The sequence below is a fragment of the Nannocystis bainbridge genome (assembly GCF_028368995.1).
GTDB lineage: Bacteria > Myxococcota_A > Polyangia > Nannocystales > Nannocystaceae > Nannocystis > Nannocystis bainbridge.
The window spans coordinates 1671449-1786791 of sequence record NZ_JAQNDL010000002.1; the positions used below are offsets into that span (position 1 = coordinate 1671449).

98 protein-coding genes and 1 tRNA gene (2 of these 99 running past the window's edge) are annotated in these 115343 nt (G+C 71.3%); 55 read left to right on the forward strand and 44 right to left on the reverse strand.

All coding sequences use genetic code 11. The annotated features are described in order from the left end of the window. The 3 genes in view from POL25_RS24230 to POL25_RS24240 are tightly spaced (at most 52 nt apart) and all read right to left on the reverse strand, a layout consistent with a single transcriptional unit that may run on beyond the window. Positions 1-100: the beginning of an ABC transporter permease gene (locus POL25_RS24230; protein ID WP_272088524.1), read on the reverse strand. The gene continues 707 nt to the left of window position 1, outside the view; the window shows 100 of its 807 coding nt (coding positions 1-100); its start codon is at positions 98-100; the stop codon falls past the left edge of the window. A 52-nt stretch (positions 101-152) separates the two neighbouring features. Further along, a complete protein-coding gene (locus POL25_RS24235) occupies positions 153-1133 on the reverse strand; it encodes an ABC transporter ATP-binding protein (protein WP_272088791.1) in 981 nt (326 codons plus the stop codon). An 8-nt stretch (positions 1134-1141) separates the two neighbouring features. Then, positions 1142-1633, reverse strand: a complete 492-nt coding sequence (locus POL25_RS24240) for a YkgJ family cysteine cluster protein (protein ID WP_272088525.1) — start codon at positions 1631-1633, stop codon at positions 1142-1144. 163 nt (positions 1634-1796) lie between these two features. Here POL25_RS24240 and POL25_RS24245 point away from each other — a divergent pair, with 163 nt between their 5' ends. Next, positions 1797-2525: a Bax inhibitor-1/YccA family protein gene (locus tag POL25_RS24245; protein WP_272088526.1), complete on the forward strand. Its 729-nt coding sequence runs from the start codon at positions 1797-1799 to the stop codon at positions 2523-2525. A 345-nt stretch (positions 2526-2870) separates the two neighbouring features. Next, a complete protein-coding gene (locus POL25_RS24250; protein ID WP_272088527.1) occupies positions 2871-4793 on the forward strand; it encodes a M1 family metallopeptidase in 1923 nt (640 codons plus the stop codon). 420 nt (positions 4794-5213) lie between these two features. Here the strand turns inward: POL25_RS24250 and POL25_RS44510 are convergent, their stop codons facing one another. From POL25_RS44510 to POL25_RS24270, 4 genes are all read right to left on the reverse strand, one after another. After that, positions 5214-6371, reverse strand: coding sequence for a choice-of-anchor L domain-containing protein (locus POL25_RS44510; RefSeq protein ID WP_272088528.1), 1158 nt, complete (start codon positions 6369-6371; stop codon positions 5214-5216). A 100-nt stretch (positions 6372-6471) separates the two neighbouring features. After that, positions 6472-7260 carry a hypothetical protein gene (locus tag POL25_RS24260; protein WP_272088529.1) on the reverse strand — a complete coding sequence of 263 codons (789 nt, stop codon included), beginning with the start codon at positions 7258-7260 and terminating at the stop codon, positions 6472-6474. Further along, positions 7257-7853 carry an RNA polymerase sigma factor gene (locus POL25_RS24265; RefSeq protein ID WP_272088530.1) on the reverse strand — a complete coding sequence of 199 codons (597 nt, stop codon included), beginning with the start codon at positions 7851-7853 and terminating at the stop codon, positions 7257-7259. The genes POL25_RS24260 and POL25_RS24265 overlap by 4 nt, the downstream gene beginning before the upstream one ends. After that, positions 7850-8599: a hypothetical protein gene (locus tag POL25_RS24270; protein ID WP_272088531.1), complete on the reverse strand. Its 750-nt coding sequence runs from the start codon at positions 8597-8599 to the stop codon at positions 7850-7852. The genes POL25_RS24265 and POL25_RS24270 overlap by 4 nt, the downstream gene beginning before the upstream one ends. Positions 8600-8915: 316 nt before the next feature. Here POL25_RS24270 and elbB point away from each other — a divergent pair, with 316 nt between their 5' ends. From elbB to POL25_RS24290, 4 genes are all read left to right on the forward strand, one after another. Next, positions 8916-9605 carry an isoprenoid biosynthesis glyoxalase ElbB gene (gene elbB, locus POL25_RS24275; protein ID WP_272088532.1) on the forward strand — a complete coding sequence of 230 codons (690 nt, stop codon included), beginning with the start codon at positions 8916-8918 and terminating at the stop codon, positions 9603-9605. A 36-nt stretch (positions 9606-9641) separates the two neighbouring features. After that, positions 9642-10565, forward strand: coding sequence for a hypothetical protein (locus POL25_RS24280; protein ID WP_272088533.1), 924 nt, complete (start codon positions 9642-9644; stop codon positions 10563-10565). Positions 10566-10630: 65 nt separating this feature from the next. Then, complete coding sequence (locus POL25_RS24285) at positions 10631-11032, forward strand: hypothetical protein (RefSeq protein WP_272088534.1); 402 nt, start codon at positions 10631-10633, stop codon at positions 11030-11032. A 205-nt stretch (positions 11033-11237) separates the two neighbouring features. After that, positions 11238-13094: an MbnB/TglH/ChrH family RiPP precursor modification enzyme gene (locus POL25_RS24290; RefSeq protein WP_272088535.1), complete on the forward strand. Its 1857-nt coding sequence runs from the start codon at positions 11238-11240 to the stop codon at positions 13092-13094. Between the two features lie 90 nt (positions 13095-13184). Here the strand turns inward: POL25_RS24290 and POL25_RS24295 are convergent, their stop codons facing one another. From POL25_RS24295 to POL25_RS24310, 4 genes are read right to left on the reverse strand one after another with little or no spacing between them, the layout of a single operon-like run. Next, positions 13185-14093: a hypothetical protein gene (locus POL25_RS24295; protein WP_272088536.1), complete on the reverse strand. Its 909-nt coding sequence runs from the start codon at positions 14091-14093 to the stop codon at positions 13185-13187. Beyond that, positions 14090-14959 (reverse strand): HEAT repeat domain-containing protein, encoded by an 870-nt coding sequence (locus POL25_RS24300; protein ID WP_272088537.1) that lies wholly within the window; start codon positions 14957-14959, stop codon positions 14090-14092. Before POL25_RS24300 ends, POL25_RS24295 begins: the two co-directional genes overlap by 4 nt. Further along, the gene (gene lipB, locus POL25_RS24305) at positions 14956-15639 is read right to left on the reverse strand and encodes a lipoyl(octanoyl) transferase LipB (RefSeq protein ID WP_272088538.1); all 684 of its coding nucleotides are present in this window, start codon (positions 15637-15639) and stop codon (positions 14956-14958) included. The genes POL25_RS24300 and lipB overlap by 4 nt, the downstream gene beginning before the upstream one ends. Next, positions 15623-17353: a winged helix-turn-helix domain-containing protein gene (locus tag POL25_RS24310; RefSeq protein ID WP_272088539.1), complete on the reverse strand. Its 1731-nt coding sequence runs from the start codon at positions 17351-17353 to the stop codon at positions 15623-15625. Before POL25_RS24310 ends, lipB begins: the two co-directional genes overlap by 17 nt. Positions 17354-17572: 219 nt before the next feature. Here POL25_RS24310 and POL25_RS24315 point away from each other — a divergent pair, with 219 nt between their 5' ends. Next, the gene (locus POL25_RS24315; protein ID WP_272088540.1) at positions 17573-18436 is read left to right on the forward strand and encodes a D-alanine--D-alanine ligase family protein; all 864 of its coding nucleotides are present in this window, start codon (positions 17573-17575) and stop codon (positions 18434-18436) included. 532 nt (positions 18437-18968) lie between these two features. Here the strand turns inward: POL25_RS24315 and atpC are convergent. From atpC to POL25_RS24350, 7 genes are all read right to left on the reverse strand, one after another. Then, positions 18969-19388 carry an ATP synthase F1 subunit epsilon gene (atpC, locus tag POL25_RS24320; RefSeq protein ID WP_272088541.1) on the reverse strand — a complete coding sequence of 140 codons (420 nt, stop codon included), beginning with the start codon at positions 19386-19388 and terminating at the stop codon, positions 18969-18971. A 17-nt stretch (positions 19389-19405) separates the two neighbouring features. Beyond that, positions 19406-21043, reverse strand: a complete 1638-nt coding sequence (gene atpD / locus POL25_RS24325; protein WP_272088542.1) for a F0F1 ATP synthase subunit beta — start codon at positions 21041-21043, stop codon at positions 19406-19408. Between the two features lie 75 nt (positions 21044-21118). Continuing rightward, a complete protein-coding gene (atpG, locus tag POL25_RS24330; protein WP_272088543.1) occupies positions 21119-22045 on the reverse strand; it encodes an ATP synthase F1 subunit gamma in 927 nt (308 codons plus the stop codon). 1 nt (position 22046) lies between these two features. Continuing rightward, on the reverse strand, positions 22047-23585 hold the full coding sequence (gene atpA, locus POL25_RS24335; RefSeq protein WP_272088544.1) for a F0F1 ATP synthase subunit alpha: 1539 nt from the start codon (positions 23583-23585) through the stop codon (positions 22047-22049). Positions 23586-23668: 83 nt separating this feature from the next. Next, on the reverse strand, positions 23669-24220 hold the full coding sequence (gene atpH / locus POL25_RS24340) for an ATP synthase F1 subunit delta (RefSeq protein WP_272088545.1): 552 nt from the start codon (positions 24218-24220) through the stop codon (positions 23669-23671). A gap of 58 nt (positions 24221-24278) precedes the next feature. After that, positions 24279-24977: a F0F1 ATP synthase subunit B gene (locus POL25_RS24345; protein WP_272088546.1), complete on the reverse strand. Its 699-nt coding sequence runs from the start codon at positions 24975-24977 to the stop codon at positions 24279-24281. Positions 24978-24979: 2 nt separating this feature from the next. Continuing rightward, positions 24980-25441 carry a F0F1 ATP synthase subunit B gene (locus POL25_RS24350; RefSeq protein WP_272088547.1) on the reverse strand — a complete coding sequence of 154 codons (462 nt, stop codon included), beginning with the start codon at positions 25439-25441 and terminating at the stop codon, positions 24980-24982. Positions 25442-25938: 497 nt separating this feature from the next. Between POL25_RS24350 and POL25_RS44515 the strand changes: the two genes are divergently transcribed. From POL25_RS44515 to POL25_RS24370, 4 genes are all read left to right on the forward strand, one after another. After that, complete coding sequence (locus POL25_RS44515) at positions 25939-26973, forward strand: FHA domain-containing protein (RefSeq protein ID WP_272088548.1); 1035 nt, start codon at positions 25939-25941, stop codon at positions 26971-26973. 313 nt (positions 26974-27286) lie between these two features. Beyond that, complete coding sequence (locus tag POL25_RS24360) at positions 27287-28060, forward strand: succinate dehydrogenase cytochrome b subunit (RefSeq protein WP_272088549.1); 774 nt, start codon at positions 27287-27289, stop codon at positions 28058-28060. Positions 28061-28083: 23 nt separating this feature from the next. Next, positions 28084-29997: a fumarate reductase/succinate dehydrogenase flavoprotein subunit gene (locus tag POL25_RS24365; RefSeq protein ID WP_272088550.1), complete on the forward strand. Its 1914-nt coding sequence runs from the start codon at positions 28084-28086 to the stop codon at positions 29995-29997. A 1-nt stretch (position 29998) separates the two neighbouring features. Next, positions 29999-30760, forward strand: a complete 762-nt coding sequence (locus tag POL25_RS24370) for a succinate dehydrogenase/fumarate reductase iron-sulfur subunit (RefSeq protein ID WP_272088551.1) — start codon at positions 29999-30001, stop codon at positions 30758-30760. Between the two features lie 58 nt (positions 30761-30818). Here POL25_RS24370 and POL25_RS24375 read toward each other — a convergent pair whose 3' ends face one another. Beyond that, positions 30819-31481, reverse strand: a complete 663-nt coding sequence (locus POL25_RS24375; RefSeq protein ID WP_272088552.1) for a hypothetical protein — start codon at positions 31479-31481, stop codon at positions 30819-30821. Positions 31482-31505: 24 nt separating this feature from the next. Between POL25_RS24375 and POL25_RS24380 the strand changes: the two genes are divergently transcribed. The 4 genes from POL25_RS24380 (at position 31506) to POL25_RS24395 (ending at position 35383) form a co-directional block, all read left to right on the forward strand. Further along, positions 31506-31766, forward strand: coding sequence for a hypothetical protein (locus POL25_RS24380; RefSeq protein WP_272088553.1), 261 nt, complete (start codon positions 31506-31508; stop codon positions 31764-31766). Positions 31767-31828: 62 nt separating this feature from the next. Continuing rightward, a complete protein-coding gene (locus POL25_RS24385; RefSeq protein ID WP_272088554.1) occupies positions 31829-33121 on the forward strand; it encodes an FHA and sigma-54 interaction domain-containing protein in 1293 nt (430 codons plus the stop codon). A 366-nt stretch (positions 33122-33487) separates the two neighbouring features. After that, complete coding sequence (locus tag POL25_RS24390) at positions 33488-34702, forward strand: choice-of-anchor L domain-containing protein (protein ID WP_272088555.1); 1215 nt, start codon at positions 33488-33490, stop codon at positions 34700-34702. Positions 34703-34825: 123 nt separating this feature from the next. Next, complete coding sequence (locus tag POL25_RS24395; RefSeq protein ID WP_272088556.1) at positions 34826-35383, forward strand: tellurite resistance TerB family protein; 558 nt, start codon at positions 34826-34828, stop codon at positions 35381-35383. A 394-nt stretch (positions 35384-35777) separates the two neighbouring features. Here POL25_RS24395 and POL25_RS24400 read toward each other — a convergent pair whose 3' ends face one another. From POL25_RS24400 to POL25_RS24410, 3 genes are all read right to left on the reverse strand, one after another. Continuing rightward, positions 35778-37421 (reverse strand): FHA domain-containing protein, encoded by a 1644-nt coding sequence (locus tag POL25_RS24400; protein ID WP_272088557.1) that lies wholly within the window; start codon positions 37419-37421, stop codon positions 35778-35780. An 82-nt stretch (positions 37422-37503) separates the two neighbouring features. After that, positions 37504-38031 carry a cytochrome c-type biogenesis protein gene (locus tag POL25_RS24405; RefSeq protein ID WP_272088558.1) on the reverse strand — a complete coding sequence of 176 codons (528 nt, stop codon included), beginning with the start codon at positions 38029-38031 and terminating at the stop codon, positions 37504-37506. 3 nt (positions 38032-38034) lie between these two features. Further along, positions 38035-38790 carry a hypothetical protein gene (locus tag POL25_RS24410; protein ID WP_272088559.1) on the reverse strand — a complete coding sequence of 252 codons (756 nt, stop codon included), beginning with the start codon at positions 38788-38790 and terminating at the stop codon, positions 38035-38037. A gap of 639 nt (positions 38791-39429) precedes the next feature. Between POL25_RS24410 and POL25_RS24415 the strand changes: the two genes are divergently transcribed. The 4 genes from POL25_RS24415 (at position 39430) to POL25_RS24430 (ending at position 43594) form a co-directional block, all read left to right on the forward strand. Continuing rightward, entirely contained in the window at positions 39430-40248 is an 819-nt protein-coding gene (locus POL25_RS24415) for a peroxiredoxin (protein WP_272088560.1), read from the forward strand. A gap of 330 nt (positions 40249-40578) precedes the next feature. Then, positions 40579-41610: a hypothetical protein gene (locus POL25_RS24420; RefSeq protein ID WP_272088561.1), complete on the forward strand. Its 1032-nt coding sequence runs from the start codon at positions 40579-40581 to the stop codon at positions 41608-41610. 476 nt (positions 41611-42086) lie between these two features. Beyond that, positions 42087-43067: a glucokinase gene (locus POL25_RS24425; protein WP_272088562.1), complete on the forward strand. Its 981-nt coding sequence runs from the start codon at positions 42087-42089 to the stop codon at positions 43065-43067. A gap of 5 nt (positions 43068-43072) precedes the next feature. Then, on the forward strand, positions 43073-43594 hold the full coding sequence (locus POL25_RS24430) for a hypothetical protein (RefSeq protein WP_272088563.1): 522 nt from the start codon (positions 43073-43075) through the stop codon (positions 43592-43594). A 257-nt stretch (positions 43595-43851) separates the two neighbouring features. Here the strand turns inward: POL25_RS24430 and POL25_RS24435 are convergent, their stop codons facing one another. Both POL25_RS24435 and POL25_RS24440 read right to left on the reverse strand, forming a co-directional pair. After that, positions 43852-45942 carry an ATP-dependent DNA helicase RecG gene (locus POL25_RS24435; protein WP_272088564.1) on the reverse strand — a complete coding sequence of 697 codons (2091 nt, stop codon included), beginning with the start codon at positions 45940-45942 and terminating at the stop codon, positions 43852-43854. Between the two features lie 41 nt (positions 45943-45983). Then, positions 45984-46862 carry an FHA domain-containing protein gene (locus POL25_RS24440; RefSeq protein ID WP_272088565.1) on the reverse strand — a complete coding sequence of 293 codons (879 nt, stop codon included), beginning with the start codon at positions 46860-46862 and terminating at the stop codon, positions 45984-45986. 188 nt (positions 46863-47050) lie between these two features. On the opposite strand from POL25_RS24440, the gene POL25_RS24445 reads away from it, so the two are divergent. Both POL25_RS24445 and POL25_RS24450 read left to right on the forward strand, forming a co-directional pair. Then, positions 47051-48664, forward strand: coding sequence for a hypothetical protein (locus POL25_RS24445; protein WP_272088566.1), 1614 nt, complete (start codon positions 47051-47053; stop codon positions 48662-48664). Positions 48665-48721: 57 nt separating this feature from the next. Then, on the forward strand, positions 48722-50926 hold the full coding sequence (locus POL25_RS24450) for a tetratricopeptide repeat protein (protein ID WP_272088567.1): 2205 nt from the start codon (positions 48722-48724) through the stop codon (positions 50924-50926). A gap of 219 nt (positions 50927-51145) precedes the next feature. Here the strand turns inward: POL25_RS24450 and POL25_RS24455 are convergent, their stop codons facing one another. From POL25_RS24455 to POL25_RS24510, 12 genes are all read right to left on the reverse strand, one after another. Next, positions 51146-51901 carry a hypothetical protein gene (locus POL25_RS24455; protein WP_272088568.1) on the reverse strand — a complete coding sequence of 252 codons (756 nt, stop codon included), beginning with the start codon at positions 51899-51901 and terminating at the stop codon, positions 51146-51148. 470 nt (positions 51902-52371) lie between these two features. After that, a complete protein-coding gene (locus POL25_RS24460; protein WP_272088569.1) occupies positions 52372-53454 on the reverse strand; it encodes a hypothetical protein in 1083 nt (360 codons plus the stop codon). A 141-nt stretch (positions 53455-53595) separates the two neighbouring features. Next, on the reverse strand, positions 53596-54183 hold the full coding sequence (locus POL25_RS24465; RefSeq protein WP_272088570.1) for a hypothetical protein: 588 nt from the start codon (positions 54181-54183) through the stop codon (positions 53596-53598). 50 nt (positions 54184-54233) lie between these two features. Then, on the reverse strand, positions 54234-56531 hold the full coding sequence (locus tag POL25_RS24470) for a Tex family protein (RefSeq protein ID WP_272088571.1): 2298 nt from the start codon (positions 56529-56531) through the stop codon (positions 54234-54236). A gap of 309 nt (positions 56532-56840) precedes the next feature. Further along, on the reverse strand, positions 56841-59366 hold the full coding sequence (gene pheT / locus POL25_RS24475; RefSeq protein WP_272088572.1) for a phenylalanine--tRNA ligase subunit beta: 2526 nt from the start codon (positions 59364-59366) through the stop codon (positions 56841-56843). Next, complete coding sequence (pheS, locus tag POL25_RS24480; RefSeq protein ID WP_272088573.1) at positions 59363-60442, reverse strand: phenylalanine--tRNA ligase subunit alpha; 1080 nt, start codon at positions 60440-60442, stop codon at positions 59363-59365. The genes pheT and pheS overlap by 4 nt, the downstream gene beginning before the upstream one ends. A gap of 180 nt (positions 60443-60622) precedes the next feature. Next, complete coding sequence (rplT, locus tag POL25_RS24485; RefSeq protein WP_096333202.1) at positions 60623-60979, reverse strand: 50S ribosomal protein L20; 357 nt, start codon at positions 60977-60979, stop codon at positions 60623-60625. Positions 60980-60982: 3 nt separating this feature from the next. Continuing rightward, positions 60983-61186 carry a 50S ribosomal protein L35 gene (gene rpmI / locus POL25_RS24490; protein WP_096333201.1) on the reverse strand — a complete coding sequence of 68 codons (204 nt, stop codon included), beginning with the start codon at positions 61184-61186 and terminating at the stop codon, positions 60983-60985. A 169-nt stretch (positions 61187-61355) separates the two neighbouring features. Further along, entirely contained in the window at positions 61356-62069 is a 714-nt protein-coding gene (infC, locus tag POL25_RS24495) for a translation initiation factor IF-3 (RefSeq protein ID WP_272088792.1), read from the reverse strand. A gap of 242 nt (positions 62070-62311) precedes the next feature. After that, positions 62312-64090, reverse strand: coding sequence for a threonine--tRNA ligase (gene thrS, locus POL25_RS24500; RefSeq protein WP_272088574.1), 1779 nt, complete (start codon positions 64088-64090; stop codon positions 62312-62314). A 99-nt stretch (positions 64091-64189) separates the two neighbouring features. Next, positions 64190-64263 (reverse strand) — tRNA-Val (locus POL25_RS24505). 117 nt (positions 64264-64380) lie between these two features. Next, positions 64381-66225: an AMP-dependent synthetase/ligase gene (locus POL25_RS24510; protein ID WP_272088575.1), complete on the reverse strand. Its 1845-nt coding sequence runs from the start codon at positions 66223-66225 to the stop codon at positions 64381-64383. Positions 66226-66474: 249 nt separating this feature from the next. On the opposite strand from POL25_RS24510, the gene POL25_RS24515 reads away from it, so the two are divergent. The 9 genes from POL25_RS24515 (at position 66475) to POL25_RS24555 (ending at position 80339) form a co-directional block, all read left to right on the forward strand. Further along, on the forward strand, positions 66475-68307 hold the full coding sequence (locus POL25_RS24515) for a serine/threonine-protein kinase (RefSeq protein WP_272088576.1): 1833 nt from the start codon (positions 66475-66477) through the stop codon (positions 68305-68307). Between the two features lie 22 nt (positions 68308-68329). Further along, on the forward strand, positions 68330-69391 hold the full coding sequence (locus tag POL25_RS24520; protein ID WP_272088577.1) for a hypothetical protein: 1062 nt from the start codon (positions 68330-68332) through the stop codon (positions 69389-69391). A gap of 7 nt (positions 69392-69398) precedes the next feature. Next, entirely contained in the window at positions 69399-71246 is a 1848-nt protein-coding gene (locus tag POL25_RS24525; RefSeq protein WP_272088578.1) for a sigma 54-interacting transcriptional regulator, read from the forward strand. After that, positions 71243-72058 carry a hypothetical protein gene (locus POL25_RS24530; RefSeq protein ID WP_272088579.1) on the forward strand — a complete coding sequence of 272 codons (816 nt, stop codon included), beginning with the start codon at positions 71243-71245 and terminating at the stop codon, positions 72056-72058. The genes POL25_RS24525 and POL25_RS24530 overlap by 4 nt, the downstream gene beginning before the upstream one ends. Further along, positions 72022-74346 carry a hypothetical protein gene (locus POL25_RS24535; RefSeq protein ID WP_272088580.1) on the forward strand — a complete coding sequence of 775 codons (2325 nt, stop codon included), beginning with the start codon at positions 72022-72024 and terminating at the stop codon, positions 74344-74346. Before POL25_RS24530 ends, POL25_RS24535 begins: the two co-directional genes overlap by 37 nt. Before the next feature lie 224 nt (positions 74347-74570). Beyond that, a complete protein-coding gene (locus POL25_RS24540) occupies positions 74571-74915 on the forward strand; it encodes a hypothetical protein (RefSeq protein ID WP_272088581.1) in 345 nt (114 codons plus the stop codon). A gap of 311 nt (positions 74916-75226) precedes the next feature. Continuing rightward, entirely contained in the window at positions 75227-79192 is a 3966-nt protein-coding gene (locus POL25_RS24545; protein WP_272088582.1) for a DEAD/DEAH box helicase, read from the forward strand. Next, positions 79189-80115, forward strand: coding sequence for a M14 family metallopeptidase (locus POL25_RS24550; RefSeq protein ID WP_272088583.1), 927 nt, complete (start codon positions 79189-79191; stop codon positions 80113-80115). The genes POL25_RS24545 and POL25_RS24550 overlap by 4 nt, the downstream gene beginning before the upstream one ends. Positions 80116-80132: 17 nt before the next feature. After that, positions 80133-80339 (forward strand): MbtH family protein, encoded by a 207-nt coding sequence (locus POL25_RS24555; protein WP_272088584.1) that lies wholly within the window; start codon positions 80133-80135, stop codon positions 80337-80339. 61 nt (positions 80340-80400) lie between these two features. Here POL25_RS24555 and POL25_RS24560 read toward each other — a convergent pair whose 3' ends face one another. Next, positions 80401-80859 carry a hypothetical protein gene (locus tag POL25_RS24560; RefSeq protein WP_272088585.1) on the reverse strand — a complete coding sequence of 153 codons (459 nt, stop codon included), beginning with the start codon at positions 80857-80859 and terminating at the stop codon, positions 80401-80403. Positions 80860-81056: 197 nt separating this feature from the next. Further along, positions 81057-82490, reverse strand: coding sequence for an adenylosuccinate lyase (gene purB, locus POL25_RS24565; protein WP_272088586.1), 1434 nt, complete (start codon positions 82488-82490; stop codon positions 81057-81059). Between the two features lie 188 nt (positions 82491-82678). On the opposite strand from purB, the gene POL25_RS24570 reads away from it, so the two are divergent. Then, positions 82679-83290 carry a sigma-70 family RNA polymerase sigma factor gene (locus POL25_RS24570; RefSeq protein WP_272088587.1) on the forward strand — a complete coding sequence of 204 codons (612 nt, stop codon included), beginning with the start codon at positions 82679-82681 and terminating at the stop codon, positions 83288-83290. Then, positions 83287-84030, forward strand: coding sequence for an anti-sigma factor (locus POL25_RS24575; RefSeq protein ID WP_272088588.1), 744 nt, complete (start codon positions 83287-83289; stop codon positions 84028-84030). The genes POL25_RS24570 and POL25_RS24575 overlap by 4 nt, the downstream gene beginning before the upstream one ends. A gap of 157 nt (positions 84031-84187) precedes the next feature. On the opposite strand, the gene yihA is transcribed toward POL25_RS24575, so the two are convergent. Further along, entirely contained in the window at positions 84188-84877 is a 690-nt protein-coding gene (gene yihA, locus POL25_RS24580) for a ribosome biogenesis GTP-binding protein YihA/YsxC (RefSeq protein ID WP_272088589.1), read from the reverse strand. 47 nt (positions 84878-84924) lie between these two features. Here yihA and coaE point away from each other — a divergent pair, with 47 nt between their 5' ends. The 6 genes from coaE to POL25_RS24610 all read left to right on the forward strand — a co-directional run bounded on the left by coaE (position 84925) and on the right by POL25_RS24610 (position 91287). After that, complete coding sequence (gene coaE / locus POL25_RS24585) at positions 84925-85644, forward strand: dephospho-CoA kinase (protein ID WP_272088590.1); 720 nt, start codon at positions 84925-84927, stop codon at positions 85642-85644. Between the two features lie 230 nt (positions 85645-85874). Continuing rightward, the gene (locus tag POL25_RS24590; RefSeq protein ID WP_272088591.1) at positions 85875-86975 is read left to right on the forward strand and encodes a CaiB/BaiF CoA transferase family protein; all 1101 of its coding nucleotides are present in this window, start codon (positions 85875-85877) and stop codon (positions 86973-86975) included. A 199-nt stretch (positions 86976-87174) separates the two neighbouring features. Continuing rightward, on the forward strand, positions 87175-88116 hold the full coding sequence (locus POL25_RS24595) for a nucleotidyltransferase domain-containing protein (RefSeq protein ID WP_272088592.1): 942 nt from the start codon (positions 87175-87177) through the stop codon (positions 88114-88116). Between the two features lie 32 nt (positions 88117-88148). Then, positions 88149-88955 (forward strand): nucleotidyltransferase domain-containing protein, encoded by an 807-nt coding sequence (locus POL25_RS24600; protein WP_272088593.1) that lies wholly within the window; start codon positions 88149-88151, stop codon positions 88953-88955. 179 nt (positions 88956-89134) lie between these two features. Then, positions 89135-90199 carry a phosphate acyltransferase PlsX gene (locus POL25_RS24605; protein WP_272088594.1) on the forward strand — a complete coding sequence of 355 codons (1065 nt, stop codon included), beginning with the start codon at positions 89135-89137 and terminating at the stop codon, positions 90197-90199. Next, positions 90196-91287 carry a phosphatase domain-containing protein gene (locus tag POL25_RS24610; protein WP_272088595.1) on the forward strand — a complete coding sequence of 364 codons (1092 nt, stop codon included), beginning with the start codon at positions 90196-90198 and terminating at the stop codon, positions 91285-91287. The genes POL25_RS24605 and POL25_RS24610 overlap by 4 nt, the downstream gene beginning before the upstream one ends. 148 nt (positions 91288-91435) lie before the next feature. On the opposite strand, the gene POL25_RS24615 is transcribed toward POL25_RS24610, so the two are convergent. Continuing rightward, positions 91436-92743: an ETX/MTX2 family pore-forming toxin gene (locus POL25_RS24615; protein WP_272088596.1), complete on the reverse strand. Its 1308-nt coding sequence runs from the start codon at positions 92741-92743 to the stop codon at positions 91436-91438. A gap of 196 nt (positions 92744-92939) precedes the next feature. Here POL25_RS24615 and POL25_RS24620 point away from each other — a divergent pair, with 196 nt between their 5' ends. The 4 genes from POL25_RS24620 to POL25_RS24635 all read left to right on the forward strand — a co-directional run bounded on the left by POL25_RS24620 (position 92940) and on the right by POL25_RS24635 (position 95769). Continuing rightward, on the forward strand, positions 92940-93482 hold the full coding sequence (locus tag POL25_RS24620) for an RNA polymerase sigma factor (protein ID WP_272088597.1): 543 nt from the start codon (positions 92940-92942) through the stop codon (positions 93480-93482). Between the two features lie 2 nt (positions 93483-93484). Beyond that, positions 93485-93892, forward strand: coding sequence for a hypothetical protein (locus POL25_RS24625; RefSeq protein ID WP_272088598.1), 408 nt, complete (start codon positions 93485-93487; stop codon positions 93890-93892). Next, entirely contained in the window at positions 93889-94680 is a 792-nt protein-coding gene (locus POL25_RS24630; RefSeq protein ID WP_272088599.1) for a hypothetical protein, read from the forward strand. The genes POL25_RS24625 and POL25_RS24630 overlap by 4 nt, the downstream gene beginning before the upstream one ends. Positions 94681-94902: 222 nt before the next feature. Next, positions 94903-95769 carry an acyl-CoA thioesterase gene (locus POL25_RS24635; RefSeq protein ID WP_272088600.1) on the forward strand — a complete coding sequence of 289 codons (867 nt, stop codon included), beginning with the start codon at positions 94903-94905 and terminating at the stop codon, positions 95767-95769. Between the two features lie 78 nt (positions 95770-95847). Here the strand turns inward: POL25_RS24635 and POL25_RS24640 are convergent, their stop codons facing one another. Both POL25_RS24640 and POL25_RS24645 read right to left on the reverse strand, forming a co-directional pair. Then, the gene (locus tag POL25_RS24640) at positions 95848-96813 is read right to left on the reverse strand and encodes an aromatic ring-hydroxylating oxygenase subunit alpha (protein WP_272088601.1); all 966 of its coding nucleotides are present in this window, start codon (positions 96811-96813) and stop codon (positions 95848-95850) included. Positions 96814-96976: 163 nt separating this feature from the next. After that, complete coding sequence (locus POL25_RS24645; protein ID WP_272088602.1) at positions 96977-97909, reverse strand: alpha/beta fold hydrolase; 933 nt, start codon at positions 97907-97909, stop codon at positions 96977-96979. A 133-nt stretch (positions 97910-98042) separates the two neighbouring features. On the opposite strand from POL25_RS24645, the gene POL25_RS24650 reads away from it, so the two are divergent. From POL25_RS24650 to POL25_RS24670, 5 genes are all read left to right on the forward strand, one after another. Further along, positions 98043-99479 (forward strand): sigma-54-dependent transcriptional regulator, encoded by a 1437-nt coding sequence (locus POL25_RS24650; RefSeq protein ID WP_272088603.1) that lies wholly within the window; start codon positions 98043-98045, stop codon positions 99477-99479. A gap of 51 nt (positions 99480-99530) precedes the next feature. Further along, positions 99531-100748, forward strand: a complete 1218-nt coding sequence (locus tag POL25_RS24655) for an ATP-grasp domain-containing protein (protein ID WP_272088604.1) — start codon at positions 99531-99533, stop codon at positions 100746-100748. A gap of 515 nt (positions 100749-101263) precedes the next feature. Next, the gene (locus POL25_RS24660; RefSeq protein WP_272088605.1) at positions 101264-102214 is read left to right on the forward strand and encodes a terpene synthase family protein; all 951 of its coding nucleotides are present in this window, start codon (positions 101264-101266) and stop codon (positions 102212-102214) included. A gap of 136 nt (positions 102215-102350) precedes the next feature. Then, a complete protein-coding gene (locus POL25_RS24665; protein WP_272088606.1) occupies positions 102351-103595 on the forward strand; it encodes a pyridoxal phosphate-dependent aminotransferase in 1245 nt (414 codons plus the stop codon). Positions 103596-103661: 66 nt separating this feature from the next. After that, positions 103662-104459 (forward strand): ATP-binding protein, encoded by a 798-nt coding sequence (locus POL25_RS24670; protein WP_272088607.1) that lies wholly within the window; start codon positions 103662-103664, stop codon positions 104457-104459. A gap of 263 nt (positions 104460-104722) precedes the next feature. On the opposite strand, the gene POL25_RS24675 is transcribed toward POL25_RS24670, so the two are convergent. Beyond that, positions 104723-105466, reverse strand: coding sequence for a hypothetical protein (locus tag POL25_RS24675; RefSeq protein WP_272088608.1), 744 nt, complete (start codon positions 105464-105466; stop codon positions 104723-104725). 358 nt (positions 105467-105824) lie between these two features. On the opposite strand from POL25_RS24675, the gene POL25_RS24680 reads away from it, so the two are divergent. The 7 genes from POL25_RS24680 to POL25_RS24710 all read left to right on the forward strand — a co-directional run bounded on the left by POL25_RS24680 (position 105825) and on the right by POL25_RS24710 (position 113350). After that, positions 105825-106433 carry an RNA polymerase sigma factor gene (locus POL25_RS24680; RefSeq protein ID WP_272088609.1) on the forward strand — a complete coding sequence of 203 codons (609 nt, stop codon included), beginning with the start codon at positions 105825-105827 and terminating at the stop codon, positions 106431-106433. A 20-nt stretch (positions 106434-106453) separates the two neighbouring features. After that, a complete protein-coding gene (locus POL25_RS24685; protein WP_272088610.1) occupies positions 106454-108838 on the forward strand; it encodes a hypothetical protein in 2385 nt (794 codons plus the stop codon). Between the two features lie 567 nt (positions 108839-109405). Continuing rightward, the gene (locus POL25_RS24690; RefSeq protein ID WP_272088611.1) at positions 109406-109702 is read left to right on the forward strand and encodes a hypothetical protein; all 297 of its coding nucleotides are present in this window, start codon (positions 109406-109408) and stop codon (positions 109700-109702) included. Between the two features lie 18 nt (positions 109703-109720). Further along, positions 109721-110596: a hypothetical protein gene (locus POL25_RS24695; RefSeq protein WP_272088612.1), complete on the forward strand. Its 876-nt coding sequence runs from the start codon at positions 109721-109723 to the stop codon at positions 110594-110596. Between the two features lie 100 nt (positions 110597-110696). Then, a complete protein-coding gene (locus POL25_RS24700; protein ID WP_272088613.1) occupies positions 110697-111662 on the forward strand; it encodes a ribulose phosphate epimerase in 966 nt (321 codons plus the stop codon). Positions 111663-111788: 126 nt separating this feature from the next. After that, positions 111789-112634 (forward strand): hypothetical protein, encoded by an 846-nt coding sequence (locus POL25_RS24705; protein ID WP_272088614.1) that lies wholly within the window; start codon positions 111789-111791, stop codon positions 112632-112634. 131 nt (positions 112635-112765) lie between these two features. Then, the gene (locus POL25_RS24710) at positions 112766-113350 is read left to right on the forward strand and encodes a hypothetical protein (protein ID WP_272088615.1); all 585 of its coding nucleotides are present in this window, start codon (positions 112766-112768) and stop codon (positions 113348-113350) included. Positions 113351-113490: 140 nt separating this feature from the next. On the opposite strand, the gene POL25_RS24715 is transcribed toward POL25_RS24710, so the two are convergent. Beyond that, positions 113491-114633, reverse strand: coding sequence for an ATP-dependent 6-phosphofructokinase (locus tag POL25_RS24715; protein ID WP_272088616.1), 1143 nt, complete (start codon positions 114631-114633; stop codon positions 113491-113493). A gap of 50 nt (positions 114634-114683) precedes the next feature. Here POL25_RS24715 and POL25_RS24720 point away from each other — a divergent pair, with 50 nt between their 5' ends. Then, positions 114684-115343, forward strand: partial view of a CocE/NonD family hydrolase gene (locus tag POL25_RS24720; protein ID WP_272088617.1) — the start only. Its footprint extends 1314 nt past the window's final position; the window shows 660 of its 1974 coding nt (coding positions 1-660); the start codon lies at positions 114684-114686; its stop codon lies beyond the right edge, outside the window.

The following is a 115343-nucleotide window of genomic DNA, read 5'->3' on the forward strand; positions in this document are numbered from 1 at the left end:
CCCACATCAGCATCGACACCCGGTACGCGATCGCCTCCGCCAGGCTGATCCGCCACACCGCCGCCATCACCCGCGTCAGGTGACCTGCCCGCTGGAACATGCCCCTTCGCGCATGTCCTTCTGTACCTGTCCTTTCACCCATGTCCGATCGGTCAGCCCAGCTCGGCCGCCTCCTCGCGCCCGAACAGCGCGCGCATGACCTCCTCGAGCGGCGCGTCCTGGACCGCCAGGTCCTGCGCCTCCGGCAGCCCGACCAGAGCGCCGACCACCTCGGGCACCCGCTCGGGCGCGACGTCGAGGACCAGCCGCCCGCCCTCCTGCAGCACCACCCGCCCCAGCGCCGCCGGGTCGTCCGGCAGCGCCGCCGCCCGCACCGACACCCGCCGCAGCGGCCGGATCTGCCGCCGCAGCGCCTCGAGGCTGCCGTCGAAGCGCAGGCGGCCGCCGTCGATCACCAGGATCCGCGGGCACAACGCCGCCACGTCCTCCATGTAGTGCGACGTCAAGATCACCGTCGCCCCGTGCTCGGTGTTGTAGCGGCGGATGAACTCGCGGATCCCGAGCTGCATCGCCACGTCGAGCCCGATCGTCGGCTCGTCGAGGAACAGCACCTGCGGCCCGTGCAGCAGCGCCGCCACCAGCTCGCACTTCATCCGCTCGCCGAGGCTGAGCTGGCGCACCGGGCGGCGCATCACCTCGCCGACCTCGAGCAGCGCCGTCAGCTCCTCGAGCCGCCGCTTGTAGTGGACCGGGTCGATCTCGTAGACAACGCGGTTGAACTCGAAGTTGTCGATCGCGGGCAGATCCCAGCTCAGTTGCCGCTTCTGGCCCATCACCAGGCTGATGCGGCGGAGGAACTCGGGCCGGCGCTCGCTCGGCGTGAACCCTGCCACCTCGACGCGCCCCGCCGACGGCACGATCAGCCCCGCCAGCATCTTCAGCGTCGTCGTCTTGCCGGCGCCGTTGGGCCCGAGGAAGCCGACGCGCTCCCCGGGCGCGAGCGAGAATTCGAGGTCCTGCACCGCCTCGACCACGCGATACTCCCGCCGCACCAGCGCCCGCAGCGCGGCGCGCAGGCCAGCCTCGCGCCGCGGCACCGAGAACCGCTTGCACAGCCCCTCGACGCGCACCATCGCCGCCGTCACGCCTTGCCTCGCCGCGCCACCTGCTGCAGCGGCACGAAGGTGCCGACCTTCGTGCACGCGTTCAGGCCGAAGCTGCGGCAGACGTCCGGCCGCGCCACGTGGACCGTGCAGCCGGCCGCGAAGAAGCGGCACGGCCGCTCGCCGTTCGTGAGGTAGCCCGCCAGATCGTCCTGCTCCTCCTCGCTACCTTGCTTCGGATACAGGCCCAGCCCGCGGATCGTCGTGCCCACGTGGCGCGCCAGGCGGCGCGCGTCGGTGCGGGTGATCGGCACCCTCAGGCTGGTGCAACACGTCCCCGCGCAGCTGTGACACAGCGCCAGCGCGCGTGTCACGGCCCCGGTTTCCGGATCCACCGAGCTCTGCTCGTTCAGCGCCGTGACCGGGATCTTCGCCGCGCGCATCCGATTCGCCAGGCGCTGCAGCGCGACCAGAGGCACGTGGCCGACGTTCAGGTTCATCAGGGGCCCGAGGGGGTCGCGCGGCGGCATCGTGGGGGCTGTAGCGCACCTTGGAGCGTGACGCGAGCCTCGCCGCCCGGCGGGCTCGCGGACCCGCGCGGACTTGCTCCGGTGGTCGTCCCTGGCTAATCTCCTCCTCCGATCGCAATCTCAGGCACCGTGGGACAGCTCCCACGGTCGAGGAGGCCGCCCCGTGACGTTCAACCAGCAACAGCAGCCGTATTACGCCGACCCCGCCACCCCCCAGGCCGCCCTCGCGGGCCGCGCCAAGTTCATCGAGCGCACGTACATCCACCTCGCCGGCGCGATCGCCCTGTTCGTCGCCCTCGAGTTCGTGCTCCTCCGGACACCGGCCACCCTGAAGCTGGCGATGCAGATGACCGGCAGCCCGACCAGCTGGCTCGTGGTCCTCGGCCTCTTCATGTTGGTGGGCACCATCGCCACCCACATGGCCCAGTCCGCCCGCTCCAAGCCGATGCAGTACCTCGGCCTCGGACTCTACGTGGTCCTCGAGGCGATCATCTTCCTGCCCCTGCTGCTCGTCGCGCACATCCTGAGCGGGCCCGAGAACAACATCATCCTCACCGCCGGCGTGACCACTCTGGCCACGTTCGCCGCGCTGACCGGCATCGTCCTGGCGACCAAGCGCGACTTCTCGTGGATGCGCTCGGCCCTGATGATCGTCAGCTTCGGCGTCCTCGGCCTGATCGTCGCAAGCCTCCTGTTCGGGTTCTCCCTCGGGCTCGGCTTCACGATCGGCATGATCATCCTGGCCGCCTGCTACATCCTCTACGACACCTCCAACGTGGTGCATCACTACGAGGAAGATCAGTACGTCTCCGCCTCGCTGGCCCTGTTCGCCTCCGTCGCGCTGATGTTCTGGTACGTCCTCCGCCTGCTCATCTCGCTCAACCGCGAGTGAGCCCCGCCCACCGCGGCGCCTGAACGGGCGCGGGTCTCCCCCGCGCCCGTTTCGCTTTCTCCGCCGCGGCGCACGCACGCCCGGCGACCGGCTTCGCTGGCCTCCTCGGATCTGGCTCGCCCGCCCCGCGCCGATCGCCGCGGCGCCGCACCTCCCGTTCCAGAGCACCGCCGCGCGCTCGAGTCCCTGCGCTCCGCTCGCCGCGGCGACTCTGCTCTACGCGTCGGTCCGGCGCGCCTCGCACGAACTTCGCGGGCCGCAGCTCGTGTCGCTGCGCTTGCTCGCTGCGGCGACTCACTTCTTCGCCCTTAAGTCACCACCGTCGAGCCGCTACAATCCGGAGTCTTGCCGCGCCTCCTCGTCGCCCTCGCCGCGTTCACCGTCACGGCCTGCTCCGCGCCTGCTCCGGCGACGCCGGTCGTCACCCCGCCGGCCACCGTCGTGCACCTCCCGACCGCTCCCCGTGCCGGCCGCGATCCGCACTCGTTCGCCCGCCCCGACGAGGTCCGCGTCGACGCCGTCGACCTCGACCTCACCGTCGATTTCGCGGCCCACGTCCTCCGCGGCAGCGCCACCCTCGCGCTCACCCGCACCGTCGCCGACGCCCCGCTGGTGCTCGACACCCGCGACCTGACCATCGAGCGCGTCGAGGCGCACCTGCCCGATCGGACAGACTGGGTGGCGACGACTCACGCGCTCGGCGGCACCCACCCCATCCTCGGCCAGGCCCTCACGATCGAGCTCCCGCCCGGTGCCGACCGCGTGCGCGTCCACTACCGCACCAGCCCCGCCAGCATCGGCCTGCAGTGGCTCGCCGCCGAGCAGACCAGCGACCGCGCCGGCGAATTCCTCTACACCCAGTCGCAGGCGATCCACGCCCGCTCGTGGGTCCCGTGCCAGGACAGCCCCGGGATCCGCGTCACCGTCGCCGCCCGGATCGCCGCGCCCGCGCCGTACCGGGCCGTCATGGCCGCCGAAGAGCTGTCTCACGAGACAGGTCCCGAAGGACATGTCCTGAGGACCTTCAAGCTCGACCAGCCGATCCCGGCCTACCTGCTCGCGCTCGCCGTCGGCCGGCTCGACTCGGCCCCGCTCGGCCCGCGCACCGCCGTGTGGGCCGAGCCCGGCGTGCTCTCGCGCGCCCGCGCCGAGTTCGCCGACCTCGAGGCCATGCTGACCGCCGCCGAGGCCGCCGTCGGCCCGTACCGCTGGGGCCGCTACGAGGTGCTCGTGCTGCCGGCCGCCTTCCCGTTCGGCGGCATGGAGAACCCGCGCGTCACCTTCGTCACCCCGACGATCCTCGCCGGCGATCGCTCGCTCGTGTCGCTGATCGCCCACGAGCTGGCCCACGCCTGGTCCGGGAACCTGGTCACCAACGCCACCTGGCGCGATTTCTGGCTCAACGAGGGCTTCACGGTCTACATCGAGCGCCGGATCCTCGAGGCCATCTACGGCCGCGAGCGCGCCGAGGTCGAGGCCGTGCTCGGCCGCGAGCACCTCGAGATCGAGCTCGCCGACATGTCCGAACGGCCAGGCGACCAGATCCTCCACCTCGACCTCGCCGGCCGCGACCCTGACGACGCCGTCACCGACGTCGCCTACGAGAAGGGCGCCCTGTTCCTCCGCCGGCTCGAGCAGGCCTACGGCCGCGACGCCTTCGACCCGTTCGTCCGCGCCTGGTTCGATCGCCACGCATTCACCGGCCAGACCACCGAGGCCTTCCGCGCCTTCCTCGACGCCGAGCTCAAGGCTCCGCTGCTCGCCGGACAGACCGCCCCCGACATCGATCTCTGGCTCGAGGCGCCCGGGCTCCCCGAAGACGCGCCCCGGCCCCAGGCGGCCAGCCTCACCGTCGCCGCCGACGCTGCGCGAGCCTTCGCGGCTGGCGGCAAGCCCGACACTCGCGCCTTCTCGCCCCTGCAGTGGATCCATTTCCTCCGCGCCGTGCCGCTGGTCGAGGGTCCGCGCCCGGCCGCCGCGCTCCTCGCCGAACTCGACGCCGCCTACCACTTCACGACCACCGGCAACGCCGAGCTGTTGTCCGAGTGGCTCGTCCTCGCCGCCCGTCACGGCTATCGCCCGGCCGACGCGCGGATCCGCGAGTTCCTCGTCGGCGTCGGCCGCCGCAAGTACGTCCTCCCGATCTACGACGCGCTGCTCGCCACACCCGAGGGCGCCGCGCTCGCGCGCGAGATCTTCGCGGTCGCCCGTCCGGGCTACCACGCGATCACCCGCGGCAGCCTCGACGCCCTGCTCGGCGCGCCCTGATCTTCACATGTCCTTCGGGACATGTCATTTTCGGCGCAAAAAAAAGCGCGCGTCAGTTGTCTGACGCGCGCCGCGGCGGAGCACCCCCCAGTGCTCCGACGCACCACTACACAAGAATGTCCGAGACTCGACGAGACCCCCGCGGACTCCAGGGCGCGACGATGACGTGCGCCCGTCGATGCAAGCGGTGTTCGGACCCCCCATACAACCCCCGCCGTGATCGGAAGTCGCGGGGCTCGGCGAGTTCGGACTGTGGACCGCGGCACTCTGCGCTGCCGCTCGGGCAGACGCGGAGAGGAAGAGCGCTCCGGGCGGACCCGAGGCGCGAGCTTCGTGCGTGGCTCACATCCCTTTCATGTCCGGAGCCTCGACCGTCCTTCACGGTCTTCGAAGATTTTTTTCGAGTCCGAAGAATTTTCTTCAGACGCTCGCGGGAGGCGGCGCGCACAGCCAGCGGACGCCGTCGAGGAGCACCGCGCTGTCGACGATCGGGTCACCGACGTCGAACAGCGCGAACACGACCTCGATCGACTCGCCGGGGTTGAGCCCGACCTCGCCCTCGTACCACGCGGTCCCGGCGTGCCCCTCGAAGGCGAACCCACGCAGCGGAATGTCCGGACACTCGTCACCGCAGGCCATGGGCATCGGGTCGAGCTTGATCTCGTACGGCAGGGTCTCGGCCGCGATCGGGTTGCCGTCGGGATCGAGGGCGATGTTGCCGGTGTAGCGCTCGCTCGCCACCCAGGCGATGAACATGTCGTTGTGCCCGCCCGGGAAGCGCGGCGGGTACTCCGAGGTCAAGAACGCGAAGTCGAACGCCAGACCGGTCGTGAACCACGGCGCCACCGCCGAGAAGCGCAGCTCCGTATAGTCGTAGGCCATCCGCGGATCGCCGCCGAGGGCCCACTGGGCCTCGACCGTCTCGCTGCAGTCGCCGGGGCCGGGCGGCTTCTCGTTGGCCTCGCACTCCACCGGCGTCGTCACGATCGGCGGCGGCAACTGCGGCAGGTCGTTCCCTGGCCAGTCGGTCGACGGGCACGTCTGCGTGACCGGACAGTTGCCCAGGCTCGGCATCTGCGGCAGCGTCAGCAGCAGATGCTCGGCGTCGCCGGTCGACAGCACCACGCGACGTGAGCCCTCGGTCGGCGCGAACACGTCCGTGGTCCCGAGCTGCTCCGAGACCACCCGACGCGAGCCATCCGGGCCCGTCCACGTCAACGCGCCCTCGGTCTGCAGCCCGCCCTCACAGTTGATGCCGAGCGCGCGGTCGATGTCCTCGCTGTCCGCGTCGCACGCCACCAACGCCGTCGAGCAGAACTCCCACGGCTCGGGCTCGCCGACGTCGAAGCCGAAGTCCGGCGGGGCCAGCGGGTCGGTCGTCAGCGCCTCGCCGCTGCTGGTCGAGTCCTCTTCCGGACCTGGCTCTTGGGTCATCTGATCGTTGGCGTCCGAGGACTTGGTGGCCTCGCTCGTCCCCGCATCGTCGCTGCCCGCGTCCTTGACGAAGACCGTCACGAGACAGCCGCTCTCGAGCAGGCATGCCGCGGCCACGATCAGCGCAGAGTGGGGGGAGCGCACTTTGGCGAGCATGCCACCGGAGTCAACTCACGGCACCTCGCCAGCGGCGGCCCGGCATGTGAGATCTGTGGCGAACGCGGACGATTCCGCCCGCTCGCGCTCACGGTCGGTCCAGCGCCTCGCGCACCTGGGCCGCGTAGGGCCCGTTCGGGTAGCGGGTCAGGAAGCCCGCTGCGCGCCGTTCTGCCTCGTTCCGACGATTCAGCTCGAACAGAGCCAGCACCGCCACGCCCTCCCATTCCTGGGCGAACTGCCCGGCCTTGAACTCGGCCGCCCCCGCCTCGGCTCGGGACAGCGCCTCGGCCGGATCGCGCCCGAGGAACCCGCGGGCGGTCTGCAGGCCGCGAGCCTCGCGGAGGTAGTCGGCCGAGCCGACACCGCCGCGACCCGCCCCGCGCGCGGCCGACTTGCCGGCGCGCACCTTTTTGGCGTCGCCGCGGGCCGCCGTCGGGGCTGGCTTTTCGGACATGTCGTCGGCGGCCTCTTCGGGGGCCGGCGCTTCGACTGGCCTTTGGGACATGTCCTGAACGACAGCCTGGGGCGCGCGCGGAGCCGGCGCTCGATCTGTCTCGGGAGACATGTCCGGAGAGACAGCCGTACGCGCCGCCCCGACGCTGTCGAGGACCGGCACCGGCGCCGGCGCCTCGGGCCGCGACAGCCACAGCCCGCCGCCGATGAGCCCCCCGAGGATCAGCGCCCCGATCCCGAACGCGCTGGCGCCCCAGCCGGACGAGGCCGCGCTGGCGCCCTTGGCCAGCGAGGCTTCGAAGCGGGCCGCGCCGGCGCCGGCGTCGTAGGGCACGCGTTGGCGAGCGGCAGCGGCGAGGTCGCGGCGCAAGCCGGCGGAGGCCGACACGTCGTCGAGGAGGCGGGTGGGCTCTTGGGTCATGAAGTCACCGTTTGCGAGCGGGCGAGCGGTCGAGGCGGCCCGGCGACGAGGCGGGCGTGGGCCTCCATGAATTGCTTGCGGGCCTTGTGTAGCCGCGAATACACCGTTCCGATGGGGATCCCCAGGCCTGCGGCGATGGCCTCGCAGCTCTCGCCCTCGAGCTCGAAGAGGATGAACACGGCGCGCTTGCCCTCTTCCAGGGTGTCGAGCGCCTGCTGCACGCGGCGCAGGGCCTCGCTGGCCTCGGCCTGCTCGCCAGGAGAGCTGCCGGCCTGCGCCGACGCGGCGGCGACGGCCTCGGTGTCGGCGTCTTCCCACGACCGTCGCAGCTTGCGACGGCTCGCCGACACCACCCGCAGCGTGATCTCGGCCAGCCACGTGGTCGGCCGCGCCGGGCCCGGCACGAAGCCTCCGCGGCGGTGAGCCACCAGGAAGACCTCCTGCACCACGTCGTCGACCTCGGGTCGACCGACCCCGAGGCGGATCGCGAAGTTGGCGACGAACTCCGCATGATCGCGGAACAGGCGCGCCGCATCGAGGACCTGAGGGCCGTCACGCTTGGCTGTATGTCGCGTGTCCGTCAAATCCTTCACCGGATCGTGAACGCTATGCCCAGACTCACCATGGCGCCCACGGGCGGCACCGGCAGCGATTCCCCGACCATATCTTGTTTGCTCGGATCGCGCTCGGCGAGCACCGGCCGCACCACGGGCACCACGAGGTCGAACGCCAGGTCGAGCGCGAAGCGTTTGGTCGCCCAGACCCTCAGCTCGGGCGCCACCATCAACGCCACATAGGGCGCCACCGCGGCCTGCACCCCGGGCGTCTTCGCGCCGCTCTGCAGGGCCCCGGCGGCTGGCCCGAAGCACAGGCGAGGCCGCACTCGCGGACGTGCAAGCGCGGCACAGACATCGATCCGGCCGCCGACGAGGCTCGGCCGCAGCTCCGTGTCCGCGTCGAGCGCGCGAACCCCTCCGTAGCCGCCGAACAGCCCCGCGCGCAGGTCCACCCACCTGCGCCATCCGAGCTCGAGCTGGGCCCCGCCGCCACCCGCCAGTCCCGGCAGCACCCCGATCCACACGCCGCCGCGCACCGCCGCGACCACCGACACCGAAGCGCGGCGCGGCGGCGTCTCGCTCGCGTCACCTCGTCGCGCGCGTCGCTGCAGCGGCGGCCGCTCCGGCTCTTGCGCCTGCGGCACGCTCCCCTCGCCTGCCTCGATCACCTCGTAGCCGAGCCCCTCGAGCACCGCCGCGTCGACCGCGATGGCGATCGCCAACCCGACCAGCGCATGCAGGTCGCTGCACGTCGGTCGCGGCGGATCCAGCGTGCGCTCCACGAGTTCGCCGCGGATCTCGAGCGCGATGGCTACCGAGTGCGGCCGCGTCGGATCGCCGCGGACATCGATGCGAGCGACCGACGCGTCGATCGTGTCGCGTCCGAGCCACGTCGTCGCCGCGTCCGCGAGCGCCTCGCTCGTCAGGCACGTCGCGCCCGGTTCGACGCGCAGCGCCTCCCGCAGCGGCCGCGGGGGCGGAGGCGCCGACGCCGGCGTGAGCAGCACGCCGGCGGTGAACAGAGCGACGAGCACCGCGCCCAGGATGCGTCGCCTGGCCCGCGCCTGGCCAGTCGCATCTCGTGGTAAGGTCGCGGCGATGCAGCAAAAACGCGTCGGAGTCGTCCTGACCGGCTGCGGCTACCTCGACGGGGCCGAGATCACCGAGGCCGTCCTCACCCTCTACTTCCTCGAGCGCGCCGGTCTGGAGCCTCGCTGCTTCGCCCCCGATCGTCCGCAGATGCACGTCGTCGATCACCTCACCGGCCAGCCCACCGGCGAGACCCGCAACGTCCTCGTCGAAGCGGCGCGGATCGCCCGCGGCAAGGTCGAGCCGCTCGATCGCGCGCGCATGGACGAGCTCGACGCCCTCGTGCTGCCGGGCGGCTTCGGCGTCGCCAAGAACCTCAGCGACTTCGCCTCCCGCGGCCCCGAGGCCGACATCGAGCCCGAGCTCGTGCGCCTGGTCGGCGAGGCCCTCTCGCGCGCCAAGCCGCTGGTCGCCATCTGCATCAGCCCTGCGATCCTCGCCGCCGCCCTGCACAAGCTCGGCATCGGCGGCGCCCGCCTCACCATCGGCGACGACGCCGGCACCGCGGCGGCCATCACCGCGCTCGGCGGCCGTCACGAGGCCTGCCCCGTCGAGCGCGCGGTCGTCGACGAGCGCCACCGCATCGTCTCCACGCCGGCCTACATGCTCGGCCCCGGCCCGCGCGACGTCGGCGCCGGCATCGAACAGGCGATTGCGACCCTCGCCGGCTGGCTGCGCGGCGCGACCGGCCCCGTGTAACACTCGCAGCGCCGCACCGTTGCCGAGGAGTTCTCGATGTCGCCGCGCTCCCTTCGTGCTCTCGCTCTCCTCGTCGCCCTCGCCGCAGCGTGTGGCGGCGAACCGGTCAAGCTGGCGCCCCGGGCCGAAAAACTCGAAGTCCGACCGCCGCCGCCGGCCCCGACCACCGTGCACCTCGCCATCGACGGCGCGAGCGGACAGCTGGGCTTCGCCATGGAGGCCCCCATCGAGAAGATCCGCGGCAAGGTCCCGGCATCGGCCCTGAGCGGCGAGGTGTGGCTCGACCCGACCGACCTCGCCAAATCACGCGGCCTCGTGCGCGTCGATCTCCGTCAACTCGAGCTGTACCAGCGCACCGTCCCCGAGGGCGGCAAGGAGTTCGGCGAGGAGATCAAGAGCGACACGCAGAACGAGCACGCCCGGCACTGGCTCGAGATTTCGCCCGACACGCCCGCCGACGAGCTGGCCAAGAACAGCGTCGTCGAGTTTGCGCTGGCCCGGATCAGCGACGCCTCCGCGACCGACCTGTCCAAAGTGACAGGTTCCGAACGCACCGTCACCTTCACGGCCAGCGGCGAATTCCTGCTGCATCAGCGCAAGGCCGAGAAGTCGGTCAAGCTCGAGGCCGTGTTCCGCTACGACGGCGACGCGCTGCGCGAGGTCCACGTCAAGAGCGTCGAGCCGCTGACGATCGGCCTCGACGAGTACGATGTCCGCCCGCGCACCGGCTTCAGCCAGCTCGCCGCCAAGACCCTCGAGCAGCTCGCGCCCAAGGTCGCCAAGGAGGCCCAGGTCTCGCTCGAGTTCGTCGCCAAACCCGACGGCAAGACCGCGAGCCCCGCCGGCCCCTCGACCCCCGGTCCCGCCGATGCACCCCCGTCCGGCGCCGCGGCCCCGACCGCGCCCGCAACTGCCTCCTCCCCCGGTGCCGCGCCCACCCCCGCGCCGGCGAACCAGTGACTCGACGCGCGCCGCGATCCGACGCGCGTCCATCCCCGTAACGAACGCACAGGAGCATCTCAGTCATGGATATTCGCACCATCTCCGCCACCCTCGCCCTACTCGGCTCCGGCCTCACCCTCGGCGGCTGCAACAAGACCCAAACCGACGCCACCGAGGTCCCCGGCAGCACCGCCGCCGAGGGCGAGAAGACGGGCGCGGAGACCGAGAAGAGCTGCGGCAGCGAGAAGGGCTGCGGCGGCGAGAAGGGCTGCAGCGGCGTGAAGGGCGACACTAGCTGCGCCGCCTCGAAGCCGACCGAGACCGCGGCCACCGAGCCCGCGACCGACCCGGCGACCACCGCCACCGCGGCCGCCCCGAGCACCGCCGCCGCCGAGCCCGCGGCCACCAAGTCGGAGAAGAAGAAGAAGCCCGGCGCCAAGAAGGCCAAGGGCGAGGCCGCCTGCGGCGAGGGCACCTGCGGCTGATCGCCGACCGCGCCGCCTGTCCCTTCGACCAGCCCGGGCCCGCGCCGGGCTGTCGGCTTTCGCGCGCTGGCAACCTGTCCCTTCGACCAGGCCGGCCCGAGCCCGCAAGTCGGACCCCCCAAAGCCGGGTGCTCTGCTCGACGCAGCCCCCACGTCGACCTGTCCCTTCGACCAGACTCGTTGACCTCTCCGGCATGACGCGACGATGAACCGCCCGACCGGCATCGGCCTCGGCTTGCGCTGGGGCTTCCTCGACGAGGCCCTCGCGGCGCCGGTCGATCCGGCGCTGGCGTTCTTCGAGATCTCGCCGGAGAACTACATGCGCCGCGGCGGCTACTTTCCCGCCGCCCTCGCCAGCATCGCCGAGCGACGCCCGCTGCTCACGCACGGCCTCATGCTCAACGTCGGCGCCGCCTCGGGCCTCGATGAGCTCTACCTCGCCGAGCTGCGCGCCTTCCTCGACGCCCTCGGCGTCGCCGAGCACACCGACCATCTGTGCTGGACCGGCCGTGATGGCGTCTGCCTCCACGACCTCCTGCCGCTGCCCTTCACCCGCAGCGCGGCGCGTCAGGTGGCCGACCAGATCCGTCGCGCCCAGGACGCTCTCGGGCGACCGCTCGCGCTCGAGAACATCAGCTACTACGCGCCCGCCGGCGCCGCTCCCGGGGCCGGTCACGGCGCTGCGCTGGCGGCCCGCGAGCTCGAGTTCCTCCACGAGGTGCTGGGCCGCGCCGACGCCGGGCTGTTGCTCGACGTCAACAACGTCGTCGTCAACGCCACCAACCACGGCTTCGACGCCGAGGCCTTCATCGCCGACCTGCCGCTCGATCGGGTCGTGCGCCTCCACGTCGCCGGCGGCGAGGTCCGCCCGCACCTCGGCGGCCTGCTCATCGACACCCACGGCGCCCCGGTCCCCGCGGCCGTGCGTGCCTTGATGGGTCGCGTCGTCACCCGCCTGGGCCCCCTCCCCGTCCTCTACGAGCGCGACCACAACATCCCCGAGTACGCCGCGCTCGTGGCCGAGGTCCGCGAGCTGGCGGCGCTGTACGACGTCGCCCTGATTGCTCGAGGGACAGGTCCGAACAGACATGTCCCCGAGGACATCCGCCTGACGACGTCATCGAAGGACAGCGACGATCCGCCGGGCATCGCCGATGGCGCACCGGCCGAACCTCGGCTCCCGCCCCGTGCGCACGTCGCTGCCGAGCCCTCGCGTCCGCTCGACGACGCCGACGACCTCCTCGATCCCGAGCTCGACGAGCTTCAGCGCGGGCTCTCGCACCTCATCGTCGACCTCGACGCCGACACCCGCGTGCGCGCGGATCTGGCCGGGTTCCTGCGCGCTCGCAGCATCGGTCCCCGGGCGGTCGCGGCCCTCGTCGGCGCCGACCCTGAACGCCTCCTTGTGTACCGCCAGCTGATTCGTCGGCAGATCCGCGGCGTGCTCGCCGACCTGTTGAACCGCACCGCCGCGGCGCGCGGTCAGGACGCCTTCGAGCACGACGCCGACGCCTGGCTCGCCGAGCTCGGCCCTCGCTCTCGCCTGTTGCGCGACCTGCCGGGCGAGTTCGCCGCCTGGGCCCGGTCACGCTGGTCCGAAGGACATGTCCAACGAGACATGCCCCAAGCGCCAGCCTGGCTGCAGGACCTCGCGCGCCACGAGCTGCTCGCCCACGAGGTCGGGGCGGCCCCGTTGCGCCCGTCGGCGGAGGAGCGGCCGTTCGCGCTCGACGCCCGCCTCGAGTTCGATCCGAGCGCTCGCCTCGGTCGCTTCGAGCACGCCGTGCACGCGCTGTCGGACGATCCGGACACGGCGCCGCGCCACGAGCCGACCGCCCTCCTCCTCTACCGTGACCGCGACCACGTGGTCCGCACCCTGCATCTGAGCCCGCTCGCGGAGTCCCTGCTCGACGCCCTGCTGGTCCGCGAGACGACCGTCGAGCAGGCCGTCCGCGAGGCCGCCGTCGCCACCGGCAGCGCGCTCGACGGCGAATTCCTCGGCCGCGTCAGCGCGCTCCTGGCCGACCTCGGTGAACGCGGCGCGGTTCGTGGCGCACGCTGACTCGCCCCGAGCGAGCAGCATGCCGTCGCAACTTCGGCAGCCGGTGCCGACACCGAGGTTGCCGCGGTCGCAATCTCGGCCGCGCGCCCGTTACCAGTGCAGCCCGAGCTGCAGCGCGCCTTGCAGCGCGTGACCGACTTCCCAACGCGACGGCGTGATCCCGTCCTTCGGCATGTGCAGCGCGATCATCCGGTACACCGTCGTGAAGCCGATCGTCACCTGCTGCGACACCCACGCGTCGAAGCCGAGGCCCGCGCGGATCTGGGCCCCGTGGAGCACATCGCCGAGCGGCATCTTGGCCCGCGCGTAGCCGACGCCGAACTCCATCAGCGGCTGGAACCGCTTCTTCATGAAGTACACGCGGACGAACACCGGGTCCCAGAAGAACATCCCGCCGTTCTTGATGGTCTTGTCGGTCGTGCCGGGCAGCGTCGTGCGCACGCTCGTGTGCGTCTGCCCCGACATGCCCATGCCCACGCCGAGGCGGTTGTTGATGCGGACGCCGAAGTCGAACCCGCCGCCGATGGTGAGCAGCGTCGGGCGGGCCGGCTTGTCGCCGCCGATGGGTCCGGAGATCAGCAATCGCGGGGCGATCCAGTAGCGGCCGCGCCACGAGTCGCGCTTGATCTTCGCCGGGTCGGCCGGGGTCGGCGGCGCTGGCAGCGGCTCGACCTGGCGGCCGCCCCAGTCGAACGACGGCGCAGCGTCCGCTGTCGGCGGGGCGCCGGCAGGAGCGCCGGGCGTCGGCGGGGCGGTCACCGGCGGGGCCACCGGCGGCGGTGCGCTCGACGGCGGCGGCACCGACACGCCGGCCTCCGGTGTCGCGCTCGGCGTGGCCACGGTCTCGCTCGCCGGCGGGGGCGCGGGCACCGGCGCCGTCTCGGTGGCAGGCGTCGTCGCAGGCGCCGTCGCCGGTGCGGGCTCCTGCGCCTGCGCTGGCGTGGTGGCGAGCACGCCGGTGAGACAGATCAGGACTGCACGGATGTGAGCGAGCGTCATTGCCGGTGCCCTCGCGCTAACTTCGGAAGATCTACACCACGCGGGACCTCGGCGGCACTCGGCGGCTTTCCGGACAGCGCCGACGAAAGCGCACGCTCCGCCTCCGCGCGCAGCTCCGGATCGTCCTCGTTGGCGGCCGCGAACCGCAAGAAACCGACCGCATCGGCCCCGCCCAGGCGGGCGAGCGCGCGGTAAGCCTCGCGCGTCGCCTCGGGATCCAGGCGATGCGCCTCGCGCACGATCGCCGCTGCGTGGTCCCGTGTCCCCACCATGCCGAGCACATCGAGCGCCGCCACGCGCACCCGCGCGTCCTCGCTGCGCAACAGCGGCAGCAACTGACCCGCGTGCTCCCTCGCTTCGCGGTCGCCCACGTAGCGCAGCGCCACCAGTAGCTGCGACGGCTCACCCGACGCCAGCAGAACCTCGAGCCCGCTCGCGTCCCCGCGCGCCAGGCGACACTGCGCTTCGAGCCCGGTGATCGCCCGTCGCGCCGCGTCCACCAGCGCCGTCATCGACGGACGGAACGCGTCCTTGCCGGCCGACGCCGAAGTCGTGATCGCCGACACCGCGAACTTGGACCGCAGGTCCGCGGGCACCGCCATGCCCACGTGGAGGACCCACGGCGCCTCCGGGGCCTCGCGCGTCAGCGACGCCTCGCCGTGGACCGTCGAACCGGTGGCGTCGTCGGGCGCGAAGATCGCGCTGTCGCGCAACGCTGCCTGCAACGCCTCCGACACCGCCCCCTCGAGGTCCACGGCCTCGCTGGGCAGCGCCAGGCTGAGCCGTACCGGATAGCGACCGCCGTCCGAATCACCGCACGCTGCGGCGAGCAGGACGAGAGCGAGCGCCGCGCGGAGTCGGATCATCGTCGATCGCTACCATACCCCTCCGGGTCCTCCCAGACCAGCGGCAGGCCCAACTGCGCCGCGTAGACGGCCGCGAACCGCCGCCCGGCCGTCTCGACGCTCGTCGCTCGCCCCCCGACCGCCGCCGCGCTGGTCACGGTCACGCCCTGCAGCCCGCAGGACACCAGCGCGCCGAACAAGCCCGGGTCGACCGCCAGGTTGATCGAGATCCCCTGAACCGCCACGCCGCGGCTCACGTGGATCCCGATCGACGCCAGCTTCTCGGAACCGCGCCACACGCCCGGCTGCTCCATGCGGAACTCGCAGCCGTCGACCCCGAGCTCGGCGAGTACGGCGATCGCCACGTCGCCGAGGCGCACGATGTGCTCGCGGATCCGTCGACCCACCATGACGATCGGATAGGCCACCAGTTGGCCCGGCCCGTGGAGCGTCACCTCGCCGCCGCGCGGCGCCTCGCAGACCGTCACGCCTGCGGCCGCGCGCTGCTCCTCCGACCACAGGATGTCCTCCATCCGGCCGCGGCGGCCCAGCGTCAACACCGGCGGGTGCTCGACCAGGAACAGCACCCCCGGCTCGCCCGCGAGCACCCGCTCGCGCGCAGCAAGCTGCAGCGCGAGCGCCTCCTCGAAGCCCATGCGGCCGAGCCACACGGCGCGCAGTGATTCAGGTGTCGAGTCCACTGATCGACTCGAGCACGGTCGGATCGAGCGCGCCGATCGCCACCGGCAAGGGGCTGATGCCGACGCCCTGGGCCCGCAGCCAGGCCGCGAGCTCGGCCGCGGTCACGACCCGCGCGTCGCCCCACGGCGGCTCGCCCGGAGCGTCCCCCATGCAGAACACCAGGCAACCGCTCGCCTGAGTCCGCTCGGCGTCGCCCGCCCACGCCGACGCGTCGATCCCCGCGCGCCGCGGCAGGATCAGCGCCAGCAACTTCGGGCTCGCCTCGTCCTCGTCGGACTCCGAGTCCGCGTCACCCTCGACGTCGCTGATCACGAGCTTGGCGATCCCGCGGGACGGCGGCAGCGTCGCCAGCACCGGGTAGCCCTCGCGGGTCAGCCAGATGCGTGCGACCGCCTCGAGCCCGCGCGGCCCAAGTGTCTGCAACCACTGTACGAACGCGTTGGTGATCTCGGTGTTGAGGGCCGCGATCGCGGCGTGCAGCGCCTGCTCCGCGGCGGTCACGGCCGGCGGCACGCGGGTCGCGTGGAGCTGGTAGCGCGCGTCGCCGCGGGCGATGAACCGCGAAGCGCGACCGCCGTGACGGATGTCGAGCAGGATGGCCGCCGTCACGGCGCGCTCGATCTCCGAGATCTCGCCGCCGAGCACGCCCATGCCCGCGAGGGTCTCGGCGATCTGGCGGATGTGCAGCGAGCGCGGCCCGGCGTCGGTCATCACCTGCGCCACCTGCTGCAGCAGCGTCTCCGAGGCCTCGTCGCGGACCGAGCGGATCTCGGCCGAACCGCCCTCGTTGCGGCGGCCGCGACGGCGACGCCGGCGACGCCGGCGACCCGGACGGTCGTCGTCGTCGTTGACCGCTTGCGGCTGCGCCTGCGGCGGCTGCGGTCGCGACGGCGGCGGGCCGAGCGGACCGGGTCGGCGCAGGCTGCGGTGCTCGACCGCCGGCCCGCTCGGAGCCGGAGGCGGCGGCGGCGGCGGCGGACGCTGCATGGTCTCGAGCTCCGTGCGCAGCTCGGGCCGCTCCTCGGCCAGCCGCGACATCGCGTTCGCCATCACCACGGCGACGTCGGTCACGCCGTCGAGGCCCGCGCCCTTGGGCGCCTCGAACTCGAGGTTGGGCGTCACCCGCGGGATCACCTCGGTGCGCTTGCCGTTGTCGAGCCCGCGGCGGCTCGGCTTGACCGCCACCGTTTGCGGCGCCGGAGCCTCGCCGCGGACCCCGAACCGATCCCGGCGACGGCGACGGCGACGGCCGCCGCCTTCCTCGCTCGTGCCCTCTTCGCCCTCGCTCGGCTCGCCCTCTTCACGCGGGTCGCCGGTCAGCATCGAATTCGCTTCAACTTTTGGCGGCAAGGCTTCGGCATCGTTGGACTTCTTGGTGCTAGGCGGGACCGTCTCGAAGGGCAGCTCGAGGGTCGGCGCCGGAGCCGGCGGAGGTGCCGGGGCTGGGGGGGGCGGCGGCGGCGGCGGCTCGGGGACGGCCGCGGGCGGCGGCACGGCTCCGGGGCGGAGCTGGAAGAACCCCGGCTTGCTGCGGACCAGCAGCGCGCTCTCTCCCCGCACGGCCGCGTTCAGGCTCGCCTGCATCGCCGCGACCGGATCCCGGCCCACGTGCGAGAGCAGGTTGCGATCGACGGCTCGCTTCACGATCTCGGAGAAATGCAGGGGGTCGGACTCGAGGCGGAGGACTTCGATCGCAGCTTCAAGGAAGGTCATGTGTACGACTGCGGCGCGCCGGTCGACGGCGACGGAGAGTTGTGCAGAAAATTTGCGTGCCGAGGTCGGACTCTGCTAGCCGCGGACGACATGCGTGCGCACAACGTCGGCGTCCTGATCTCGACCGCCACCGCTCGATCGGTGGGCGCGGACAATGATAGCCAAATCGACCGCGAAAGTGGCAGCGATCTTGCGGAAGCGCTGGGCGGGCTCGGCCTCGTGCCCGTCTCGCTGACCGCCGACGACGCGCTCGACGTCACCCTGCGGCGGACCCGCCTGCGCGCCTGCTTGCTCGCCACCCACGGCCTCGCCGGCGGGCTCGGCCGGATCCAGGCCCTCCTCGAGCTGCGCAAGATCCCGTTCGTCGGCCCCTCGGCGCAGGTCGCCGGGCTCGCCTACGACAAGCTGCGCGCGCGCCAGATCTTGGCCTACCACAGCCTCCCGGTCCCGACGACGCTGGCCCTCGGCGGCGCCGAGCCGCCGAGCCGCCACGACATCGGCATGCTCGGCTGGCCGTGCGTGCTCAAGCCCCGCCGCGGCAGCCACGCAGCCGGGGTCCGCCTGCTCGCCGACGCCGACGCGATCGCCGACGCCAGCGCGGCCGCGCGGGACGATGCCGGGGAGTTCCTGCTCGAGCGGGCCGTGATCGGCCGCGAAGTCCAGGTCGTGCTGCTGCACGGCAAGGTCCTGGGGACCATGGAGGTCGTGCGCGAGGCCGGCGATCTGGCGCAGATCCGCGCCATGACTTGCCCCCCGGGCCTCACCCGCAGTCAGCTCAAGGGCATCGGCAACCTCGCCGAGCACGCCACCCGCGCGCTCGGCCTGGTCCGCGGGGCCGCGCGCGTCGACATCCTGGTCCACCCCCGCCACAACGAGGTCATCCTCGAGGCCGAGCCCTGCCCCGACCTGCGCCGCTCCGGCGTGGTCGCCCGGGTCGCCCACGCCGCGGGCCTGCGCTACGAGGCGCTCGTCCAGGAGCTCCTGCGCGGGCTGGTCGACCTGCCCGAGCGCGTCACCCCGGAGCCCACCGTCCGCCGCGCCCCCGCGCCGATGGTCGAGGCGCCGACCGTGCCGCTGCAGTGAGCTGTCCCCGGGGACCTGCTCTCCGGGACCTGTCCCTTCAGACCTGTCACAACGGACCTGCCCCCGAAGACCTGTCCCTCAGGTCCGGCGGCAGGTCCGAGTGCTTTTCGCTCCTCGCGCAGGCGAGACGACCTGCCAGCTTCGCCAAGCAGCCCGGCATGCGCGCCAGTGGGGTCCTGAGGGCGCAGCGGCTCGTCGCTCGTCCTTCCGCCTGGCTCCCGTCGGGTAACGAGCCAGGCTCGCTCTCATCGCCGCACTTCGTCGGCTGTGTGGGCCACGACGGTCGGGCTCCTGGAAACGTCCGCCACCGCAGTGACTCTCGTGCACCGACGACCGCACACGATGCGCCCGGCCAGCCCGCCGAGCTGCGACGCCGACGTGGTGAACGGATCGTCGGCGAAGTTTGGGCGGACCAGGCGTTCGCCCCTCGACGGCTCGCTGCGGGGCCACTGCCGACGCACGCACGCGGACCCAAAGAGAAAGACCGCGGCGAGTCACCTCGCGCGCGGTCTCTCGCGGCCTCGTGGGCCCTTCAGGGCTGGGTCGCGCGGATCTGGGCCTCGAGCCAACCTTGCTCGGTGACCAACTTGCGGTGCTCGGCCGCGTCGATCGAGCCGAGCTCGTGCGACAGCTCGGCCGAGACCCGCTTGAGGTCCTCGCGCGCCTTGTTGGCGTCGATCTCGGACACCTCGAGCGCGCGCTCGACGAGGATGACCACCCGGTTGTCGCGGGTGACCTCGAGGAAGCCGGCGCCGACGGCGATCCGGACCGACTCGCCGCCGTCACGGAAGCGGACCACGCCCGGGACGACCGGCGTGATGAACGGAACGTGCTCGGGCAGGACGCCGAGCTCGCCGAGGAGGCCGGGGACTTCGACCCCGGGCACCACCACGCCGTGGCGCTTGGGGCCCAGCGGCGTGAGGATGTCGAGCTGGATGGTGGTGTCGGCCATGACGGTGGACTCCCGGCTCAGCCGGCGGCTTTCCGCGCGGCCTCGGCCTTCTTGGCCTCTTCCTCGGCCAGGCGCTTGGCCTTGGCGATCGCGTCGCTGATGCCGCCGACCATGTAGAAGGCGTCCTCGGGCAGCGCGTCGTGCTTGCCCTCGACGATCTCGCGGAAGCTCTGGATCGTGTCCGCGAGCTCGACCTGGACGCCGTCGTTGCCGGTGAACACCTTGGCGACGTCGAACTGCTGGCTGAGGAACTTCTGGATCTTGCGCGCGCGGGCGACGGTGAGTTTGTCCTCTTCCGAGAGCTCGTCCATGCCGAGGATCTTGATGATGTCCTGCAGCTCCTTGTACTTCTGGAGGATCTGCTGGACCCGGCGCGCGGTCTCGTAGTGATCCTTGCCGACGACCTCGGGGGTGAGGACCGTGCTCGTCGAGTCGAGCGGGTCGACGGCCGGATAGATGCCGATCTCGGTCAGCGCGCGGCTGAGCACCGTGGTCGCGTCGAGGTGGGTGAACGCGGTCGCCGGCGCTGGGTCGGTGAGGTCGTCCGCGGGCACGTAGATCGCCTGCACCGAGGTGATCGAGCCCTTGCTGGTGGTCGTGATGCGCTCCTGGAGGCCGCCCATCTCGGTCGCCAGCGTCGGCTGGTAACCGACCGCGCTGGGGATACGACCGAGCAGCGCCGACACCTCGGAGCCCGCCTGCGTGAAGCGGAAGATGTTGTCGATGAAGAGCATCAGGTCCTGGCCCATCTCGTCGCGGAAGTACTCCGCCTGGGCCAGGGCGCTGAGGGCCACGCGAGCGCGCGCGCCCGGGGGCTCGTTCATCTGGCCGTAGACCAGCGCGACCTTGCTCTGCTCGCTGTCGACCTTGTGGACCTTGCGGGTCCTGTGGTCCCAGTCGGCCTTGATGACGTCGGACTCCATCATCTCGAAGTAAAGGTCGTTGCCCTCGCGGGTGCGCTCGCCGACGCCGGCGAACACCGAGTAGCCGCCGAACTTCTTGCCGACGTTGTTGATGAGCTCCATCAGGAGCACCGTCTTGCCGACGCCGGCGCCGCCGAACAGGCCGATCTTGCCGCCGCGACGATACGGCGCGAGCAGGTCGATGACCTTGATGCCGGTGACCAACACCTCGGCCTTGGTGCTCTGCTCGGTGAACGGCGGAGCGGCGCGGTGGATCGGGCGGAACTCGGTGGCGTCGATCGGGCCCTGCTCGTCGACCGGGTCGCCGGTGACGTTCATGATGCGGCCCAGCACGCCCTTGCCGACCGGCATCATGATCGGCTTGCCGGTGTCGCGGACTTCCATGCCGCGGACCAGGCCGTCGGTGGTGTCCATGGCGATCGTCCGCACCGTGCGCTCACCGAGGTGCTGCGCGACCTCGAGGGTGAGGTTGTCGACGCCGTCGTTGATGCGCGGGTTGGTGACCCTCAGCGCGGTGGTCACCTCGGGCAGCGCTCCGGAGAACTCGACGTCGACCACGGGGCCGATGACCTGCGTGATCTTGCCGGTGTTGACGCCGGGCGTCGCGCTCTGCGGCGGAGTGCCGCTCGCCGGCTTGGCGCCGCCGAGGAAGGACGCGGGGGTGTTGAAGATGCTGGCCTTACCCAGGGGGTTGGACGGCGGGTTGGACGGCGGAGGCGGCAGATTCGACATGGTGCTCCGGAAGGCGGCCCTACGGGCCGAGAAGACTGGCGGGAAATCGAGAGGCGCTCGGACCGTGTGGCCCGTCTAGCCCTTGAGGGCCTCGGCGCCGCCGATGATCTCCAGGAGTTCCTTGGTGATCGCGGCCTGGCGCTCGCGGTTGTAGAACAGCGTCAGCTCGCGGATGAGCTGGGTCGCGTTGTCGGACGCCGAGTCCATCGCGGTGCGACGGGCGGCGATCTCGCCGGCGACCGAGTTGAAGAACGCCTGCTGCAGCCGCGACTCGACGGCGATCGGCAGCAGGTGCCCGAGCAGCGCGTCGCGCCCCGGCTCGAGCACCGGCAACACGCGCTCGTCGTTCACGACTTCGCGCGACTCGAACGGCAGCAGCTGCTCGATCTTCGGCAGCTGCGTCAGCACGTTCTTGAAGTAGTTGTAGGCGAAGTACACCTTGTCGACCTGCGGCAGGTCGGTGTCGCCGCCTTCCTTGCCGCCGGTGAACATCGCCATGACCTCGGCCGCGACCATCTTGGCCTTGACCACCAGGTCGGCCAGCGTCGGCGCGTCGTGGTGACGGACGAGCTTCTGTCCGCTGTGCTGGAAGAACCCGCGGCCCTTCTTGCCCACCGTCAGCAGCACGACGTCGTTGCCGGCCTCGCGCTCCTTGCGGATGAAGGTGCCCACGGCGCGGTTGAGGTTGGCGTTGAAGCCGCCCGCGAGGCCGCGATCGGCGGTGATGTGCACGATCACCACGCGACCGTTGCCGCTGCGCTTGAGCAGCAGCGGGTGCGCTGCGCCGGCCTCGCCGGCCTCGCCCTCGCCCTCGCCGCCGCCGAGGCTGGCGACCAGCGAGCCGACCACCTGGTCGAGACGCTCGCCGTACGGCCGCGCCCCCATCGCCGCCTGCTGCGCCTTGATCAGGCGCGCCGCGGCGATTCGGCTCATCGCCGAGGTGATCTTGCGCGTGTTCTTGACCGACGTGATCCGGCTTCGGATCTCCTTCAGGTTGGCCATGTCATGCCTTCTGCTTGCGCGCGGGGTCGCGGAGGTACTCGGCCTTGAAGGTCTTGATCGCCTGGTCGAGCAGGTTGTCGAGCTCGACCAGCTCCGTCTTGCTCGAGGCCTTGTTGGCGGCGTCGATGACGTCGGCGCGGCTCTCCTTGAGCCACGCGTGCAGCTTGCGCTCGAAGTCGCGGACCTCGGTCAGCTCGAGCTCGTCGAGGTGACCGCGGGTGCCGGCGAAGATCGAGATGACCTGCTGGGCGACCGAGAGCGGCTGGTACTGGTCCTGCTTGAGCAGCTCGGTGAGCCGCTGGCCGCGGGCCAGGGTGTCGCGCGTGGCCTTGTCGAGGTCGGACGCGAACTGCGAGAACGCGGCCAGCTCGCGGTACTGCGCGAGGTAGAGGCGCAGCGGGCCGGCGTAGCGGCGCATCGCCGGGACCTGGGCCGCACCGCCGACGCGCGACACCGAGATGCCGACGTTCACCGCGGGGCGGATGCCCTGGTGGAACAGGCTGTTCTCGAGGAAGATCTGGCCGTCGGTGATCGAGATGACGTTGGTCGGGATGTACGCCGACACGTCACCGGCCTGGGTCTCGATGATCGGCAGCGCCGTCAGCGAGCCCGCGCCCTCGGCCTCCGACAGCTTGCACGCGCGCTCGAGCAGGCGGCTGTGGAGGTAGAACACGTCGCCCGGGTACGCCTCGCGGCCCGGCGGGCGGCGCAGGAGCAGCGACAGCTGGCGGTACGCGACGGCCTGCTTCGAGAGGTCGTCGTAGACCAGCAGGGCGTGGCCGCCGCGGTCGCGGAAGAACTCGCCCATGGTGACGCCGGTGTACGGCGCCAGGAACTGCAGCGGCGCCGACTCCGACGCGGTCGCGGCGACGACGATGGTGTATTCCATCGCGCCCTCGCGGCGCAGACGGTCGACCACCATGGCGACGGTCGACTGCTTCTGACCGATCGCCACGTACACGCAGATCATGTTCTGACCGCGCTGGTTGATGATCGTGTCGATCGCGATCGCGGTCTTGCCGGTCTGGCGGTCGCCGATGATGAGCTCGCGCTGACCGCGGCCGATCGGGATCATCGAGTCGATGGCCTTGAGGCCGGTCTGCATCGGCTCGTGCACCGACTTGCGGGTGATGATGCCGGGCGCCTTGACCTCGACCACCTTCATCTCGACGCCGGTGAGCGGCGCCCCGCCGTCGATCGGCTCGCCGATCGAGTTGACCACGCGGCCGATCAGCGCGTCGCCGACCGGCACGCTCATGATCTGCTTGGTGCGCTTGACGACGTCGCCCTCTTTGATGAGCTGGTCGTTGCCGAGGAGCGCGACGCCGACGTTGCCCTCCTCGAGGTTCAGGATCATGCCCTTCACGCCGTGGGGGAACTCGAGCAGCTCGCCGGCCATCGCCTGGTCGAGGCCGTACACGCGGGCGATGCCGTCGCCCACCGTCAGGACGGTGCCGGTCTCCTCGACGGAGACCTTGGTCTCGTAGCCCTGGATCTGCTCCTTGATGATGCGGCTGATCTCGTCGGCTCTGATATCCATGGTGCGCTCGCGCGGTCCGCCCTGGGCGGCAGGACCTGAAGTTGGGATCGATGGGGTGACGTGGACGCGGGAGAAGCCGGAGGCTAGCCGCGGAGGGAGGAACGGAGGTTGCCGAGCTGGGTCTTCAGGCTGCCGTCGTAGACGACGCTGCCGACCTGGGTGACGACGCCGCCGATGAGCTCGGGGTCGACGGCGGACTCGAGGAGGATGGTCTTGCCGGTGGCGCGCTCGAGCGCGGCCTTGATCTTGTTGACCGCGTCAGCAGGAAGCGGCCGCGCCGAGGTCAGCTTGGCGTGCACGCGCCCGGACAGCGCGTCCGACATCTCGGCGTACTGCCGGGCCATCTGCGACACGCCGGTGATGCGGCCGCGGTCGAACACGAACAGCAGGAACTTGCCGACGATCGCGTCGAGCGACATCCGCTCGAGCACCTTCTGCAGCACCGCGCGGCGCTCGGGCACCAGGAACGCGCCCGACTCGAGCACCGACAGCAGCGAGGGCTTGCCGGGCTCGCTGGCCGTGGCGACGCGGACGAAGCTGGCGATGTCGCGGCCGAAGATCTCGCGCTGGATCGGCGTGTCCGCGAGCTGGAGGAGCGCGCGGGCGTAACGACGGGCAAGGCTGCCGGGGATCATGAGAGCTCGTCCTGGAGGGGTTTCGGTGTCGGGGCCCGTAGGCCGAGAAAAGTGCGGCTCAGGCAGCCGGGCGGCCGTTCACGACCTCGACCGCGTAGTCGTCGACCAGGCGGGACTGATCCGCGTCGGTGAAGCGGGCGCGCAGGATCTCCTCGGCCCGGGTGATCGCGCGGTCGAGGACTTCGTTCTCGACCGCCTGCTTGCGCACCGCGACCTCGCGCTGCGCCGCCGACAGCGCCTGCGCCTTGAAGCGTTCGACCTCGGCGCGCGCCTCGGTCATCAGCCGCTGGCGGTCGCTCTCGGCGCCGACGCGGGCCTGCTCGAGGATCTCGCGCGTCTCCTGGTCGAGGTGGTCGACCCGCCGCTTGTACTCCGAGAGCACCGACTCGGCCTCGTTCATCGCCTGCTGCGCCGCGGTGACCTGGGTCTTGATCGCCTCGTGGCGCGCGGCGTTGTCGGCCACCAGCTTGCGAATGATCAGCCGGTGCAGCAGGAACGCCAGCACCAGGAAGTTGATCAGCAGGTACGCCAGGCCGACGCGGTGGTCCTCGGCGTTGGGCCAGTTGAACCAGGTGATCCCGTGGTGATGGACCACGTGCTCGGAGGCCTGGACCGCCTCGGAGGCGGCCTCGGTGGCGTTGTGACCAACCGGCTCGTGACCGGCCGGCGAGGCCGACGCCACCTGCCCGATCAGACAGATGAACGAGCCGACGACGAGGCTGGTGAGCCCATGAACCCGATGAAGCGCGCGACGCATGGTCACACCGTCCTTCCCAGCAGCTTGGTGGCGATGTCCTGGGCGAGCTCCTCGACCCGGGTCGCCAGGGTGGTGCGGGCCGCTTCGGCCTCGCTGTTGAGCCGCTCGCGCTGCGCCTCGGACTCGCTGCCCGCGGCGGCGCGCGCCTCGGCGAGCTGGCGCTGACGCTCGGACTCGCTGCCCTTGACCGCCTCGGAGCGGATCCCGGCGGCGCGGGCGCGGGCCTCGGCCAGGCGGCTCTCGTAACGGCGACCCTCCTCGTCGGCGCGGGTGCGGAGGTCCGTCGCCGCCGCCGTCGTGCCGGTGATCGCCTGCTCGCGCCGGGCCTGAGTCGCCAGCCACGGCTTGAACAACAGCGGATAGAGGATCGCCATCAACAGGAGGAAGATGCCGGCCTGGATGAAGATCGTGCCGTCGATGTCGACGACGGGAGCGGCTGCTGCGGCGAGGAGAGTTGCGTGCATGGGGCCGTGAGCTTTTTCGGGGGGCCGTCCGCGGGCCGAGAGGCAGGCGGGCGATGCGGTGGCTCAGGCGCGGCCGGGGCCACCGGGGGGCCGCAAGTCCTTCGGCCCGAGAGAATCCGGCGGCTTTTGGCAAGCCGCTGGCAGATCCGAGAAGCGGCGGGCATCTACCACGCGAGATATGGGTCGTCAACGGACGCGAGCTCACATGCGAGCGCCGCGTCGCAGGGCCTTGCAAGCCGCGCTAGAGCCTTCCTCGGACCTTTCAATCGTCTCTTGGGACAGGTCTGGCCGCGTGCCTCGATCGTGCGCATAAACCGTTTCGGGACGTGAGAAATGCGGGGCGCCAGGCGTCGGAGACGGCGCACCTCGGACCCCCCTCACGGGCCTCGTCCGCTCGGCTGTTTCCGCCCGCCTGCTTGCGCTGCCAGGCCCCTGAGCGGCCAGACGGCGACAATTTGCATAGCGCTCGCGGCCCCCGTCGCTTACGCTGCTGGTCCGTGAGCAGCAAACGGCCCGACCCGTACGACCGCGCGATGAGCCCCCTGGCCGCGGACGACGACGAGAGTGATCGCGACATCGACGCCGATTTGCGCGGCGACACGCGGCCGATCGACCTCATCGACGTATTCGGGCGGGCTCGCGGGGTCGTCGCCGAGATGGTCCGTAGCACGCCGACCGGTGACACCCTGGTCGTCGTCACCAACGAGCTCGGCTTTCCGGTCGGCCAACGCGCTATCCGCCGGCCCGAGAGCCTACCTTACGCCCTCGTATTCGGCCGCCATAACCGCTGCACCCTATCTATCCCCCACGATTCCCGCGTCAGCCTGCGCCACATCCTGCTCACCGCGTGGCCTGGCCAGGGAGCCCTGCGTCTGCGGGGCTATGACCTCGGCGGTCGCGCCGGCATCGTGCTCGCCGACGGCAAGCGGGTGCCCGGCTTCTCGGCGCTCGGCCACGTCGCCCTGTCGTTCGGCCGTACCGGCCTGGTCGTGCTGCCCGGCGGCCCTGCCGGCCTCTCGCTGCTCGAGGGCACCACCGATCAGGCCTTCCAGCGGCTCACCGGCATCGACCGCGACGGCGGCGGCATTCGCCTCGCCATCTCGGCGATGGCCGAGCCCAGCGTCGCCCAGATCGGCGGCTATCGCCCGATCGACGTCGAGGCCCGGCCGCAGCCGCGCGGCATCCTGCGTCTGCGCTCCCTGAAGTCCAAGTCTCAGCGCGGCGCCGAGGCCTCGCGCGAGCTCGAGGTCGACAGCGAGCAGCTGCAGCGCGGCCTCCTCATCGGCCGCTACAGCGATCGCTGTTCGCTCGCCGGCTCCGGCCGCAACCTGTCCCGCGTCCACGCCCTCGTCACCGAGGAGGGCCCCAACTCGCTCCTCGTCTACGACCTCGCCAGCACCAACGGCGTGCGTCCCGGCCACGAGACCGAGGGCCCTTCGCACAGCGTCGTCCGGCTTCGCCATAACGAGCCGGTCATGCTCGGCCACTTCGAGCTGAGCTGGACCCCGGCCGAGCGCATTCGCGTGCACTGACGGACCGCCCTCCGCGGTCGCCGATGCGTCGCGCGAAGTCGGGCGTATTTCGCCGTGGCGCACCCGTTTTGCGGCGCCGACGCGTCCGCTCGCAGTTTCGCGGCGGCGGTCCGCGCGGTGCGCTGGGGCTTGCGCATGCACACGACCGCAGACCGCGCTTCGACGGAGCCAACGCCGGGCGATTGTGCTATCTGCCTGTTTGCGTCCAGGCCCGAAACGGCCTTCCGCGACCGCCCCCGCCTCCCGCGGGCGCGACTCGCAGCCCCCGCGCCGCCGTCCCTGGTCGCCCAGCTGGCCTCAACCGGACAAATCCATGACAGACGCGAAGCGGCCCGGACGCCTGAGCACCCTCGCCCGATCCACGATTGGCGCCAAGATCGTCATGGCGACGACCGGCGTGATCCTGGTCGGGTTCCTCGTCGTGCACATGCTCGGCAACCTGCAGGTGTACCTCGGGCCCGACACCATGAACCACTACGCGCAGACCCTCAAGGGCACGCCTGCGCTGCTGTGGGGCGCGCGCTCCGTGCTGCTCGTCGGCCTCGTGCTGCACGTGCTGGCGGCCATCCGCCTCAAGGGCCTCAACAACGCCGCCCGCCCCCAGGAGTACGCGGTGGGCCGCCGCTACCGCGTCACCAGCAGCGCCGCCCGCTTCATGCTGCTGAGCGGCCTCGTGGTCCTGGCGTTCATCGTCTACCACCTGCTGCACTTCACCGTCGGCGTCACCAACCCGGCCGACTTCAACCTGCACGAGGTCCTCGACGTCGCCTCCCAGACCTGGGTCCGCAACGACAACGAGCAGCTGCTGGCCAAGCTGCCGGCGGAGTTGGTCCGCCACGACGTCTACAGCATGTTCGTCCGCGGGTTCCAAAACCCGCTGATCGCCGGCACGTACATCGTCGCCCAGCTGCTGCTGGCGATGCACCTCAGCCACGCGGTCGCCAGCATGCTGCACACCCTCGGCCTGTCCAAGGGGGCAGCCGCGCGCGAGCGCAACATCAACATCGGCCGGGCCATCGCCGCCGTCGTCGTGCTCGGCAACCTCTCCTTCCCGATCGCCGTCCAGGCCGGTCTCCTCCACCTCTAACGCGCCTCGCTCCCCGCACCGCCATGGATCTCAACGCCAAAATCCCGGACGGCCCGATCGAGGGCAAGTGGGACCGTCACCGCTTCGAGATGAAGCTGGTGAACCCCGCCAACAAGCGCAAGTACAACATCCTCGTGGTCGGCACCGGCCTCGCGGGCGCGTCGGCGGCGGCCAGCCTCGCGGAGCTCGGCTACAACGTCGACTGCTTCTGCTTCCAGGACAGCCCGCGGCGGGCCCACAGCATCGCCGCCCAGGGCGGCATCAACGCCGCCAAGAACTACCAGAACGACGGCGACAGCATCTACCGCCTGTTCTACGACACGGTGAAGGGCGGTGACTTCCGCGCGCGCGAGGCCAACGTCTACCGCCTGGCGCAGATCAGCGTGAACATCATCGACCAGTGCGTCGCCCAGGGCGTCCCGTTCGCCCGCGAGTACGGCGGCCTGCTGGCCAACCGCTCGTTCGGCGGCGCCCAGGTCTCGCGCACCTTCTACGCCCGCGGCCAGACCGGCCAGCAGCTGCTGCTCGGCGCCTATCAGGCGCTCGAGCGCCAGATCGGCCTCGGCAAGGTCAAGATGTACCCGCGCCACGAGATGCTCGACCTCGTCGTCATCGACGGCGTGGCCCGCGGCATCATCACCCGCAACCTCGTCACCGGCGAGACGCGCGGGTGGGTCGGCGACGCGGTCGTGCTGGCCACCGGCGGCTACGGCAACGTCTTCTACCTGTCGACCAACGCCAAGGGCAGCAACGTCACCGCCAGCTACCGCGCCCACAAGCGCGGCGCCGGGTTCGCCAACCCCTGCTTCACGCAGATCCACCCGACCTGCATCCCGGTCAGCGGCGACTACCAGTCGAAGCTCACCCTGATGTCCGAGTCGCTGCGCAACGACGGCCGCGTGTGGGTGCCCAAGCAGAAGGGCGACGCCCGCCGCCCCGACCAGATCCCCGAAGACGAGCGCGACTACTACCTCGAGCGCCGCTACCCCAGCTTCGGCAACCTCGTGCCGCGCGACGTCGCCTCGCGCGCGGCCAAGGCCGTGTGCGACGAGGGCCGCGGCGTCGGCCCGAGCAAGATGGCCGTGTTCCTCGACTTCGGCGACGCGGTCCGCCGCCTCGGACAGAACGTCGTCGCCGATCGCTACGGCAACCTGTTCGAGATGTACGAGCGCATCACCGGCGAAGATCCTTACAAGACGCCGATGCGGATCTTCCCCGCCGTCCACTACACGATGGGCGGGCTGTGGGTCGACTACGACCTGATGAGCACGATCCCCGGCCTGCACGTGCTCGGCGAGGCCAACTTCTCCGACCACGGCGCCAACCGCCTCGGCGCCAGCGCGCTGATGCAGGGCCTGGCCGACGGCTACTTCATCATCCCGTACACGATCGGCAACTACCTCGCGCAGGCCAAGCTGCCGAAGATCGGCGTCGAGCACCCCGAGGTCCAGCGCTGCCTCGCCAGCGTGCAGGCGCAGTCGAGCCGCCTGCTCAACATCAAGGGCCGCACCACCGTCGACGAGTTCCACCGCGAGCTCGGCCTCGTCATGTGGGACTACTGCGGCATGGGCCGCACGGCCGACGGCCTCAAGATCGCGCTGCAGAAGATTCCGGAGATCCGGTCGCGCTTCTGGTCCGACGTCGCGGTCCCCGGCGTCAACGAAGAGCTCAACCCGTGGCTCGAGAAGGCCGGCCGCGTCGCCGATTTCCTCGAGTTCGGCGAGCTGATGTGCCTCGACGCGCTCGAGCGCAACGAGTCGTGCGGCGGCCACTTCCGCGAGGAGTACCAGTCGCCCGACGGCGAGGCGCTGCGCGACGACGCCAACTACTCGTACGCCGCGGTGTGGGAGTACACCGGCGAGGGCAGCGCGCCGCGCCTCCACAAGGAGCCGCTCGAGTTCAAGAACGTCAAGCTCGCGACCCGGAGCTACGCCTGATATGTCGAACACGACGATGACCCTCACCCTGCAGATCTGGCGCCAGCGGAGCGCCAACACGCCCGGGTCGATGCAGACCTACAAGCTCGAGGGTGTGAACGAGCACATGTCGTTCCTCGAGATGCTCGACGTGCTCAACGCCAAGCTGACGAAGGAAGGCCAGGACCCGGTCGCGTTCGATCACGACTGCCGCGAAGGCATCTGCGGCTCGTGCTCGATGGTGATCGACGGCCGCCCGCACGGGCCACGCAAGGGCACCACCGCGTGCCAGCTGCACATGCGCACCTACAAGGACGGCGACACCATCACGATCGAGCCGTGGCGCGCCAAGGCGTTCCCGGTGATCAAGGATCTGGTGGTCGACCGCAACTCGCTCGACCGCATCGTCGCCTCCGGCGGCTTCGTGTCCGTCAACACCGGCGTCACCGTCGACGCCAACGCCACCCCGATCGGCAAGAAGAACGCCGACGAGGCGATGGACTACGCCGCCTGCATCGGCTGCGGCGCCTGTGTGGCCGCCTGCCCCAACGCCTCGGCGATGCTGTTCACCGGCGCCAAGGTCGGCCACCTCGTCAAGCTGCCGCAGGGCCAGGTCGAGCGCCGCGGCCGCGTGCTGCGCATGGTCGAGCAGATGGACCTCGAGGGCTTCGGCGCCTGCACCAACCACCGTGAGTGCTCCGAGGCCTGCCCCAAGGAGATCAGCTTCGACGCGATCGAGCTGCTCAACCTCGAGTACATGCGGGCCCAGGTCACCAACGACTGATCTCGGCGCCTCGCCGACAAGCGCGGTCGTCGGGCATCCCGACGGCCGCGTCCGCGTTTCAGCAGCTGGGGTAGCCGTCCATGCCCGGGTCCGGCGGCGGATCGCAGGCCTGGAAGCTGCCGGGGAAGCACCCGCTCGGCAGCTGGTAGACGTTCTGCCCCTTGCACACGGTCGTGATCGCGTCGTCGCAGATCATCTGCGGCAGGCACCCGAGGAAGCTCTTGGGGTCGTTGAGGCACCAGATCGCGCCGTCGAACTCGAACGCCTGACCCTCGATCGGCAGGCAGCCGAGCATCACGCACTCGTCCTTCGTCACCGCCGCCTCGCAATCGACCGGCTCCGCCGTGGTCCCCGGCACCTCGCCGGTCGAAGTCGAGGTCGAACCGCCCGATCCGCCCTGGCTCTCCTGACCTGTCCCCGAGGACATCCCCTCGGTCTCGTTGCCGGAGCCGCCGCCGCCCTGCGTCTCGCTGTCGCTCATGCTGCCGCTCACGTCGGTCGTGCCGGACTCCGACGCGCCCATGCCCGAGTCGGTCGGCGCGCTCTGCGACTCCGAGGCCGACTCCGAGCCATCGCTCGTCGCCTCCGAGCCCTCGCTCGAACCCTGGCTCGCGCTGCCCGAGTTCGAGGCCGAGTTCGTATCACCGCCGCTGTCGCCGCACGCCATCGTCAGCACGACAGCGCCCGCGACCACCCCAGTTTCAAGCCAATGGATGCGCACGGGGCCAGGCTACCACGCCCCCGGTTGTCGTTCGCGCGCGTCTTCGTCACACTCGCGCGGGTGACGATCTTCTACTGGGACTACTACGGTCCGGACGCCGAGGGCACCGCGCGTCACTTCCTCGTCCACCTCGGCGAGTACATCGTCCGCAACGGCCTGCCCGAGTGTGAGCGCGGCGTCGAGTCGTCGCGCGCTGGCCATGGCGCCGTGTGGTGCAAGACGCCCGACGAGGCCCGCGAGGCCATCTTGCGCCTGCGCCCGCGCCGCGCCGCCCCCGCGCCTTGAACCGCCGCAACAATTTTTCGCGCCGGCTGCAAAACCGGGGCGACTCGCACCGACCTACTCGTGTGCAGTCGTCCTCCGAAGCCACCACCCTCCTCCCCTCGCCCCCGCTCCGCGACCTCGCCCTCGCCCTCGACCTCGACCGCGCCGGCGGCCCCGTGGCGCTCGACCCGGCGCGCCTCATCCTCGTCGGCAGCGCCCCCTCGGCCGACCTGCGGATCGGCGATCCCACCGTCTCGGCCCGGCACGCGCGGATCGGCGGCGACGGCCGCGGCATGATGGTCGAGGACCTCGGCTCGACCAACGGCACCTACGTCGACGGCGTCCGGGTCCAGCGCGCGTGGCTGGCCCCGGGCATGCGTCTCGGGCTCGGCGGGTTCCAGGCCACCGTCGTCGCCCAGCGCGCCGCCCCGCCGCCCCGCCTCGTCAACCCGCCCGGCATGATCGGCAGCTCTCCTGTCTTTCAGGACATGCTCGCTCGCCTGCGCAAGTTCGCCGGCCTGGCCCAGGCGGTGCTGCTGCGCGGCGAGACCGGCACCGGCAAGGAGCTGGCGGCCCGCGCCCTCCACGGCGAGGGTCCACGCGCCGCCGGCCCGTTCGTCGCCGTCAACTGCGGCGCCATCCCCGAGGGTCTGTTCGAGAGCGAGCTGTTCGGCCACGTGCGCGGGGCCTTCACCGGCGCCGCGCGGGCCCACGTCGGCGCGTTCGTCCGCGCCCACCGCGGCACGCTGTTCCTCGACGAGATCGCCGAGCTGCCGCTGGGTCTGCAGGCCAAGCTGCTTCGCGTGCTCGAGACGCGGCGCGTCGTCCCGGTCGGCGGCGAGGCCGAGCAGGCCATCGACGTCCGGGTCGTCTCGGCCACCCACCAGCCGATGGAGCGCCTGGTAGCCGAGGGCCGGTTCCGCTGCGACCTCTACCACCGCCTCAGCGTGCTCGCCGTCGAGGTCCCCGGCCTCGCCGACCGCCCGGGCGACATCCCCGAGCTCCTCGCCCAATTCGCCACCGAGCTGGCCGCCGAGTTCGGCCGTCCCGTCCGCCTCACCGAGCCGGGCCTGCGCGCCGCCGCGGCTCGCCGCTTCCCCGGCAACATCCGCGAGCTCCGCAACATCCTCCTGCGCGCCGCCGCGATCCACGACGGCCCGCTCGGCCCGCTCGAGCTGTTCCCTGCCCCCGGTCCCGCCGCAGCCGCCGGCAGCCCCGCCGACGCCCTCGCCGTCCCGCGCGGCACCTACGCCGCGATGCACCGCAGCCTGCTCGAGCTCGTCGTGCGCGAGGCCGGCTCGATCCGCAAGGCCGCCACCCAGCTCGACGTGCCGCGCTCGACCCTCAGCGCCTGGCTCAAGGACGAGGCCGCATGACAAGACATGTCTTGAGCACCATGTCTCTCACGACACGCCCCATAGGACATGCCTTAAAGGCCATGCCCTCCAGGACATGTCTCGTAAGACATATTCGCCCGTCTGCGGCCCCGTTGGGCCATGAGGGCGTCCGCGCGTCACGAAGTTGTGATCGGATCCTCCCACATGTCGTGAGTCCGATCACCGTATCTCCAGCGCAATCGCAGACATTTTGCCGACCTTGCGGTGAATACCGGCCAAACGACGCTTTGGCGCAATCTGGCGCCTGGGGGCCACAGCCTGCGTCCCGGGCCCTCCCCGGCGCCTGGCGCTCCGGTCCCCGGATTTTGGTGTTGGAGCCCGGGACGACCCGGGTACCGTGGCTTCATGCGGAGATTGAGCCTCAACGTTGTTCTCGCGGGCCTCACCGGCGTCGGCGGCCTCGCCGCCTGTGAGAGCAAGGATGCTGCGGATTCGGCGACCACGTTACCGGGCAATTCCGGGATCCTCACCCTCCCGACGACCTTCCCGGACAGCGGCGGGGCGAGCGACAGCGACGGCGCCACCGAGACCGGCGGGACCGACGGCGCCACCGACGGCGCCACGAGCGAGCCCGTCACCACCTCCGGCTCGGGCGGCCTCAAGTTCGACCTCGAGGCCTCGCCCGACGGCGGCATGGCCGACACCGGCGTCGAGCCTTGCGACGACCCGAACGACCCGGGTTGCAAGTGCAGCATCCCCGACCACGTGCCGTGCGACAACGGCACCCAGGATCCCTTTCTCGCCATGGGCCTCAACTGTCCGGGCGAGTTGCAGGTCACGGCCACCAAGGCGGGCTCGCCGGGGGCGATCGGCGTGCGCTACGTGTTCGGCCAGGGCGGCACCTTCAACCCGCGCGAAGGCGCCTCGTACGCGGTCATCGGCAGCGGCCTGGTCTCGGATCTCAACAACCAGACCCCGCCGGGCGACTTCAACCTCGAGCCCACCCACTGCAACGACGACGTCGGCAACTTCGACCCCGGCAACAACCTGCCGCCGCCGCTGCGCATCAACGACGTCGGCGGCGACTGCACGCAGAACGCCGGCCTGCTCGGCACTGGCGACTGCTCCAACACCATCCAGGGCCAGTTCCAGAACTTCGGCGCCAACGACTACACCGAGCTGCGGTTCGTCATGCAGGTGCCGCAGGACGTGACCTCGTTCAGCTACGACTTCGCGTTCCTCTCGGTCGAGTACCCCGACTACTACCAGTCGGCCTTCAACGACATGTACATCGGCTGGCTCGAGTCGGAGAAGTGGACCGGCAACATCTCGTTCGACCAGCAGGGCAACCCGATCTCGCTCAACGCCGGCTTCCTCGAGTTCAAGGACGATCCGAGCGGCCAGAACCCGATCCCGCAGTTCCAGAACACCTGCATGCGCCAGCACGCGGGCACCAACTGGCTGCAGACCACCGCCGGCGTGACGCCCGGCGAGTCGATCACGGTCGTGTTCGCCATCATGGACATCAGCGACTCGATCCTCGACAGCTACGTGTTCCTCGACAACTTCAAGTGGGGCTGCGAGCCGACCGGCAAGCCCAGCACCATGCCTCCCGGCTGATCGGCGTCCGCATCGCCCTCGGCCCCGCATCTCCGGCCGGCTCAGCCGGGCGCTCGCCCGCGCCCGGCGGTGTCGGCCGGATCCAATTGACAAGCAGCGGGCCCCTGGTAGCGTCCCAGGCGCATGTCCGTCACGCCCAGCGACAACGAAGACACGTACTTCCAGCAGCGCGAGCGGGAGCTCCGGGACCAGCTCCGCGAGCAGCTCGACAAGGCTGCCGGCGACCTCCGCGACGAACGCGAGACCGAGAAGCTCTCCCTGTCCGACCGGATCGCCGCCCTCGGCTTCACCGGCGACAAGCTCAAGGTGTTCGACCTCCTGCCGCTCGTCCACGTCGCGTGGGCCGACGGCACGGTCAGCCGCAAGGAGCGGACCGCCATCCTCGACGTCCTCCGCGGCCGCGGGATCCAGCCCGGCACCGAGGCCTTCCGCACCGTCGAGAGCCTGCTCGAGGAGCGCCCGTCGCAGACCTTCCTCGATCAGAGCCTCGTCGTCCTCAAGGAGGCCGTCGGCGGCGCCCGGGCCGCCAACATCGTCGAGCTCTGCGTCCAGGTCGCCGGCGCCAGCGGCGGCTTCCTCAACATGGGCACCGTCTCCGACGACGAGCGCGCCCTCATCGAGCAGATCGCCAACCAGCTCGGCGGGCCCGCCCTCGCCGAGTTCAAGAAGCAGCTCGGCTGACCGCCGACCCTCTCCGCGACCCGCGGCGCAGCTCGCAAGGAGCCGCCCGCGGGTCTCGTCGTGCGCATCGACCCTCTGCACGACCCTGGCGCAGCTCGCATCGAGCCGCCCGCCAGTCTGGCACGCGCGCGCCGACCCTCTCCGCGAAGCGCGGCGCCGCTCGCACCGAGCGGCCCACAGGTCTCGTCGTGCGCGCCGACAGGCGGGCGCCTGTGCGGTCTGCCCTCCGGCGCGGATGCCTGCGCGCGTCGGCGACTGCACGCCTGGCAGTCCGCCAGGACCTGCTCGAACGGTCATGTCCCCTTCGACATGAGCGATCGGACATGCCCTTCAGGGCATGTCCCTTCGGGCACCCGCGCTCGAGCGGTGCGGCTCGCGGCCCCGCGCCGGCGGCTCAGCTCCGCAGCAGCCGCGGCGGCACTTCGCCGCCCTGGTTGATCATCTTGCGCAGCACCTGCTGCAGCGCCGGCGTGTCCTTGAACTCCGTCGTGCCTTCCTCGGACTTGCTGGTGACGAACAGCTGGCGGTACTCGATGCTGCTGTCGGCGCGGGTGTCGGGCTCGATGATCTCCATCACCTGCATCGACTCGAGGTTGACCCCGCTGTTGAGGCGGATGACCACGTCGATCGCGTGCGCCAGCGACAGCGTCAGGCCCTGCACCGCGCCGCCGGACGCGGTCCCGAGCGCGGCCAGGCGCGACAGCGCGTGGGCCGTGTTGATGCCCCACAGCGAGACCACCGCCCCGCGGCTCGCCCCCGCCAGCGCGTCGATCACCCCGGCCGCGTCCTGGTGCCCGCACTGCTGCGAGATCAACAGGTCGAGCCCGCCGCGCAGCAGCACCCCGAGGACCGGCCCGAGCTCGAGCTTGTCATTGGCCTCGGTCAAACGGCGCACCGGCACCCAGCCCTTGCGCGCGCTGCCCAGGCGACCCGAGTCGGAGATGCACGCGACGCGCAGCGACTCGGGGATCTCGCCGACCAGCGCGCGCATGAAGCGGTCGAGGTTGACGCCGCCCGAGGCGCATACCAGCACGCGCCGGCACGACTTCAGGGTCGCGACCAGGAACTCGCGCATGTCGGCCGACAGCACGCCCTCCTGCACCAGCGCCGTCAGGTTGTTGGCGTCGGTGCGCATGCGCCGGAGGCTGATCACGAACTGCCGCGCCGGGTGCGGCGGCAGCAACGCGTAGAGATAGAACCCGTGATCGACGATGCCCTCGATGATGTGGGCGCCCTCGACCCACAGCCCCCGCTTCTTGCACATGCGCTGCATCGCCATCAGCAGCGCGCGCTCGCCGGTGAAGCGGATCTCGAGCCGCTCGCCGTTGCCGTCGTCGCGGACCACGTGGATCGGCGCGGTGCCGACGACCTGGATCTCACGCACCGAGTCGTCGCGCATCAGGTCGCCGAGCGGGCCCCACTCGAGCATCTCTCGCAGGATCCGCTCGCGGAACGGGCCCACGTCGACGGTCGCCTCGATCTGCTGCGAGTCGCGGAAGTCGGCCAGGATGCCGTCGACCAGCTCGATGACCTCCTTGCGCTCTTCCTCGCCGACCTCGCCCGACGTCATCGGATCGATGCGCGGCACCGCCTTCAGCAGCGTCTGGTGGATCTGCGCCGCCAGGCCGTCGAGGTACGTGCTCTCGATCCCGGCCGCGGCCACCCGCTGCGCCGAAGTCACGAGCCCGGTGTCGTCCTGGGCGTCGCGGCGGCGCTTGTCGTCGGCCGGCGACGGCACCAGGGCCGTGTCCTCGCCGTCGAGCATCAGGATGTAGTCGCCGACGTAGACGCGGTCGGTGCGACGCACGGTCCGTGGGGCCTGGACCTTGCGGCCGTTGAGGTAGGTGCCGTTGGTGCTCTCGAGGTCGACCACCTCGATGCGGCTCTCGATCTTGCGGAAGCACAGGTGGTGCTTCGACACGTTGACGCGGTCGAGCACGAGGTCGTTGTCGTCCTCGCGGCCGATCGAGAACTCCTCGCCCGCGAACGCGAATCGCTGGGTCTGGCCGCCCTTTTCGTGGACTACTACCGTCAGCACAGACCGCTCTTACCGCGGAGCTCTCGCCCGCTCAAGACCTGCACCCGGGACAGTCGGTCCCCGGCGGGCGCGGTCCGGCGTGCTAGAACTCGTCGACGCGGTCGAGGGCGTCGTCGAGAGCATCGATTTCGCGCTGCGACGGCCCGCCTGGGCCCCCGGCGGGCTCCGAGGCGCGGCGAGCGGCCCCGGGCCGCGCCAGGGCGGCCGCGTCGGGCGAGGCCGCCACCGCCGCGCTGCGCTGCGTCCCTCGCACCCAGCGACGGGCGACGAAGAACAGCAGCGTCAACGCCACCAGGGCCGCCACCGCCGTGCCCCACACGAGCTCCGGTCGACCGATGTAGCCGCGGATGTCGGGGAAGCGCGCCACCAGGGTGCCCTCGATCTGCTCGCGCGACTCGCCGTCGCGCGCCTGCTCGAGGATCTGCGCCTCCAACTTGCGCGCCTGCGGCGACGGGCAGGTCGCTATCGTGCGGCCCGGGCAGTAGGGCGACATCAGATCGTGGCTGAGCTCGAGCATCAGCGCCTCGGCCTCGGCCTCGGGGCGGGCGCTCGTGGCCGCTTCAGGCGTTGCAGGACCTGAAGCCGGCGCCGAAGCTGGCGCAGAGAACATGGCTCAGTCCTCGCCCATGTTCAGCTTCTTGGCGCCACGTCCGCCGCCGCCGACGTGCTTCACCTTGGCCTTGCCGGTGTTCTTCGGCGGGTTCAGGGTCGCCAGGCAGAACTTGTCGTGGGCTTCCTTCTGCTTCGGATCGTTGAGATCCGGCTTCGGCAGCGGCTCGTCGGTGATGTTCTTGAGGTACTTGGTGATCTTGTTCTCGATGATGAGCCAGTGGGCGTCGGCCTGGGCGACCGCGTTCTGGTCGTTGTTGTTGAACGCGTCGGGGTAGCCGTGCATCACCAGTTCGTGGGCCTCGAGGAAGTGGCCGATGAGCTTGGACTTCTCGAGGATCCGCGGCTCGTTCGAGAACAGCCGCTGCTGCCACGTGTTCACCAGCGGGATGAAGTTCTGCTTGAACTGGTACCACTGCTCTTCGGTGGGGCTGCCGGGCTCCGCACCTGCGCCCTTGGCGCCCTCTTTCTTCATCTCGTCGCGGAAGCACTCGAGCTCGCCGAAGTAGCCGAGCATCTTCTTCAGGTTCGCCTTGTCGAACTTGTGAAGGTGCTTCTCGCCCTCGGGGTCCTTGCGGTCCCAGGCCTTGAACTCCTCGTCGGACGGCGGCGGGAGACCAGCGGGCGGCCGCTTGATGTCCTTCTTCACGTAGCCGGCGTCCTCCAAGATCTTCTTCTCGGGGTCTTCGGCCAGCTTCTCGGCCAGGGTCTTCCCGTCGCCCCCGCAGCCGGAGCACATCAGCGACAGGGGGACGAGCACGCTCGCCAGAACACCGAGGGACGATCGCAGTGCGGACATATCGAAGATCCTGAGCTCGGTCGCCACTTTAGCCGGCCGCCCGCGCCCGTGTAAAGCGCGGCGCTGGCGGCCTGCGCGGCTGCGGCGGGAGCGGCCGCCAGGCCCCGCGGGCGGCCGCGGGCGAGCGGGCGCGGCCTTCGTCCCGTCGCCGCGCCCTTCGCCACGCCCTTCACCGCTCCGGCCTCCGCCCGGCGAGCCCTGGCCTCGGCGTCCTCCGGGTCGAGCCTCGTGCGGCCGCTCGACGGCCCGAGGTGCCGCGGTTCACGATCGGATCTCTCCCTCGCCCGGACCCGCCACATCGTCGACGGGGCCGACCGATCGGCGCCGCGACGTCGACCACCTCGCCGCGCGACGCCTCGCCGCCACGCGGATCGATCCCTACCGCGATCGTCGAGATATCGCCGCGATCACCATGCATACGCGACCTGACCGTTCGGACGGGACCTGCGCACGAGCGCGTGTCGGCGGCAGCATTTCACCGTTGCGACGGGCGAGCCGACAGCCGCCTCGACGTCGCCGCGACATCGTCGGCGCTGGTTGTTCTTTGATGCTGTGTCTGTAGACTCGCCGTGGCTGAACAACTCAGCGCCACGGAGAGCCATGCCACCCAGCAAGAAGACCGCCAGCAAGAAAGCCCCGGCCAAGAAGACCGCCAAGAAGGCCGCCCCCGCCGCGGCCGCTCCGGCCAAGAAGGCCGGCAAGAAGGCCACCAAGAAGGCCGCCAAGAAGGCCACCAAGGCCGCTCCGGCCAAGAAGGCTGCCAAGGCCGCTCCGGCCAAGAAGGCCGCCAAGAAGGCCGGCAAGAAGGCTGCCAAGAAGGCCGCCCCGGCCAAGAAGGCCGCCGGCAAGAAGGCCGCCAAGAAGGCCGCCAAGTCCGCCCCGGCCAAGAAGACTGCCAAGCGCGCCTCGGCCAAGAAGGCTGCGGCGAGCCGCGCCGAAGAGGAGGAAGAAATAGGCCCTGGACTGAAACCCGGCGATCCGGCCCCACCATTCTCGTTGGCGGCCGACGACGGCAAGACGTACGCCCTGCGCGACTTCGCGGGGCGACGGGTCGTCCTCTACTTCTACCCGCGCGACAACACGCCGGGATGCACCACCGAGGCCTGTGACTTCCGCGACCGCCAGCCCCGTTTCGCCACTTCCGGCGTGACCGTGCTGGGCGTCAGCGGCGACAGCCTCGCCTCGCACGCCAAGTTCCGCGCCAAGTTCGGCCTGAACTTCCCGCTGCTGACCGACCCGGGCAACCAGGTCGCAGCCGCCTACGGCGTCTTCGGTGAGAAGCAGATGTACGGCCGCAAGGTCCAGGGCATCATCCGCAGCACCTTCGTGATCGGCCCCGACGGCCGCCTCGGGGCCGTCCACAGCCCCGTGCGGGTCGCCGGCCACGCCGACGCCCTGCTCGCGGCTCTGCCCGCCTGACATTCATCGCGGCCCTGGCCGCCTGACACGCCGCCCTTCGGCACGCACCCGGTCCCCGGAGCGTCGCGCCGCCGAGGGCCGGCGTGGCTTTTTCGTCGCGCTTCGGCCGTTGCACCGCACGGCCGGCAGCCGCGCTCGCAGCTCCGGCGTCCTCATGCAGGGGCTCACGTCGATCGCATCCGCCGCCGTCTCCGCGACCCGCCCGCCGCGCGCTCCACCCCTCTCGCCGGCCCACGGATCCTCACATCCTTGCGCCGGGCTGCCGGCGGGGTCCTCGGCCGCGCCGGCAGATCCCGTTCGCGCGGGCTTTGCGGTACCCTCGACCCCGTCATGAGCGCTCGCCCGGCTCTGCGCCGCCTGTCCTCGAGGACCTGGCCCATCGCGCCTGTCCTTTGCGCCCTGGTCTGTGCGACAGCGGCCGCCGAGCCTCCGCCGCCTCCGCCGGCGGCGCCCACCAGCGGCGGCTACTGGCTCGGCGCCCACCTGCTCGGCCCGGGGCCCGGCGTGCTCGCGGCCACCGAGGCCATGTCGCTCGGGACCTCGGTCGAGGGCGCCCCCACCAGCGTCGGCGCCGTCGTCGGCCAGGTCGGCACCATCCACGACGCCATGCGGTTCGTCGCTCGCTGGGCCTTCGCCGGCGTCGCCGGGGCTGCGCGTGACCGGAACCTGCGCCAGCCACCCGCCCCCGTCCCCGGCGGCGATCTGCTGCCGACCCACGGCGCCGTCCTGGTCGCCCTCACCGTGCAGGGCCGCAGCCCCGAGGGCGGCGCTCGCACCGTCCAGTGGCCCAAGGAGCAGAGCGAGTTGCTGCCGCCCGATCTGCCGTGGATCCCCGCCGCGCTGGTGCCCGACCGCGCGCCGCTGTTCGCCGCCCCCGCCGCCCGGGTCCCGCCGACCGGTGAGCGCTTCGCTCTCGCGCGCCGGGCCGGCAGCCTGTTCGTGCTCGGCGCACTCGACCGCTGCGACGATCGCTCGACGCCGCGATCCGGCGTCCCCGGCGAGCCCGTGCGCACCTGCCTGCGCTGGTACCAGGTCGTCGTCCGCGACGGCGAGCGCTTCCAGGCCGGCTACCTCCCCGCCTTCCAGGTCGCCCTCGTCGACGACTGGCGCCGCGGCCAGGGCGCCCTCCCGCGGGCCCAGCTGATCGCCAGCGGCACCCGCGGCGACACGGCCCAGTTCGTCCTCCTCGCCCGCGCGCGCGACAACACCGTGCACCGCCTCACCCTCGAGGCCCCGCTGACCGGCGACGCCTTCCCCGAGGCCACCCTCGCCGTCGACGGCGACTGGGCCGAGGTCCGCTTCGCCGGCGCCGCCCCGCGCCGGATCGCCCTCGACGCGACGATGGACGCGCGCCCGCGCTGACCCTCGGAACATGTCCCGAAGGACAGATGCACATGTCCTTGGAGACATGTCCCAGAGGACATCCGCAGCCTCGAAACGACCTGGCCCGCGTGACATGTCCCAAGAGTCGGAACAAGTCGCCGCGAAGTCGAAAAACATGGCCCGCCAGGACATGTCCCGAGAGACAGCATGCGTCGCGCGGATCGCCCGCGCTCATCGACGCCGCGGAGACCTCTGCCACACGCAGCAGCGAGTCCGTCGCCGCCTGTCCTCCGCGACATGCACGTCGCAAGCGGGGCCCGACTTCCACCCCGCGCGAACGAACCCTCGCGCCGCAAAAGTCAGGCGCCCCACCGCGAGCGACGCCGACTCGCGGCCAGGACGCAGGCCCCTTCCGCGCCGCCCTCTCCGCTGCACCGGGGTCGCCCTCGCGCGCGCGTTCCGGCCCTCCCGGCCCGTGCTCGCGCTTGAAAGGGCGACGTGCTATCCGTGAGCGCATGCGCGTCCTCGCGGGTGACATCGGCGGCACCAAGACCTTGCTCGCGGTCCTCGATCAGCGGCCGGACGGGCGTTTCGAAGAGGTCGTGCGCCAGCGCTACGTCAGCGCCGACCACCCCGGCCTCGGGCCGATCGTGCGCGATTTCCTGGCCCGCGCCGACGTCCCCGACATCACCCGCGCCGGCTTCGGCGTCGCTGGCCCCGTCGTCGATCGGCGCAGCCGCGTCACCAACCTCCCGTGGCAGATCGACGCCGACCTGCTCGCCGCCGAGCTCGGCCTGCAATCCGTCGCGCTGATCAACGACTTCGCCGCCGTCGCGCTCGGCTTGCAGGTCCTCAGCCCCGCCGACCTCGAGGTCCTGCAGGCGGGCGAGCGCGATCCGTCGGGCCCGATCGCCCTCATCGGCGCCGGCACCGGCCTCGGCGAGGCCGTGCTCGTGCCCACCCCCGCGGGCCCGCGCTTCGTCGCCAGCGAGGGCGGGCACTGCGACCTCGCCCCGCGCAACGAGCTCGAGATCGCCTTGCTGCGCTTCCTCCTCAAGCAGCACCACCGCGTCTCCTACGAGCGGATCGTCTCCGGCCCCGGCCTCGTCACCGCCTATCAGTTCGTCGTCGCCGAGGGCCTCGCACCTGAACTTTCGGACACCCGCGAGCGCATGGCCACCGAGGACCCCGGCGCCGTCATCGGCGCGCGCGCCCTCGCCGGCGACGACCCCGCCTGCGTGCGCGCCGTCGACATCTTCCTCGACCTCTATGGCGCCGAGGCCGGCAACCTCGCGCTCAAGGTCCTGCCGACCGGCGGCCTCTTCGTCGCCGGCGGGATCGCCGGCAAGCTGCTGCCGCGGCTGCGCGACGGTCGGTTCATCACCGCCTTCACCGACAAGGGCCGCATGAGCCCCCTGCTCCGCGCCATGCACGTCGCCGTGGTCAAGAACGCCGACGTCGGCCTGCTCGGGGCCGGCCTCGCCGGGCTCGGCTGACAGCCATGTCCGCGCGCGTCGACGCTCTGATCGCCGGCTACCGGCATGAGGTCCGGAACCGCTGGCTGCTCACCTGGGCCAGCCGCCTGATCTCGCTGTTCCTCTGCGGCCTCTACGTCTACCTGCTGATGGTCCTCGGCCGCGACGACCCGTTCTACATCAGCCTCAACCTGGTCGGCTTCGTCACCGGCCTGTCCGGCATCGTCATCCTCTTCTACTACGAGGTCCCCGGCGTCGTGCGGGCGCTGCACGGCCCCGACCCTGCCCTCGCCGACGACGCCTGGGAGGCCATCGAGCGCCTGCGTCCGCAGCTCATGCCGCGGCTGCTCGCCGACCTCAACCTCCCGCCGGACGAGCGCCCCGAGCTCGCCCGCACGCTCGACCGCGCCGGCGTCGTGCGCCTCACCGAAGCGCGTGCGCGCGACCGCTGGCGCACCTTCGGCCCGATCTACCTCGCGGGCTTCAGCGTGGCCCTCGCCGCCTACCTGTGGCTCGTCTTCACCTGGGTGCCCGAGACGATCCGCTGAAACGCCTGTCTCTCTGAACATGTCCTTTTTGTGCGCCCTGACCCGCTCGCGGGGCAGTCTGGCTCCCATCGTGCGATCGGGCAGCCTGGATCGCACGAACCGCTCCCGGACACGTTTATGAACATGTCCTTCGCGGCATGTCCTTTCAGACATTCACGAAAGGACATGACTTCTAGGACATGCCCTAAAGAACATGTCGCAACGCACCTGTCCCGCCGGCCTGCCTGGCCCGCGCCGCGAGCATCGCCGGGCGCCTCTCAGCCCGCGTCGCCGGCCTCGGGGCGCGCGTGGCTTTCGACCCGCGCGCGCAGCTCCGCGTGGCCTTGCAGCCCCGGGTCGCTCGCCAGGATCTCGCTCGCCGCCGCGCGGGCCGCCTCGAGCAGCGCCACCCCTTCGCCGGCGAGCCCCGCCCAGGCCACCCGCCCGGCCTGTCGTAGTCCGAACAGCTCGCCGGGCCCGCGCTCGGCCAGGTCGCGCTCGGCCACCGTGAAGCCGTCGTGCGTGTCGGCCAGCACCTGCAGGCGGCGCGCCGCGGCGCTGCCCGCCTCCGCCCCGGTGTGCAGCAGGCACCACGAGCTCGCCGTCCCGCGGCCGATCCTGCCGCGCAGCTGGTGCAGCTGCGACAGCCCGAAGTGCTCCGCGTGCTCGATCAGCATGAACCTGGCCTCGGGCACATCCACCCCGACCTCGATCACCGTCGTCGCTACCAGCACGTCGATCGCCCCCGCGCGGAACTTGGCCATCGCCGCCGCGCGGCGGGCCGGGTCGATCCGCCCGTGCACCACCTCGATCCGCTTGTCCGGCAGCAGCCCACGCAGCTCCGTCGCCGCCTCGTCGACGTCGCTGGCCTCGCGCGCCCCCGCCTCGATCTGCGGGCACACCACGAAGCCCTGCAACATGTCCCTGCGGACATGTTCTGCCAGGCGGAAGCGGGCCCGCCCGATCGGCCCCGCCATCAGCGTCGTGTCCGGCGGCCGGCGCCCCGGCGGCGCCTCGCGCAGCGTCGACACATCGAGCTCGCCGACCAGCGACAGCGCCAGCGTCCGCGGGATCGGCGTCGCCGTCAGCACCAGCAGGTGCGGCGCTCGCCCCTTGTCGCGCAGCAGCGCCCGCTGACGCACGCCGAAGCGGTGCTGCTCGTCGACCACCACCAGCCCGAGGCGGCGGAACTGCACGTCCTCGGTCAGCAGCGCGTGCGTCCCGACCACCAGCTCCGCCGCGCCCGAGGCCGCCGCCTCGACCACCGCGGCGCGCTCGCTGCGGCTCATCGAGCCCGTCAGCAGCGCCAGCCGGATCCCCGCCGCCAGGCACCACGGCCGCAGCGTCGCCGCGTGTTGTTGGGCCAGGATCTCCGTCGGCGCCATCCAGGCCGCCTGCCCGCCCGCCGCCACGATCCCCGCGCTGGCCGCGAACGCCACCAGCGTCTTGCCCGAGCCGACGTCGCCCTGCAGCAGGCGCAGCATCGGCCGCGGCCGCGACAGATCGGCCTCGATCTCCTCGATCGCCGTCCACTGCGCCTGCGTCGGCTCGAACGGCACACACGCGCGCAGCAGCTCGCGCCGCGTGCCCTCGCCCGGCAGCAGCGTCACTGTCACCGGCAGCGCCTGCGCGACCGCGCGGCGGCGCAGCAGCGCCAGCTGGGCCACCAGCAGCTCGTCGAACAGCAGCCGCCGGTGCGCCGGCGAGCGACCGGCCTGCAGCGCCGCGATCGCCTCGACCGACAGCGCCTCGTCGGGCACGTGCAGCAGCGTCAGCGCCGGCGCGAGCGCCATCAGCCCCAGGCGCTCGCGCAGCGCGGGCGGCAGCGGATCGATCAGCGACGGCCCCAGCCGCTCGAGCGCCGCCCGACACAGCTTGGCCAGCGTCGCCTCGCCGACCCCCTCGACCTCCGGGTAACGGACCGTGATCGTCGGACCGGGCGCCTCGGGATCGCGGATCTCCGGGTGGATCAGCGCCAGCTTGCCCTTCTTGCGGCTGACGCGGCCGACCAGCAGCACGCGCTTGCCCGCCTGCGCGCGCTCGGCCAGGCCGCCGACGCGGTGGAACCACTGGCACTGCAGACCGATCTCGCGGCCGCCCTCCTCGACCACGCAATCGAGCCCGGCGAAGAAGCGGCCACGGAAGAACCGCTGCGAGAACTTGCGGATCGTCGCCACCACCGCCGCCTCGGCCCCGTCGGCCGCCTCGGCCAGCGGCGCGCGGTGGCGGCGGTCGCGGTAGCCGGTCGGGATCACGCGGGCCAGGTCGGCGAGCGTGACCAGCCCGTGGGCGGCCAGCTTGGCGGCGGTCTTGGGGCCGACGCCCGGCAGGTCGCCGAGCTCGCCGGCCTCGCTGTCGCGCGGCGGCACGATGACCGATCGTTCAGGTCGCGAGGGACATGTCCCTCAGGTCAGCTCGCTGGGTTCGGCGGCGTGAACGTGAACCGCAGCTCGTGGTCGCACAGGAAGTACACGCTGCCGTCGTTGACCTTGTGGTTGTCGACGCGCTGACCCTCGAACTCGATGCCGTTGGTGCTGCCGAGGTCCTTGATGAAGTAGTCGTGACCGCGGCGGACCACCGACGCGTGGCGGCGCGAGATGTTGGCGTCCTTGATCGCCAGGTCGGAGAACTTCTGACCGCGGCCGATCACGAACTCCTCCTTGTCGATCTCGTACCACTGGCCCTCGAACAGCACGTACAGCGGGCGCGGCTTGCTGACTGGCGCCCCCGTCGGGGGCGGCAGGCGCGAGGCTGTCGGCGGACGCGGCAGCGACGGCGTCGGCTTGGCCGGGGCCGACGCGCCGAGGCTGGGTGGCGGCGCCGGCATGGCTGCCGGGGTCGGCACTGGGGTCGAGGGGGCCGTCGCCGGCTTGGGCAGCCGCGGCTGCGGCAGCGCGCTCGGGGCGCGGTTCTGGCTCGAGCTGATGCTCGCCGGCGGCGCTGCGGGGCCTGGCGGCGGCGACATCGTCGGACCCGAACCCGGGGGTCGCACACCCGGCGGACGCGGGACCGGGGCCGCGCTGGGCAGCGGCGCGGAGCCTGGACGGGGCGCACCGGGCGGCCCGGCCTGGGCCGAGAGGGTCGCCCGTGGCGGCGTGTTGGGGCCGGACGGCGGCGCGGGCGTCATCCCCGAGGCCTCGTCCTTCTTGCCCTTGGCCGCGCCCTTGAACAGCTGTAGCAGCGCCGCCTGGACCACATCATCGGTGGCGATCCCGCGGCGTTTGGCGAGGGCCTCGACCCGGGCCCAGAGGTCATCACGACATTGGAACTGGCGCAGCGTCTTGCTCATGCACGTCCCCCACGAGGTGCGGCCCGGTTGACGCGGGCGTGTCCTCGGTACGCCCCGGCATCCTAAGAAGTTGATGGCGCGCGGGTCAACTGCGGCCGTCGCGGTCAAACCGGGTTATCCTGCCCCCCGCGATGCGCTCTCGGCGACGGACGCGACGAACCTCGGACGGACCACGAGTCCTCCGAAGCGTGCGCGAGCCCGCGCGCGAAATCGCGCAAAAGCTCCTCCGCGGCCTCCTCTTCGCCGGCATCGCCGGAGCCCCCGCGCTCGCCGGAGCCGTCCCCGGCCAGGCCCAGCGGCTCGGCGGCGCCGAGCCGCAGGGCCCTGCCAGCCGCGCGTTGACGGCCCTTCACCATAACCCGGCGATGCTCGCCGGAATGAAGGGCTTTCGCTTCCAGTTCGGCGGCGCCGGAGGCCTCGATCAGCGGTGGATCCGGCGCGAAGCCGTCATGCCCGACGGCACCCCGACCGGCGAGCTGGGCCCGAGGATCAACCTCAACAACCCGCTCGGCGGTTACTTCGTCGGCGGCAGCCTCTACTTCGAGCCGTTCGCCGTCGGGATCGGCGCCTACGATCTCGGCAGCGAGATCCACTACACCAGCGACGATCGCCTGCGCTGGCACCTCGCCCCCGAGGAAGACGGCCGGCCGCCGCTGTTTTGTCGGCGCGACGATCCCAACTGCAAGCTCAACGGCGGCGCCGCCACCCAGCGCACCGACGTCACCATCGCCGTCGCCTGGAACATCCTCGCCAGCCTGCGGATCGGCATCGGCGTGCACCTGCCGCGGCTGCGCCAGCGGTTCTCCTACGACAACAGCACTGTCCTGTCCGAGGACCGCGACGACGGCCCGCGCTGCAATCGCGTCGAGAACCCGCTGTGCGCCGAGCGGGTCGGCTTCAACGGTCGCACGCGGTGGTTGCCCGATCGCGACAACAGGCCGGCCGGCTTCGATGTCGCGCTCACCTTCGGCCTCGCCTTCGACCTCAGCGATCGCGTCACCATCGGCCTGCGCTACCGCACGCGTCCGCTGGTGCGCGGCGGCGAACTGACGCTCGCTGGCGACGCGCTGGTGTGCCGGCCCGACACCGCGGGCGGCACCGACTCCGACGTCCTGCCGTGCACCGTCGCCAGCCCGATCGACGCCACCGTGACCGAGCGAGCCAGCCGCGAGGCCGCGCTCGGGGCCGCCTTCGTCCTCGATCGCGGCCGCTTCTGGCACATCGACACCAACCTCTACTGGATGGACCTGTGCAACGACATCGTCGGCCGCGGCGCCGGCGTGCGGACTTGCGCCGATCCGGGCAGCCAACAGATCAGCCTGGTCGGCCTCGATCGCAACAGCGTGCTGTTGCCCGAGAGCAACCGCTACCGCGGCTACCAGGACCTGTTCGGCTTCGACATCTACACCACCTACCAGGCCCGCTCGAACCTCGCCGCGGTGCTCGGCGGGCACTTCTCCTCGCCCGTGGTCCGCAGGGGCGCGCGCGAGGCCGGCAACAGCGACGGCTGGCGCGCCGGCATCACCGTCGGCGTGCCGCTGCGGGTCGGATCGAGCAACCTGCAGATCGTCCCGGGCTATGGCTTCGACCTGTTCCTGCCGAGCAACACCGGTCGACCCGGCGAGTTCGATCCGGCGGCCGCGACCCGCTTCGCCGCCACCGGGGGCGACATCAACAGCGACGACGCCGCGCTCGTGCTCGCCGGTCGCGGGCGCCCGAGCAACGCCGGCCGCTACACCGGCGCGATGCACACCTTCATGCTGACCCTGCGGTGGGCCGAGCGCACGCCCGGCCGCGAATAGCGGCTCGCGCGCCCGCGTGGGTGGCCGCGGCCCGACGGTCTGCGTACACTGGGGATCGTGCGCCTCAATTTGTCCGGCACCTCGCCTCTCACGGGCTGGCTCGCGCTCGTGCTCGTCGCCGCCCCGCTGTTGCCCGCCTGCGCCCGGGCCCCGCGCGGCGAGACCCAGGCCCCCGAAGCGCCCAAGTCGATCCCCGACCTCGACCACTTCGCGCTCGCGCTCAACCAGTTCGCGCTGCTGCCCGAGAACAGCCCCAAGCGCGCCGAGTTCCGCCGCGTCCTGCTCGACTTCCTGGTCCGCTACATCGACAAGACCCTCGACGATCAGCGCCCCGAGGAGGCCGTCGAGGCGCTGCAGTTCGCGGCCGGGCTGTGGCGCCCGAGTGAGCTCCGCGGCGCCCGCCAGATCGAGCCCGGTCTGTGCGCCGTGGCCCACCGGCTCTACGTCGCCGCCGCCCGCCGCGGCAACGAGTCGCCGGCGCTGTTCGCCGCCGCGATCGAGCAGCAGTTCGGCGACGACGCCGTGCGCAAGCGGGCGATCGCCAGCTGGACCGAGATCGAGGGCTGGGTCGTGCGCAACAGCCCCTTCTCCGAGGAGCCGGTGCTGCGCCACGAGGAGCTCGAGGAGTCGCTCGAGGAGATCGCCGCCGACTTCCCGGCCCCGTTCGTGGTCCAGCGCCTGACCGACCTCTACGTCGCCCGCTACGAGGCCGCGATCGAGGTCGCCAGCAGCAGCGAGAACCTCGAGCTCGGGCTCGCCGCGCGTCACCGGGCCGAGGTCACCGGCTACCTCGTCACCCGCCTCTACCTGCGCGCCGACGACTTCGACGGCGCCGGCCAGGCGCTCGCGCGCGTCGAGCTCGACATGCCGACGCGCAAGCTGATCGAGTACCTCGACAGCGCCCGCAACGCCAAGAAGAGCGCGCGCCCGCTGCTCGAGCTGGCGCGCCAGTTCTTGCCCGACGACGCGGACATGTCGGAGCGGATCCCGCCGGCGTTCCTGACCCAGGGCTGGGGCATCGTCGAGAACCTGGCGCGACGGGCCGTGCAGCGGTTCCCCGACGATCCGTTCGCGCACCTGCTGCTGGCCCGCGCGCTGCGCAAGGCCGGCCTCGTCGACGCCGCGATCGCCCACCTGCGGCGCACCGTCGAGCTCAAGGAGGACATCTTCGACGCCTGGCAAGACCTCGCCTCGATGCAGCAGACCAGCCTCGAGCGGATCGCCGCGATCGACCTCGACGCCGCGCTCGCGCGCATGCCCCAGCTCGAGAAGTTCCACGCCCGCGCGGTCGAGCTGTGGCGCGATCGGCCGATCCGTCCCGGCCTCGCCGAGGCCCAGTACACCCTCGCCGAGGCGCTCTACGAGCAAGGCAGCGTCGACCGGGCCAAGGACCTGTTGCAGCGCAGCGTCCGCGGCGAGCCGCAGCCGGCCGCGCTCGACCTGCTCGGCACCATCGAGCTCAAGGACGGCAAGGTCGCCGAGGCCCGCCGCCACTATGAGACCCTGCTCGGCCTGCCGTTCGACAACCAGCTGCTGCGCCTGCGCTGGGAGACGCAGGGCCGGGCCCAGCTGGCCGCGATCGCCCGCCGCGAGGGCAAGCTCGACGAGGCCAAGCAGGAGATGCAGACGGCTCTGCGCCAGCTCAACAAGCTGATCGCGTTCCCCAGCATCCCGCCGGGCGAGCGGGCCTCGCGGCTCATCGATCGCGGCAAGCTGCTGTTCCACATGGGGGACGTCGAGCAGGCGGTGGCCGACTTCCGCCAGGCCCGCGACAGCGCCGACGGCCGCGCCGAGGCCTACGCGGAGCCGATGATCTTCCTCGTCAGCCACGGCTACTACGAGGAGGCGCTGGCGATCTTCCGCGCCGCGGCGCCGCGCGAGGACCTGCGCGGCAGCCTCAAGCTGTACTTCGCGCTGTGGCTGCACGAGATGGCGCTGCGCCAGGGCCGGCCGCAGGACCCGGGCGTGCTGGCGTTCCTCGCGGCCTACAAGGGCGAGCGCTGGCCGACCCGCCTGGCCGAGCACGCCCAGGGCAAGCTCAGCTTCGACGACCTGCTGCGCGGCGCGTCCGACTCGGGCGAGCAGGCAGAGGCCTACTTCTACGAGGCGCTCCGCCGCTGGCGCAGCGGCAACGCGGCCAGCGCGAAGGAGCTGATGCGCAAGGTCGTGGGCACCCGCCGCATGGCGTTCTTCGAGTACGACATGGCCCAGAGCTACCTCGAGTGGGACGACCTGCCGGCCAAGGCCCGTCCGCCGCGTTGATCTGTCCTGCGGGACATGTCCCGCAGGACATGTCCGCACGAGCAGGTCTACCTGGACATGTCCCGAAGAGCATGCTCACAAGGACATGCTCTCTGAGCTCCTCGAGCTCGAGGATCGTCGCGCTTGCCCCGTGCTCGGGGCAGGTCGCCCTACCCTTCGCGCCGTACGACACCGAGGCCGCGCTGGCCTCCGCCTCGCCGGCGCCCGGGGTCGCCGACCTCAGAACGAGCAGGAGATCGTGACCGACTCCTCGGCGCGGTGCTTCACGCCGTTCTCGTCGTACTCGAGCACCAGCGTGTAGAACTCGTCGCAGTGCTCGCAGGCGCTGTGGGCCATGCCGGGCAGCTTGGCCATCTCGACGCTGATGTACTCGCCGGCCGGCAGCGGCGGGCTCTCGATCGGCTGGACCATGATCGGCTCGACCACCGGCGGCTCGACGTTCTCGAGCGACAGCGACGCGAACGTGAGGACCGCGGCCGTGTCGTCGGGGTTGTCGGTGTTGTCGAACTCGACGTACCAGGAGCCCTTGACCGGGTCCGGCTCGGCCACCGGCATGCAGTCGGCGTACAGGTACGCGTCGACGATGGCGATCACGAGCGGCGAGCCCACGGGATCGCCGGTGGTCTCGGAGGTGGTCTCGCCGGTCGTCTCGCCGGTCGTCTCGCCGGTCGTCTCGCTCGTCTCGCCGGTCGTCTCGGCCGTCGTCGTCTCGGCCGTCGTGGCCTCGGTCGTGGTCTCCACCGCGGTCGTGCCGGTCGCCGTCTCGGCCGTGGTCACGCCGGTCGTATCGCCCGTCTCGCTCGCGCTGCCGGTGTCGCTGGTCGGCTCGCCCGTGCCCGTCGGCTCGCTCGCCGTCGCGTCGGTCCCGCCCGCGGTCGTCGGGTCGCTCGCGGCGGTGTCGCTGGCGGTGGTGTCCGTGGTGTCGCCGGTCTCGCCGCAGGCGATCAGCGAAGTCAGCAGAAAGCTCAAGGTCATGCGTCGCATCGGCCGGCGTGTAGCGCGGCGCCCTCGCGGTCGCAAGCCCATCCGTGACGTCGGCGCCTCACCCTGCCCGCTGCGGCGAAACGTCCCGCTCGCGCTGCCGCGCCCGCGTGGCGCCGCTCCTCGCGGAGAACCCGCGACGAAGGGAGTCCCCGATTGGATGGCCCTTCGCACATGTCCCTGAGGCCATCCTGTCACCGGTTCGCCGCACGCGTGTCGCATGCGGAGCATGAGGCGCAGTCCGAGGTCGTCTTCGCTCCGGCCGCTCGTCCGGACACCCGCACCGCGGCGTCCGGTCGCGCGGTCGTCGGGGCGGCTCAGAAAGCGCGACGACCCTGCTCCGAAGAACAGGGCCGCGAGGAGTTCGTCGTCCGGGCTCAGAAAGCGCGACGGCCCTGCTCCGAAGAACAGGGCCGCGAGGACATGGCCGTCAGGACAGGCGCCGCATCGCGGCGCCCCTGGGCTCACTTGGTCGAGTTCTTGCCCTCGATGATGTTGCCCTTCTCGTCGTAGGCGACATCGGAGGTGCCGAGCACGTCGCCGACGGTGTCGGTGAACTTGTCGTCGCCCTTGATGTTGGGCAGGCGCTCGCCGATGCTGGTCTCCTGCACGCCGTCGACGACCGCGACGACGATGACGCCGTGCACCTCGGTCATGTCGAACGAGCGGACCTTCTCGTTCTTCTCACCGGTCCACTCGTTGTAGCGGAGCAGCACGGCGGCGGTCTTCGGGTCCTGCTTGGTCTTGGCGGCCGGATTGACGCCGAACCACTTCTTGAAGGAGCCGTCGACCACGCCCGCGTAGTCCTTGTCGGCCCACTTCTCCTTGTTGAACGCGTAGACGATCTTCCAAAGCTGGCCGTCCTTGAAGAAGTAGAACTTCCGCAGCTTCGAGCCTTCCTTGACCCAGATCATCTCCTCGTTGTTGTCGTCGGCGAACTCGTACTGGATGAGCGAGACGCCCCACTTGTGCTTGGTCGACGACCCGAACTTGACGTGGCCCTTCTTGAGCTCGTTGATCTGATCGTTCCGCTCCTTGCGGATCCGATCTTGATCCATCGGGTTCTTGGTCTCCTTGAGCTGGTCGTCGAAGTACTTGTTGATCGACTCACCCAGCTTGGCGAGCACCTGCTCCGGGCTCATGCCCCACTCGAAGCCCTTGATCAGGCCGTTGACGCCGATCGAAGCGCTGAGCTTGGGGTTGCTGTCGACCATCTCGCAGGTGGTCTCCTTCTTCTTCGCCTTGCCCTTGCCGACGGTCTTGGTCTTGCAGACCTCCTTGACCTCGGGCTTCTTGACCTTCGGGTCTTCCTTGGCGACGGCGGCGTCCATGTCGGTGGTCGCGGGCGCGGACTCGCCTTCGCCCTCGCTCGAGCTCGGCCCGGCGGCGACCATGCTGTCCTCGTTGTCCTCGCTCACCCCCTTCTTCTTCGGGGTCGCCTCGGCGACCTCGTCGGGGGTCGTCGACTCCTCCTGCTTCTTGCATCCGGCGTCGGCGACCACGAACAGGCCAAAAGCCGCGGCGATGAACAACGAGCGCTTAAACATGCTGTCTCCTGGGGACCGGAAGCTATCACAAAGCGCGCCGAAGCGGCAGCGAGGCGCGCTGGCGGGCCCGCACACGCGTGTGGGCGAACTCGCCCTGGCGTTTGCGGCCATCAGGTGCGGCGTCGAGGCCGCCCGCGACGCTCAAGGGTCGAGCTGAAAGCTGAACCCGAGCTGCGGCTGACCATCGACCTCGTGGGCGTAGATCTCCAGCTTCGCGCGGCTCTTCAGCACGTCTAGCATCGCCTGACACGCCCCGTAGAACACGCAGAGGAAGCCGCGGCTGTGCAAGATCTCCGGGACCAGGTCGTGGCTGCGCAGCTTGACCCCCGCGGGGTCGTCCAGCACCTCCAGGCTCCCGCACGCCTGACTCGACAGCTGCCACGCGCGCGGCGCCGTCTTCACCAGCCCCGCCACCGCCGACTTGCCGAGCCGGAAGCCGGCCAGCATCGTCAGCGGCTTCAGGATCCCGTGGTCGTAGCTGTCACGCATCAGGTCGGTCCAGAACCTGCGCGCCTCGGCCTCGCCGAGCACCTCGAGGATGGCGTCACACAGCGCGATGATCGTCGGCACCGGCAACCAGTCGAGGCTCGCCGCGTCGCGGATGGCGGCCAGGCGCTCGCTGCCGACGCGCTCCCGGATCCCGCTGCCCTTGCCTTCGGGATAGGCGCGCAGGCGCTTGAGCGCCAGCTTGGAGTAATGGGCGCGGATCGCGGGCGTCTCGTCGGGCATGGCGCGAGCAACCCATCATAGCGGGCCCGCAGGGCGATTGCTCGCCGCGATCAAGGCTTGCGCAGCCGCGCGAACGGTTGATTGCTGAAGCTCTGTTGCCGTGCGGGCGGCTCCGCGGGCTTGGGACCCCTGCTCTGGTTCATCGGCGTGCGTTCCTGCACCCGCGGCTGGATCGCCTGTCCGCGCGGCGCCTCGCTCTTGGCGGTCAACGCGATGCGCTTCCGCTCGAGGTCGACCTCGAGCACGCGCACCTTGAGGCGGTCGCCGGCCTTCACCACCTCGTGCGGGTCCTTCACGAAGCGGTCCGACAGCTGCGAGATGTGGACGAGCCCGTCCTGATGGACGCCGACGTCGACGAAGGCGCCGAACGCAGTGACGTTGGTGACCACGCCCTCGAGCGTCATACCGACCTTGAGGTCGTTCATCGTCGTGACGTCCTCGCGGAACTTGGGCGGGTCGAAGCGATCGCGCGGGTCGCGACCGGGCTTGCCGAGCTCGGCGACGATGTCGCGCAGGGTCGGCTCGCCGACGCTTTCGGTGGCGTAACGCGCGACCGGGATCTTGGCCGCGAGCGTGGCGTCGCCGACCAGCTTCGCCAGCGGCACGCCGAGGTCGGCCGCGATCGCCTCGACCAACCCGTAGCGCTCGGGGTGCACCGCCGACGCGTCGAGCGGGTGCTCGCCGCCGCGGATGCGCAAGAAGCCCGCCGCCTGCTCGAAGGTCTTGGGCCCGAGCCCGGGCACCGTCAGCAGCGCCTGCCGACTGGCGAAGGCGCCGTGACGGGCGCGGTGCTCGACCACGCTCTTGGCGACCGTCGACCGCAGGCCGGCCACGCGGGCGAGCAGCGGCGCGCTGGCGGTGTTGAGGTCGACGCCGACGCCGTTGACGCAGCTCTCGACCACCTGGTCGAGCTTCTTGGCGAGCAGCGGCTGGAACACGTCGTGCTGGTACTGGCCGACGCCGATCGCCTTGGGGTCGATCTTCACCAGCTCGGCGAGCGGGTCCTGCAGCCGCCGCGCGATCGAGACGGCGCCGCGGATCGTCAGGTCGAGATCGGGGAACTCCTCGCGCGCGACCTCGGAGGCGCTGTAGACGCTGGCGCCGGCCTCGCTGACGGGCACGACGAGGATGTCCTTGAGGCCAGCCGTGGCCAGCGCGGCGCGCACGAACGCCTCGGCCTCGCGCCCGCCGGTGCCGTTGCCGACGGCGATGGCGTCGGGCTTGTGCGTCTTGACGAAGGCGATCAGGTCCTGCTCGGCGCGCGCCGCCGCGGCCGCGCCCTGGCTGGTGTAGAGCGTGATGTGACCGAGGAAAGTCCCGGTCTCGTCGAGCGCCGCGCACTTGCAGCCGGTCCGCAGGCCCGGGTCGACGCCGATCGCTCGCCGGCCGCCGAACGGGGGCGCCAGCAGCAGCGCCCGCAGGTTGTCGCCGAACACCTGCACCGCCTCGCGGTCGGCCTTCATCTTCAGCTCGATGCGCACGTCGGTCTCGATCGTCGGCGCCAGTAGGCGCACGAACCCGTCGCGCACCGCGGCCACCATCTCGCCGTGAAACGGCGTGCCGACGCGCGCCTTGGCCAGCGCCTCGATGCGCGGGGTGATGGTGTCGGCGCCGACGCCGATCTTGACCCGCAGCACGCCCTCCTGCTCGCCACGCCGGACCGCGAGGAACCGGTGCGACGGCATGTTGGCCGCCGGCTCCTCGTGCTCGTAGTACTGCTCGAATTTGGTCGGTTGCCCGGCCTTGTCGGCCATCACCTCGGAGCGCACGGTGCCCTCCTTGGCGAACACCTCGCGGACCATCGCCCGCACCTCGGGCGACTCGGCGAGGACCTCGGCGACGATGTCGCGCGCGCCGGCCATCGCCGTCTTGACGTCGGGCACCTCGAGCTCGGCCTTGATGAACCGGGTCGCCTCGGCCTGCGGATCGCCGTCGTCGGGCTGGGCGAGGATCCGGTCCGCCAGCGGCTGCAGCCCGCGCTCGCGGGCGATCATGGCCCGCGTGCGCCGCTTGGGCTTGAACGGCAGATAGAGGTCCTCGAGCGCGGCCTTGGTGTCGCAGGCCATGACCTTGGCCCGTAGCTCGTCGGTCAGCAGCCCCTGCGCGGCGATCGTGTCGAGCACGGCGCGCCGGCGATCCTCGAGCTCGAGCACGTAGGTCCGCCGCTCCTCGATGGCCCGGATCTGGACCTCGTCGAGCCCGCCGGTGGCCTCCTTGCGGTAGCGGGCGATGAACGGCACGGTCGCGCCCTCGGCGAGCAGCTTGACCACGGCGGCGACGCCCCGCTCGGGCAGCTGCAGTTCGCGGGCGAGCACGGGGACGGGATTGAATTCGGCCGGGGTGGTCATCGCGGGCGGGGAAGCTGGCACACGGAGCAGGTCGGTGTCGACCCCCGTGCACCCCGCGCCGACGCGCCCGGATCGCCCTCCGACGCGACCAGGCGGGCGACCCGCGGCATGGAAGATCTCGCCGGTGTGATCTCGACGGCAGGTCCGGATCGCCGCTGCGACGAGGCCGCGAGGACGCCTGTCTCTTCGGGCATGTGCCAGGCCGCCGGGCAAATCATATGTCGCATCGTGCATGTCCTTCAGGACATGTACGATGCGACAGCTCGATCGAACGCCGCGCGCTGACGCCGTGCCCGCGCGGCCCGGGCGTCAGCGTGGGCGCACCGTCGGCGCCGACGCCCGCAGCGCCTCGCAGGCCGCGGCGATGATGGCGTTGTGCAGCGCCTGCGCCTCGTCGTCGGTGACCGAGCGCTGCTCGGCCGCGTAGTGCAGGCGCAGCAGCAGCGCTCGGTGGCCGGCGGGCACGCCCGTCCCGCGGTAGTCCTCGAGCACCTCGACGGCGGGCTCGCCGAACGAGTCGGTGGCGAGCCGCACCTCACCCGCGGTCGCCTTGGCCTCGGTCCGCGGGCCGGCCTCGACCTGGCTCACCGCCGCGGTCAGGGCCGCGACCACGCGCGCCGCGCTCAGCGTCAGCGGGATCTCGAGCGAGAGGTCGCGGGCCGTCGACGGGAAGCGCGGCAGGTCGCGCGCCGTCGCGGTCCTGCGCGGCGGGACCGCCTCGAGATCGATCTCGGCGTAGAACACACGTGTCCCTTCGGCCAGGTCCCACGCGCGCACCAGATCGGGGTGGACCTCGCCGGCCTCGCCGACGATCGCCCCGTCGACCGCCAGCGCCGCCTGCACGCCCGGGTGGAGATGGGCGGCGAGCGCCGGCGGATCGACCGGCCGCGCGCGCAGGCCCACGCGGGCCAGCGCTTGCACCGCGGCGCCCGTGATCTCGCGCGCATCAACCCCGCCCTTGGCCCCGGCGTAGATCAGCGCGGCCGCGACCGGCCGCTCGCGCGGCAGCAGGACGTCGATCGCCGCCGTCGGCCCGTCCTTCGGGACATGTCGTTCGGGCCAGGCGTAGGTCCGACCGACCTCGAACAGGCGGACCGGGCGGGTGTGCCGGACGATGTTGTGCGCCAGCGCGTCGAGCAGCCCCGGCAGCATGTGCGTGCGCATCACCCCGGCCGCGCGCATCGGGTTCTCGACCCGCACGCGCCGATCGGGCGGCACGGTGAAGAACTCGATCTTCGACTCGGCGACGAACGCCATCGCCACGTGCTCGTGCAGGCCGGCGTCGCGCAGGCCCTCGGCCAGGCGATCGCCGAGCTCGGTGATCGGGTCGCTGTGGGCCGCGGCGCGCGCCTCGACCGGTACGGTCAAGCACGCTGGCACCTTGTCGAGCCCGTGGAAGCGCATCAGCTCCTCGATCAGGTCGACCTCGCGCTGCAGATCCGGCCGATGCGTCGGCGCCACGCAGGTCCACGCCTCGGGGCTGTCCTCGCGGACCTGGACCTCGAGGCCGGACAGCACCGCGCGCGCGGCCTCGGCCGGCACTTCGACGCCGAGCAGCGCCGTCACCCGCGGCAGGCGCAGCGGGATGGTCGGCTGCTGCGGGCGCTCGCCGGCGACATCGGTCCACGCGGTGCAGCGCCCGCCCGCGAGCTCGAGCAGCAGCCCGAGCGCGCGCAGCGAGGCCCGCTCGAGCCCGACCCCGTGATCGACGCCGCGCTCGAAGCGGTAGCTCGAGTCGGTGGCGTACCCGTGGCGGCGGGCGGTCGCCCGCACCCCGGCCGGCGCGAACCAGGCCGCCTCGAGCAGTAGGGTGTGCGTGCCGGCGTGCACCATCGACGGCGCGCCGCCCATCACCCCCGCGAGGGCCTGCGGCGCGCTGGCGTCGGCGATCACCAGATCGTCGACGGTCAGCAGCTTCTGCGTGCCGTCGAGCGTGGTCATCGGCTCGCCCTGCCCCGCCCTGCGGACCACCACTCGACCCTCGCCCAGGCGATCGCGGTCGAACGCGTGCAGCGGCTGGCCGCACTCCATCAGCACAAAGTTGGTCACGTCGACGACGTTGTTGATCGCGCGCAGGCCGACGCGGTGCAGCCGGACTCGCATCCATAGCGGAGATGGCTGTACGGACATGTCCTCGAGGACATATCCGAGGTAGCGCCCGCAACGGTCGGGCGCGGCGATCGTCACCAGACCCGGGGCATTCGCCGCGTCGGGCCGCTTCACCGGCGGCGGCCGCAGCGGAATGCCGAGCTTGGCCCCGACGTCGCGCGCCACCCCGAGGTGCCCGAGCGCGTCGGGCCGGTTGGGCGTGACGCCGAGCTCGAGGATCGTGTCGGCGATCCCGGGCACGCGATCGACCAGGCGATCGCCGGCGCCCCAGTCGTCCGGCAGGATCAGGATCCCGCTGTCGTCGGCGCCGATCTCGAGCTCGGTCTCGGAGCAGATCATGCCCTGCGAGGCCACCCCGCGCAGCTCGCGGGCCGCGATCGCCAGGCCGCCCGGCAGGACCGCACCGACCGGGGCGAACGCCACCTTGCCGCCGAGCGGCGGCAGGTTGCTGGCGCCGCACACGACCTGGACGACACCTGTCCCATCGAACAGCTCGACGACGGTCAGCTTGTCGGCCTTGGGGTGCGGCGACTTGCCGCGGATCTCGCCGACGAGGATCGCACGCACGCCCTCGCCGACGACCTCCACCGCCTCGACCTCGAGGCCCAGACCGGTGAGCAGGCGGGTGTAGGCCACCGCCGTGCTCTCGGTCGACCACGCCGCCAGGGCCGCATCGAGCGCGCCCTCGGCGAACATTTCACGGAGCCACTGATGCGAGATCTTCACGAGAACTGCTCCAAGAAACGAACGTCGCCTTCGAACATGTGGCGCAGGTGCGGGACCGCGTGCTGCGACATCGTCATGCGATCGACGCCGAAGCCGAACGCCCAGCCGGTGTAGACCTCGGGGTCGATCCCGCAGGCCTCGAACACCGCCGGGTGGACCATGCCGCAGCCGCCGATCTCGATGTAACCTGTCTTTTTGCACAGGTTGCATCCGTCGCCGCCGCAGAACGGGCAGCCGATGTCGAACTCGGCGCCCGGCTCGACGAACGGGAAGAAGCTGGGCCGGAAGCGGACGTCGAGGCGGCGGCCGTAGAAGTCGCGGGTGAAGTCCATCAGCGTCGCCTTGAGGTCGGCCATGGTCACCCCGCGGTCGACGTAGAGGCCCTCGATCTGGTGGAACATCGGGCTATGGGTCGCGTCGTCGTCGCAGCGGAAGGTCGTGCCGATGGCGACGATCCGGATCGGTGGCTTCTGCGTCAGCATCGTCCGCACCTGCACCGGCGACGTGTGCGTGCGCAGGACCAACTCGCCAGCGCGCAGGCGCAGCGCCGCGTCGTTGTCGCCGTGGTCGTCGAGGCCGGGGTGGCGATGCGGGCGGATGAAGAACGTGTCCGCCATGTCGCGCGCCGGGTGGTTGTCCGGCACGTTGAGGTCGTCGAAGTTGTACTTGCTGTGCTCGACGTGCGGACCGACGGCCAGCGAGAAGCCGAGCCGCTGGAAGCTCTCGCTGAGGCGCCGGCGCGTCTGTGACAGCGGGTGCAGCGTGCCAGCCGGGGGCCGCAGCGGCGGCAGCGTCAGGTCCTCGACGCGCGCGAGGTCGAGGCGGCGCGCCTGGTCCTTGAGATAGTCGCGGCGCGCCTCGAGCTCGGCCTCGATGGCGTCGCGGACCCGGTTCCACTCGGCGCCGAAGCCCTTGCGCTGGTCCGGCGGGAGCTTGCCCATCTCGCCGCGGAGGGCGGTGACGGTGCCCTTCTTGCCGAGATAGGCGACCTGGAGCTCGTAGAGCGCGGCCTCGGAGTCGACGCTTGCGAGCGCCTCCTGGAAGGCCGCGAGCTGCGTGGCCAAACGTGCTGGCATGGCGAGAGTGTGCCTCTTTTCCGCCGGCCTCGCCGCCCGCTTAAACGACGACGAGCCGGCAGCGCGGCTCGAACGATGGTCTCGGGGGGAGGTCGCCGCGGTCCGTGCGGCGCTTCGGGTTCAGGTCGCGACTCGGGCCCGACGCGCAATCAGCACGACGGGCCCGAGGACGGAGGTTCGTCAGGCGAGAGCGCCGCGAGCCTCGGCGACGACCTTGCCGAACGCCGCGTTGTCGAACACCGCGAGGTCCGACAGGACCTTGCGATCGAGGACGATCCCGGCCTTGCCGAGGCCCTCGATCAGGCGGCTGTAGCTCAGCCCGTGCAGGCGAGCAGCAGCGTTGAGGCGGACGATCCACAGCCGCCGCATGACCCGCTTCTGGCCCTTGCGGCTCGTGTACATGTGCATCCACGCGTGATGCACAGCCTCGAGCGCGCGGCGGAACATCCGCGAGCGGCCGCCACGGAAACCCTTCGCGGCCTTGAGAATACGATTGCGGCGGCGCCGCGCCTTAAATCCACGTTTTGCGCGAGGCATGGTCTAGGTCCTCCCATTCGGAAGCATGATCTCAATCCGCCGCTGGTCGGGCTCCGAGACGATCGTCATGCCCTTGAGCTTGCGAATCCGGTCGCTGTGCTTCTTGGTGAGGATGTGGTTCTTGTGCGAATGTTTCCGCTTGGCCTTGCCGGACGCTGTGAAGCGGAAGCGCTTCTTGGCGCCGGAGTGGGACTTCATCTTGGGCATGATGGCGTCTTCTGGAGAGCGAGGGCCAGTTCAGGCGCGATGCGCCATGAAGCGTGACGGGGGGCTGGAGATACCCCAGCTCGCCCACGGACGCGAGGTCCGGGGCTGGCCGCTGGTTTTGTGTTGACTCACGGATTCGAGCAGGCGGGCGGCCCCGTCCTGCTCCGGATTAGTTGGCAGCGCCGGCGTCGTCGGGATCGTCGAGGCCGGTGGTGTCGTCTTCGAAGTCGTCGTCGTAGCCTTCGTCGTCGTCGCCGTCAGTCGCCGGTGCCGGCGCCGCCGGAGCGACGACAGGACGGGCGATCGGACCCTCGGGCGGCTTGGGCTTCACGATGCCCGGACGCTGCGGCTTGGGGGCGAGCACCATGTTCATACGGTTGCCCTCCATCTGCGCGAGCTGGAGCACCGTGGCCACGTCGACGAGCTCGCGGATCACCTTCTCGAGGATCGCACGACCCGTCTCGGGGTGGGTGATCTCGCGACCGCGGAACTGAACGACGAGCTTGACCTTGTCGCCTTCGTCCAAGAAGCGGCGGATGTGCCGGGTCTTGAAGTCGAAGTCGTGGTCATGAGTCTTCGGGCGGAACTTGACCTCTTTGAGCTCCGTCGTCTTCTGGTTCTTCTTCGCCTCGCGGTCGCGCTTGGCGGTCTCGTACTTGAACTTCCCGTAGTCCATGATCTTGCACACGGGAGGGCTCGCCTTCGGGTTGACTTCAACCAACTGAAGGTTCGCTTCCTCCGCGCGCGCCATGGCATCCTGGGTGAGCATGATCCCAAGCTGTTCGCCATTGGCGTCGATCACCCGGACTTCCTTGACGCGGATCCGGCGACCTACGCGATGGGTCTCGACGCGGGGCTTGGGCTTTTGTTGTCTGCGGCCGATGGCGGTACTCCTTCAAGAGAAAAGCGGCGAGTGAGGCGAGCTTCGCGCACCTCTTCAGCCGGGGCGCCATTTTGTGTGCAATTCTGGACGCGCCGTCAAGCCCCTTCGAACCGCGTCACGCAGCGGCCGGCGCGGCGCCGACCGCCGCCAGCGGGGCGGCGAGCGCCGTGGACCCCAGAGGCCCCTCACTGGCGGGATCGGCCGGCGAGATCCTCGGCACCGTCACCTTCGTGACCGCGCCGTCACGACTCGGACGGGATCCGGGCCTCTTCGGCCATGCGCTCGACGAAGTCGGCCAGGGGCTCGAGCGCGCCCGTCTGACCGTCGCGGGTCCGCGGCGCGACGCCCCTGCCCTCGACCTCTTTGTCGCCGAGGACCAGCATCGTCGGCACGCGCAGCAGCGTGGCCTCGCGGATCTTGAGCCCGAGCTTCTCGTTGCGCAGGTCGGTGTGGACCCGCAGGCCGCGGGCGACCAGGGCCGCCTCGACCTCACCGGCCCACGCGTGATGCGCCGCGGTGATCGGCAAGATCGCCACCTGCACCGGCGCGAGCCAGGTCGGGAAGCGACCGGCGACGTGCTCGAGGTAGACGCCGAAGAAGCGCTCGAGGCTGCCGAGCATGGCCCGGTGGATCATCACCGGCCGGCCGCGTGAGTCGTCGGGCGCGACGTACTCGAGGCCGAACCGCTCGGGCAGCTGGAAGTCGAGCTGGACGGTCCCGAGCTGCCAGCTGCGGCGCAGCGCGTCGCGGACCTTGAAGTCGATCTTCGGGCCGTAGAAGGCGCCGTCGCCGTGGTTGATGGTGTACGGCAGGCCGGCGCCGTCGAGCGCGGCCATCAGCGCGGCCTCGGCCCGGTTCCACGTCTCGAGCTCGCCGAGGAACGCCGCCGGGCGGGTGCTGACCTCGATCTCCGGCCGGTCGAAGCCGAAGGTCTTGTAGCACTCGAGGATCATCGCCGTGACGTTGGCGATCTCCTGCCCGACCTGATCGGCGGTGCAGAAGATGTGGGCGTCGTCCTGGCAGAAGCTGCGCACGCGCGTGAGCCCGTGGACCACGCCGGCGCGCTCGTAGCGGTGCAGGCGGCCGAAGTCGGCCACGCGCTGCGGCAGGTCGCGGTAGCTGTGGTGCGACTGGCGGAACAGGATGCAGTGGCCGGGGCAGTTCATCGGCTTCACCCCGAACTCCCGCTCGTCCACCGTGCAGGCGAACATGTTCTCTTTGTAGTGCTCGTAGTGGCCCGAGGTGCGGAACAGATCCATGTCGAAGATCTGCGGCGTGATCACCTCTTGATAGCCGTGGCGGCGGTACAGCCCGCGCACGTAGGCCTGCAGCAGGTTGTAGATCGTCGCCCCGCGGCCGGTGAAGAACGGGCTCGCCGGCGCGATCGGGTCGAAATAGAACAGCCCGAGCTCCTTGCCGAGCTTGCGGTGGTCGCGGGCCTTGGCCTCCTCGAGCAGGCGCAGGTGCTCCTTGAGCTCCTTGCGGTCGGCGAACGCCGTGCCGTACACGCGCTGCAGCTGCGGCCGCTTCTCGTCGCCGCGCCAGTAGGCCCCGGCGATGCTCATCACCTTGAAGGCGCGCACCTCGGAGGTGCTCTTGACGTGGGGGCCGCGGCACAGGTCGACGAAGTCGCCGCTGCGGTAGAGCGTCAGCGTGGCGCCGGCGGGGATCGAGCCGATCGCCTCGACCTTGTAGGTCTCGCCCAGGCCGCGGAACAGCTCGATCGCGGCGTCACGGTCGATCTCCTCGCGCACGAACGGGTGGCGGGCGTCGACCTCCTTCTGCATCTCGGCCTCGATCGCCGCGAAGTCCTCGGGCACGAGGCGGTGCGGCATGTCGATGTCGTAGTAGAAGCCGTCCTCGGTGTGCGGCCCGAACGCCAGCCGGGCGTCCGGCCACAGCCGCTTGATCGCCGAGGCCATCACGTGGGCCGCGCTGTGCCGCAGCGTCTCGACCCGCGACAGAGTCGGCACCGAAGGGTCGATCATGTGCTCGATCTCTTGCCCGTGTTCGTCCGCCATGAGGGCGCGAAGCGTACACAAGCTCGCGCGTCCGGGCGAGTGCGAAACGCGAAAAACGCCGCTGAGGTGAGCCTCAGCGGCGTTCCGTGCATTCTTTCATAGGACCGGACGGATTCGAACCGTCGACCTCTACCGTGTCAAGGTAGCGCTCTAACCAACTGAGCTACGGTCCTGGATTTTGCTGCGGCCTCGTCGGTGCCGACGAGGGGCTGCTTAGGTAACGCAACCGCTCCAGGACGTCAAGCACAAAGCGAAGCGGCCCGCCCTGCCCGGTCGCCCCTCGCGCCGCCTCACCCGGCGACCGCCCGCTGGCCCGGATCGGGGTAGAGCGCTGCGATCTGGGCCGCGTAGCGATCCTGGACCTCGCGCCGGCGCAGCTTGCCGGTCGGGGTCAGCTCGCCGCCGGTGATCGTCAGCGGCGTGGTCACCAACGAGAAGCGACGGATCGCCTCGTAGCTGGCGAGATCGGCGTTGAGCGCGTCGATGTGGCCCTGGACGATCGCCAGGATCCGCGGGTGACGCACGAGATCGGCCAGGCGGCGCGCGCCCAGGCCCTCCTGGCGCGAGCGGGCCAGCATCGCCTCCTCGTCGAGGGCGACCAGCGCCGCCAGGTACGGCCGGCCGTCGCCGACCACCAGCGCGTGGGCGATCCCCTCGGCCAGCTCGAGCCGGCGCTCGAGCGGCTGCGGCGCGATCGTCTTGCCGGTCGAGGTGATGATCAGGTCCTTCTTTCGATCGGTGATCGTCAAGAACCCGTCGTGGAGCTCGCCGATGTCGCCGGTGTGCAGCCAGCCCTGAGCGTCGATCGCCGCGGCGGTCTCTTCGGCCAGGTCGTGATAGCCGCGCATGACCCCCGGGCCGCGCACCAGCACCTCGCCGTCGTCGGCCAGCCGCAGCTCGCAGCCGGGCATCGTCGGGCCCACGGTGCCGAAGCGGAACCGATCGGGGCGGTTGACCGTGCACGCGCCGGTGGTCTCGGACAGCCCGTAGCCCTCGAGGATCAGCACCCCGAGCGCGTGGAAGAACTCGGCCACCTCGCGGGCCAGCGGCGCGCCGCCGGACACGAAGAAGCGCAGTCGGCCGCCGAGGCGCTGACGGATGCGGGCGAAGAACAGCTTGTCGGCCACGCTCGCCTTGACCGCCAGCGCGCCCGGGACCGCCTGCCCGCGCTGGCGGCACATGCTGACCTTGCGCCCGACCTGCAGGCACCAGGCGAAGCTGGCCTCGGCGAGCTTGCCGGCCGCGGCGATTTCGGCGCGGATCTGCGCGTACAGGCGCTCGTAGATCTGCGGTACCGCGCCCATGAAGGTCGGCGCCACCGCGACGAGATCCAGCTCCAGCTCCGCCGGGTCGGCGGCGAACGCAGAGACGGCCCCCTGCTCCACCGCGCCCCACAGGAGGTGACGGCCGAACACGTGGGCCAGCGGCAGGACCATCAGCTGCTCGTCGGCGCTGTCGGCCGCGATCACGCTCTTGATGGCCCACGCCTCGTAAACAATGTTTCGATGGGTGAGCACCGCGCCCTTGGGGCGGCCCGTGGTGCCCGACGTGTACACCCACGTGAAGTCGTCGGTCAGCGACAGCTCGTCGGCGATCGCCTCGAGCGCCGCCTCGGCCCCTGGCAGCGCCGCCTCGCCGACCGTCTGCAGGGCCTCGAACGAGCTCCAGTCGCCCGCCGGCGGCCCCGCCTCGTCGAAGCAGAACGTGTGGCGCAGCGCATGGTCGCGGCCGCGCAGGCGCTCGGGCCACGCGGGGTCGTCGGCGAACGCCAGCTCGGCCCCGCAGTCGCGCAGGATGTACGCCGCCTGCTCCGGCGTCACGCTGGGATAGATCGGCACGCTGACGGCCCCCGCCATCGCTATCGCCAGGTCGACGAGCGCCCACTCGACCCGCGTGCGCGCGAGGATGGCGATCCGGTCGCCGGGTTTGACCCCGTGGGTGCCCACCAGCGCGGCCGCGAGGCCTCGGCTGGCCTGGTGCCAATCACGCCACTGAAGCGTGTGCCAGCTCCCGCGCTGCTTGTAGCGCAGCGCCGTGGCCGCCGGTGTGCGTCGCACGCGCGCGGCGAACATGTCCAGGGCGTTGGGGAAAGTCAGCCCCTCGGCGGGCTGGGGCACGAAACCGGAACGGGGCATGGAACGCTGCTTTCCCCTACCACGGATCGGCCCGGCGCGCGGCGGCCGGGCGCACCTTCGCGCCGGAGAGGTGCGCGGACTCGGTGTCTAAGGGCGGCTCCTGCCTCCGCGAGGTCGCGTCCGGCGCCCGCCAGCCGCGTCTGCGGGGCCGAACATCGCTTGCTGGAGCCGATCTGCGCGCTCGCGCGGAACCGGCCTTGTGCCCCTCCGGGGTCGATCTGTAGTACACGGACGGAGCCCTTTCCCGCGATGCCCACCCTGGTCGGAACCAAGCTCGACAAGTACGAGATCCAGAGCGAGGTCGGGCATGGGGGCATGGCCGTGGTCTACCGCGGCATCGACACGGTCCTCGGTCGCGAGGTCGCCATCAAGGTCCTCCACCCGCACATGGCGGGGCGCGAGGAGTCACGGGCCCGGCTGCGGCGCGAGGCCATCACGGTCGCCAAGCTGCGGCACGAGAACATCCTCGAGATCTACGACTACTCGGGCGAGAGCGAGGCCGAGAGCTACATCGTCACCGAGTTCATCCACGGGATGACCCTGCGCGAGTGGCTCGACACGCGCTGGCGGCCGCGCCCGGCCCTCGCCGCGCTGATCATCCACCGCCTGTGCGCCGCTCTCGGCCACGCCCACAAGTCGGGCATCGTCCACCGCGACATCAAGCCCGAGAACGTCATGATCCGCAGCGACGGCTGCCTCAAGCTGATGGACTTCGGGATCGCCCAGATCATCGACCATCAGAAGCTCACCATGACCGGCCAGCTGCTCGGCAGCCCGGCCTACATGGCCCCGGAGCTGATCAACGGCAAGCCGATCGACGCGCGCACCGACCTGTTCGCCGTCGGCGTCATGCTCTACCAGCTGGCCACTGGCGAGCTGCCGTTCTCGGGCCGCAACCCGCACGAGGTGCTCGCCCGCATCGCCGAGGCCGAGTACACGCGGCCCAGCATCATCTGTTCGCTGGTCGACGACGAGCTCGAGGCGGTCATCGACCGCGCCCTCGCGCGCGAGCCGGAGCAGCGCTACCAGACCGCCGACGACCTCGTCCGCGACCTCGAGCGCTACCTCGAAGAGGTCGGCGTCACCGCCAACCAGGAAGAGGTCACCGCCTACTTCACCGATCCGGACCGCCACGTCGATCAGCTCGACAAGCGGATCTGCAACGCGCTGATGACCCGGGCCGAGGGCGCCACCAAGGCCGGCCACAGCGCCCGCGCGATCCGCCTGCTGGGCCGCGTCCTCGAGCTCGAGCGCGACCAGAAGCAGGCCAAGCTGATGCTCTCGCGGCTGCGGACCCGCGAGCGCACCGTCAAGCGGCTCATGGCCGGCGGCGCCGCGCTCCTGGCCACCGCGGCGGTCAGCGGCGGAGCTGTGCTTTTGTACATGACCCCGCCGACCGAGGAGAACTTCCGCCCCGGCGACGAGGGTGCCGGCGGCGGCATCGTCCCGTCGACCGCGGTCCGGCCCGAGCACAAGGCGGTCAAGGTCAGCGAGCCGCCGCGCGAAGAGCCCAAGGCGGTCGTCGAGCCGCCGATCCCGCGCAAGACCGCCGGCGTGCGCCCGGTCGAGCCGACCAAGGCGACCCCGAAGACCGCCGCGTCGACCACCTCCTGCTCCGTGCGCATCGTCGGCATGCCGGTCGTGCTGCTGCAGGGCGGCCTGCACTCGCTGCAGATCGGCAAGCTCAAGCAGCCGCTGCGCAACGAGGTCGTCGAGTTCGACCTGCCCGGCGAACGGGCCCTCGTCCACGTCGCCGGTCCCAAGTACAAGGGCCACGTCACCATCGAGCGCGGCGACTGTCGCCCCGGCACGCCGATCGAGCTGCCCGTCAAGCCTCACAAGGCGATCCTCGACTTCACCGGCAACCCGCAGCAGACCACCATCGTGTGCGTCAGCGGTCCCTGCCCCGACACGCGCCCGCACCTCCTCGACGTCGAGCGGTTCCCCGACATCGACCTCGGCGTCCAGCTCGAGGCCGAGATCGGGCTCGAGGTGCGCGCGCAGGGCTACGCCAGCAAGGTCTTCAAGCAGCGGATCGGCCCCGGCCGCAATTCGTTCCCCGTCGCTCTCACGCCGCTCTAGCGCCGCGCCTCACCGATCTCGCATGCGCATCCTCGCCTGCTCGCTCGCCCTCGGTGTCGCCGTCGCGTCGCCGGTCCACGCGCGCCCGCCGACCACGCCCGCGCCGCCGCTCGTGCCGACGACGGAGGTCGAGAAGGTCAACGCCGCCATCCAGGCGTGGACGCAGGGCAACTGGGGCCGCGTGCGCGCGCTGCTCGAGCCGATGCTGCAGGACGGGCGCAAGCTCGCCGATCCGCTGCTCGAGGAGGCCGCGCTGCGCTACCTGTCCGACGCGACCCTGCAGGACCCGGACATCGCCCCCATCAGCCAGGAGTGGGCCACCGGCTACCTCAGGCGGCTGCTGGCCTCGCCCGATTGGCGGCCGCCGGCCGACACCCACAGCAAGGCCTTCTACGACCTCTACAACAGCCTCCGCGAGGAGCGCGACCGCTCGAGCTTCAACATGTGCAAGGGCGAGCGGGCCGCCTGCACCGCCGACCTCGACGAGCTCAAGGTCCGCCACAGCGCGCTCGGCCGCGACTACGCCCAGCTGCGCAAGGCCTACGAGCGGCAGGAGGTCGAGGTCGTCGAGAAGGTCGCCCGCAACCGTGCCGTCGCCCTGGTGCCCTTCGGCGTCGGCCACTTCTATAACGGTCGCAAGGGCCTCGGCGCGGCCTTCCTGGCCGGCGAGCTGGCCATCGGAGCGGCCGCGCTCGGCCTGTTCATCGTCCGCGTGTCGTCGTGCGAGCGCCTGAACGGCTATCAGCCCGGCTCGCTGTTCTGCGAGGGGTGGTCGCAGCAGCAGGGCCTGAACCTCCGCAACGCCGAGCAGACGATGGGCATCATCTTTCTCGGCGGCCTGGCCCTCGACATCGTCCTCGCGCAGATCCTGTTCCGCCCCTTCACCACCGCCAAGCGGGTCCGAGTACCGCGCAGCGAACTCAAGGGCGACGACGATACGAGCGGCAAAAAGCCCCCCCAGGCGCCCACGGGCAACCCCGGGCAGCGGTCGAGCCGGCTTTACAGAAGTGATAAGCTGCAGGTCGCGCCGGCCCCCGCGCTCGTCCCGGGTGGTGGAGGCCTCGGCGTCAAGATCCGCTTCTGAGAACCGCATGCCCCACCTGCAATACACCGGCCCCGACGGCGTCACCCAGCGCTTCCAGTTGCGTCACCGGATCACGCAGATCGGCTCCTCGCGCGACTGCCACCTCGTCCTGCAGGGGCCCGACATCGCCGCCTCGCACTGCACGATCGAGCACACCGCGGGCAGCTTCAAGGTCGAGTCGTCGAGCCGCAGCACCGTGTTCTTCGTCGCCGGCAAGAAGCTGCGCGAGCACGTCCTGCGCCACGGTGACGTCCTGCTGCTCGGCAACGTCGAGGTCACCTTCTCGGCCGTCGATCCGCCGGCGTCCGCGGCCGACCCCGAGAGCGCCGCCCGCCTGCAGATCGACGCCATGCGCAACCTGCAGCGCTTCTCCGAGCTGCTCGCGCGGGCCGAGAGCAGCTTCGACGGCCTCCTGTCGGAGCTCATCGATCAGGTCGTGGCCCTGACCGGCGCCAGCAAGGGCTTCCTCGTGCTGACCGAGGGCGAGCGCTACGCCATCCGCGTCGCCCGCGGCCTCGATCGCCAGCCGGTCGACGACCCCGAGCAGCTGCTGAGCGACAAGATCATCCGCGAGGTCATCACCTCGCGCGAGCCGCAGATCATCTCCGACGCGCTGAACGACGGCCGTTTTCAAAACAGCATGTCGGTCATCAACCTCAAGCTGTGCTCGGTGATGTGCGCACCGATGATCGTGCGCGGTGAGCTGATCGGCCTGATCTACGTCGGCAACAACTCGGTGGTGAACCTTTTCAAGCCGAGCCAGCTCGAGATGCTGCGGGTCTATGCCACCCAGGCCGCGCTCTCGATCAAGAACGCCCAGACGCTCGGCGAGCTGCGCAACGAGAGCGCGGGCCTGCAGAAGCGCCTCGATCAGGTCAAGTTCGGCCAGATCATCGGCGCCTGCCCGCAGATGATCGAGGTGTTCAAGCGGGTCGACAAGGTCGCGGGCACCGACATCAACGTGCTCGTCACCGGCGAGACCGGCACCGGCAAGGAGCTCATCGCCCAGGAGCTGCACAACCGCTCGCCGCGGGCCAAGGGGCCGCTCGTCACCGTCAACTGCGGCGCGATCCCCGAAAACCTGATCGAGTCGGAGCTGTTCGGCCACATCAAGGGCGCCTTCACCGGCGCGGTCAACAATCAGATCGGCAAGTTCCAGGCGGCCGACAAGGGCACCATCTTCCTCGACGAGATCGGCGAGATGCCGATGCACCTGCAGGTCAAGCTGCTGCGCGTGCTGCAGGACCGCCAGATCCAGCGCGTCGGCGACACCCGCACCCAGCCGATCGACGTCCGCGTCGTCGCGGCGACCAACCGCGACCTCGCCAAAGAGGTCCAGTCCGGCCGCTTCCGCGAGGACCTGTACCACCGCCTCAACGTCATCGACATCCACCTGCCGGCCCTGCGCGAGCGTGGCAACGACATCCTCCTCATCGCCCGTTACTTCGTCACTCGCTATGCCCGCGAGTACGGGTCGAAGATCGATCCCAAGCAGCCGTTCGACGCCAGCGCCGAGCGCGGCCTGCTGCGCTTCGCCTGGCCCGGTAACATCCGCCAGCTCGAGAATCACATCAAAAAGGCGCTGGTGCTGGCCGACGGCCCGTCGCTGACCGGTCGGGACCTCGACCTCGAGATCGAGGTCCCCGGTCAGGCCACCCCGGTCGAGATCGCCAACCCCGAGCAGATCCTCCCGCTCACCGAGGCGCGCGAGCTGTGGCAGCGCGACTACATCAACCGCGTGCTCGCGCTCAACTCGGGCAACCGCACCAAGACCGCCCGCGACCTCGGCGTCGACCCGCGCACGATCTTCCGTCACCTCGAGAAGGAAGGCGACAAGGGAGCCCCGCCGCGATGAACCGCGCCGCCCTCGGACCTGTCCTTGTCGCCCTGTCTCTCGGGACAGCTGTCGTCGGGTGCGTGCTCTCGGACAAGGAGATCGAGTTCGAGGAGACGGCGGTCACCAACCGCAACGCGGTCCGCATCATCGAGCCGGTGCTGCTGTCGAGCAAAGCCATCGAGCATTGCGAGGATGACATCGACCCGATGGATCCGCCGTGCAGGCAGCCCGGCGACGCCGATCCCGCCCGCTCCCAGCCGCACTTCCTCGATCCCACCTACCAGGAGACGGACGAAGAAGGCACCGCCACCCCGTTCGCGTTCTGCAGCTGCGCGGAAGACCAGTTCGACAGCCTGCCCTTCGACATCACCGTCTTCGTCGAGGATCAGGACCAGGACGTGCGCAAGCGGAACCCCAAGGACGGGATTTTCCCCGCGCTCCTGCTCGACCTGCCGCGCGATGCCACGGAGCCGGCGAACTACGTCGACTACCTCGCCTACTACGATCCCTTGCGACCGCTCGAATTGACCGGGGACGACTACCAACCGCCCGGGCGCCGCGACCCGCAGCTGCGGGCGCTGGACCTCGTCATCGACCTTTGCAACGGCGGCCGGACGCGGCTCTCGAAGGGCTTCCACACCTTGACCGTGATGGTCAGCGACCGCCCGTGGTTCAAGCCCGACGAGGGCGCCCGCCAACCCGGCGTCCCCGACATCCGCGGCGGCGGGACCTGGGACAGCACCCACTACGTGTTCGCGTGCGACGCAGCGCCGGCGAACGAACCGGAGCACCCGTGCGCTTCCGCCTGCTCGACGAAGGCGCCGCTGTGATGCGCCGGGCGCTGCTCGCGGGCCTGCTCGGCGTGGCCTGTTCGACCGCGGCGTCCGACGAGCAGGGCCGATCCTGCAGCGACGACCGTGACTGTCTCATGGGACAGGTCTGCAGCAACAACTACTGCTACGAGAACGGCCTGTCGGCCCCCGAGAACCTCGCCGTCGTCGTCCAGACTTCGACGGTCCCGCCGTTCCGCATCGAGCTGCGCGGCGAGGACGCGGCGCTCGAGCGGATCCTCGACCGCGTGCCCAACCGCTACTACGTCAACCGCACGCAGGTCCGCGACCGCCTGCGGATCGAGCTCGAGGAGACACAGCTCGACGACCTCGGGGAAGGCACCGGGACCGCGGTCCCCGTGGCCGCAAGTATCGAGCTGCAGCAGCGGTCGCGGCTCGGACACGAGCCCTTCGTGGTCACCGGCCTCAGCTACCCGCCGCCGACCCTCGATGGCACGGTCGACGACGAGCCGGTGCTGTACAAGGCCTGGCCCCGCTACGACGCCGCCGACGTCGACGGCGACCTGCCGCTCTACGCCAAGCTGACCTACCAGGACGATGCCGTCGGCCAGCAGCCGTTCCAGTGGGGCCGCGGCGTCGTCGCGCGCCAGTTGATGCGCAGAAAGACGGAGGTCCCGGACGACGACGAGTTCACGATCCCCACCGTCCGCGAGTGTCACCGGCGCGTGCTCGGCAACATCCGCTTCCCCGACGGGCCCTTGGCGTCCGAGCCGGTGCTCACGCCCCCGCCGACGGTCGTCGTCAACATGCGCCACGCCGGGCGAGCCGACGACGACGACCCCGAGACGGCCGTGTGTGACCCGAACCCGATCGGCGAGACTCCGGCGACCTGCTCGGTCGAGACCATCGTCAATCCCGACTATCCGATGTGCGCCACCAGCGGCCAGTGTCGCGAGCCTTACAAGTGCTACGCGAACCCGGACGACGACGTGAAGAAGTGCGGCTGCAAGCGTGACTCCGAGTGTCCCGAGGGCCAGCTGTGCCGCGTCGATCGCCAGCAGTGCGCGCTCGACCTCACCGACCGGCCGGCCATCAAGCAGGTCACCGCCGAGGTCGCTGACGACTCCGCCGTCTCGGCATGGGTCTACACCTACTGCGACGAGGACCCGGCCGCCGATCGCACCATGGAATTCGTCGTCAGCGCCGCCCCGGACGCCCGGCTCGGCCTGCCGCGCCTCAACTACCGCGTCGTCCTCACCTTCCTCGTCGGCGACTTCATGGGCAGCACCCCGCTCGGGCGGATCTGCCTGCCGACCTGGCAGCGCGCCCGCCAGGTCCTGGTCCCGCTGGTGGGCGAAGCGCTGTGCTGCGACCCCGATTGCCTGGCCGAGGCCGCCAGCAAGCCGCCGCCCAAGGAGCTGCGGTCCTGTCCGGTCAAGCCCACCATCACCGTCGTCGGTGACTTCGCCGCCCCCGACCCGACCACCTGGGCGGCCGCGGCCTGCATGCCGCTGAGCGGCGCCGACGAGAACGGCACGGTCCGCGTCACCTACGGCTCCGGAGATTGTCCGGTCGTCGGCGACTGCAAGGTCAACCTCAGCCCCGGCCCCATCGGCGGCAACGGCCAGCCCTACGTCCTGCGGATCGAGTCGCCGGTGGGTTCGCTGTTCCGCTCGACCCTGCTGCCCGTCACGATCACCTCCGACGTCACCGCGCTGCCGCCCCAGGTGCTGGCGCCGCGCGTGCTGCTGCGCGGCACCGTCGAGCAGGATGGCTGCACCGGCTCGCAGTGCGCCCCGGCCGAGGTCCTGGCCGAGCGGGTCATCCGCGGCGAGGACCCTGCCACCCTGCTCGGTCCCTACTTCTACAACACCAGCACCACGGCTGGTGAGTTCATCCTGCCCGTCGACCCCGGCGTCTACCTCGTCACCGCGCTGCCCACGGTCACGCCGAACAACAGCAGCACCGGCCCTGCGGGGATCGTGGTCGTCGATCTCCGCGAAGACAGCCCGCTCGTCGTCAAAGAGAACGGGCTGCTGGTCGCCGACCTCGACCCCGACACGCTCAGGCTGAGCCCCGGCGCCGTCTACACCATCGAGTTCGACGAGTTCGTCAGCAACAGCCGGGTGATCCCCCTCGACCTCACGAGCGGCGAGGGTCTCCTCGATCCCGCCGGCGAGCCGCTGGACCTCAACGCCCCCGGGACCTGCCTGCCGGGCGAGGGCTGCCAGATCCGCCGGATTCGTTCGGTGTCCAGCCCGCTGCGGGTCCCTCAGAGCCAGATCGTCCGCTTTGTCGCGCGCACGCCGGCCGCCGCGGCCGAGTGAGCCCGCGGCGGCGCCCCCGGCGACCTGGCACAAAAGACAGCTTTGGGTCGTGAGCCAGCCCGGTGCCCGGTCGCCTCACCCGTCGCCTGCCTCATGTCCGAGGCGCCTCGGGCGCCGCTCGGCCGCTTGACCCCTTGGGGGGAACCTGGGAAACTTGCCGCGCACTGACCCAAGCCGCCCCAGGACGTCGTACTCGTGATCGGCAACTCATTGTGTTGTGGGTGGTGGCCGCTGTTGTCGCCATCCTCTACGCACTGGTTGGGATCTACGCGGGGCTCGCCCAACAAGACATCGTGGCCCGCCCGGCCACGGTGGTGTGCGAGTACCGCGTCGATCTGCTCCGTGATCGCTTGGTCGCGCAGTTCGACCAGAGGCCCCAGCAATGGGCCGAGGACGACGCCAATGCTGCGGCGGATCTCTCCAACCTTCTCCGCGAGACCCAGGCGCTATGCGCCGGCTCGGATACCGATCTCGGACGACGAATCGAGCGGCTCATCGCGCTTCAGCGCGACTTTGCCGAACGGGGTCGACGACACGCCGACGCACGCCGGGAGCTCCTTGCGCTCTAGGATTCCTCACCATGTCCCAAAATCCCTCGTCCGGCGACCAGCCGGACCGAGCTCCGCTTGCCTCCCCGTCCGCTGAGGATGCCGGGTCCGACGCTCCGCCCGCACAGCCTGCCGAGCAGTCCCCGACTCCCAGCGAACCCGCTCCCACCGACATCACGAACGCCGCTGAAGCGGCTCCCGGCGAGTCCCTCGAGGTCGCTGCGCCCGCTGATGCGTCCGCTGAGGCCACGCCCGCAGCGGTCGCCGACGCCGTCGCCGATGCCCCCGAGGCCGCGATCGCGGCCGACGAAGCCGCGCCGTCCGACCTCCCCGTGAGCGCGACCGACGAGCCCGCGGAGGCCGCGGCCTCCGAGGTCGTCGCTGACGCCGCGCCCGCCATCGAGGCCGTCGAAGCGACCGACGCGTCCGCCGAGGCTGCCCCCGCGACCGACGTGCCCGCCGACGCCGAGGCCGAGCTGAAGCTCCCCGAGTCGTTCGACGAGCTCGAGCTGCCCGACGCCCTGCGGCGAGCGATCGCCCGCATCGGCTGGACCCGTCCGAGCCCCGTGCAGGCGCTGAGCTTCCCGCCGCTGCACGCGGGCCACGACGTCCTGGTCCAGTCGCACACCGGCAGCGGCAAGACCGGCGCGTTCTGCATTCCGTGGCTGGCCGGCCGCTTCGACCCGCGCCCGGCCCAGCAGACGGGCATCCAGTTGCTCGTCCTCTTGCCGACCCGCGAGCTCGCCAAGCAGGTCTGCGAGGAGCTGCGCCGCCTCGCCCTCGAGACCCCCGTCGAGGTCCTGCCGATCTACGGCGGCACCCCGATGCAGCCGCAGCTGGCCGCGCTCAAGGCCGGCGTCCACGCCGTCGTCGGCACCCCCGGCCGCATCCTCGATCACATCCGTCGCCGCTCGCTCGACCTCTCGAAGGTCGCCATGGTGGTGCTCGACGAGTGCGACGAGATGCTGTCGATGGGCTTCCTCGAGGACATCCGCGCGATCCTCGACGCCTGCACCGGCAAGCACCTCACGGCCCTGTTCTCGGCCACGATCCCGTCCGACATCCAGCGGATCGCCAAGCGCTACATGAAGTCGCCGGTCGAGGTCCAGCTGTCCGGCGACATGGTCGCCGCGGCCGAGATCGATCACGCGTACTACATCGTCGGCGGCGCCATCAAGACCCGCGACCTGCTCGACGTCATCGTCGTCGAGGAGCCGGCGCGGGCGATCGTGTTCTGCAACACCCGCGAGGAGACCAAGCTGGTCGCCTCGGTGCTGCGGCGCGAGGGCTACCAGGCCGAGGAGCTGTCGAGCGACCTGACGCAGGCCGCCCGCGAGAAGGTGATGGGGATGATGCGCGAGCACAAGCTGCGCTTCCTCGTCGCCACCGACGTCGCCGCTCGTGGCATCGACATCAGCCATGTCAGCCACGTCATCAACTACTCGTTCCCCGAGGCCGCGGAGGTGTACATCCACCGCACCGGCCGCACCGGCCGCGCCGGCCGCACCGGCACCGCGATCTCGCTGATCCACGCGCGCGAGCTCGGCAACTTCTACTACCTCAAGCTGCAGTACGACACGATCGTGTTCCGCGAGCGCTTCCTGCCGCCGGCCGATCAGCTGGCCGCGCAGCGCATGGAGGTCAAGCTCGACGGGATCAGCAAGCGCTTCCCCGAGCTGGTGTCGCCCGAGTGGGTGCTCCTGGCCCGCAACCTCATGGCCGATCCCCGCGGTGAGCGCGTCATCGGCCTCCTGCTCGAGCGGGCGATGAAGCAGCCGCCGCAGCAGGCCCAGCTCGAAGACGGCGAGCGTCCTGCCCTCGAGGCCGCGCCCGTCGACGGCGAGGCCCCGCGCGCGGACCTGTCCCCGCGGACATACGAGGCCCGCGAGGGCGAAGAGCGCCCGGCCGGGCGACCCGAGTACCGCGAGCGCCGCGACCGCGACGACCGCTTCGGCCGCCGCGACGATCGCCGTGATCGCGGCGATCGGGGTGACCGCCGCGAGCGCCGGCCCGACCGCGACGACCGCTTCGGCCGCCGCCGCGACGAGGAGCGTCCGCGCCTCGACGAGCAGCCCCGCACCGACGAGCAGCCCCGCACCGACGAGCAGCTGCGCGTCGACGAGCAGCCCCGCACCGACGAGCGCCCGCGCCGCACCGACGAGCGTCCCCGCTTCGACGATCGTCCCCGTCGTGACGACGACCGCCCGCGCCGCGCTGGCGAGCGCCCGCGTGACGAGGAGCGTCCGCGCCGCGCCGACGAGCGCCCGCGTGACGAGGAGCGTCCTCGCCGTGCCGACGAGCGCCCGCGTGACGAGGAGCGTCCGCGCCGCGCCGATGAGCGCCCGCGTGACGAGGAGCGTCCGCGCCGCGCCGACGAGCGCCCGCGTGACGAGGAGCGTCCGCACCGCGCCGACGAGCGCCCCCGTGACGAGGAGCGTCCGCGCCGCGCCGACGAGCGCCCCCGTGACGATGACCGTCGCCCCCGCCGTGACGACGACCGTCGTCCGCGCCGCGACGACGACCGCCGGCCTCGCCGCGACGACGATCGTCGCCCGCGCCGCGACGACGATCGCCGCCCCCGCCGCGATGATGATCGTCGCCCGCGCCGCGACCGCGAAGATGGCCTTCGCCGCGACGCCGAGGCCCCGGCGGCCCCGGTCGCCGAGGCTCAATCCTCCGCGCCCGTCCTGTCAGCGGGCCCCGTGGCCGCGCCCTCGGTCGACCTGGTCCAAAGCACGGGTGAGACCGGCGCGCGCTGGATCCCGCTCGGTCATCGCGGTCGTCTCGGCGATCGCGGTCGCTTCGTCCAGTGGCCGCAGATCCAGCCCGGCGTCCGCGCGGGTGCTGCGGCCGGCGAAGGTATCGCGGTCGACGGCACCAGCGAGCTCGCGCCTGTCCCTTCGGACATGGTCGCATCGCCAGGTGGCGCCGGTGATCACATCGGCACAGCCAGCCCGGGCCAGTCGTTCGACGAGGCCAGCGAGCGGCGCAAGCGGCGGCGCAAGCGGCGTCGTCGGCGTGGCGCCCCCGGTGAGGAGACCGCGCCCAACCTCGAGGCTGGCGGCATCGCCGGTGACGACGAGGGCGACGACGAGGTCGGCGAGGCCGAAGGCCCGATCGACGAGGCTGCTCCGGTCGGCGCTGGCGAGTCTGGCCTGGCGCCCGGCGGCCGCAAGCGGCGTCGCAAGCGTCGGGGCCGTCCCGGCTTCGACGGTCCGCGTCCGGCCATAGCGCCGGTGATCGCGGCTCCGCCCGAGCCCCTGCCCGCTCCCGTGCCGCGGCGACCCTCGCAAGAGGAGATCGTCATCGACATCGACGAGGCCGAGCTCGAAGTCGTCACGAGCGAGTTCGGTGAGCTCGAGAACATCGACGAGTTCGCGCTGCTCGACCGCCGCCAGGCGGTGATCGAGACCTTGCAAGAGGAGGTCGAGGTCGAGCTCGAGGACGTGTCGCTGCGTGACGCCGAGGCCGCGTCCGCCGAGCCGGAGCTCGAGGAAGACGACGACCTCGACACCGACGCCGACGCCGACGCCGACGCGGAAGCCGAGACCGAGGCCGACGCCGCCGAACCGACCGCCGAGGCCGGCGAGAACGAAGCTGACGCCGACGCTGACGCCGACGCCGACGCCAAGAAGCGCCGCCGCCGTCGTCGCCGCAAGAAGGCCGCCCCCGCCGCACCGCCCGAGCTGACCGCCCCGCCGCACAAGGACTTCTGGGAGGTCTGGTCGAGCAAGTTCTCGGCGCGCGACTTCGACGACAGCAAGTACGGCCCGGCCCACGTCGAGCCCGAACCGGTGGCCCCGCCGCCCGTGCCCGTCGCTGCGCCTGTCGCCGCGCCGAGCCACGCGTCCCCGCGCCCGCCGCGGCCGCACACCCCCGCGAGCGCTCCGGCCCGTCCGGCGCCCTCGCTCACCGCCGACGCCGACGACCGCGAGTACACCAAGGTGCTGCTCAACCTCGGCCGCGTCCACGGGCACAAGTCGTCCAGCATCCGCAACTTGCTGCGCGACCGCCTCGGCCTCGAGGGCCGCTCGATCCGCGACCTCACCGTGCGCGACGCCAGCACCCTGTTCCGGATCCACGACTCGGAGATCGACCGCTGCCACACGGTCCTCACCGCGGTCGTCTTCGACGGCATCGGACTGACGCTCGAGCGCGCCGAGAACTCGCGCGAGGACCTGCGGGCCCCGCTGCCCGAGGACTTCGAGGAGGCGCCGCGCGGCGAGGCGACGGAGATCCAGCTCGACCCGCTCGAGTTCGAGTCGGTGCTCCCGCTGGTTGAAGAGCCGAGCACGTGAACCCCGCCGACGAGCTCGCCCCCTATCCGAGCCCCGAGGGCCGCGCGACCGAGGTCGCCACCCTCGCGGCCCGGGTCGGGGGCGAGCTCGTCGAGTACGGCACCAGCGTCGAGGGCCGGCCGCTGCTCGCCGTACGTGTCCCTTCGACCCTGTCCGATCGGCCACGTATCCTCTGCGGCGCCAACATCCACGGCGTCGAGTTCATCGCCGGTCGGGTCGCCATCGGCCTGTTGCGGGCGCTGGCCGACGGCGACTCGCGCCTCGTCTCGCTGCGCGCCCAGGCCGAGCTGTGGGTCGTGCCCAGCATCAACCCCGACGGCTACGCGCGCACCTACGCCGCCAGCGGCCACGGCCTGCTGCCGCACTTGCGGGGCAACGCCCGCGGCGTCGATCTCAACCGCAACTACCCGCGCCCTGGTGGCGCCGCGCCGAGCTGGCTGCCCGGTGCCGGCTCCGATCGCCCGGGCGACGCCACCTACCGCGGTCCGCACCCGCTCAGCGAGCCCGAGACCGCCGCCCTCGATCGCCTGTTCCACGCCCAGAAGTTCGTCGCCGGCGCTAACTTCCACTCGTTCATGGGCACGCTGATTCCGGCGCGCGTCACCGACCGCCCTGCGTACGCGACCTATCGCCAGCTGTGCCGGACCTTCCGCCGGGCCCAGCCGCATCACCGCTACTTCCGCCTCGCCAGCCGGATCTTCGACACCTTCACCGGCGAGCAGGAGGACCACCAGCACCACGTCCACCGCACGTGGGCGGTGTGCGTCGAGACCTTCACGCTGCTCGCCAGCTGGCGGCAGCACTGGCGGGCGCCGAGCGTGTTTTGGCGCTTCAACCCGCGCGATCCGGCGCCGTGGATCGAGAACGATGTCTCCGGCCTGTGCGCCTACTTCGCGGCTGCCTTGCGGCTCGATCGTCCTTGATCCTACGATCGCAGGCTATGAGCGAAGACACCACGCGCTACAAAGTCGTCGTCAATCACGAAGAGCAGTACTCGATCTGGCCCGAGGACCGCGAGGTGCCGATCGGCTGGCGCGAGGCTGGCAAAGCCGGGCTCAAGGACGAGTGCCTGGCGTACATCAACGAGGTCTGGACTGACATGCGCCCGCTGAGCCTGCGCAAACGCATGGAACCGCAGGGCGAGTAACGCGAAACGGGGCTGCGGGCGCTCGTCACGGCGACGGGCGCCCTCGCGGAGACGATGGCCGCTACACGATCAGGGGACCCGAGTTCGAGCTCGGGTCCTCTTCTTCGTCGTCGTCATCCTCGTCATCCTCGTCATCCTCGTCATCCTCGTCGTCGTCGTCGTCGTCGTCGTACTCGTCGTCGTCGTACTCGTCGTCCTCGTCGTCGTCCTCGTCGTCGTCGTCGTCGTCCTCTTCCTCGTCGTCCTCGTCCTCTTCCTCGTCGTCCTCTTCCTCGTCGTCCTCTTCCTCGTCGTCCTCTTCCTCGTCGTCCTCTTCCTCTTCCTCGTCGTCTTCCTCGTCTTCCTCGTCGTCCTCGTCCTCGTACTCGTCGTCGTCCTCTTCCTCGTCGTCCTCGTCTTCTTCCGCGCCCTCCTCGTCCTCGTCCTCGTACTCGTCGTCGTCGTACTCTTCCTCGGCGGGAGCGTCTTCCTTGTCACCGGCGGCGCGGAGCCAGGGGGCATGCACGTGGAGGCGATTCATGGGCGCGCGCAGGATAGCACAAGCCTCGCAGGGCCCGTTCTGCGCGCCTGCTCGCGCGGGCATTCGAGCCCTTCGGCGCTGATTCAAAAGCATGCACAGCGTCGCGCGAGCGAGCCGCACCGAAGCGAAACGCGCCCGCCTCGCCTCTGTTCGCACGCGCGAGCATGCGACCTCGGCGACGCAGCGCGAACGCTTGCTTACACTCGAACCCCGGCCGCGAAGCGACCGCGCCGTCCCTCGTGGCGCGCCAACAGAGGCGCGAGGAACTCGGTCAGAAACTCGTCGACCTGCTCCGGGGCTCGACCGACGTAGCGCGCCGGCGCGGTCAGATCGGCGTCGACGAACGGCCCCAGCACCGGGTCCGCCTGCATGCGCGCCATCAAGTCGTTGGGCTCGCCGCGCTTCATGCCGGCCACCGCCTCGAGGCTGTGACCACGCACCAGGCGGTGCAGCTCCTGCCGGCTTTGACCTGCGCTCGTACCTCGCATCAGCACGTTCTCGGTCGCCATGAACGGCAGCTCGTCGCGCATGTTGGCCGCGATCACCGGCGGGTGGACCACCAGCCCCGACGTCACGTCGACCAGCAGGTTGAGGATCGCGTCGGTCGCCAGGAACGCCTCGGTGAGCGTCAGCCGGCGATTCGCGCTGTCGTCGAGCGTGCGCTCGAACCACTGGTTCGCATGCGTCTCGCGCGGGCTGGTCGCCAGCGAGTGGACGAAGCGCGCCAGCCCGCAGATCCGCTCGCTGCGCATCGGGTTGCGCTTGTAGGCCATCGCCGACGACCCGACCTGATCGGCCTCGAACGGCTCGTCGACCTCTCGCTTGTGCGCGAGCAGCCGCAGGTCGACCGCGATCTTGGCCGCCGAGCCGGCGATGTCGGCCAGCGCCGAGACCACCCACGTGTCGATCTTGCGGGTGTACGTCTGGCCGCTGACGGCGATCGAGCCGGCGAAGCCCATCGCCGTTGCGACCGCCTGGTCGAGCGCCCGCACCTTCGCGTGGTCGCCGTGGAACAGTTGCAGGAACGACGCCTGCGTCCCCGTCGTGCCCTTGACCCCGCGGAACGGCAGGCGCGCTCGCAGCTGCTCGACCGTCTCGAGGTCGAGCCCGAGATCCTGGGCCCACAGGCACGCCCGCTTGCCGACCGTCGTCAGCTGGGCCGGCTGGAAGTGCGTGTACGCCAGCGTCGCCAGCGACCGGTGCTGCGCCGCGAACCGGGCCAGGGCGTCGAGCGCCGCCACCAGCCGGTCCATCACCAGCTCGAGCCCGTCGCGGATCATCACCAGCTCCGCGTTGTCGGCCACGTAACAGCTCGTCGCCCCGAGGTGGATCACCTTGCCCGCGTCGGCCCCGGCGACCTCGCCGAAGTGTTCGATGTGGGCCATCACGTCGTGCCGCAGCCGCGCCTCGTGCTCGGCCACCCGCGCGAAGTCGATGCGCTCGCGGGCCGCCCGCAGCGCCGCCACCTGCGCCTCCGAGATCGGAACACCCAGCGCCCGCTCCGCCTCGGCCAGGGCGATCCAGAGGTCGCGCCACAGCAGCCCGCGTCGGCGGTCGCTGAAGTTGGCGACCATCGCCGGCGTGGCATAACGAGTGGCGAGCGGGCTGTCGTAGCGGTCCACGGCTTCCATCGGCGGCGAGAGCTTAACCGCGCGCTTATCGCACCCCACCGTCCCGGGCGCCCTTCTGCGACGAGAAAGCGCACGATTTCGACCACTTCCGCGCGGCTGCCGCGGCCCGAAGCTTTTTTACGTCGCAATTGCACCGCCCGGCGCTCGGGCCTGAAATAACTTCAAACCCCCCCCGGTACCCCGAACGCATGGACGCCACCGCTCGCAGGGCCTTCGAGTCCACCGTGCTGGCCCACGTCGACAGCCTCTTCGGTGCGGCCCTGCGCCTCACCCGCAGTCGGGCCGAGGCCGAAGATCTGGTGCAGGAGACCCTCGTCCGCGCCTACCGCTTCTGGGCCAGCTTTCGCCCCGGGTCGAGCGTGCGAGCGTGGGTCTTCACGATCCTCCGCAACACCTTCATCACGCGTTACCACCGCCAGGGTCGCGAGCGGGCGCTCGCCGAGGGCCTCGAGCAGGAGTTCGCGGCCGCCGGCGAGGCATCGATCGCCGGTCCGCCGAGCCCGGAGGCCGCCACCTCGCAGCTGCACCTGCGCGAGGAGATCGACGCCGCGCTGGAGCGCCTGCCGCCGGACTACCGGATGGCGGTCGTGCTCGCCGACATCGAGGGCCTCTCCTACAAAGAGATCGCCGAGGCGATGGAGTGCCCGATCGGCACCGTGATGAGCCGGATCCACCGCGGACGCCGGCAGCTTCACAGCCTGCTCTACCGCCACGCCGTCGACCACGGCCTCGCCGAAGAGCCCGAAGCCCCTTTATCCCTCGACGCTTACCGCAACCGCGCCGCTTCAGCCCGCTCATGAGCCACGATCTCCACACGCTTCAGCCCTTCATCGACGGCGAGCTCACCGAAGCCGAGCGCGCCGAGGTCGAGGCCCTGCTTGCCCGCGATCCTGCGCTGCGCCAGGTGGCCGAGGAGCAGCTGCGGATCCGCCAGCTTTTGCGCGACCTGCCGCGAGCGACCGCTCCGCAGGCGCTACGGGCCCGCGTCCTCCTCGATCTCGACGCCATCGACCGCGAGACCGCCCCGAAGCCGGCCAGCGCGCCGCGACCCTCGCGTTGGCGCAACTTCCTCCGCGGCGGCGCCCTGATGCTGCCGGCCAGCGCTGCGGCCTTCGGTCTGTTCCTGGTCGCACGCACCCTGCCCGGCCCGGCCGCGCCCGCCCCGGCCGCTGGCCCGCGCGACCTCGCGGTGCGGCTCGTGGATGTCCCCGAGGACAGCAGCCCGCTGCAGCCGGTCGCCCTGCCCACCGGCGACGACGTCGTCTACGAGGTCGGCCCGCGCCGCGTCATCGATCACCGCGACCAGGCCACCGCCGCCGCCCTGCCCGAGCGCGTCCAGCTGTACCGCGGCGCCCGCTACCACCTCGGCCGCGGCGCCGACGGCCGCCCGCAGGTCGTGTTCGACGTCGGCGGCGTTCGCCACACCCTGCGCGAGGACCCGGAGCGCATCGGCGAGGTCAGCCTCGAGCAGAGCCTCGAAGCGCTGCTCGAGCTCGGCCACCTGGTCCGCACCAGCGCCAACGCTCCGCGCGCCCGCTGAACTGTCCCCACGGACATGTCCGAAGGAGCCTGTGCTCGCGGACACGCCCGCGGGCGCGGCCACGCCTACGCCCGCGCCCTGCGCTTCAACCTGTCCCCCGGGCATGTCCCTTCGAGCCTGTGCTCAAGGACATGCCCGTGCGAACATGTCCCCGCGCCTAGGTCTCTTCGGCCGGCGCCGGCGCCGGCGCGTCCTCGTGCAGTCGGCGCCCGATCGCTCCGGCCAGCCCGCCGTCGGTGAACCCGAGCCCGCTGGTCGCGCTCGTCACCAGCACCTGATTGCGCGGCAGCGCCAGCGAGCGGGCGATCCCGGCGGTCACCATCCCGCGCTCGCTCTTGCTGAGCTTGTCCGCCTTCGTCACCGCGACGATGGTCCACAGCGCGCGGTCGGCCATGTATTCGAGCAGCGCGTGGTCGTACTCGCTGACCTCGCGGCGCGCGTCGAGCAGCAGCACCAGCCCCTTGAGCGCCTCGCGCTTGCGCAGGTAGCCCTCGATCATCGGCCCGAACGACGCGCGCACCGCCTGCGGCGCGGCCGCGTAGCCGTAGCCGGGCAGGTCGACCCAGCGCAGCGCGAGGTCGCCGTGTTGCGGGTGGCGGAGCCTCGTGTGGAAGAAGTTGAGCAGCTGCGTGCGCCCCGGCGTCGAGCTGACGCGAGCGAGCGCGCGCTGGCCTGCGAACGCGTTGAGCAGGCTCGATTTACCGACGTTCGAGCGGCCGGTGACGGCGATCTCCGGCAGGTCCCCGGGCGGGGCGCCCCCCAGTTTGTCGGCGCTGCGCTCGAACGTCGCGGACGTCACGCGCCAGCCGCCTGTGCTGCTCTTCTCGGGTTTGGACGGCTGAGCCATGGGCGCGGACTATACTAAAAGCGAGCCGCCACCTAAGCTCCGAGGTCATGGACGTCTACGGCCTCACGGGCGGGATCGGCAGCGGCAAGTCCGCCGCCGCCGAGATCTTCGAGGACTGCGGGATCCCGGTCGTCTCGGCCGACGAGCTGTCCCGCGTCGTCGTCACCCCCGGGAGCGAGGGCCTCGGGGCCGTGGTCGCCGCCTTCGGCGACGGCGTGCTCGACGACAACGGCGAGCTCAACCGGCGCAAGCTCGGCGCCCTCGTCTTCAAGGATCCCTCGCTGCGGCAGAAGCTCGAGTCGATCCTGCACCCCCGGATCCGTGACCGCTTCCAGGACGTGCTCGCCGCCCTGACCGCCACCGGCCACAAGATGGTCGTCTACGAGGTCCCGCTGCTGTTCGAGACTGGCCTCGACAAGCAGGTCAAGGCCGTGATCCTCGTCTCGGCGCCCGAGGCCCAGCGCATCGCCCGCGTCGTCAGCCGCGATCGCCTCACCGAGCCCGAGGTCCGGGCCCGCCTCGCCGCGCAGCTCGACGACGCCACCCGCCGCGCCCGCGCCCACTTCATCCTCGAGAACGACAAGGACCTCGCTCACCTCAAGCAGCAGGTCTTGAACCTCCTGCCGACCCTGCGCAGCGGCGCGATCCCCCGGCCCGCCGGCGAGGCCAAGGACGCCGCCGCCCGCCCGGCCGTCCCGCCGCCGCCGCCGTCCGTGCGCCCGTCCGCCAGCCTGCCCCCGCGCCCGCCGCCGGTGCCCAAGCCCTGACGCGCCGCCGGCCGCGAGGGGCCTGTCCTCTCGGGCATGTTGTCGGCGACATGCCCTCATCGACATGTCCACTCGGACATGCCCCGAAGGGCATGTCCGAGAGACCATAGGACGGCGATCCGGAACCGTGAGACCACGTCTACCGGCCTCGCCAGGCCCGCCTGCGCGTTCACCCGGCGCTCTCGCCCGCCGCCGTCCCGCACCGGGCGCTCGTGCTATAGCCAGAGCCGATGACGAGCGACTCCCTCCCTCTCGCCGGCACCGTCGTCGTCGACGTCTCGCGGATGTTGCCCGGGGCCGTGCTCGCGCGCTGCCTGCTCGACCTCGGCGCGCGCGTGATCAAGGTCGAAGATCCCGCGACCGGCGACCTCATGCGGCACGCTCCGCCGCTGATCGACGGCATCGGCGCCGGCTTCGTCGCCTTCTTCCGCGGGGCCGAGTCCGTCGGCCTCGACCTGCGCACCCCCGCGGGCGCGGCCGCCCTGCGCAGCCTTGCGGCCGGGGCCGACGTCCTGATCGAGAGCTTCCGCCCCGGCACCATGGCCCGCTTCGGCCTGCCCGAGCCCGAGCTGCTGGCCGCCAACCCCGGCCTCGTGCTCTGCTCGCTACCTGGCTTTTCGGTCAGCTCCGCCGTCGGCCACGACCTCAACTTCACCGGCCTCACCGGCCTCCTGCGGGCGCTGCGGACCGACGGCATCGTCGGCCTCCAGCTCGCCGACGTCACCAGCGGTTTGCTGGCCTGCAGCAGCGTGCTCGCGGCCCTGCTGCGCCGCGCTCGCACCGGCAAGGGCGGGCACGTCCAGCAGCCGCTGCTCTCGGGCCCGTTGCCGTTCGTCACCTGGGCCTGGGCCGAGCGCGCCGGCGGCGGCGGCGGCATGTCCGAGGCCGTCCTGGGCGGCCGCGCCCCGGCCTACCGCGCATACCGCTGCGGCGACGGCCGCGAGCTGTCGGTCGGCTGCCTCGAGCCCAAGTTCTGGTTGGCCTTCGCCCAGCTCGTCGGTCGCCCCGACCTCGCCGGCCTCGGCCTCGACACCGGGCCCGCGGGTCAGGAGGCCGCCGCGGCGATGGAGCAGCACCTCGCCGGCCACCCGCGCGACCACTGGCTGGCGCTGCTCGCCTCCCACGACCTGCCGGTCTGGCCGGTCCACGACCTCGACGCCGCCCCGCAGGAGCCCCGCCTCGTCGAGCTCACCGAGGCCACGCCCACCCCCGCCGGCTCGTTCCGCGGCGTCGGCCCGTTCTTCCCCTCGCTCGGCCGCACCCCCGAGCGCAGCGCCCCGGCCCTCGGCGAGCACACCGACGCGATCCTCGCCGAGTTCGCCCGCCGGTGACATGTCCCGAAGACCAGGTCGCAGGCCTGCGCCTCGACCTGTCCCGAGGGCCATGTCACCCGATCGACCACCCGCGCGCGCGGACCGACCTCCGCCCATCTGTCCCCCAGGACATGCGCGAACCCAAGCCTCGCCTCCCCCGCGATCGCCCGCCCCTCCTCGCACGCCCCGCGCGGCCGCGTGCTATCGTCGCCGCCCCATGGCCGACAGCCTGCTCCTCTACGAGACCGTCCACGGCTCGCAGGCCTACGGCCTCCAGACGCCCACCTCCGACGTCGACCTCAAGGGCATCCTCGTCGGGCCGGCGGCCTGGTACCACGGCTTCGTCGGCGGGCCCGAGCAGATCGAGCTGACGGCCGACCACGTCCGCTTCGAGATCCGCAAGTATTTCCGCCTCGCCGCCGCCGCCAACCCGACGGTGCTCGAGCTGCTGTGGACCCCGCCCGACTGCCACACCGTGTGCACCCCGCTCGGTGAGCGCCTGCTCGCCGAGCGCGATCGGTTCCTGTCGCTGCGGATCAAGGACAGCTTCTCCGGCTACGCCATGAGCCAGCTCGGGCGCATCAAGACCCACCGCAAGTGGGTCATGCACCCGCCCGATCACGAGCCCACGCGCGCCGAGTTCGAGCTGCCCGAGACGCGCCTCATCTCGCGCGACCAGATGGGCGCCGTCGAGGCCATGCTGGGTGACGGGCGCATGGCCGAGGCCGACCTCACCACCAACTTCCTCGGCGTCCTCGACCGCGAGCGCCGCTACAAGGCCGCGCGCAAGGAGTGGGAGGCCTATCAGGGCTGGCTCAAGAACCGCAACCCGCGGCGCAGCGCGCTCGAGGCCGAGTTCGGCTACGACACCAAGCACGGCATGCACCTCATCCGTCTGCTGCGCATGGGCGCCGAGATCGTCGAGACCGGCCAGCCGAAGGTCCGCCGCGACGACCGCGACGAATTGCTGGCGATCCGCGGCGGCGCGTGGAGCTACGAGCGGCTGATGGAAGCCGCCGACGCCCTCCACCAGCGCACCCAGGCCGCGGTCGCCGGCTCGCCGCTGCCGCCCGCGCCCGACGAGGCCGCGCTCGACGCCCTGTGCACCGACCTGGTCGGCCGGGCCCTCGCGCACATGGCCTCGAAGACAGCCTCCTGAAAACCTTCCCCGAAGGACATGCCCCTTCGCACATGTCCCGAAAGACCCTCATGACCCTCGACCTGCCGCCCAACGCCCTGCCCGACCTCGAGCTCGGGCGCCGCTTCATCCTCACCTGCGCCGTGCCGGGCGACGTGTTCCAGTGCGGCGTCACCGGCAGCCACAACTACGGCTTCAGCTCGCCCGACAGCGACCTCGATCTCAAGGGCGTGTTCATCGCCCCGACGCGGGCGCTGCTCGGCCTTCACCGCCCCGGCGACGCCGTCGAGCGGCTCACCGAGTTCGAGGGCCTCGAGTGCGACCTCAGCCTCACCGAGGTCGGCCGCGCGCTCGCCCTCCTGCTGGCGGGCAACGGCAACATGATCGAGCGCCTGCTGTCGCCGTTCCAGCTGTACGAGTCGCCGGAGATCGAGGAGCTGCAGGCGCTCGCGCGCGGGGCCGTGTCGCGCCGGTTCATCCGCCACTATCAGGGCTTCTTCCGCGGCATGTGCCGCGAGCACGACCGCGAGCCGGTGCCGCGCGCCAAGAGCCTCCTCTACGCCTACCGCGTCGCGCTGACCGGCGTGCACCTGCTGCGCACCGGCGAGCTCGAGGCCGATCTGCGCCGCCTGGCCCCGCTATACGGCTACGACGACGCGCTCTCGCTGATCCGGATCAAGGTCGAGGGCACGGAAAAGGGCGCGGTGACCCAGGAAATCGACGCCCTCCACCGCGCCGCCTGGCCCAGGCTCGAGGCCGACCTCCAGGCGGCCCTGGAGCACAGCCCGCTGCCGGCCGATCCCCCGAACGAGGTCGCCTGCGAGGCGTGGCTCGTCGAACTGCGGCGACGACGCCTGTAACCTGCGCGTCGCACCCGGTCCGGCGTGATCCACGGCCGCGGCGATCGGCCGAGCCCTGCGCCCCACGGCCCGCCTGCGGCCGCTTGGCAGCGCTTGCGCCCCGCCGCCGCCGGGCCCGCGGTCGGGTCCGCGCCGCCGCGCGCCCGCCCCCCGGACTCTGCTACAACAACCTCAAGGCTGTGGCTCATATCGTCCTCGACAGCTGTGCAGGCCGCGATGGCGGGCGCGAGGCGCTCGAGGCCGCGGCGATCGCCAGCCTCCAGCTCGATCACCAGATCACCGTCGTCGGCGACGAGGCCGACATCACGGCGGCGCTGGCGAAGATCGCCCACGACGCCGAGCGCCTGCGCGTCGCCCACGCCCGCGATCGTTGCGAGCCCGACATGGACGCCGCCGAGGTGCTGCGTCAGTCCCCGCGCAACAGCGTCGTCGTCGGCCTCGAGCTCGTCGCCCGCGATCCGAGCGCGGTGTTCGTCTCGGCCGGCGCGCCGGGCCTCATCGTCGCCGGCGCGCAGCAGATCCTGGGCCGGATCCCCGGCGTCCCCAACGCCGCCCTGGCGGCCGTCTACCCGACCTTGCGCCCGCACGGCCCGGTCTCCGACCTGTTCGCGCTGCTGCTCGACGTCGGCGCGACCGTCGAGTGCAGCGGCGACGACCTCGTCAGCTTCGCCGCCATGGGCGCGGCCTATGCCTCCAAGATCTCGCGCATCGATCGCCCGCGCGTCGCCCTCCTCTGCAACGGCCACGGCATCTCCAACGCGCCCTCACGCGCGCGCGAGGCCCATCGCCGCTTGCTCGCCGCCAAGCCCGCCTTCGAGTACGTCGGCTGCATCCGCGCCGACAGCGTCACCTCGGGCGACGCCGACGTGATCGTCACCGACGGCTTCTCCGGCGACGTCCTGCTGCGCACCCTCGAGGGCGTCGCGGCCACCGGCGAGAGCCTGCTGCGCCGCGCCGCCGAGAAGTTCCAGTGGCGCGTCGGCGTGCAGATGCTGAGCGACGGCATCTCCGCGATCCGCGAGTTCACTGACTGGGAGAACTACGGCGGCGCGCCCCTGCTCGGCTTCGATCGCGCGGTGATGGTCACCCAGGCCGACTCCGGCCGGCGCGCCTTCCTCAACGCGATCCGGCTGGGCGCCAAGATCGATCGCCTGCAGGTCATCGCGGGCCTGGCTGCCGGCGTGGCCGCGTTCCACGGCCTGAGCGCGCCGCCGGCCAGCGCGCCCGCTTCGGAGGCGACATGAGTTCCGACCCCGCCGATCCGTCCGAGCCCACCAGCCCCGAAGGCCAGGCGCTGCAGCCGCGCCGCTTCATGCACCTGCGCTGGGACCTCGACAAGACCTACCTCCGCACCGAGTTCGACTCGGTCAAGGATCTGATCCGGACCTTCCGGCAGAAGGCCGAGGACAAGATCGCGGTCGCCGGCGCCAGCGCCCTGTTGCGCGCGCTGCTCGACCCACGCGAGCGCAGCCACCGGCGCGTGACCTTCATCAGCGGCTCGCCCCGGCAGATGCGCAAGGTGCTGACCGCCAAGCTCGCGCTCGATGGCGTCGAGCCCGACATGTTCATCCTCAAGCCCAACCTCGAGAACCTGCTGCGCGGCCGGTTCCGGGCCATCCGCGGCCAGGTCGGCTACAAGCTCAAGGCGCTGCTGCTCAGCCACATGGCGGCCGAGCACGTCGACGAGTACCTGTTCGGCGACGACGCCGAGCAGGACGCGTTCATCTACAGCGTCTACGCCGACATCCTCGCCGGCCGCGTCGACGCGGTCGCCCTCGCGGCGATCCTCTCGACCTGCAAGGTCTACCGCGGCGACATCGACGAGATCATGGCCTACCACCGCCAGCTGTTCGGCTCCGGCGAGGTGGTGCGCAGGATCTTCATCCACCTCGAGCGCCGCTCGCCGCTCGACCGCTTCGCGGCCTACGGGGCCCGCATCGTCGCGATCTACAACTACTTCCAGGGCGCGGCCGTGCTGTTCGAGGCCGGCGCGCTCGAGCCTCGCGGGCTGCTGGCCGTCACGGCGGCCATGGAGCTCGAGGGCTACACCCCCGAGCGCCTGGCGAACTCGCTGCAAGACCTGATGCGCCGCGGAGTGCTCCACTTCGGCACCATCGAGCGGATGTCGCGCGAGCTGGCCGCCGCCGAGTCGACGATGGGCCGACCGGTGCCGCGGTTCCTCCACGCGTTCGAGGACGCGATCGGTTCGCTCGAGAACCTGCAGCGGCCGGGCCCGGCCTGGGAGGCCGAGATCAACTACCTCGGCATCTACCACGAGGCCCGCTTCCGCCGGCAGCAGCACCGCTTCCTCGGCATCCGCCTGCTCGATTAGCGGGCGGCTGCCGCGAGACTGCGGGCCGTTCGCCGGCGACCTCGGTCTGTCATACAGGACATGTCTTTATAGACATTACATATCGAACATGTCCCCATAGACATAGACCGCGCCGGGAAAAAGCGGCCGGCGCAGCGGCGGGCTCGGGTCATTTGCGACCGGCGCGGGGCGGCTTCGAGGGCTGGACCGGCTTCGCCGGCTGGGCGGGCTTCGCCGGCTGGATCGGCTTCACCGGCTTGGCCTGCAGCCGCGGCCCCGGGCTCGCGCTCGGCTTCTCCTGCAGCGGCTGCTTGCCGACCAGCTCCGCCTCTGGCGTGCGGACCTCGTAGAACCCGTTCGAGGCCGAGCGAGCGTTCATCCCCCCGCCGAGCTTCGAGGCGAGCACCTGGCACTCCTGGTTGGTCGCGTCCGACTCGAGCAGCAGGATCTGGGCCTGGCGCACCGTCGACTCGCCGCGGAAGGTCCCGACGATCTCGAACGTGCGATCGACGAGCTCGGGCAGCAGCGCGGTGACGTCCTGCGTGACGCCGCTGTCGATCACCGCCTGCGGGATCAAGTAACCGGCGATGCTCTCGCGTTTGTAGCCGTGGCGGCCGTCGCCGAGCTCGTTGAAGTCGGTCGTGTAGAAATGGTTCTCGTCGTTCCAGTAGCGGTACAGCGGGACCGCGCCGTGCTGCGGGCTGGCGTACACGTAGCCGGCGATCCGCTCGAAGTTCCAGCCGTGCGCGCCGCCGCGGAGCTCGTTGTAGTCGATCGTGTAGAAGTGGTCGGTCCCGTTCCAGTAGCGGTACAGCGGCACCGTGCCGGCCACCTGCGTGCGGAACAGATACCCCGGCGACGTCTCCTCGCTGTAGCCGTGATCCTGCGGGTGCTCGACGTCGGCCGTATAGAAGTGATCCTTGCCGTTGAACCAGCGGGTCAGCTTGACCAGGCCCTTCGGCACCATCGACACCGCGCCGCCCTTGAGGAACACCATCATCGTGAACGGGACGTCCTTGACCTTCTCCTGCTGCACGACCGCCTGGAACACCACCCGCTTCATCGGCGGCACGTCGATCGGCGTGGCGAACTTGTAGAGGATCTCCTCGGTCGTCGTCTGCGTGTCTTCGGACTGGAAGTTGTAGCCGACCTCGACCTCGCTCTTGAACTTGATGCCGAGGCTGAACTCGAACCCGACTTTCCAGCCGAGCTTGACCCCGTGGGTCTTCTTGACCGAGACGGTGTCCACCACCTTCTTCTCGACCGCCGCCGAGATCGACTGCTTGACCGTGCCGCAGTTGGTGTACGTGATCTCGTCGATGATGAGCGGCGCCACGTCGCTCGTGCCCGGCTGCGCGATCAGGTTCTTGTCATAGAGCGCGTCGGGGTACTCGCGCTCGGCGATCACCAGCGCCGAACCGCGCGCCTCGAGCCGCTTGTTCATCTCTCGCACCATCTCGACCGTAATCGTCGGCATCTCTCCACTCCTCCCAAATGCACCGCAGACCCGCGGCCGTGATGGCGCGCCGGGTGCGGGTCCCGTTAAGTGGCGGGCCGCTGCGATCGCGGCTCAGCAATTTTTCGTCGCGCTCTCGCGCTCGTTTCGGTGCGAGCGGCCTCGCGCTTGACTTCCCGGTCCGGCTCGCGCATCACCCTCGCGAGGCGCGTGAAGGTTGAGCGACGTCCAGCGCCAACAGGCCATCGCCGATCTCTTCGATCGCCACGCCGATCACGTCTCTCGCGTGCTCACGCGGATCCTCGGGCTCGACCCCGAGACGCCCGACCTGACGCAAGAGGTGTTCCTCCGGGCCTTCCGCGGCCTCGATCGCTTCCGTGGCGCGCCCGAGGTCCTGCCGCGCTGGCTCACCGGCATCGCCGTATTCGTCGCCCGCGAGCACATCCGGCGCAAGCGCGGCCGCTGGTGGCTGCGCTGGGCCGGCGCCGACGAGCCGGTGCCCGAGCCGCCGGCCGCCACCGCGAGCCCTGACGTCGTCCTGGCCGTGCATCGCGTCCGCGGCGTCATCGAGCGCTTGCCCGTCGACGAGCGCATCCCGTTCTCGCTGCGCTACCTCGACGACATGGAGCTCGAAGAGGTCGCCCACGCCTGCGACGTGTCGCTGGCGACCATCAAGCGCCGACTCGCCCGCGCCCGCGCTCGCTTCGATAAGCTCGCGGCGCGCGACGCCATCCTCCTCAACTGGGTGGACAAGGGATGACCATGACCGATCGAAAGCTGGACGCCCTGCTCGCCGCCGTCGCCGACGTCGAGGAGCGCGCCCGCGTCGACGCGCGCTCGCCCGAGCAGCACGCCGGCGCCCGCGCGCGCCTGCTCGCCGTCGTCTCTACCCTCGCCGACGCCGATCGCCGGGCCATGCAGTCCGCGCTCGCCCAGCCCGAGGCGTTCATCCTCGAGCGCTTGAATCCGCTGCTCGGGCCCGCCGTGGCCCGACGCGCGCTCGATCTCAGCGGCGCGCGCGAGCGGCCGATCGCCTGGCCCGACGTCGAGGCCGTCGGCGCCTCGCTGTTCACCCACCTGCGCCCGCTCGTCGGCGAGGACATCGCCGGCCACGTGCGCCAGCAGCTCGCGCTCGGCCTCGTGTTGTGGAGGGAGCTGTGCGCGACGTGAGCCGCCTGCGCCTGCTCGTCGCCTTCGTCGGCCTGGCGGCCGTCGGCGCCGTCAGCCGCGTCGTCCTCGACGCCGGCCCGATGGTCCCGTTGCTCGTGCTCGTCGCGCTGGTCCTCACCGCCACCGTGACCCGCGCCTACAAGCCCGGCGATCCGCCGCGAAGCGCCTGGCTGTGGCTCGCCGGCGCGACCTGGCTCGCGGTCGTCGGCGAGACCGTCAGCGCCGCGACCGGCCCGGGCCCTGGCACGTGGTTGATGGCGCTGTCGAACGCGATGTGGTGCGCCTCCCTGATCGACGCCCGGCGCCGGATCGTCGCCGGCGCCCTGGTCCCCCCGCTGTCGCGTCCGTGGCGCTGGGCCCTCCTCGTCGCCGTCCTCGTCGGCCTCGCGGTGGCCTCGCAGGTCGCCTGGGCGCTGCGTCACGGCAGCCCGATCTACCCCCACGTCACCGGCGCGCGCCTCTACCACCTCGGCTTCGTCCAGCTGTGCGATGCCGTGGTCCTGATCGCCGGCGTGTGGCTGCTCGGCGCCCTGCACCCGCTGTGGGGCGGCGCCGCGGCCCGCCCGTTCCTGCTCGTCACCGCGGCCGCCGGCATCTTCGCGCTCAGCGACCTCACGCCGCTGTTCGTCGACCTGCCGCTGCCGCGGGTGTGGGTCCGCGCCCTCGTCATCGCTGGCTGGTCGCTGCTCGGCGTCGCCGGCCTGGCCCAGCTCGAGCTGCGCCGGGCCATGTCCGCCCGCACCGCCGACCTCCGCGCCAGCCTGCGAGCCCTCGGCCCGCGCGCGTGACATGGCCCGAACGACATGTCCTCTCGCTCCTTGCCGATCGGGCATGCCCGATCGAGCATGTCTCTCGGGTCATCCCGTCGCCGGCCTCGGCAGCTTCGTCCCCGCCGCCGACGTCATCGCCCCCCTCGCGGGTCGGACGGCGCTGGCCGCGTCCGGTCTCACCCGCCCGCACATCCCCGCGGAACGTTGTTCGTCCGCCCGTTTCAGGTAAGCTCCCCGGCGATGACGCACCCCGCCGATCTCGCGCGCGACACCGCCGTCGTGCGCAGCCCCGAGGGCGCCGCGCGCTACGTCCTCGACCTCCCGCCGCACTGGAACTACTTCATGCCCTCGGGCGGCGCGCTCATGACCGCGGCCTTGCGGGCGATCGCGGCCGAGATCGACGACCCGACCCAGAAGCCGCTGTCGGCCACCGCCATCTTCTGCGCCCCGGTCGGCGAGGGCCCGCTGGTCATCGATGTCGTCGTCTTGCGGCGCGGCCAGCTCGCCACCCAGGTGCGCGCCGCGCTGTCCGCTGCCGGCGGTCCGTTCCCCGGCCTCGAGGTCGTCGCCACCTTCGGCCGCGAGCGCCCGGGCCCCGAGCTCGGCCTCGTCCGTGCGCCCGCGCTGCCCGGCCCGCACCAGCTGCCGCCGATCGACGCGCGCAGCGAGGGCGGCAGCGCCCCGCCCTTCTTTCACAACTACGACTGCCGCCGCGCCCTCGGCGAGCCGTGGTGGCGCCCCGATCGCTGGGTCCCCGGCCTCGATCGCGCCGCCTACTGGTACCGCTACGCCGTCCCGCAGACCACGCCCGACGGCTCGCTCGATCCGCTGGCCCTGCCCCCGCTCGTCGATACCATGCCGCCGGCGATGTTCCAGATCGGCGGCCCCGAGCTCGCCGGCACCATCGCTCCCAGCCTCGACCTCACCATCCACTGGCTCGAGGACACCCGCCGCGAGTGGCTGCTCACCCACGCCCACTGCCGCCGCGCCCGGGCCGGCTACGCCACCGCCGACATCGAGATCTGGGACGACGAGGGCCGCCTCGTCGCCTGGGGCAACCAGCGCATGCTCCTGCGCCGCCGCCCGCCGCTGCCGCAGTCGATCTGAACGTGGCCGCCAGGGCATGCTCCTCGGGCCATGTCTGAAAAGACATGCCCATCACGACATGCCCGATCGACCACCCGCTCAGATCGCCCGGGCCCGCAGCGTCGCCACCGGGTAGAACTGGCGGGCCCACTTGCGGAACAGCCCGATCGGCCCGTCGCCCTCGCACAGCAGCGGGCGGGCCAGGAACTTCTTGTGCTCCCACACGGCGATGTCCTGCTCGAGCTGGCGGCAGGCGTCCTCCATGAACTGCTGGGCCACGAACGCGGTGGCCGCCTCGTCGGGCAGGCGCTTGATCGTGAAGGTGAGGCGGACGTCGACGTACTCGTCGTCGATCGGCGTCAGCGTGGCGAGGATGATCCCCTCGAGCAGCCCGCGGTAACGGGCGGTGAACATGCCGAAGCCGAAGATGTGGATGTCGATGTCGCCCTCGAGCACCCCCACTGGCGTGTCGAAGGCGGTCTGCGAGCGCACCTGGAACAGCGGGCCGTTCATCGTCACCGTCGACTCGGGCAGGCGGACCGCGCCGTGGACCGAGCAGAAGTGGGCCACGTCGAACGCGTTCTCGATGATCTCGTGGACATTGGTGCGGACGCGCCAGCGCCGGCGCGTGTAGCCGGTCCACGCCGGCGACTCGTGCTCGGCCAGCGTCGGGATGTCCCAGGTCGGCGCGTACGACTCGTCGGGGGCGTTGTGCACGAAGATCATCCCGTTGCGCTCGCACACCGACCAGCGGCGCAGCATCGCCGCGGGCGGGATCTTCTTCGCGTAGGGGATCCCCACGCAGCTGCCCGAGCCGTCGAAGCGCCAGCCGTGGAACGGGCACGTGATGTTGTTCTCGACCACGCAGCCGCCGTGCCCGAGGTGCGCGCCGAGGTGGGGGCAATGGGCGTCGAGCACCCGGGCCACCCCGTCCTGCCCGCGGAACAGCACCAGCTCGCGCCCGAAGTAGTGCAGCGGCATCACGCCGGCCGGCTTCAGTTCGTCGGAGAGAGCGACCATGAACCAACCGATCGGGTTGGCGGTAAACGGAAATCGACTGCTCATCTCGAGCCCCCTTGTGCGGGCAAACGTGGGCAGGCCCCGCACCCGGGGATGTGACGGGCGCCGCTCTCGCCGGCCGGTCGCGGCGCACGGCCTGCGAACCACGTTCGTCGCGCGCGACCCGTCAGGCCCCGGGCCCGCCCGCCTCGATGCGCACGCCGCGACCTCAGTCGCAGCCGGGGTCCGCCGGCTGATGCCGGCGGAGGAACTCGATAAGCCGCCGATTGACCTCGTCCGGCTGCTCCTGGTGGAGGAAATGCCCCGCCCCCGCGATCCGCTGCAGCGACAGCCCGTGGGGAAAATCGTCCGCGCTCATGAGGTCGAACAGCCGGGTGTCGAGGCAGCCGTCGTCGGCCCCGGTCAGCGCCAGCGTCGGCACGGCCACCCGCGCCCGCATCAGCGCCCGCGAGGCCGCGGCCGCGCGGGTCAGCGGATCGAACATGTCGCGGTAGTAGCCGAGCGCCGCCGCGGCCACGCCCGGCTGGCGGAACGTCCGCTTCAGCAGCCGCATCTCCTCGGCCGGCGGGGTGAACCCGGGCGACCAGTCGCGCCACAGCTTGTCGATCAGGGCGAAATCATTGCGCCGCAGCGCCACGTCGGACAAAAGCCGCAGCTGGAAGAAGAACATGTACCAGGAGTTGCGCAGCTGCCGGGGCAGCAGCCGCAGCGCCGCCAGCGAGGCCAGCCGTCGCGGATGCGGCACCGCCATCGCCGTCAGCGACGCCACCCGCTCCGGGGCCCGGGCCGCGACCTGGTAGCCGATCACCGCCCCCCAGTCGTGCCCGACCAGGTGCACGCGCAGGCAGCCGAGGTACTCGATGAACCCGAGCACGTCCTCGACCATCCGGATCGTGTGGTAGTCGTCGTCGATGGGCTGGGACGACGGTTCGTAGCCGCGGAGCAGCGGCGCCACCACGCGGAAGCCGGCCTCCTCGAGCGCCGGGATCTGCAGCCGCCAGGTCCGGTGATGGTCGGGAAAACCGTGTAAACACAGCACCAGCGGCCGCCGGCGGTCACGCGCCGACGAGCGGGATCCCTCCAGCGCGGTGAACTGTAGTCCGCCCACGGACAAAGTGGTCGTCGGGAAGCTCGCCTCCATACCGACCAAGACGTACCACCGGGGCCGCCCAGGCGCGAGGACCGCCGCGCGCGCACGCCCGGGGCCCGCGTGGGCTCGCGCTCGCCGCGAATTCCCCCGCAAGGCCGCGCCAAGGAAGGGTAAAACCCTGGGCATGCAGCAGGTGCTCATCGTCGACGACAACCCCTCGGTCTGCACCGCCCTCGAGATTTTGTTCGACGTCCACGGGATGAGCACGCAGGTCGCCCACACCCCGCAGGCCGCGCTCGAGATCATCGCCCGGGGCGACGTCGGGGCTGTCGTTCAGGACATGAACTTTCAGACAGACTCGACCTCGGGCCAGGAGGGCGCCGCGCTGTTCCGCGAGATCAAGCGCCTCGACGCCGACCTGCCCGTGCTCCTCATGACCGCCTGGACCTCGCTCGAGACCGCGGTGCAGCTGGTCAAGGAGGGCGCCGCCGACTACCTCGGCAAGCCGTGGGACGACGCCAAGGTCGTCACCACCGTCAAGAACATGCTGCGCATGCGCGAGCTCGGGCTCGAGAACCACCGCCTGCGGGCCCAGTCGGCCCGCGCGCGCAACGAGCTGCAGCGCCACTACGACCTGTGCGGCCTGGTCTACGCCAGCGAGGCGATGCACCGCGTCGTCTCGCTCGCGACCTCGGTCGCCCGCGCCGACGCCCCGGTCCTCATCACCGGCCCGAACGGCTCCGGCAAGGAGAAGCTGGCCGAGATCGTGCACGCCAACAGCCCGCGCAAGCTGCAGCCGTTCGTCAAGGTCAACGCCGGCGGCCTGCCCGACGAGCTGCTCGAGGCCGAGCTGTTCGGCGCCGAGATCGGCGCCTTCACCGGCGCGACCAAGCGCCGGATCGGCCGCTTCGAGGCCGCCGACGGCGGCACCTTGTTCCTCGACGAGATCGGCAACCTGTCGCAGAAGGGCCAGATGAAGCTGCTGCGCGTGCTGCAGACCGGCGAGTTCGAGCGGCTCGGCAGCACCAGCACCAAGAAGGTCGACGTCCGCATCGTCTCGGCCACCAACGCCAACCTGCGGCAGATGATCGCCCAGGGCATCTTCCGCGAGGACCTGCTGTTCCGCCTCAACGTCATCGAGATCCGGATCCCCCCGCTGCGCGAGCGCAGCGAGGACGTCCTGCCGCTGGCCGAGACCTTCCTGCAGGGTCAGCTCACCCCCGGCCGCGACCCGCTGCGGCTCGGCGACGAGGCCATGCGCGCCCTGCTCGGCCACGACTGGCCCGGCAACGTGCGTGAGCTGCAGAACCGGATCCAGCGCGCCACCCTGCTGTGCCAGAGCGGCGAGGTCACCCCCGCCGACCTCGGGCTCGACGACAAGGCGCCGGCGGCCGACGGCACCGTCACCCCGCGCAATCACCCCTCGTCGGAGACCAAACCGGCGGCTGTCGGCAACAACGAAGAGATCGAGGCCGAGCGGCGCTCGATCATCGCCGCCATCGAGACCCACGGCGGCGTCATCGCCCGCGCCGCCGCCGAGCTCGGGCTGTCGCGTCAGGCGCTGTACCGCCGCATGGACCGGCTCGGGATCAGCCTCGAGCGTCAGCTCAAGCAGAGCTGAATCGTTGCGCCCGCTCCGGCGCCCTGATACCCATCTCGCTGGAGCTTTCGCATGAACATCCTGCTCTTGTCCCCCGGCTACCCCGGCGAGATGCCCAGCTTCACCCGCGGCCTCGCCGATGTCGGCGCGCACGTCTTTGGCGTCGGCGACCAGCACCCCGGCGCCTTGCCGGCCTCGGTGCGCGAGCGCCTCGCCGGCTACTTGCAGGTGCGCTCGCTGTGGGACGAGGCCGCCGTGGTCGAGGCCGTGCGCCGCTGGCCCGAGGCGCGCCGGATCGACAAGGTCGAGTGCTTGTGGGAGCCCGGCATGCTGCTGGCTGCCCGCCTGCGCGAGGCCCTCGGCGTCGACGGCCTCGGCGTCGCCGCGACCCTCCCGTTCCGCGACAAGGAGCGGATGAAGCAGGTCCTCGACGCCGCCGGCCTGCGCACCCCCAGGCACGTCCGCTGCAACACCACCGCCGAGTGTTGGGACGCCGCCGAGCAGATCGGCTTCCCGATCATCATCAAGCCGATCGCCGGCGCCGGCTCGGCCGACACCTACCGCGTCGACTCGGCCGACGAGCTGCGGGGCATCCTGCCGCGCCTCGGACATGTCCCCGAGGTCAGCGTCGAGGAGTTCGTCGACGGCGCCGAGTTCACCTTCGACACCGTCTGCGTCGAGGGCCAAATCGCCTACTTCAACATCGCCTGGTACCGCCCGCGGCCGCTGGTCGCCCGCAGCAACGAGTGGGTCAGCCCGCAGGTGATCGCCCTCCGCAACGTCGACCAGCCCACGCTCGCGGGCGGCGTCAAGCTCGGCCACGACGTCATCCGCGCGCTCGGCTTCCGCTCCGGCTTCACCCACATGGAGTGGTACCTCAAGGCCGACGGCGAGGTGGTGTTCGGCGAGATCGGCGCCCGCCCGCCCGGCGCCCACCAGGTCGACCAGATGAACCACGCCTGCGAATTCGACGTGTTCCGCGAATGGGGCCGGGCCGTCGCCTGGGGACGCTTCGACGTCGACATCCAGCGCAAGTACAACGTCAGCACCATCTACAAGCGCGCCCACGGTCAGGGTCAGATCCAGCGCATCGTCGGGCTCGACCGGATCCGCAAGCTCTACGGCGAGCACATCGTGTGGGACAACCTGCTGCCGGTCGGCTCGCCGCGTCGGAACTGGCGCAACACCCTCGTCTCTGACGGCTTCTTGATGCTGCGTCACCCCGAGCTGCAGGACCTCGTGTCGATCAGCGACGACATCGGCGAGAACCTGCAGATGTACGCCGGCTGAGGCGTCGAGGCCCAGCTGGCCTCGGGGACAGCTGCGTGCGCAGAGGGTGCGGGGGACCGGTCTCGCGCCCACCGCGCGATTTGATGTACCGGCACGCTTCGCGGTCGCAGCTTCACCCGCATCGCCCCCGAGGTCCCGGCTCCGCACTCGTGACGAGTGGCGAAGGGTGTGCACATGGCCCCCCTCGATTGGCCGTCAAAGTGCGGTTCGTACGCGGATCCGGTATAGCTTGAAGTGGCGTGGTGGTCGGAGTGCCCTTGAAGCCGCGGAGGCAGGTGCAGGTGTGCGCCGGCTTGTTGCGGCGGGTGATCCGACGCAGGATTCCAGACGCTGACCGAAAGCCCCCCATGACCCAGCCCCTCGCCACCAGTTCCTTCAGCCAGCGCGTCGAAGCGATTGCGACGACGTGGCCGAGGGACCGCGCGGAGCCGCGGGGCCGGTCTCTGGTGGCAATCGCCGGGCAGGCGGCAGAAGCGCCGCCTACCGAGACCAGCCATCTCGGGTCGGCGCGCGCCATGCAGCTCCCCACGCTCGAGTGCCCCTACCCGCCGGCGGTCCACCCCGCGGCCGACACGCTCCACGAGCGCACCGTCGAGTGGGCCATGGCGATGGGCTTCGCCCGCAGCGACAAGCACATCGAGGCCCTGCGCGACAGCCGGATCGGCCACTTGCTCGCGCGCATCTTCCCGGCCACCGCCGACATGGTCGCGCTGCAGGTCGCCGTCGACTGGACCACCCTGTTCTGCTGCCTCGACGACCGCCTCGAGCAGATCCGCGGCGCCATGCTGGTCGCCGCCTACCTGCGCACCCTCCTCGGCGTGTTCCGCGACGGCGCCCGCCCGCAGCTCATCGATCCCTTCGCCCAGGCGTTCGGCGACCTGCGCGAGCGCATGCTCGAGCTGCGCGTGCCCAACTGGATCCCCCGGTTCTCCGCCTGCGTCGAGCGCCTCTTCCACGCCTTCGTCGACGAGGCCAAGTACCGCGCCGCCGGCGTCGTGCCGGCGTTCGCCAGCCACAACAAGATCCGCCAGATCACCGTCGGCCTCTACACCGGCTTCCTCCTCGGCGAGCTCACCGAGCACATCTTCCTCCCGCCCGACGTGCTCGAGCACGAGTCGGTCCGCTCGCTCGAGCGCAGCGCCAGCACCATCGTCGGCTTCGCCAACGACATCTACACCGTCGAAAAAGAGCGGGCCAAGGGTGAGGTCAACAACACTGTCCTGGTGCTCATGCACGAGGACGGCCTCAGCTTCGATGACGCGCTCGCCCGCACCATCCAGCTGCACAACATCGAGATGCGCGAGTTCTCGCGCCTGATCGACGACCTGCCCAGCTTCGACGAGGACATCGACGACCAGCTGCGCCGCTACGTCCAGGTCCTGATCCACTTCATCTCCGGTCACGCCGACTGGGCCCGCAGCACCGGCCGTTACCACGCCCCCGGGGACGGCAGCGCCGTGCGTTGACGCGATCGCGCCGCCCGGGTTCGTCTCCGGGTCCGCGTCGAACCGTCAATTCGCGCCGCGCCGCGCGCCCGCTCCTGTGACGCCGGCCGCGGCGGTCTTCTCAAGCGCGGCAAACCGTCTCACACTCCGCGTGCCCATGACCGCCGCACCCAGCCTGTCCCGCCGCGGGCTCGACGCCCCCGCGTCCCCGATCCGCCGTCTCACTCCCTACGCCGATCAGGCCCGGGCGCGCGGGGTCACCGTGCACCACCTCAACATCGGCCAGCCCGACCTCGCCACCGTGCAGCCGATGCTCGCCGCCTATCAGGCCTACGACGAGCGCGTCGTCGCTTACAGCCCGTCCGAGGGTTACCTGGCCTATCGGACAGCTCTCGCCGAGCACTACAACGGCCTCGACGCCGCGCGCGGCGGCGGCCCGATCACCCCCGACCAGATCCTCGTCACCGTCGGCGGCAGCGAGGCGCTGCTGTTCGCCATCGCCGCCATGTGCGACGTCGGCGATCAGATCCTCGTCGCCGAGCCCTACTACACCAACTACCGCGGCTTCTCGCACCTGCTCGGCGTCGAGGTCGTGCCCGTCTCGACCCACGCGCGCGACAGCTTCGCCGTCCCGGCCGAGCGCGTGCGGGCCGCGATCACCCCGAAGACCCGCGCCTTCATCATCCCCTCGCCGGGCAACCCGACCGGCATGGTGCTCAGCGCCGCCGATCTCGCCGCGCTCGGCGAGGTGTGCGTCCAGGCCGGCATCTTCTTCGTCGCCGACGAGGTCTACCGCGAGTTCGTCTACCCCGACGAGCCCGCCGCCGCCGACGCACTGCCGCGCGCGCCCTCGGTGCTCGCCGTGCCCGGCCTAGCCGAGCACGCGGTGATGATCGACTCGGTGTCCAAGCGCTACTCCGCCTGCGGCGCGCGCGTCGGCTGCCTCGTCACCCGCAACGCCGCCCTCTACTCCGCCTGCCTGCGGTTCGCCCAGGCCCGCCTGTCCCCGCCGACCGTCGATCAGCACGCCGCCCTCGCCGCCCTGCGCACCCCGGTCGCCGAGATGCGGGCCATGGTCGACGAGTACCGGGCCCGCCGCGATCTCATCGTCGCCGGCCTCAACGCGATCCCCGGCGTCTCTTGCCCGACGCCGACGGGCGCTTTCTACCTCATCACCGATCTGCCGGTCGCCGACGCCGAAGACTTTTGCATCTTCATGCTCCGCGACTTCGACCTCGGCGGCGAGACCATGATGATGGCCCCCGCCGAGGGCTTCTACGCCACCCCCGGCCTCGGCAAGAACCAGGTGCGGATCGCCTACGTGCTCGGCCGCGACAAGCTCGCGCGCTGCCTCGAGATCCTGCGCGCCGGCCTCGAAGCTTACAGCCGCCGCGCGCGCTGAACCGCGCGCGCTGAACCGCGCTGAACCGACGCGCATCATCGACGCAAGGCCGGTTACACTCCCCGCATGAGCCTCGTGGCCCCCACGCCGCTCGGCTTCGAGCGCAGCCCCGTCGCCGGCGCCAGCTTCGACGACCTCGATCCCGCCGCGCTCGAGGCCTACGTCCGGCGCCGCGTCCCTGGCCTCGGTGCCGAGCCGGGGGCGCTCGAGCGGGCCGCCCAGCGCCTCGGCCTGCTCGGCACCACCGCCGGACAGCCCACGCCCACCGTCGTCGGTCTCATGGCCTTCGGGACAGCTCCGCAGCTCGCCCGGCCCGAGTGGGGCCTCTCGATCGTGCGGATCCGCGGCGCCGCGCTCGCCGACCCGATCGCCGCGCGGCTCGACGCCGAGGGCAACCTCGCCGACCTCGTGCGCCAGGGCCTCGAGTTCGTGCGCGCCAACACCCGCGCCGCGCCCAACCTGCTCGTGCCCGCCGACCTCGCGCCCGAGTACCCCGAGGAGGCCGTGCGCGAGGCGCTGGTCAACGCCCTCGTCCACCGCGACTACCGCCTCAGCGGCCGCGCGTCCCTGCGGATCTTCAACGATCGCCTCGAGATCTGGAGCCCCGGCGGCCTGTCTCTCCCGATCTCCCTCGACGACCTGGCCCAGCACGGCGGCGCCTCCTTCCCGCGCAACCCGCTGCTCGCCGCCACCGCCCGGCACCTCGGCCTGCTCGAGCAGGTCGGCCGCGGCATCCCGGCCATCCGCCGCAGCATCGCCGGCGCCACCGCCCTCCCCGTCCAGTTCCACACCACGCAGACCGAGGTCCGCGTGGTCCTGCCGTCGTACATCAACGCCTCGATGGGCAACGTCTCCGGCAACTGACCGCGAGGACATGCCCTGGCGGACATGCCCTCACGGACATGCCCGCGCGGACATGCCCCGAAGGTCAGCCCCCGTGCGCGCCCGCGCCATCGTCGACACGCCCCGTCGGCAGCGTCTCGGGCGCCCCGCCGGAGTTCAGCGCTCGCGGGCGCATGGCCACGCGCCGGCCCCTCGGAGACAAGGGTCCGGCCGATCGGGGACGGGGCCGCGGTACGCAACGCGGCAGAGAGCGATCCATCCCCGATCGGCCGGAAATTCGCGGCTCAGAAGCACTCCGCCTGGCACGAGTTCCCCGCGCAGGCGCTGAGCGCGTGGTAGAGCGCGTGGCCGTCGGGGTCGCTGTGGCACAGCGCGTCGTCGTGGACCGTGAAGCAGCCCGTCCAGCAGATGTCGTTGCCGTGGCAGCTGGCGACCTCGTCGCAGCAGTTCTCGCCGAGGCAGGCCGAGCACGCGTCCGCCCCCAGCTCGGCCAGCGCGTCCTCGCAGCTGCCGACCGGCGCGCCGATGCACGGCTCCTGGCACGACGAGCCCTTGCACTCGAGGTACGCGTCGACGCGCGCGTGCGTCTCCGGCGTCGACTCGCACGCGTCGCCGTCCTCGCCTGACACGCAGGCCACGCACGCCGGGTCGCCCTGACAGTCCGCCAGCGCCTCGCAGCAGGCCTCGCGCATGCAGCCCGAACACTCGTCGGTGGCCTCGGCCGTGCACTCGCCCGCCGTCGTCGACGACGCGGTCGTCGCCGTCGAAGTCGCCGCCGTCGTCGCGTCGGTCGTCGGCTCCTGCGTGGTCGCGGCGCTGGTGGTCGTGGCCGCCGTCGTCGGCTCCGAGGTCACGCTCGTCTCGGCCGCCGTCGCCGGATCGCCCGTCGTCGACTCGTTCGCGGTCGTCGAAGCCTCGCTGCCCGACACGGGCCCGGAGGTGGTCGCCGTCGGCTCCGAGCTACAAGCGAGCACGGCCGCGACGGCGAGGAAGGTCAGCGGAGATCGGGCAGGAGTACGCAGGGTCATGGCGAACAGCGATGGCAGGACGTAATGATATTCATTTTCAAAAACCAAATCAATCCCCGTCCCACGGCCCACCAGTGGCCTTTCTCATCCTCATAATTTGATTTTAATTTTCAACAAGCCGCCAATTCTCGTTGCGAATTTTCCCCGCGCCCGGCCAACGCGCGCGCGACCCGAGCGCCCCGCCCATCGATCGCGGTGCGGCGCGCACGACATCGCCTCGCGTGTCTCCGCGTTCGCCGAAAATTTCCGAGCTCGCGCCGGCGCGCCGCGCAGTGAGGTCGAGCCCGAGCGCGCCGGCCGTTTGCGACCGCCGCGCCGCGCCCTCGCCCTGCCGCCTCCGGCTACACTGCGGTTCGGCATGCAGCCCGACGAAGAGCTCTACGCCGCCTGGCGCGGCGGCGACAGCAAGGCCGGCGTCCAGCTGTTCGAGCGCCACTACCCCGCGATCGCCCGCTTCTTCCGCAACAAGGTCGACGACGACGCCGGCGACCTCGTGCAGAAGACCTTCCTCGCCTGCCTCGAGAGCAAGGAGCGGATCCGCGGCGACTCGAGCTTCCGCACCTTCCTGTTCGCGGTCGCCCACAACGTCCTCTACAAGCACCTGCGCGGCAAGCTGCGCGAGGGCGCGCGCCTCGACTTCGGGCTCACCAGCGTCCACGACCTGAAGCCCACGCCGGCCACCCTGCTCGCGCGCCGGCGAGAGGAGCGGCTGCTCTTGCTCGGCCTGCGGCGGATCCCCCTCGATCACCAGGTCCTGCTCGAGCTTTATTTCTGGGAGAAGCTCGGCGCGCGCGAGATCGCCGACATCCTGGGGGTCCCCGAAGGCACCATCCGCACCCGTCTGCGCCGGGCCAAGCAGCTCCTCGAAGCGGCGATGACCGCGCTGGAGGACGGCGCCGCCGAGCTCCGTGACAGCCTCGGCGACCTCGACGCCTGGGCTGCCGCCGTCCGCGGCCAGATCGGCTAAGAACAAGCGAGCGCGCCACGATGTCGATCCACGCCGCGGTCCGTCGCCACTTCACCACCCCCGCCTTGCGGCGGCGATGGTTCGTCCTCCTCTTCACGCTCGCGCTCACCAGCCAGCCGCTGTTCGGCGCGCTCGGCTACGAGGGCGCGCTGGTCCTCACCCCGCTGATCAGCCTGTTCGCGCTGGCCGTCGGCGTCGACGCGGTGCGTGACGCCCGGCAGGCCGACGCCACCGACCCGCACGCGATGTCGCTGCAGACCCCGGGCGAGCGCCTGCGGTTGCTGTTTCTGCGCGGCCTCGGTGACCTCTGCAGCCTGCTGACCCTCTCGCTCGGCGCCTTCATCCTCGCCAACTTCTGGCAGGTCAACTGCGACCTGCCCGGCGGCCTGCTGTGGTTCCTCGTGCTGCCCACGGCCTCGGGCCTGCTCGGCCTCGTCGCGGGTCTGTGGGGCGGCGTGCTGGCCCGGCGCCGGCCCGTGCAGCTGCTCCTCGCCGGCCTGCCGCTGCTGTTCTCGTTGGTCCTCGGCGTGTGGCGCATCTACGTCGACCCGGTCGTCTACGCCATCGATCCGTTCTGGGGCTACTTCGCCGGCCCGCTCTACGACGAGGCCATCCCGATCACGGGCCGGCTGCTGTGGTTCCGCGCCTACAACTTCCTGCTCGCCGGCGCCGCCGTGGCCCTCCTCAGCCTGACCTTGGGGCCAGGTCTCAAAGTACAGCTGCGCGGCGTCAGCCTGCGCCGCTCGCCGTTCACCGTCGCCACCCTGTTCGCCTGCCTGCTGCCCGGCACCCTGCTCGGGGTGTTCGCCGCCGAGAACGGCTTCCACGCCACCGAGGCCAGCCTCGCCAACGCCCTCCCGCGCACCCGCGTCACCGACCACTTCGTCATCCACTACGCCGCCAACTCGGCCGCCGCCCGCGACATCGAGCTGCTGGCCGCCGAGCACGAGTTCGCCTGGCGCCGGCTCGCCGCCCAGATCGGCCGCGAGCCGCGGGCCCCCGTGCACAGCTTCGTGTTCCCGTCGCCCGAGCTCAAGCGGGCCTGGATCGGCGCCGGCAACACCGAGGTCGCCCCGCCGTGGCGCGGCCACATCTACCTCAACGAGCAGGCCTTCCCGCACCGCGTGCTCCACCACGAGCTCGCCCACGTGTTCTCGTACGTCGTCGGCGAGCCGCTGTTCGGCACCTCCTCGGCCGTCTCGTGGCGCGGCCTGCGGGTCAACCTCGCGCTGGTCGAGGGCTTCGCCACCGCCTTCGCCCCGCGCAGCGAGTCCGGCCTCGACCTCCACGACCAGGCCGCGATCCTCGACCGGCTCGAGCTGCGACCTGTCCTCGGGGACATCATGGGCTTCGGCTTTTGGGGCAAGTCGTCGCGGCGGGCCTACACCGCCGCCGGCTCGTTCTCCCGCTGGCTCATCGACACCCGCGGCGTCGACCCCTTCCTCCAGCTCTACGGCACCGCCGGCGACTTCGAGCTGGCCTATGGGACCTCCCTCGACGCGCTCGAGGTCGAGTGGCTGGCCTACCTGCGCGCGCGTCCGCTGCGGGCCCGCGACATCGAGGCGCTGCGCCAGCGCTTCAAGCAGCGGCCGATCTTCCAGCGCCCGTGCGCCCACCGGGCCGCCGACCTGCTCGCCGGGGCCAACCTCGCCCACCACCGCGGCCTCGAGGTCGAGCGCATCGACCTCCTGCGCGACCTCTGCACCATCGAGCCCGAGCAGCCCGAGCACCGCCTGCTGCTGGCCCAGGCCCAGGTCCAGGCCGGCATGCAGGACGCCGCCTCCGCGACCCTCGCCGAGCTCTCTCGCCAGGTCGACCTCACCGACACGATCGCCGCCCTCGTCGACGAGCGCCTCGGCGACCTCGCCCTGGCCCGCTTCGACCTCCCGGTCGCGCTCACCTACTACGACCGCGCGCTGACCCGCGGCCTCGGCGACAACCAGGTCCGCCAGCTCCAGATCAAGCGCATGGGCGCCGCCGACCCGGCCCTCGCCCCGCGCGTGCTGGCCTACTTCGATCCGTTCGAGCCCAACCCCGAGCACCCGAGCGAGGCCGTGCTGCGCCTCTACGCCGCCGAGCAGATCGCCGCCTTGCCGCGCTACGCCCCGCTCGGCGGCTACCTCCTCGGCCGCCAGCTTCTCAACGTCCAGCAGGGCGCCGCCGCCATCGAGCCGCTGCAGCGCGCGCTCCACCCCGAGGACGAAGAGCACCCGCTCGCCACCGCCGAGCTGCGCCGCGGCGCCCTCCTCATGCTGCTCGAGGCCCAGGCCCGCGCCCGCAACTACGACGCCGCCGCCCGCGTCCTCGCCGAGCTGCAGGACGACCCCGACGCCGACAGCGGCCTGCGCCTCGACGCGACCCTGTGGACCGAGCGGCTCGAGTTCCTGCGCGCCTACCTGCCCTGACCGCCACCGGCGCGAGCGCGCAGCGACGGCGACGAACCTGTCTCAAGGGCCATCCATAAAAGCTCGCGCGCAGCGAGGGCGCTGAACCTGTCCCAAGGGCCATCCATAAAGCTCGCGCGCAGCGACGGCGCCGAACCGGTCCCAAGGGCCATTCATAAAGGCTCGCGCCCAGCGAGGGCGCCGAACCGGTCCCAGGCGCCATCCATAAAGCTCGCGCGCAGCGACGGCGCCGAACCGGTCCCAAGGGCCATTCATAAAGGCTCGCGCGCAGTGACTGCGCCGAACCTGTCCCAAGCGCCATCTACCAAGGCCCCCGCGCGCTCGCCTGCACTGGACCGACATGTCCCAAAGGCCATGCTGTGAAGTGCTGTCCCACCTTTCGGCCCGCAGCGCACCGCCCGGCGCCCGTCCTGAGCTCGCGGTCCGGATGGTCGCTCGCTCTTGCGCCCTGTCGCTCCGCGCCCCCGGACAGCGATCGGACAATCCACCAATTGACCTATTTATCCTTCAAAAACTACCTTTCGTTTTATTTCTTTCGCCGCTGAACCAGGTCACAATCCTGGCGAGATGTCAGTTTCCCGCCGCACGCGCATCGCCAGCATCGCGCGGATTTGTGTCTGGACCGGCCTGCTCGTCGCTGCCGCGACGCGCCTGACGGTCGAGCCGAGCCGCGTATCCGCCCACCCGCACCCGACCGCCCGCGTCGAGCCTCGCCTGCAAAAGAGCCTCCCAGGACATGTCGAGGACGACATGTCCCTACGGACAGCTTTTGCAGCCGCCGGCGCGATCGCCCTGTCGACCCGGCCCAATCCGACCTGCCCCTTCGACCAGGCGTGCCCCGCCGCCGACGGGGACGATCGCTGACCGGAGGACCGTTCGGACATGTCCCTTCGGCCATCCGTCATCCTGCTCCTCGCCGCCTGCGCCCGCGACCCTGACTCGCCGGGCGCCGGCGGGAGCGACGGTTCAGCTGCCACGACCACCACGTCGACCACGACCTCCATGACCACCGTCGAGCCGACCTCCGCGACCGGCTCCGGTGACGACCCGACCACGCATGGCTTCATCCGCCCGCCTGACGGCGGCGGCGGCAAGAAGGAGTGCAGCATCTTCGAGCAGGACTGTCCCGAGGGCAAGAAGTGCGCCCCGTACTCGGCCGACGGCGACAACTCCTGGGACACCGTGAAGTGCGTCGACGTGGTCTCCGACCCGGCCGGCCTCGGTGAGCTCTGCGAGGTCCTCGGCGCGCCTGCCAGCGGCGCGGACACCTGCGACGAGGGCTTCATATGCCTGTACGTCCAGTGGCCCGAGCTCGAGGGCACCTGCATCGCCTACTGCCAGGGCTCGCCCGACGAGCCCCTCTGCGGGCCCGGGACGGACTGCACCACCAACTCTGACGGCATCGTCCACCTCTGCCTGCCCGAGTGCGATCCGCTGCTGCAGGACTGCCCGGGCGACGAGCTCTGCATCGCCCATCCCGATGACGGCGACTGGACCTGCGTCTTCGACAGCAGCGGTGACGAAGGCCAGCCGTTCGACGCCTGCGAGTACGCGAGCGCCTGCGACCCTGGGCTCCTGTGCCTCCCCCCCGAGTTCGCCGTCGAGTGCGATCCGGTCGCGACCGGCTGCTGCCTCCCGCTGTGCGACCTCGAGCTGCCGAACACCTGCCCCGGCCAGGGCCAGCAGTGCGTCGCCTGGTACGCGCCCGGTGAGGCGCCGCCCGGCAAGGATCACCTCGGCCAGTGCGCGCTCCCCTGAGCCCGCCGCTCTCCTGCACTCAAGGACATGCCCGTTTAGACATGTCCTTTACGACATTACCCTGAGACCACCTCTATCCTGCCGCACCGGATCCGCTGCCATGCTTTATCGCCCTTCATGCCTCGTCCTCCTCGCCCTCGCCGCCTGCGTCGCCCGGCCCACCGGCGACACCGACGGCGGGCTCACCACCAGCACCAGCGAGCCCGGGCTCCCCGGCAGCACCACCGAGACTCCGGGCACGACCACCAGCCCTGGCACCACCGCCGGCCCCGGGACCGCCACCGTCCCCGTGCCGACCACCGACGCGCCGGACACCGCCACCGGCGGCGAGCCTGACCCGAGCGGCGAGCCCAGCACCACCGTCCCGTTCATCCCGGTGCCGGACTTCTTCAACCCGCCCGAATGCGACCCCTGGGTCGAGGACTGCCCGCCGGGCCAGAAGTGCATGCCGTTCGCCAACGACGGCGGCAGCAGCTGGAACTCCACCAAGTGCGTCGACATCGTGCCCGACCCTGACGGCCTCGACGAGCCGTGCACCGTCGTCGACTCCGGCGTCAGCGGCGAGGACAGCTGCGACAAGCACCTGCAGTGCTTCTTCGTCGACCCCGACACCCTGCAGGGCACCTGCGTCGCCATGTGCACCGGCTCGCCCGACAACCCCGGCTGCGCGCAGCCCGACGCCACCTGCATGCTCTCGGGCGACGGCGTGCTGATCCTCTGCCTGCCCGACTGCGACCCGCTCGAGCCCGGCTGCAAGCCCGGCGAGGTGTGCGTCCCCAACTGGACCTCGACCTTCACGTGCACCATCGACGCCAGCGGCGAGGAGGGCCAGGTGTTCGACCCGTGCGAGTTCCTCAACGCCTGCGACCCGGGCCTCGTGTGCCTGTCCCCCGATCTGGCCGAGGAGTGCGACCCCGCGAGCCAGGGCTGTTGCCTCCCGTTCTGCGACCTGACCGCGCCGCTCTCCTGCCCCGGCCAGGGCCAGGAGTGCGTGCCCTACTTCGAGCAGGGCCAGGCCCCGCCCGGCCACGAAGACCTCGGCGTGTGCGGCCTCCCGCAGCCCTGACCGTGCGCAGCTGTCGTTATCGACATGTCCTCAGGGACATGTCGTCGAGACACCTCGATTCACGGACCACCACGACATCCGCCCATCGACCGGCGCACTCGCGCCGAAGCGCGCTACAATGATGGCGTGCGCGCCACCGTCGTCCTCGTCCTGCTCGCCTGCGCCTGTGGGGGCGCCCCCGCGGGCCCTGCCGGCACCACCGCCGCCGTCGCCTCGACCACGACCGGCGGCGAACAGCGGTGGACCACCGAGTTGCAAGATCCGCCGACCAGCACGACCGGCACCACGACCACCGGCCCGGCCGAGCCGGAGCTGCCGAGCGAGGGCTTTCACTGCGACCCGCGGCTGCAGGACTGTCCGGCCGGGCACAAGTGCGCCCCGTTCGCGTCGATGATGGCCGACGACTGGAACGGTGCGCGCTGCGTGCCGCTCGTCCCCGATCCCGCGGGCCTCGGCGAGCCGTGCGAGACCGAGGACTATACGCACAGCGGCATCGACGACTGCGGCCCGGCGCTGATGTGCTGGTACTTCGCGAGCTCCAGCGATCTGCGCGGCCGCTGCCTCGGCCTGTGCGACGCCGACGACGGCTGCGTCGACCCGAACGCGCGCTGTTACGTGCAGCCGTCGGCCAGCTACCTCTGTTATCCGCTGTGCGATCCGCTGGCGCAGGACTGCCCGCCGCCGGCGACCCTGTGCGTGCGCTCGAGCAGCGTCGACGGCTTCATCTGCCGCTACGCGCCCGCGGGCGAGCCGGCGGGTGCGGGGATGCCCTGCGCCGGCGAGACCGACTGCGCGCCCGGGCACGTGTGTGATCCGGCCGACCTCGTGAGCGGCTGCGCGGGCGAGCGGTGCTGCGCCCCGCTCTGTTCTTTGAGCCAGCCGAGCTGTCCGGCCGAGCTCCCGCAGTGCCAGGCCCACGACCCCGCGCCGTCGCCCGAATACGCCGACCTCGGGGTCTGCCGCGCCCCCTGAGATCGTCGCCGCGCCGCCCGCCGCGCGCGCCGGCGGGCATGCGGACCTGTCTCTTCGGACATCCCGGGCGCGCGGCCCCCGCGCCGCGATCGTGTTAAACTGGGGCCGCAATGATCGCCGGCATGTCGCCCATGGCCCTGGTCCTGAACGCCATCCTCGCGGCGCTGGCGGGCTTTCTGCTGGGCAACCTGTGGTACCGCCACCGCCGCGCCCTCGACCGCGACCGGGCCCGCTGGTCGGGCCTCGCCGAACGGCGCGGCTGGCACCTCGTCGAGCGCGCCGGCGGCTTCGCCGTCATCGGCAACGCCGACCAGGTCGCCTTCCACCTCAGCCAGGGCGCCCTGGCCCACGGCGACCTCGGCGTGTTCCTCGAGGCCCGCATCGACCGCAGCCCGTGGGTCGTGATCGAGGCGTTCGCCCTCAGCTCGCCGATCGCCTTCACGGCGCGCCGCCCTGGCGACCGCATCCGCTCCGGCGACGACAGCTTCGACGCCCGCTTCGCCACCTACGCCTCGCCGGCGCGGCGGGCCGCCGCCCTGTGCGACGCCCCGCTGCGGGCCGCGCTCGAGGGCCTGCCGCGCCCCTACCTGATGGTCCAAAACGGCATCGTCGTGCTGATCTGGCCGTGGGACAAGCTGCCGACCGACGCCCAGCTCGACGCCGCCCTGGCGGTCCTGCGGGCCCTCGCCGCCCACGCCGCGCCGGCCGCCAGCTGACTGTTCGGGCATGTCCCATGGGGCATGTCTTTGGAGACATTCTCCAGGAGACATGCTCCGGAGAACATGCCCGTCAGGACATGCTCCGAAAGACAGCCTCGGAACGCCCCGCTACGCCGGCCGCCGAGCTCGCGCGCGGCTCAGAACGGCTGCTCGGCGGTCAGCATCAGCCGCTGCGACAGCTGATACAGCTCGCTGTCGCGGGTCACGAGCCGGGGCGAGCGGGCGATGACCTCGTCGAGCGGCGTCACGATCGTCTGCGGCCCGCGGCTACCGACCATCACGTCGCCGGGGGTAGGCGTCTGGCCGTCGAGGCCGCCGAGCTGGGCCACGTCGGCCGCGCCGGAGCCGAGCAGGCCGGCGAGCGTGTTGTCGAGCGCGGTCGGGCTGCCGCCGCGGGCGATGTGGCCGACCGAGTTGATGCGGACCTCCATCGGGTGGCCGAGGTGCGTCTCGATCGCCGGGTCCGACTCGAGCTTGCGCTTCAGCCCCTCGCACCAGTCCTCGCCGGCGCGGCGGCGCACGCCCTCGGCGACGACGATGATGAAGTAGCGGTAGTCGCGGCGGACGCCGGCGTCGAGCGAGCGCACGATGCGGTCGTGGTCCCAGGTCTCCTCGACCTCGGGGATGGCCACCACCGCCGCGCCGCCGGCGATCGCCGACTGCAGCGCCAGCCAGCCGGAGGTGTTGCCCATGACCTCGAGGATGATCGCGCGCCGGTGCGACTCGATAGTGTCACGCAGCTTGCGGATCGCGTCGACGACGTTGTTGAGCGCCGTGTCGTAGCCGATCGAATACTCGGTGCCGTGGAGGTCGTTGTCGATGGTGCCGGGGATGCCGATGACGCGGAACGGCCGGCGCGGGAAGTGCTGGCGGAACGCCTCGCCGATCAGGCGGGCGCCGCAGAACGAGCCGTCGCCGCCGATCACGATCAGGTTGTCGACCCGCATCTGGTACAGATTGATCGCCGCGACCTTGAGGAAATCGTCGCGGGCCGCCACGCGCTCGGCGTAGCTCGGGTGGTCCGCGGCCGGCAGCAGCAGCTCGGGCACGCGACCGGTGCCGATGAAGGTGCCGCCGCGGTGGATGATGTCGCGGACCGCCCGGCGATCGACGTTGCGATCGGACGACGAGTCGAGTCGGCGCGCGAGGCCGCGGAAGCCGTCGCGGAAGAACACGATCTCGCAGTCCGGGTCGCGCATCTTGAGGCAGCGAAAGGCCGCGCGAACGGCCGCGTTCATCCCGGGGGCGTCGCCCCCGCTCGTCAGGATTCCGATGCTCATGGGCTGTGGGCCGGCTGTCCGCCGCGCGAAGGCCGGAGTATACCGGAGCGGTGAGCGCCGCCCAGCGTGCCTTCGCCGTGGTCATCGCCCTCGCGGCGTGCCGTCCCGCCTACACCGTAAAGGCGCCCGCCGCCGCGGCCCCGTGCCCCGAACCGGGCGCAGCAGCGGCCACGGCTGCGCCCGCGCCGCCCGCGGGCAAGGGCGAGTCCGTCGCGGCCTACCTGGCGGCCCACTACACCAAGCGCGAGGTGCGAATTCCGATGCGCGACGGGGTGCACCTGCACACGGCGATCTACACCCCCAAGGTCGCCGCCGAGCCCCTGCCGATCCTGCTCAAGCGCACGCCCTACAGCTGCAGCCCCTACGGCGAGGACAAATTCCCCGAGCGGATCGGCCCGAGCCCGATCTTCCTGCGCGCCGGCTACATCTTCGTCGACCAGGACGTGCGCGGCGCGTTCATGTCCGAGGGCGAGTTCGTCGACATGACGCCGCACCTGGCCCAAAAGATAGGCCCGAGAGACGTCGACCAGAGCACCGACGCCTTCGACACCATCGCCTGGCTGATCGCCAACGTCGCCGGCAACAACGGCAAGGTCGGCCTCTACGGCATCTCCTACCCCGGCTTCTACGCCGCCGCCGGCATGATCGACCCCCACCCGGCGCTGGCCGCCGTCAGCCCGCAGGCCCCGATCGCCGACTGGTGGTACGAC

Bases quoted from the DNA above. Each gene is read 5' to 3' on its own strand.
- POL25_RS24610 (WP_272088595.1), top strand. From the start codon at position 90,196: ATGAGTTCCGACCCCGCCGATCCGTCCGAGCCCACCAGCCCCGAAGGC.
- POL25_RS24570 (WP_272088587.1), top strand. From the start codon at position 82,679: ATGGACGCCACCGCTCGCAGGGCCTTCGAGTCCACCGTGCTGGCCCAC.
- atpC (WP_272088541.1), bottom strand. From the start codon at position 19,388: ATGGCCGACACCACCATCCAGCTCGACATCCTCACGCCGCTGGGCCCC.
- POL25_RS24590 (WP_272088591.1), top strand. From the start codon at position 85,875: ATGACGAGCGACTCCCTCCCTCTCGCCGGCACCGTCGTCGTCGACGTC.
- POL25_RS24310 (WP_272088539.1), bottom strand. From the start codon at position 17,353: ATGACCTTCCTTGAAGCTGCGATCGAAGTCCTCCGCCTCGAGTCCGAC.
- POL25_RS24700 (WP_272088613.1), top strand. From the start codon at position 110,697: ATGCTTTATCGCCCTTCATGCCTCGTCCTCCTCGCCCTCGCCGCCTGC.
- POL25_RS24520 (WP_272088577.1), top strand. From the start codon at position 68,330: ATGCGCATCCTCGCCTGCTCGCTCGCCCTCGGTGTCGCCGTCGCGTCG.
- POL25_RS24600 (WP_272088593.1), top strand. From the start codon at position 88,149: ATGTCCCGAAAGACCCTCATGACCCTCGACCTGCCGCCCAACGCCCTG.
- POL25_RS24635 (WP_272088600.1), top strand. From the start codon at position 94,903: ATGACGCACCCCGCCGATCTCGCGCGCGACACCGCCGTCGTGCGCAGC.
- POL25_RS24530 (WP_272088579.1), top strand. From the start codon at position 71,243: ATGAACCGCGCCGCCCTCGGACCTGTCCTTGTCGCCCTGTCTCTCGGG.
- POL25_RS24345 (WP_272088546.1), bottom strand. From the start codon at position 24,977: ATGCGTCGCGCGCTTCATCGGGTTCATGGGCTCACCAGCCTCGTCGTC.
- POL25_RS24525 (WP_272088578.1), top strand. From the start codon at position 69,399: ATGCCCCACCTGCAATACACCGGCCCCGACGGCGTCACCCAGCGCTTC.
- POL25_RS24655 (WP_272088604.1), top strand. From the start codon at position 99,531: ATGAACATCCTGCTCTTGTCCCCCGGCTACCCCGGCGAGATGCCCAGC.
- POL25_RS24235 (WP_272088791.1), bottom strand. From the start codon at position 1,133: ATGGTGCGCGTCGAGGGGCTGTGCAAGCGGTTCTCGGTGCCGCGGCGC.
- POL25_RS24260 (WP_272088529.1), bottom strand. From the start codon at position 7,260: ATGACCCAAGAGCCCACCCGCCTCCTCGACGACGTGTCGGCCTCCGCC.
- POL25_RS24440 (WP_272088565.1), bottom strand. From the start codon at position 46,862: ATGAGCAAGACGCTGCGCCAGTTCCAATGTCGTGATGACCTCTGGGCC.
- POL25_RS24395 (WP_272088556.1), top strand. From the start codon at position 34,826: ATGTCCGTCACGCCCAGCGACAACGAAGACACGTACTTCCAGCAGCGC.
- POL25_RS24615 (WP_272088596.1), bottom strand. From the start codon at position 92,743: ATGCCGACGATTACGGTCGAGATGGTGCGAGAGATGAACAAGCGGCTC.
- yihA (WP_272088589.1), bottom strand. From the start codon at position 84,877: ATGGCTCAGCCGTCCAAACCCGAGAAGAGCAGCACAGGCGGCTGGCGC.
- thrS (WP_272088574.1), bottom strand. From the start codon at position 64,090: ATGGCGGACGAACACGGGCAAGAGATCGAGCACATGATCGACCCTTCG.
- POL25_RS24470 (WP_272088571.1), bottom strand. From the start codon at position 56,531: ATGACCACCCCGGCCGAATTCAATCCCGTCCCCGTGCTCGCCCGCGAA.
- POL25_RS24240 (WP_272088525.1), bottom strand. From the start codon at position 1,633: ATGCCGCCGCGCGACCCCCTCGGGCCCCTGATGAACCTGAACGTCGGC.
- POL25_RS24285 (WP_272088534.1), top strand. From the start codon at position 10,631: ATGGATATTCGCACCATCTCCGCCACCCTCGCCCTACTCGGCTCCGGC.
- coaE (WP_272088590.1), top strand. From the start codon at position 84,925: ATGGACGTCTACGGCCTCACGGGCGGGATCGGCAGCGGCAAGTCCGCC.
- POL25_RS24425 (WP_272088562.1), top strand. From the start codon at position 42,087: ATGCGCGTCCTCGCGGGTGACATCGGCGGCACCAAGACCTTGCTCGCG.
- POL25_RS24405 (WP_272088558.1), bottom strand. From the start codon at position 38,031: ATGTTCTCTGCGCCAGCTTCGGCGCCGGCTTCAGGTCCTGCAACGCCT.
- POL25_RS24370 (WP_272088551.1), top strand. From the start codon at position 29,999: ATGTCGAACACGACGATGACCCTCACCCTGCAGATCTGGCGCCAGCGG.
- atpA (WP_272088544.1), bottom strand. From the start codon at position 23,585: ATGGATATCAGAGCCGACGAGATCAGCCGCATCATCAAGGAGCAGATC.
- rplT (WP_096333202.1), bottom strand. From the start codon at position 60,979: ATGCCTCGCGCAAAACGTGGATTTAAGGCGCGGCGCCGCCGCAATCGT.
- POL25_RS24560 (WP_272088585.1), bottom strand. From the start codon at position 80,859: ATGAATCGCCTCCACGTGCATGCCCCCTGGCTCCGCGCCGCCGGTGAC.
- POL25_RS24575 (WP_272088588.1), top strand. From the start codon at position 83,287: ATGAGCCACGATCTCCACACGCTTCAGCCCTTCATCGACGGCGAGCTC.
- POL25_RS24715 (WP_272088616.1), bottom strand. From the start codon at position 114,633: ATGAGCATCGGAATCCTGACGAGCGGGGGCGACGCCCCCGGGATGAAC.
- POL25_RS24350 (WP_272088547.1), bottom strand. From the start codon at position 25,441: ATGCACGCAACTCTCCTCGCCGCAGCAGCCGCTCCCGTCGTCGACATC.
- POL25_RS24280 (WP_272088533.1), top strand. From the start codon at position 9,642: ATGTCGCCGCGCTCCCTTCGTGCTCTCGCTCTCCTCGTCGCCCTCGCC.
- POL25_RS24365 (WP_272088550.1), top strand. From the start codon at position 28,084: ATGGATCTCAACGCCAAAATCCCGGACGGCCCGATCGAGGGCAAGTGG.
- rpmI (WP_096333201.1), bottom strand. From the start codon at position 61,186: ATGCCCAAGATGAAGTCCCACTCCGGCGCCAAGAAGCGCTTCCGCTTC.
- POL25_RS24295 (WP_272088536.1), bottom strand. From the start codon at position 14,093: ATGACGCTCGCTCACATCCGTGCAGTCCTGATCTGTCTCACCGGCGTG.
- POL25_RS24415 (WP_272088560.1), top strand. From the start codon at position 39,430: ATGCCACCCAGCAAGAAGACCGCCAGCAAGAAAGCCCCGGCCAAGAAG.
- POL25_RS24360 (WP_272088549.1), top strand. From the start codon at position 27,287: ATGACAGACGCGAAGCGGCCCGGACGCCTGAGCACCCTCGCCCGATCC.
- POL25_RS24460 (WP_272088569.1), bottom strand. From the start codon at position 53,454: ATGTTTAAGCGCTCGTTGTTCATCGCCGCGGCTTTTGGCCTGTTCGTG.
- POL25_RS24300 (WP_272088537.1), bottom strand. From the start codon at position 14,959: ATGATCCGACTCCGCGCGGCGCTCGCTCTCGTCCTGCTCGCCGCAGCG.
- POL25_RS24455 (WP_272088568.1), bottom strand. From the start codon at position 51,901: ATGACCTTGAGCTTTCTGCTGACTTCGCTGATCGCCTGCGGCGAGACC.
- purB (WP_272088586.1), bottom strand. From the start codon at position 82,490: ATGGAAGCCGTGGACCGCTACGACAGCCCGCTCGCCACTCGTTATGCC.
- pheS (WP_272088573.1), bottom strand. From the start codon at position 60,442: ATGCCAGCACGTTTGGCCACGCAGCTCGCGGCCTTCCAGGAGGCGCTC.
- POL25_RS24465 (WP_272088570.1), bottom strand. From the start codon at position 54,183: ATGCCCGACGAGACGCCCGCGATCCGCGCCCATTACTCCAAGCTGGCG.
- POL25_RS24675 (WP_272088608.1), bottom strand. From the start codon at position 105,466: ATGACCCTGCGTACTCCTGCCCGATCTCCGCTGACCTTCCTCGCCGTC.
- atpH (WP_272088545.1), bottom strand. From the start codon at position 24,220: ATGATCCCCGGCAGCCTTGCCCGTCGTTACGCCCGCGCGCTCCTCCAG.
- POL25_RS24510 (WP_272088575.1), bottom strand. From the start codon at position 66,225: ATGCCCCGTTCCGGTTTCGTGCCCCAGCCCGCCGAGGGGCTGACTTTC.
- POL25_RS24645 (WP_272088602.1), bottom strand. From the start codon at position 97,909: ATGGAGGCGAGCTTCCCGACGACCACTTTGTCCGTGGGCGGACTACAG.
- elbB (WP_272088532.1), top strand. From the start codon at position 8,916: ATGCAGCAAAAACGCGTCGGAGTCGTCCTGACCGGCTGCGGCTACCTC.
- atpD (WP_272088542.1), bottom strand. From the start codon at position 21,043: ATGTCGAATCTGCCGCCTCCGCCGTCCAACCCGCCGTCCAACCCCCTG.
- POL25_RS24420 (WP_272088561.1), top strand. From the start codon at position 40,579: ATGAGCGCTCGCCCGGCTCTGCGCCGCCTGTCCTCGAGGACCTGGCCC.
- POL25_RS24625 (WP_272088598.1), top strand. From the start codon at position 93,485: ATGACCGATCGAAAGCTGGACGCCCTGCTCGCCGCCGTCGCCGACGTC.
- POL25_RS24680 (WP_272088609.1), top strand. From the start codon at position 105,825: ATGCAGCCCGACGAAGAGCTCTACGCCGCCTGGCGCGGCGGCGACAGC.
- POL25_RS24695 (WP_272088612.1), top strand. From the start codon at position 109,721: ATGTCCCTTCGGCCATCCGTCATCCTGCTCCTCGCCGCCTGCGCCCGC.
- POL25_RS24640 (WP_272088601.1), bottom strand. From the start codon at position 96,813: ATGAGCAGTCGATTTCCGTTTACCGCCAACCCGATCGGTTGGTTCATG.
- POL25_RS24660 (WP_272088605.1), top strand. From the start codon at position 101,264: ATGCAGCTCCCCACGCTCGAGTGCCCCTACCCGCCGGCGGTCCACCCC.
- POL25_RS24685 (WP_272088610.1), top strand. From the start codon at position 106,454: ATGTCGATCCACGCCGCGGTCCGTCGCCACTTCACCACCCCCGCCTTG.
- POL25_RS24290 (WP_272088535.1), top strand. From the start codon at position 11,238: ATGAACCGCCCGACCGGCATCGGCCTCGGCTTGCGCTGGGGCTTCCTC.
- POL25_RS24650 (WP_272088603.1), top strand. From the start codon at position 98,043: ATGCAGCAGGTGCTCATCGTCGACGACAACCCCTCGGTCTGCACCGCC.
- atpG (WP_272088543.1), bottom strand. From the start codon at position 22,045: ATGGCCAACCTGAAGGAGATCCGAAGCCGGATCACGTCGGTCAAGAAC.
- POL25_RS24390 (WP_272088555.1), top strand. From the start codon at position 33,488: ATGCGGAGATTGAGCCTCAACGTTGTTCTCGCGGGCCTCACCGGCGTC.
- POL25_RS24690 (WP_272088611.1), top strand. From the start codon at position 109,406: ATGTCAGTTTCCCGCCGCACGCGCATCGCCAGCATCGCGCGGATTTGT.
- POL25_RS24555 (WP_272088584.1), top strand. From the start codon at position 80,133: ATGAGCGAAGACACCACGCGCTACAAAGTCGTCGTCAATCACGAAGAG.
- POL25_RS24665 (WP_272088606.1), top strand. From the start codon at position 102,351: ATGACCGCCGCACCCAGCCTGTCCCGCCGCGGGCTCGACGCCCCCGCG.
- POL25_RS24595 (WP_272088592.1), top strand. From the start codon at position 87,175: ATGGCCGACAGCCTGCTCCTCTACGAGACCGTCCACGGCTCGCAGGCC.
- POL25_RS24710 (WP_272088615.1), top strand. From the start codon at position 112,766: ATGGCCCTGGTCCTGAACGCCATCCTCGCGGCGCTGGCGGGCTTTCTG.
- POL25_RS24670 (WP_272088607.1), top strand. From the start codon at position 103,662: ATGAGCCTCGTGGCCCCCACGCCGCTCGGCTTCGAGCGCAGCCCCGTC.
- POL25_RS24515 (WP_272088576.1), top strand. From the start codon at position 66,475: ATGCCCACCCTGGTCGGAACCAAGCTCGACAAGTACGAGATCCAGAGC.
- POL25_RS24430 (WP_272088563.1), top strand. From the start codon at position 43,073: ATGTCCGCGCGCGTCGACGCTCTGATCGCCGGCTACCGGCATGAGGTC.